The sequence below is a fragment of the Bacillus cereus group sp. BcHK124 genome, assembly GCF_027712065.1.
In the GTDB taxonomy this organism is placed as follows: Bacteria; Bacillota; Bacilli; order Bacillales; family Bacillaceae_G; genus Bacillus_A; species Bacillus_A pacificus.
In genome coordinates this window covers 115,344-213,298 of sequence record NZ_JAQFPJ010000008.1, presented here as the reverse complement: position 1 = coordinate 213,298, position 97,955 = coordinate 115,344, and the positions used below count along the sequence as shown (strand labels likewise).

Sequence of the window (97,955 nt, the reverse complement as noted above, 5' to 3'; positions counted from 1 at the left end):
AATCACTTGACTAGCAGGGCTTACTGATATATTTAATTAACTTTCGTTATAATTGGTTAAATAAATCGTAACAGTTAGTTACCCTTCTACACTTTCACGAAGAATCGTTTGTGTCACAACAGAGCCAGCACTTGCTCCAAACGCTTGGATAAAACGACTTAGCAATAAAACTTCAATGGAATTTGCAATAAAGCATAAGAAACTTCCAGCGCCATATACGACAATTCCAAATAACATTGCCGGGCGACGGCCAATAATATCCGATAACCATCCAATAAAAAATACACCTAAAGCAAATCCAGCAAAATACACACTAAGTGTTAACTGCACCTCATTATTACTTACATGTAACGCCTTTGAAATATCAGGTAAAGACGGTGTGTAAATCGTTTCACTAATTTGCGGAAATGCGACAAGAATAATCATTAACAAAAGTGATGGTACTGAGACTTTTTTCATTTTTCATACCCTCCTATAACTTTGAAAATCTCAGAAATAAAAAGACTTTCTTTAGCTACGGAACAGGAGGGGCCATTATAGAAATTCGATCATAAAACAACAAAGAAAACACCTCAATTACGTATGTTAATACTTATAGGAGGGTAATATTAACATCGATTTTTAAATATACTTTTTCAATTATATTACATATTGCGTTTCTTTTACTAGTGCTCGGCCTTGGAGGATTATTAAAAAGATAACTTGATACAGTCACCTTTTTATGGAATAATTAGAAATAGTTTGAATTCATAAGTTTAATTATTAAACGATAGACTAGCATATTTTAATGTCACAAGCTTACAAACAGGAGGACTTTGGTAATGATTGAAATTTTAAGGACAGTAATAAATTTCCTAATCTCTCTATTCTCAGGAGAATTACCACTTGTCTATTATGTGTGGATTATCGCTCTATTTATCATGCAAATAATCCAGGCTACTCTCAGCTATAAGCTCTTTAAAAAGAAAGATAATTTCAGCACTTATATGTCAACAGAATTACTCGCTTTTATCATTCTATTGTTTGGTGGTATGTTAATATCTAAGTTACTTGCCTACATAATAGACGATCCTACTATTAGTATGACAAATGTAACACATTATTTTATTTCCCTTATCATATTAACTATATTCGTCTCTATTGGCTTTATTAAAGACTTTTTACAATCATCTATTAGTAATAAAAATGTAGCTCTTTTTGCCATTTTAGTAGTGTCCTTACTATCTAGTATACTGTCATTCAAGTTTTTATCACCTTTCATTGCAGGTTCTTTTACTCTTTCTAAATCTTTTATAACCACTTTAATTATTATAGTACTCGGGTTAATTGCTATTTTAATCTCTTTAGAGGAAAAGTATGCAGATGAAGAGTAATTCTTGCATTCATAGTTTGAAATTGGGTATCTATTCTTTTTTATCGGTAGTATTAAGAAATAACATTCATTGAATCGAAAATTACGTAGAAATGAGGAACTACAATTGAGCATTGAACAACAATTATATGATGCAGCGAAAAATTTAATTGACCAAAGATATCCACATGGTTGGGGCGGAGCTGCAGCAATTCGTGTAGAAGATGGATCTATTTATACAAGTGTAGCACCTGACGTAATAAACGCTTCAACAGAACTTTGTATGGAAACAGGTGCAATTTTAGAAGCGCATAAATTTCAAAAGAAAGTTACACATTCTATTTGTCTCGCAAGGGAAAATGAGCATTCTGAATTAAAAGTATTATCACCTTGTGGTGTATGCCAAGAACGTTTATTTTATTGGGGACCAGAAGTACTATGCGCCATTACAAATTCTAAACAGGATATCATTTTTAAGCCGTTAAAAGAATTGCAGCCATACCATTGGAGCGAAGCATATTATGATGAATTCGCAAAAGAATGGAGTACGAGATAAAGTGAGGGTTTTGTTCACCACCTACTGATTATTAGCCTTCACCAATCGGGCTTTTATGGACAGTTGATCTGCCACCTGACTTCTTTGGCCCACCCGAATTTTGAGGCGGGTGTCTTACTGCCCGTTAATTCGGGATAAAGTGAAGGTTGCTTGCAAATAGCAAGAGAATAAAGAAAAACGCACCGTCACAAATGACGGTGCGTTTTCTATGTAAGAGCTACTAGAAGATACCCTTCTAGCCTACTCCCATTTATAAGTCCAAAATTGTTCAAGTTGCAACCATTTTAATGTTGCTGCATCTTTGTTTTTGATTTTCGCGTGTGTCTCTTCAAGCATCGCTTCTGTTTGCGAACGGTGCGCACCTAGTGCAGCTAATTTATGCTCGAATACTTCACTAATATTGTTTACAACATCTGGCTCACCGAGTACAGCTTCACGATTTTTCGTAATCGCAACCGCATGAATAACTGGACGTTCTTCTTTTGACATACGTGATACGGCGCGAACGACAGCGCGGCCAAATGCATCATGATCTGGATGTACGCCGTGCTCTGGATAAAATGTAATAATTCGAGATGGATTTACTTCTTGAATGATTGCTTCAATTTTGTCTGCAACGAAATCAACATCTTCAAATTCTAACGTTTTATCATGGAAACCAAGCATTCTTAAATCTTTGATTCCCATCGCTTCACATGCATCTTTTAATTCTTTTTCACGTATATTTGGAATCGTTTCACGGTTAGCAAACACGTTCTTACCCATGTTACGTCCCATTTGTCCTAGCGTACCGCACGCATACGTTACAGGTACTCCTTGATCTGTTAATAAGCGAATTGTTCCTCCCGCCGCAAATGCTTCATCATCTGGATGCGGAAATACAACAAGTACATGTCTCTCCATAAGTTTCCCTCCTTCTTACTTAAATGGCGTTAAGCTTAACTCAAGCGCTACTGCTAAGCGACCTTGATTATCGTGCCCTGCAAGTAATAAACGCTCTTTATCGTCTACTTCCCAGTGCGTAATACCTTCTGCATATACCCAGCCATGATCCATCTTTAAACCAACTCGGTATGGGTTTGTTCCAGTAATCTTCCCGCGCTCAAAGCGAATAATTGCATTTCGAATAAATGCTCCAACTGTCATCATCTTTTCATTAAAGTGTGACGCGTACGCTCCGTTCGTCGTTTCTAAATGAATATATACATCTTTATTTACAAAACGTTCAATTTCATTTTGAATAAGAGAACTATCTTTTACTATTTCCATCGGAATTCACCTCTTTAAACCATTTTACGCAAAAATAATGTAAATTGCTATCTCTATATTAGAGGACAACGCCCACTTTTCCTAATAATTTGCACTGTGTTTCTTCATTTTTTTATATCATATTTGACACTCCCACGGCTAAAGCCGCAAGCTGACTAACGTCAATGGGATTCTTGCTACCAAAGGCGACGTCTATTTCTAGTATCGCTGACGTGCAAGATTGCGGTGTGCCATCACCACTCCGTATCCAGTGCATCTAGCAGATACGGCACTCGTTCTATTACCAAACGAGTCAGATTGTGAGTTCTCAAATGTGTTTTAGCGTCTTGTACTTGACGACTCAATACATTTTACGGAGCAGAAGAATTTGTTACTCCAACCTCATATGTATTCTGTTTTCAGAGAACAAGATTGTTTTAGAGACTTTTACTTGTCTGTTATGAAAATTATACCATTTCAAATACTCGATGTACAGAACATACTTTCGGTATTTTATCTGTACATCGCATTTGACCTCACTATCATCCACCCCTAAAGGGGGTACTATCGCACCGTAGTGGGCTTTCCTATTCGGAAAATCTGTAAAATCATCATTTTTTCCTTCACTTTGTTAAATAGTTTTCTTTCTTTTTTGAATTTGCTACAATATAAATTATGCAGAAGGATGCATGTTTACAATTGAATACATACTTTAAAGAAGGTGACATGATTGGAACAATCAGCACATGAAGTAGCAAATTGGCAATATTATTTTGCAATTGCCGTATTTTTAGTCACGTACGGATTTATTATTTCTGAGAAATTGAATCGTGCTGTAATCGCACTATTCGGTGCTGCTATTATGATTATTTTTGGAGTTGTTGAATTACATACTGCTTTCACATCTCATATTCAATGGGAAACGATTACCCTTTTAATTGGGATGATGATTCTCGTACATATTACGAGTCAATCAGGCGTATTTGAATTTGTGGCCATTAAAGCAGCAAAAGCAGCCGACGGAAAACCAATCCGCATTTTATTATTGCTATCCCTATTAACTGCTGTCGGATCAGCATTTTTGGACAACGTAACAACCGTATTATTAATCGTACCTGTTACGCTATCCATTACACGTATTTTAAAAGTTAATCCTGTTCCTTATTTGATTTCAGAAGTATTATTTTCAAATATAGGCGGAACAGCAACATTAATCGGTGATCCACCTAATATTATGATCGGATCAGCAAATAAGCATTTAGACTTCAATGCCTTTTTACTTAACTTAGCTCCTATTGTAATTATTATTTCTATCGTGACACTTGGCATTATTTACTTCATGTATCGTAACAAACTAAAAACAACACCTGAGCAAATCGAAAAATTAATGGCATTAAATGAAAAAGATTATATTAAAGATCAAAGCCTCCTTTTGAAATCCATTTCGATTTTAGGACTAACTATTTTAGGCTTTGTACTTCATTCCATTATTCATGTAGATGCTGCAGTTATCGCGATGACAGGTGCTACACTTCTTATGTTAATCGGTGTGAAAGAACATGATATTGAAGATGTATTTGCCCACGTCGAATGGGTAACCATTTTCTTCTTCGCCGGACTATTCGTTCTCGTTGGTGGTTTAATTGATATCGGACTTATTTCTTCACTCGCAAAAGAAGTAATCGACGTCACAAATGGCGATATCGGTTTCGCCGCTATACTTATTTTATGGGTATCAGGTATCGCATCTGCAACAATTGACAATATCCCATTTGTCGCAACGATGATACCACTTATTCAAGACTTAGCTACAGGACTCGGACTATCTGTTGATTCTCCGCAAATCGAAGTACTATGGTGGGCATTATCACTTGGAGCTTGCTTAGGAGGAAACGGAACGTTAATCGGAGCGTCAGCAAACGTAGTCGTTGCTGGTATTGCAAAACGTGAAGGACATGCTTTCTCTTATATGGACTTCTTAAAAATTGGTTTGCCGTTAACAATCATTGCATTACTATTATCACATGCTTATATATATTTACGTTATTTAATGTAAAAGTTGTATTGCATGAAATTATATCGTCACATACAAAAGGTTTGCAGCATCCGTGCTGCAAACCTTTTTTCATCACCAAAATATACCGATAATTGCTAATCCACCTAAAATCATACCACCAATTTGTCCAACGATTGTTGGCGATAGTTGAACACCTTTCCTCACTTCTACAACCGGTCTTTCGTGCCTTAGTTGCTGCACTTCGCTTTGCAGTTGATGTACACTTCCGTGCAATTCTTTAATTAACTCCTTTAATTCAGCGACCTCTTCATTTACTGGTTTTGCTTTTTCTAAATTCATTTTGCATAGCCCCTTATAAATTCAATCAGTACACTGTAAATTTTCGCCAATTATCATTATTTCTCCTGCATACTATATATATAATTCCGAATATACTTTCTAACCTTGTAGCTCTATCCATTCATTCCGCAATATCCCCATAATGATACGATCAAAACACTTTCCATCTCTTTGAACCGCTTCTCTCATAAAGCCTTCCATTTGAAAACCCATCTTTTTATACAATGCAATGGCAGGTTTATTATACGAAATAACATCGAGACCGATGCGGTGTAAATTCAATTCATAGAAAGCATACTTTAGAATAAGATGTATCGCTTCCTTCCCATATCCTTTTCCTCTATTATTCGCATCTCCTATACCAATTGCTAACAAACCCGTTCTGTTATTCCACTCTATGCCATGAATCGCCACAAAACCAATTAATCGATCATCTTGAACTGTCCTTACCATGAAAGATACACTATTCGATCTCCGTCCCTTTAATAGCCCATTACTTGCTATTTCATGTATCGATTGTGGGAATGCTACATCTGTATCTACATTTCTTACATACTCACTATCTTCTTGCCACATAGCCATTACTTCAGCATCTGCTTCTCTCATAGCTGTTAATTTAATCGTTTTATTTTGAAAAAGATTCATTGTCATTTCAAACTCCCCCTTTTTAATAACGGGGATACTTATTTTAGCCTATTTATCCCCTTGTTCCATAAACCGCTTTATAAACGGGATACTTACAATAAGCGCTGACATTGGCACATCTCCTCTGCATTAAATTACGTTCATTGTATAATTTTTTATTTATTCTAACAATAAAAAAAGACCCTCAAAATTTAGAGGATCTTCCTAACAACGAATCGATATTATTTCGTAAACATTTTCTCCGCTTCATCCATTGCCATTTTGTTACCTAAAGCAGAATAGTCAAGCCATGGTTGATCATTGATAATGTATACATGCTTGCCTTTAACAGCTTTTAAGTCTTTCCAAATTGGTTTTTCTTGAAGTTGTTTAAATGCTTCTTTTGCTTTATCATCTCTATTTACAACAACAAATATAGCATCTGCATCAAAGTCAGGTAATACTTCTTGTGAAATGACTTCGAAAGGACGGTTTCCATCGATTTTCTCTACACCATTTGCAGGTTGTAATCCTAAGTCTTGGAATAAAATTGGTCCCATCGGTCTTTTCGTACTAAATACACGTAATTCTTTTGCAGTAACACGAATTGCCATTACTTTTTCGTTATTACCTAGCTCTTTATCTATTAAACTTTTTACTCGTTTTGATTGCTCTTCATAATCTTGAATATATGTATCAGCTTCTTTCTCACGGTTTACAAGTTTACCAACTTGTTTTAAATGGTCTCTCCACGTACCTTCATCTAAATTGAAAGTATGTGTTCTTGCAATTTTTTCGTATTTCGCTACATCTTTTCCAGCATATTTTTCATCAACATAAATGTCAGTTGGCTTTAATTGAAGTAATGCTTCCATATTCGGATCAGTTACAACACCAAGTTTCTTCGTATCTTTCAGTTGTTCTTTTGCATGGGGTAAGAAATCTTTTAAATCTCCCCCAATTACAGAACCTACTGGTGTAATTCCTAATGCAAGTAAATCATTCGTTAAATGAATAGACATTGAAGCAATTTTTGGGTCATTATTTTTTTCCGTTTTTTTCGTTGCCTCTTCATTAGCTTTCGTTTGACCACATGCTGCTAATACTAAAATACACATTACGCTAAATAAAATAGTAAGTTTCTTTTTCATATGTTCTCCTCTTTGAAGTATTTATTTTGTTTTTGTAAGTAAATAAAGAAAATACGGTGCTCCTAAAGCTGCCACTACTACACCAGCCGGAATAGAATTTGGTTCAAATATAGAACGACCTATCGTATCTGCTAGTACTAAAATAATCATTCCGATAATGCCAGCTAAAGGAAGAAAGTGTTGATATGTAGTACCTACTAACTTCCTTGCGATATGCGGAGCAACTAAACCGATAAAACCAATCCCTCCTGCCATCGATACACTCGCGCAAGATAATCCAACCGCTGTAGCTAATAGTAATAACCGTTCTTTTTGAACAGAAACACCAAGTCCTGCCGCTACACTATCACCTAGTGACAATGCATTTAACGTTTTAGATTTTAGCCACGCATAAGGGGTTAGTATGAAAATCCAAGGTAATAATGCAAGGACATGAATCCAATCCCTTCCCCACACATTACCAACTAGCCATCTAGAAGCGAATGTATACGTCTCATCATTTAACTTGAGAGAGAAAAATAATGAAATTGCACTAAAACCAGCTGAAACTGCAATACCAACGAGAATAAGTCTAATGGGAAGTAAAGCATTTGACCGATCACTCGCAAGTAAAATAATAAGAAATGCAGCTAATACTCCTCCGCCAAATGTAAATAACGGTATTAAAATCGATGCATTCTCATTAATAGAATGAAAGAACGTAACGAATAGAATTAGCCCGAAGGATGCACCTGCATGTAATCCTAAAATACCAGGGTCTGCAAGTGCATTACGTGATAATCCTTGTAAAATCGCACCAGAAATCCCAAGGCCAATACCAGCTAACATGGTGATTATAATTCTTGGCATACGATAATCGTATAGCACTGTTGCGCTCTCAAAATCACCATAACCGAAAAGTGTTTGAATTACTTTAAGTGGCGCTATGCTTAGTGTCCCCGTATTTAAGCTAAGCAAAATGACAGCGATACCAATACAACCGAATATTGTAGTTACAGTAACGGCTCTCTTTTTATCCGTGTTTAAAATCTTCTTCACTTACAACTCCCTCCCAACTTTACGTGCTATATAGAGGAAGAACGGAACTCCAACAAGAGCCACCATAATTCCTATTGCAAGTTCTTTAGGAGGATTTACTATTCTTGCCCCTAAGTCAGCTAAAACTAATAACATAGCTCCTAATAACGCCGACATAGGAATAATAAGTCGATAATTCACACCAACTAATTTTCTAGCAATATGCGGAATAACAAGTCCTACAAATCCGATAGAACCAACTGCTGAAACAGATACACCTGCAAGAATGACTACTATAATCATCCCTAGTATTCTCGTTCGGTTCGTTTTTACTCCTAAATTCGTAGCGACGTCATCCCCCATTGATATGAGTGAAATAGACCGCCCTATCACTGTTGCAAAAAGAATTGTTATGAGAATAATAGGAACTAAAAATTTCAAGTGTTCCCACTTAACACCTGCAACACCACCAGCGTACCAAAACGCTAAATCTTGACTTAAGTCATAATAAATCGCGACACCTGAACTTAACGAATGTAAAAGCGCAGCCATAACTGCCCCAGCGATCGTTAACCTCATCGGTGTTAATCCGCCTGATGTTGCTGATCCGATAATAAAAATGAGCACTGTACTTAAGACCGCTCCAATAAAGGAGACAATCATTAAATAGGAATACGGCATATGCGGGAAAAAGGCAAAACTAAGTGCTACTACAAACATCGCACCTGCATTTATGCCAAGCACACCTGCATCCGCTAAAGGATTTCGTGTTACTCCCTGCATAACAGCTCCAGCCACTGCAAAAGCCGCTCCTACAACTGCTGCACCAATTACCCTTGGAAGTCTTAATTCATAAATAATTTGGTGCTGCGTTAATTTCAGATTATAATCAAAAACCGCTGTCCATACGGTTTGCAAATGGATATCCTTTGCACCAAATGCAACAGCTAAAAATATAGAGCCGATTAAAGATAAAATTGTTAAGCTCATGAAACATATGAACTTAATATGTAGCCAGCGATTATTGCCAGCATATACAGCAGGCTTATGTAACATGTTTCATTTCATCCTTTATATTCAGTTGTTTTTTATAATTGTTTTTTATTTATAATTATTATTGATAATAATTATCATTTTCATTTAGATATTATATCCCCACTTTTTTTAAATTGCAAACTATTTTTTTACTTTGTTAAATATTAAAATACTTATTACGATTTCTATCCAAAACTTACAAATACATGCAAAATAGACTACTGGAATATTTTTCGAATTGTAGTATACTTAATCATTATTTTGAGTTTTCTAACAAAAAAATCGAAGGTGACACAATGTTCTATTTAAAACAACTACTATACTTCACTTACGAGCAAGCATTATCTTGCTTATTCCCAGTTATTATTTTCTTAACACTAGCCCTATCAAAAATCATTTCTATCCCAGGATTCTACCGCTACGATTTCATACTCATCGTATGCCTTCTTATGCAGTGGGTTATGTACAAGACTGGCCTTGAGACGAAAGACGAATTAAAAGTAATTACGGTCTTCCACCTCATCGGCCTTTTACTAGAAATATATAAAGTTCATTTCGGTTCATGGAGTTATCCGGAAGAGGCATATTCAAAGGTTTTTGGAGTTCCACTTTACAGCGGCTTTATGTATGCAAGTGTTGCAAGTTACATATGCCAAGCGTGGAGAAGATTGCATTTACAAATGTATCTCTGGCCGAGGGCTATTTTTGCCGTACCGCTAGGAGCAATGATTTACTTTAATTTTTTCACACATCATTTTCTATATGACTTTAGGTGGGTATTAACTTTACTATTATTCATTGTTTTCTTTCGGACATTTGTGGAATTTTCATTACGAGGCGTTACATATAAAATGCCACTCGTTCTCTCCTTTTTTCTTATCGGATTCTTTATTTGGATTGCCGAAAACATCGCAACATTTTTCGGAGCATGGCAATATCCAAATCAACGAGAAGTATGGAATCTCGTTCACTTAAGCAAAATTAGCTCATGGTTTTTACTCGTTGTTATTAGCATTATGATTGTTACACAACTTAAATATTTGAAGGCGTCGAAAAGATAACGCTGATTATGTAAAAACAGATAGCCCATCACTCATTAGAGAGTAATGGGCTTTTTTATTAATATTTTTTAAACCGTTCGTTATAAATTCATCATAATTTACAAGAGCATAAGCATTTGCACATTATGAACTACTACTAGCAGAAGAGGTTGCTGCAGATGAAGCGGCAATCGTTGCCATCATAGCTGCCTGTTGCGCTTGGATGAGGACTTCTATCATAGTTTGTAAACCTGTGTTGGTAGCTTTACTTTCCTCACCTTTCTGACTTACGAACAGTTGAATAGCAATAAGAATATTCGTATCTGTATGCCAACGGAACAATTTCTCCCCCTGCAATTTTTCAATCAACGCTTTAATAGAATGAATCTCTTTTTCTCCATCCTCTAGTAACGCTAATAGCCCGATTGCTGGGTAATGCATTTGTTTCACTTTTACCTTTTCTTGCTTTAACAAATTCCATATGTTTGTGCATGTTGCAACTAATATTTCTTCACGGACATCCTTCTTTAATGAAAGAATATGACTTAAAAATTGAAGATCATTCCCTTTACGTAAGCCAGCTTTCGCTAGTTTCTGATAAAGACGCTCCACTCGATCCATAAGTGTTTCTACATGCTCTGATTGTCCCGCTAATAAAACCGCGAGCGGATAATCATTTGTACCTGTTAGAAAAAGATGATCCTCTTTCATACGTTTATATACTTGCATCGAACGCTGAATGTGCGTGCCATGATGTTCATTATCTTCTGTTAAAAGCACAGCTGCTGCAAGATAAGTAAATATACTCCGGCTAAAACCACCAGCGACCAATTGTTCATATAAATCTAAAAAATTCCGAAAAGCTTTCTTGTAATCTGTAAAGTGAATATCTAATGTTGCGGCCACCACAAAGCGATGATAAGACTTTAAGTATGAAAACATTCCTACCTCATTCTTAATATAACTACTAATTTCTAAAAAACGTTTGAGATCAAGCAATTTATCACTACTTGCATACATAGCAGCAATCATCATTCCTGTTCGAGAATCACTCGTTTTCCATTTTAGTTCTCCCTTTATCTGTGCATATGTATGTGTGTATTGCTCCAGCTTTTGTTCTAATGTAATCATAGTATTCACCCCTATTTCTAATTTTTCTCTTTTATTATACGTATATTCCATATTTAGGAATACTATAATTAATAATCTCACTATAAAAATGATAAAATTTCTTTATCCCTATATATTAGTTTCTTCTCCTTCTTCATCAGCATCACGATGATAATCCCTAATTCTTCAAGAAGTTATACAAAAAAGGTAGATAATAATTTATCTACCTTTTTTGTATATATTATTTAACATTACACCTGTATTGCTCGTTATATGCAATTAAGACTAAAGAGCTTTAATAATACGTTCCATTGCCTTCATTTGACCAATATGATCTGCTTCATGATAAAGCATCATACCGTATAGCTCCCCTACTGTTTCCAATCCTAGGAATGGCTCTGGAAGTTTATTTTCAAATGCTTCTGCTGGAATTTCATTAATACGTTTCGCTTGTTCTTTTAATTGAGCCGCTAACACTTCCAATGACGGCCCCTCTGTTTTCCATTTAGATGGTCTTGATCCATACCCAAACATACCTGGATATTCAGTTGGTAATTGTTTAAATTCTTTTCCAAACATGAAAACTTCTGCTGCCGTTAACACATGACCGATATGCCAACGAATTGTATTGTTAAAACCTTCTGGCTGTGTATCTACAGTTTTATCGTCTAGCATCTCCATAAATTTAAGCAATTCCCCACGTGTTATTTCAAATTGTTTTAAGCCAACTAGTCTATTCATTTAATCGTTCTCCTTCTTCATGTACCATTTATTATGAACTAAGAATGTTCAACTTATTAAACTTTCACCTTGTTTAATCTATCAGAAACAAATAAGAAATACATCTAATATGCTTAGTAAAAATAATAAAAAGGTTCCACCCTCGTAAATATAGAATTACTTACTACACAAATAGTTTAGTAAGTAAAAGAGGAGTGTTAATTTCATGTTACATGTTTTAAAACAGCAATATCACCTTATTCGCTCTACAAGAGAAACTTTATTTTCGTTTTTGGAAGAAATCCCGCTAGAAAAATTACATAGCACTGTTCCCAATTTCGGAAACGGTAGTATTATAAAGACCCATATTCATGTAGCTGATTGCTACCGATACTGGCTTGGATCATTCGCATTCAAGCAAAAACGGGCAGATTTTTCATTTGCTAGTAATTATGAAATTGAGCATGCAGATGTCACGAAAGTCCGTGCTAGATTTAAGTTAGTAGATGAAACTGTACAACGTTTTTTAGATGAATACAATGACCGGTGGCTCGAAAATATAGCAAATGAAGTGAAATGGCAAAAAGAGCCTTGGAGCACAACGCCGCTATGGCTTTTAACTCATACGGAGACGCATGAGTTTCACCATAAAGGCCAAATTGTATCTATGGCTCGTCACCTTGGGTACACCCCTCCTAATACAGATCTTAATCTTAATTAATTCAATCGTTCAAACAAATGAATTACTATAACTATCGTTAGCAGTGTTTATATATATGGAAAGGCCCTTCATTCTTTTTGATGTTGTTTATAGTTTTGCAATTTTTTTGCGGCACAAACTTGTAATATATTTTAATTATGTTTGTGTCGTGTTCTTACTAACTAGTTTCATATCCATAAAAAATATATTAATATGTTTCCTTCTATAATTTCAGTTACCTAATCAATAAGAGGTTCTTTCTTTTTATTATGAATGTATACAAAACAAAAACGAAAATTCCGAAAATAAAAGTTAAAAACGCTGGTAACACTTTATCATTTGGCACGTACATTTTTCGAAATGTGCGTGCCATCCTGTTTATACAAACATTTCCCCTAAAGGTCCAAAAAAGAATAAGAGAGCTAATACAACTACTGCTACCGCCATAATGGTAATAATGGTGCCTTTTTTCACTATAATTCCCTCCTTATTTTGGATAGGTATTTATTTCATTTCAGAACGCATGAAATTCCAGACTCCAGCTAAACTAAACAAGAGAAAGCCACCTATTATTGCTAGGTACAAATCTTGGGTTGTCTGTGTAAATCCAAGTTGATTTTCTGGTGTCATAGCATAAGCAGGCTGCGACCAAGGATAATATCTTCCATACTTTGAACCTGTCACAAAGATATTCGGAATTATAAAAGCAAAGTTCAAGGCAATTGGAAGAGAAAAGTTTTGCCATTGTATCGCCAACCAGGTTTGAAGGGCTACAAGAGGCAGAATGGACAACCACCCATTTAGAAACAGGCCTAAAAATTCGAAATATGGAAATGTTCCTGTCACCCCCATCACTTTCCCTAATATAAGGAAATACAAAAACATCATAACATTTGTCATTCCTACCAACAGCCAACCCCATATCATCTTTGATAGATAAAAGTATACTTTGGGAATAGGATAGGACAAAAGTTGCTTCCACCCCCCATTTGCATGTTCAAAACGGCAGAGTATTGCCAGATACACACTTGAAAGTAGTGGACAAAGAACAGTTCCATACAAAAACTCGACTTGGGTCCATGCCCCCGTCCATCCTACCATTCCATTCTCTTCAAAAACATGGATATGAGTAACATAGTTGGCCACTCCAACAACAGTAAGAAATAGAGGTTTTATCAGAATAATCAGCCAAATTTGCGTATAGTTCCTAAGCTTCAGCCAATCACTCCATAATACATCTTTAAACATACTCTTCCTCCTAATCTACTTCTCTATTGGAAAAATGTATCGATCCAATGATAGTGAAAAATAAGCCCATGCCAACGCTAATCCAAACCCATTCCCACTGGTAATTAGGGGAATTAACTATACTAGAAAAATCAGTAATGATATTTTCATTCGAAAATGTTACTTGGTATGGCAGGACCCACGGAAGATATTGTGTAACCCCCGGCAGCTGAATCAAAAATAGCCCCAAGGCTATTCCTACTCCTCCCATCATCATCGGTATCGCCTGATTATTTAATACCATGGACATCCATAGCTGCAGCCCAATAAGAGCAAAAGAAGTCAGATATGGAAACATTGTAAAATAAAAGATTCTAGAGGCATTAAATGTAGCGCTCCCTCCAAATAAAAATCCAGAAAGGCACATAGCACCCATTAAAAATAACCCCGAAAATAGGACACCAAAGCATATCCACATGTAGCGCGTCCAATAGTATTGAGTCTTGGATATTGGCATAGAAAAGATAAGTTTCCACGACCTTGCCTGGTGCTCTAAATTAGCAATATACGAGCATAAAATTGTAACGGAAAGGTGGATAATAAAATAGTTGCCGTAAAATGTAATCATCCATATGGTACCCCAAATGTTATAACTCCTACCTTCCGAGACCCCCTGCTGTATATCACCAGCATTCAGCAAAAGTAGCAGAGTTACCCCTCCTACTAATACAGCAGGGAAAAATAGGACAAGTCCCCAAAACCATGAACGTTTTATTTTAACTAAATCGGACGAGAATATCGGTCCCATTATAAGCTCTGTCCTTTCCCTGTAAGATCTAAGAAGATATCTTCAAGTGACTTTTTCATACCTTCCAGGCGGGAGACTGTAAATCCAGCCTCTACTAGTATCTTGTTGACTTCCCCGGCTATAGATGGTGAAGATTCTTGAATATACACAGTCCCTTCTTCCTCTTCAAAATTTGCCTCAATGCCTTTATGGTTAAGAGAACTAGCTGCTTCCAAAGGCTTATCGACTTTTATTTTAATTTTAGGTTCACTTTCTTTCCTTAGAACCTCAATAGAATCTTGAAAAAGCATCTTCCCGTTTTGAATAATCCCCACCTGAGTTGCCATCAACTCTATTTCACTAAGTAAATGGCTTGAAACCAAAACGGTCATTCCAAACTTTGCAGGCATTTCTTTAATAAGTTCACGTATTTCATGAATACCAGCAGGGTCAAGACCATTGGTTGGTTCATCTAGAATTAAAAGCTGTGGGCGATTTAACAAAGCGGTTGCAATACCCAACCTTTGTTTCATTCCTAGGGAATAATTTTTAACCTTTTTATCCTTGGCACCTTCTAGCTGAACAATTTTGAGTACCTCCTTTACTCTATCTGTATTATCTATTCGCAGCAGTCGCCTGGCAGCTTCTAAATTTTCATATCCGCTGAGATGACCGTAGTAGGTCGGTGTTTCAACAAGAGATCCAATTTCCCCTAAAATTGACAAGCGATCCTTCTTTAAATCCTGATCAAATATCTTCACATCACCTTTAGTGGGGCGAATAAGACCAAGCAACATACGAATAGTCGTAGTTTTCCCTGCACCGTTCGGACCTAAAAATCCGTAAATCTCACCTTGACTGACTTTCATGTTTAAAGAATCTACAACTATATTTTTTTTGTAGGTCTTTGTGAGATTATTTGTATTGATAATTAGTGAGTTCATTTTGTATCTCCCTTCACTATTTAATTAAGGAATAATTACCGTCTAAGGAGTCACTAGTGCCCCACCTAAAGAGGCAAGACAAGCTGTAATATCCTGTATGGCTTTTTCAATCCGTTGAATAGAATTTATATCAATTGAAAGCTGGTCTTTTTGCTCATTTATACAGTTCATTATTTCTGCTCTTTCTTTTGAGTTAAAATAATCTTTTAATAATCCTGTCTCTTTCAGCAAATATAAAAGAACAACTGTCTGTTCATCAGGAACTTTATTATAGATGAGCTGAGAATGAATCATTTTAACAACTTGTTCTCGCGATTGATTAATCTCGGTGATTTTTCGTAGAGGTAGAAAAGGAACTTTTAAACCTAAGGTGATTGCCCCTTTTTTTTGCAGTTCTTGAAGAATAGAATTGTGTATCTTTCCTCGTAACCGGGTTTTGAAATGGAAATACTTAATCCAAGCTTTTAATTTTCTCGTTCTAAATGATTTGACAAGAATAAGGATAACTTGGTCCAAATAATCATCTCCAGTTGTATCAGCATCAACAACTATAACTTTTCCCTTTGTATCCAACTCTATTTTCCTTTTTATAAGTAGGTCAATAAATATAGATCCAACGCTATATGTTTCTGTGTATGAACGATATTTCAAACGGAGATGATTCGCCCCTAATAGAACCATTTCTTCTGGCAAAGAAAGCCGATGTTCCATAAATTCACCCCTCTATATTAAATAATGTTTAGATAGCTAAAGCCATACATGGAGCCGATAGTGAAGATAGTTGTCCAAACAGCTAAGCTAACAGTCATCCAACTTACCACTTGTGTCCGAGAGGAACCAAATGTTAAAGCTAAAACAGCGGCAATATCAGTACCGACAAAAATTGGCGCAAGAAGTGCTAGACCTGGAATACCGTATCGATCCCAAATTTTTCTGGATCTTGTTTCTTGTTTGGAGGGAGCCGTAATTCCTTTTGCTTTTCTCCTTTTTTCTCTCCATACGTAAAATTGCTTAAAGAAAAATCCTAGCAGTAAAACTAAAAACAAGTTACCTGTAAAAGCAACTATTGCAACTCCAAGCGGCGGAAGTCCCCATGCCACACCGATAGGAACTACAATAGATACATCCATCCAAGGAGCGAAAGCAACAATGAAAATTACAATGAATTGCCAGACAGTCGTTTGGTCTTGTGCCCATTCAAGCATTACATCACCTCCTTTTTAATCCTTATTTAAATTACGAATCGTCAACAAATAGCTGCTTTTCATCCTAGGGGTTATACAGGAAAGAAATAAAAAAAGTAACTAGCAGAATAAATAAAAATATTGGAATAATAAGAGACCTTATTCAAGGAAAAAAACTTCTTCTACTGTGACTTGAAAAGCCTTGGCGATTTTTAAGGCTAACGTTATGGAAGGTGCATAATCACCTTTCTCAATTAATCCAATCTTTTGTCTTGTGGTCCCAATTTTTTTAGCCAAATCTTGCTGAGACCATCTGTGGCGTGCACGCATTTCTCTGACTTTATTAATTAGCATCCCACTAGTCCTTTCCATAATTTAACTACGCTTATAATAAATTAAGCGATTAATAATGTCAATAATCCTTTGCATTTTGTAAAAAATAATTGCCTAAATGTATTTAGGAAATTATTTTTATGAAGTGATCTTTGAAAACGGGCCCCCCACATCAAAACACTTAACCCATTCGTTCCCTATATTCCTTTAGGAACAGGTGGTTTAATTTTTATTGACTTCGCACACAATTGTTATTGCAGAAACATAATGCCGTCCTAATTATGAAAGGGATCATTTATGTTTAATTCATGCAATTATTTATAACAAAATGCAAATAATTATTTGCATTTCATAACACATCCATTACAATTAAGGTATTGAATCGATATAAGAAAGGGAAGTTTGAATGCTTGAAAATAGAGTTCGAGAATTACGCGCCCGTTTTAGGTGGACTCAGAAAGACTTAGCTGATGCAATTGGAGTAACGAGACAAACAATTGGATTAATTGAAAAAGGGGACTATTCCCCGTCAGTTACGATGGCATTAAAAATAGCCCAATCGTTTAATGTTTCTGTAGAAGATGTATTTTATTTAAAAGGGGAGGATTAATTCTTTATGTTGAATCATATTTTACGTTCACCATTTTTTCCTATGAGCTTATTAGTATTTATTACTGCATTTTTGTTACTGTCTCTAATGAATACACAGGTATTTCTGGCTAAATTATGTTTTGGAATTTTAATATTTTTTACGTTTGGATGGTCCTTATTTATAAACCTTTATAACCGAAGAAATCCTAAAAATAAGATTAAATCAATGAGCATAGTTCCACCGGAATTTCGCGAAATGGATGAAGGGCAACAGTGGGTAACATTTAAGGCTTGCCGTAATGTGTACATATACTACACCTTTGCTATTCCAGTTACTGTACTAATCTGTTTTATCTTTTCTCAAAATAATCTTGTTCCATTATTAAGCATTGGTGTATTAGGTATAGGGCAATACATTGTTTATTGGTTAACTACTGTTTACGTATTAAAGTCTGTCTGAACAATACAAAAGTTCGAGAAAGAAATAAACAGTTGTAGCTTTTAAAAAGTCGTACCGTTTATCAAAAAGATGTACCTATTCGATTAAAGAATTATAAAAAACATCTAGATATGGTATAGAGGAAACCATTTTGATTAAAGATTTTTCAAAATGGTTTCTTCTTATTTATCGTAAAATACGGGTTTGCGAGATGTTTTGGATCAAACTTTATTTCGCAGCGATAAGAGCTGTGTTACGATAAGCAAATTTCTAACAAGGATTATGTAAATGAAAAGTTCCTATCGAAAATTTGAATAGCTTTTCATATGATTCTAGATACATTGATGCTGACAAGTGGTACTTTAATAAGACAGTTATTAATTAACTTGATAAAAAAATAGCCGATCCCTTAACGTACAGGGAATCGGTTATTTTGTGTCCAAATTGTGTCTAAACGTACAATTTTCCCGAAATGATATGGTGACCCCTATTAAACAATTTTAAAGAACCTTACCACAATAAAATGTAGTAAGGCTCTTTCTTTTTTATATCAAATAACAGCTCTTAACACATTTATAATCGTATCAATACCAAATAGTCTCAGCATAATTATATGCATCACTATTCGGAATTGCATGTTTCCCCTGCGCTTGCGCTTTTCTTGGATCTAAATCATATACCATCGGCGTATAGCATGATGTTTGCCCTTTATTCACAACACCATTTCCTTCCGCACTCCCGCAAGTATATGCCTTTCCATCGGTTTTTCTGACGATCCTTGCATCAGCTTCGTTATTATAAACTGCTGGGCGGGTTACAGTAACTTTTGCCCATGCTGTCTTACACATCGTGCTAAATTTTAATTCCACATAAGAATTTGAATCAATCCACTTCTTCTCTTTCGTTACTGCTGATTGATCACAACTATTGTAATACGGACTTTTCCCATCATACGTATGGTCTTCCGCATATGCTTTATTATTATTGGTCATACTAAACACACTAGTTACAACGAGCAACGCCAGACAAAGACATGCACTTACTTTTTTAAAAAGTTTCATAGAATTCCACTCCTTTATTAATAACGTCCAGTTTTCCCGTAGCCATTATTAATCGTTACCGCTTCAGCATCAGCTGTATAACCAAAATCAGCAGTTAAATCAAATACCATTCCTGTATAGGTGCTCGTTTGACCCGTTTTAATTGCTCCATTACCACTATTAGAGTCTACTGATTTTTGGAATACACCATTTTTATATTTATTAATAACAGCGTAAGCATATACTCCTCCAGAAACAGAAGGTGCTGGTTGATCTAAAACAAGCTTAGACCATGCCGTGTGACATTTATTACTGTAACGTAAATACACTGTTCCTACTTTTTTACTACCTTCATACACCGCTGTAGACTTTGCATTAAATCCATCTGCATCACATGTTGTACTGCCTCCGTATACTTTCGTTGTTGCTGGATTTTTCCCGTCATAATAACTACTCAGATCGGTAGCTGCAAATGTACTTCCTTGAAAACTAAATAATACCCCTACACTCGCTACACTTAACACACATACTTTCATTAACTTTTTAAACATTGTAAATCTCCTCCCTCAAAATAAGTACGTATATCTATCCCCTATGTACGCCCCTCCTTTCGTGCTGCCTAGAGGCATCTTATAGAAACGAATAAACGTTGTAAATTCCCTTACGATTATTGGAATATACGAAGAAATTTACTTATCCTTTTAAGAAAAAAAGTTGAGAAATACACATTTGAAAACATCCTTTATTTAAAACATAAAGAACCGATACTTGTTCCATGCAAGCATCGGTTCTTTTATACAAAATTGCCATTTTTTCTTTTATATAAAATAAATATTTCTCCACTTAGTCTGTTGTAAAAAACTCCCTCGTTACATCAATAAATTGCTGCAGTGGCACTGTCATCCATTTGTCTTTATGCCAAGCAATTTGTGTAAAAATTGGATTGATAGTATTTTCTAGATATAACTCTTTTATCGTTCCCTCTCGTATATCTTTTTCTACTACTATCGCTGGCAAAACTGCTACACCTAAATCTGCAATCACACATTGTTTAATTGCCTCTACACTAACGAACTCAATCTTATTTACTGGATACACATCTTGACTGCGAAATAACTCTTCAAATAAAATTCGATATGAACACCCTAGTTCTGTTAATAAAAGTGTTTCCTTCTCTAAATCTTTTATAGAAACGGAAGTTTGCTGGAGTAAATGATGCCCTGGAGCAGCTACTACTTTTAATTCTTCTTTCATAAGCGGCTCCACATGTAAAGCATCTTCTGTTTTACATTCGTCCAAAATAAATGCAAGATCGACTTTTCCCTCCATCAATTGTTCCTTCGCATCTTTATTGGAATGTGCTGGTTTAAATATAAGTTTTATTTGAGGAAATTGCGCTTTAAACCTCTTTAATATAGAAGGAAGTCTATATGTACATTGGCTCTCTTGCGCACCGATTATTAACGTACCTGCTATTTCCTCATCATCTTTCACAGCCATCTTCGCTTCGTTACTAAGTGCAATCATCTTGTCGGCATATAGTTGAAACTTTCTGCCCGCTTCAGTTAAGAAAAGGCGTTTTCCTAATCTTTCAAATAACGGCGTACCTAGCTCAGCTTCTAACGTTTTAATTTGCGCTGTCACGCTCGATTGAGCAAAGTTTAATTTCTTCGCAGTTTGTGTAAAGTTCAAAGTATCTGCCGCTACTTTAAATGTAATTAATTGTTTTATCTCCATTTATCATCCCTCTTTTCAATCGTAATTCTCGATTGATTTCATCGAAATAATCCTCTTTGTCTATTGATATTTATATTGTATGATAAAGAGCATCGACAAACAATATAATGGAGGTATTCCATATGAAAGCACTTTGTTTCGAACAGTTTGGAAATCCGGATGTACTACAATATAAAGAACTAAATGATCCAATCATAAATCCAAATGAAATTCTTGTCCGCACGAAAGCAATCGGTTTAAATTTCGCCGATATTTATAGACGCCGCGGTGATTATCATCTCGCTGGCAACCCACCTTATATATTAGGTTATGAAGGCGCTGGTATTGTTGAAAAAGTAGGAGCTGACGTTACGAATATTAATCCTGGAGACCGCATTGCATTTGCTGACGTTCCATTTGCAAATGCAGAATTAGTTGCCGTTCCATCAAAAAAAGCAATCCCGCTTCCAGATTCTATTTCTTTTGAAACAGCCGCTTCTGTCTTATTACAAGGTCTAACGGCACATTATTTAACGAAAGATAGCTATGAAATAAAACAAGGTGATATAGCTTTAGTCCATGCCGCAGCTGGTGGTGTTGGACAACTTCTTATTCAAATCATTAAACTACTAGGCGGAAAGGTAATCGGCCTCACGTCAGCAAAAGAAAAAGCACAAATAGCTACATTAGCTGGTGCTGACCACGTATTTTTATATACGGAAGCATGGCCTGCGAAAGTACTTGAAATAACAAACGGCACTGGAGTAAATGTTGTATATGAATCAGTAGGTTCTACATTAGAGGAAAGTTTTAGCGCTACTAAAACTGGTGGCACTGTCGTATTTTACGGAATGGCCGGTGGTAATCCTGCGCCAGTTGATCCGCGTATGCTTATGGATACTTCAAAAACTTTAACTGGCGGAGACCTTTGGAATGTGCTTACTACTTTTGAAGAACGAAAAAAACGCTCTACTCAATTATTTGATTGGATCGCAAGTGGAAAATTAAACATTGCGAGCCCTACTACATTCTCTTTACAAGACGGTGCCCGTGCACATGAATTATTAGAGAGCAGAAAAAGTACAGGGAAGATTTTATTAATCCCATAATCGTTCCAGTAAAAAAAGGAAGCTAGATTTCTCTATCTTCCTTTTCTTATTTTTATCCCGCTTTAATGGGCAGTAAGACCCCCACTGATTAAAGTTTCACTTTATATTTCCACACTTTCTGTCCCTTTTGCAACATAACTCATATCTCCAACTGACTCGACTGTATATGTTCCATCTTGATATACAATCTTCGTCACACTAGCATTTTCCACTCCAAGTTTTGTTTTATTACTATCTAACATCTCTATTAAGGTAGTAATCAACAACCCATGAACAACAACTAAAACGTTACCGCCACCATCTTTAGCAGCTTCTTCACTAATTTTATCTATCTCTGCTTTTATACGAGTAGAAAATAATTCCCAATCTTCCGCCTGTTTCGTAGGGTCTGCTGCTCTAATAAGATTAATTACTTCTTGAATAGAAAACTTCATAAGTTCTTCTGGTGATGCAACGCCCGCAGCTTTTCCAACCACATCCCACATATTTTCAAGCTTTTCACCTTCAAAAATACCGAAATTTAATTCTCGTAAATTTTTCCTTTGCTCAAGTTTCAATTTTGATTGCTCACTATATTTTAATACTAAATTAGCAGTTTCAATCGCTCGGCCGCTATCACTACTATACGCATTCATAAAATGAACATCTTTTAATCCCATTCCTAAATTCGTGGCAACTTCCACACCTTTTTCTACTAACGGCGAGTCTGCCCAACCTTGCGCGCGATGGTTCGTATTTAATATTGTTTTACCGTGTCTTGTAACATATAACGTAACTACGTTCTCATTGCTATTTGTTTCTCGCTTCTTCATTCAATTCTCTCCCTTTACATTTCTATATCAATTTTACCACCTTAATTATTCATTGAGCAAAATATATGTAAGTGCATTTGTTTAATAAAAAAGCTATCTTTCTGTATATCCCTACAAAAAGATAGCATCTTTTATGATTATATTTTTTAACCGATACTCTTACTCAACAAAAGCATTCGAATATTGCACAATTCCTTCTACACCTTGCAGAGCGTTCTCACTTAGCTCAATCGCCATAAACGCTTCATCTGGCACTTCAAATGGTGCTTTTATATTCCACTCACTTGCTTTCTTAAAACCAAATTTCGGATAGTACTCTGAATGTCCTAATACTACAACTGATCCGTATCCAAGTTCTTTCGTTTTTTCTAACGCAGCTACAATAAGTTTTCCGCCAATCCCTTTTTTCTGATGACCCGTAGCAACTGATACTGGTGCAAGTGCTAATGATTCTACAGAAGCTTCATCCTTTTCTATCGTAATTTTCGATAACATAATATGCCCGACTATTTCTTCGTCTACCGCAACGATAGATAACTCAGGAACAAACGCGTCACATTCTCTAATACGTTTTACAAGTTCATGTTCTTTTTTATCACTAAATTCTTCATATAAAAATGCTTGTTGTACAACTTCTTCCGTTTTTCGATAATCGGTTTGTCGTTCTTGTCTAATCGTTACCATTTTAACTTATCCTCTATTTTTTCTTATTTCTTTTTGGATTTTACGAAGTGCTTTTTTCGATCCACGCTCAATGTCATGTTGCATTTTTCTCTCTTTATAATCGACAAATAGTGTATTTAAATCGTATCCCTCTGGATATAATTCTTTTGCTGCTACTTCTAAATTAATGCGTTTTACATTTACTTCAACAAATTCGCCGTTATAATATACAACAACATTATAGAAATTATCTATTTCCTTATAGATAATACCAAAATCATCGTAATCTAATAAATTTACACGATCACCGATTTTGTACTCGTAATGGTTTTCTCTTTTTTCTTGCACAAATTTCGGTTTTCTAATTTTACTTTCATTCACTTTTTCTAGAGCATATTCTTTATTTTCCATATACGCTTTCGCTCTTTGCAGTACATGTTCTCTTACATTCATTTTGTTCGCAATCCAAAGTGCATTACTTTCACCTGATTTACCGATCACTAATTTATAAAGCGGTTCTAGTGTCTCACTATTAAATTGCATTGCTGCGTTCATGAAATCATCATGCATTTCTGAGAAGCGTTTAATTTCACCGTAATGCGTACTCGCAACTGTAATACATCCAGCAAGATAAAACTCCTCTAAAATAGAAATTGCAAGTGCTGCTCCTTCATTCGGTTCAGTCCCGCTTCCTATTTCATCAAATAGTAGCAACGTATTATTATTTGACATCCTCATAATCTCAGATAAATTTTTCATATGTGATGAAAATGTACTTAATGCATTTTCGATACTTTGATTATCACCAATATCTACAAATACATTTTCAAAAATAGCAATTTCTGTTTCTTTATCCCCTGCAATATGAAGACCTGACATTGTCGCTAATGTTAACAATCCAATCGTCTTTAACACAATTGTCTTCCCGCCCGCATTCGGCCCTGTAATAATTAAACTACGATAGTTTTGACCGATTTCAAAGTTTAATGGTACTACTTTTTCACTTAAAAGCGGATGCTTACAATTTACTAAATGAACGTAGCCATGATCATTTAACTTCGGCTCTATTCCATCAATCGATTTACTAAACTTCGCTTTCGCAAACACCATATCATACTGACTAATCAATTCCATATTAATTTTGATATGATAAATATTTTCTACTACCATTCCTGATAAAGTCGCTAAAATTTGATATTCTTCCATCGCTTCTTCTGCTTTCAAACTTGCGAGTTCCACATTTAACTTTGTAACCGTATGTGGTTCTATAAATAAAGTAGAACCTTTAGCGGACGCTTCAACTATACTTCCCGCAACTTGATTTTTATAAGAAGATTTAATCGGAATCGTGTACCTATCGTCCTTTTTACTAATAAAGAATTCTTGAATATACTTCTTATTTGCACTACTATTTAAAAACTTCGTTAAACGTTCTTTTATTTTCCCATCTACCGAATCAATGTTATTTCGAATTCGTTTTAACTCTTTACTAGCGGCAGAATCAATACTATTACCTTTTATTGAAAAATTAATTTCCTCTTCAATACTTTTAAATTCAGTCATTGAATTTGCATAAGAAGCTAATACTGGCGCAAAAAATTCTTTATCTAACATAAACTTTTTAATCTTTCTACATCCACGTAAAAAGTCTGAAACACTTACTAATTCTTCTGGATCTAAAATCATCCCTTTTTCTAATTTTTGAATTGTACTAGCAATATTTGAAATACCGAAAAAAGGCACATGCCCTTCTGCATCTAATATAGCTCGTGCTTCCGTCGTTTCATTCAATCGATTCCTTACTACTTTTATACTTGCACTCGGCTCTAATTTATTTATTAATTCTTTTCCTAATCCACTTACACAATAAGATTTCACTATATCCTTTAATTCGTTATATTGTAACTTTTCAAAAGTCATCGTATTCATTTTGTTTCTCCTCACTATGATTGATTTCTATCATAAATGAAGATACCTACTCATTAGATTCCAATGAGTTCTACATGATTCAATTACCATTTTTAAACATTAAAAATATACACAAAAAAGCTGCGGGGATACCGCAGCTTTTACATTTACAAGGCATGAGTAATAACATATGGGGAAATAAACCATAAAAAAACGGATGGCAATCCCCCTATTACACGCTTTATAAAGTATTGTAGGTATCTTCATAGGTATCGAAATAAATCCATGACAAAATTAGGGGTATGGTATACATAAAAATCCCCTGTTCTTATCCGATTTATTTCATTCAATTTTTCCTATTTAGTACCTACCGCACTCACAAAAAGCACCTCTCATTATTTTATATTATGGTCATTGAAATCTAATTTACTGAAATCATCATACTATATGTATAGCAAGAAGTAAAGGTGTCATACTTTAGTCGTACGCACATATGCAGATGTTTTCTCTTGCAATATTAGATACAATATATATAAATCGTTTAACGGAGGGATTTCCATGACAGACTTTCAAAAACAATTTTTCGCACGATTACATATAGAAAAAAAAGACAAAGTTTCATTTGAAGATTTACCTAACATTATGTACGCGATGGCACAAACTGTCCCTTTTGAAAACTTAAATATACTCGAAAACAACTTTACAGAAATATCAAAAGAAAATCTAAAAGAAAAAATTTTAGTAAACAACCGCGGCGGTCTTTGTTATGAACTCAATCCTACTATGTATTACTTCCTTAAAGACGCTGGATTTGATGTTCATCTCGTTTCAGGAACAGTGTATAACGCTGCAAACTCCATATGGGCTGTTGATTCTGGCCATATCGCAACCGTTTTAAAACATCATAATGAGCTTTATCTAATTGAAGTTGGATTCGGATCATACTTACCACTTGCACCAATCCCTTTCTCAGGTGAAGTCGTTCAATCCGTTACAGGAGATTATCGTATTCGTAAGGAAATGAGCGAAAAAGGAAACTACATGTTAGAGATGCGTAAAAACAATGAGTTTTTGGATCAATCTTCTACTGATGATTGGACGTTAGGCTATGCATTTTATATAGAAGAAGTGGATGAAGAAAAAGCAAATGCAGCACAAAAAATTATCGTTGAACATGAGGACTCACCATTTAACAAAGTACCTCTCATTGTAAAACTAACTGAAGATGGGCATGCATCTTTAACAAAGGATAGTATCACAATAGCGAAAAACGGTAAAAAAATGAAAGAAAAAATTACAGATGTGCAATATAAAAATCTTTTACATGCAAAATTCGGAATTACATTATAATTTTTTAAGCCTTGCCATTTTAGCAAGGCTTTTCAATTTTCAGCAGGGATTTTTTGCAATTTGTTGTATTTCATAGTTATATAGGAATATAACTACATATTTAGAAAGGAAATGATTATGACAGAACTTAAAGATCGACTACAAGTAGCGGATAAAGAAAAATGGGATTTAACGGATATTTACGATACCATTGAAGATTGGGAAAGCGATTTTCATAAAATTGAAATATTAACGAAAGAATTACACGAGTTTAATGGAAATATTCACGATGGCAATAGTTTATTAGCCTATTTAACAAAGAGTGAAGAAATTTCTAGCATAATAACTTTAATGTTCGCTTATGCACGATTACAATCTGATCTTGATACACGCGATACTGACGCTCAATCTCTTGTCGATAAAGTAACACAATTACAAGTGAAAGTAAGTGCGGCTAAATCTTTCTTTTCCCCATTCTTACTTAGCATAGATGAAAACACATTACAATCTTACATAGAAGAAGCAGAGGGCTTACAATATTATAAAGAAGACTTATTTGAATTATATCGTTATAAAAAACACGTATTGAATAAAGACCAAGAAGAGATTTTATCACAAATGGGCGAAGCGCTCTCCTCTCCGCAACATACATATGGCATGTTAAATAATGCAGATATACTATTTGGTGAAGTGACTACTAATGATGGAGAAAAAGTTACTTTAACAAGAGGAATGTATGCAAAGTTAATAGAAGATGAGAACCGTGAAAAACGTAAAGAAGCCTATAAAGCTTATTACAAACCATACGTTCAATTAAAGAATTCTATCGCTTCTACTTTATCTGCAGCTATTAAAAATAATGTTACTGTTTCTAAGCTAAGAAACTATCCATCAGCTTTAGAAAAATCATTATTTGGCGATATGGTTCCGAAAGAAGTATATGAAAACCTAATTGATACAACGAAAAAAAACATTCATTCTTTACATACTTATAATAAACTTCGAAAAGAAAAATTAAATGTAGATGAACTACGCCAGTATGATTTAAGTGTTGATTTAGTATCTGGTATAAAACAGGACATTCCATACGATAGAGCGTTTGACATCATGATTGAATCACTAGCCCCTTTAGGTGAAGAATATATTGAAACATTAAAGAGCTTTAAAGATAAACGTTATATCGATGTGAGAGAAACGCCAGGAAAACGTTCCGGTGCTTATAACTTTGGTGTATACGGCGTTCATCCATTCATTCTTTTAAATCATCACGATGATTTAAATAGCCTTTTCACTCTTACTCATGAATGCGGGCACGGTATGCATACGCACTATTCACACGGATACCAACCAAGAATTTCTGCACACTATACTATTTTCGTCGCAGAAGTCGCTTCTACAGTAAATGAAGTGCTATTAATTCATCATTTATTAAAAGAAGCAAAAGATGCTGATGTACGTAACCATTTAGTAAATCACTTCATCGACAAATTTAAAGGCACTTTCTTTACACAAATCATGTTCGCTGAGTTTGAAAAAATCACACATGAAATGGCACAGCAAGGTAAACCATTAAATGCCCAAACCTTTAGCGAGGTTTACGAAAACTTGTTTAGAGAATATAATGGCGACTCCCTCGTATTTGACGAAGAAGTAAAATACGGATGGGCTAGAATACCGCATTTCTATCGTCCATTTTACGTGTACAAATATGCAACTGGATTCGCTTCTGCAATCCAAATTGCCGATAAGTTATTGAGCGGCGATCCAAATGCTCAAAAACATTATATTGAATTCCTTAAAGGCGGAAGTTCAGACTACCCATTAAACTTATTGAAAAAAGCTGGTGTTGATTTAACTACGCCAGAACCGATTGAAAGTGCATTAAATCGTTTTAGTGAACTTGTTGAAGAGTTTTCAGCATTATAAAAAGCATGCAGAGTATATGCTCTGCATGCTTTTTCATTTGAATCACTTTATCCTCATGCTATTTTCGTAACTAAAAAACAAATTTGTGTCACATACTCTTCTACTAAACAATCACATTCAGACCCCTTTATATAAACTTCATATGGATGACCATCTATTGTATAACCGTTCTTTTCCACCCACTCTTCTAATGCCATATAAGCATAACCTATATAGTCATAACTACCATAATGCAAAGTAGTAACAATTTGATGTTGATGTATCTTTTTTATTTCGCATCCTTGCAATTCATTTTTATCGTCACCATCCATAATCGGAATTCGGAATTCAATATCACTGTGACCCGGCATAAACTCTTCATCATAAAAAACGGTAGAAGGAGAGCCTACTATTTGCAAATTATTTTTTTGTACTTCTTCATATAAGTCATAAAAATAATCATCCATATGATCTATATCTATTTGCAATCTTTGAGCAATTACTGTTATTTCATTTCTCATCCCAATTAATATATCGTAACTTCTATGACGAGCAATATTTAAAGCCGTATTCATATTTACCATTTCATTCATTTCAGAAATAACTTGTAAATTTTGTTTCACCTCATGAGACAACTCGATAATTTGCGCCTGCATATGGTGAATAAATGACTCTTGATCTGATGACTGCAGTATTACTTTAATTTTCGACAAAGGAAACTTGTACTCCCTCAGCTTTTTAATTTTCAGTGCTATCTCTAGCTGCCCTTGCTCATAAAATCTATATCCATTTACCGGATTTACATATGCCGGTTTCAATATTTCCTCTTTATCATAATGCCTTAGCATCCGTGTACTCATTTTACAAATACGAGAAAATTCAGTAATTGTATACATATACATACCCCTTGAATACATTTTCTTTTGTAAACTTTATTATTAAAACCAATCTAAAAACTTTCTAATTGAAGAACTTTCATTCTGATTGTTCAATTTTTTCATCTTTGAAGGTAACAAATGTCTCGGACAATACCACGTTAAACAATTCATTGCGCCTCCCATGGTCGATATTTCTCCTACATGAATTTGAATAACTTGTTTCTCTGTATGTTGTTGAATATATCGTAAAACTTCTCTATCTTTGGCAAGCCCAAACTTAGGGACGTAAAGAGCATCACATGTTTCCAACATATTTATATATAACCCTTTTGCCGACGCTATTTCTTGATCATATTGCCCTTTCTCTGTATATGAGGAAGGAACAACTATAAATTCAGCTTCTGGCATTTGCTCTTGAATAATCTCTTGAACATGATATCTAAATTCATGATCCCCTAAAAAATCACTAATAAACATCGTATGTTCATCAATAAATTTAACCATTCCGTCTGCGTGCGCAAGTACATCTCCCTCTTCAACAGGAATAATAATAACCCGGCTTACATCTAAATCCCACTCTAATTGCTCAATAATTTCCTCTTCTGTCCAATCATCATTATCATCAAATATGCGTTCTGTTACTATAACGGTATCTTTTTTATTCCAAATCAGATTACCACCATCTAATATTAACGGGGACTTCACATATTCAAAGTCGTTCTTTTTCAACCATTTATTAAACTGTTGATCTAAATATCGTCCTTGATCACCTGGCAAATAATTTGGTCGATATTTAAATTTAACAAGATGATTCGTTACAACTGGTGCTACATCTCTTAGCCAAATATCATCATACTCAAAAAAACTTGTATGAAAGTCTTGTTCTTCAACAGATAAAGAAATAAATTGATCTGTTGCTCCCTTTTTTTCATTTAAATTTTCATTAAAATAAATAAGTTCTTCATAAAACGGTTCATAATATTCATTTGATTCATTTGGTATCGCAGTAAAAATAATTCCCTTTTGTTTGTGTTCCATTTTCTTTCCCTCGCTTTTTTATAGTAATTAAGTAGCCCGCTCTTCCTCAACATTTCTTGGGTGGATATAGTACGGTGAAATATTATATATACAAAACCTTAGTTAAGCGAAAGATCGACTATTGACAGGATTTTAAAATACAATATTAAGAATTCATATGAAAGTATGAAATTTAATAATAGAATCATAATCCCTATCATTATGAAGCTAGTTAAGGTTATCTCTTTCAATACCGTTACTCCCTTTTTGCAAAAAATAAAACATGACAAAATAGGCAAAGATAATATTCCACCTATTTTGTCTATATAGCAGCACAAAGAAATTCCAATCTATTACTTCAATGCAATCGGTTGCTGTTGTGTCACACAATGAATCATACCGCCATTTTTATAAAGCTCTCTCACATCAATACCGACTACTTTACGATTTGGATATAATTTCTGAATCGTATCATTTGCGATTTTATCATTTGGATCATTATAATTAGGCACCAATACTACTGTATTTCCAATATAATAATTGATATATGATCCCTTATAATCGAGAGTTTTTCCATTTTCTAATACAACCTTTTCTTTACTAAGCGGTAAGTATTCATACTTATATTTTTTCCCTAAAGCATTTTTTGCATCTAACAATGTATCCATATCTTTATTAGATAAACCCCATTCGGCTAGGTCATCTTCTTTCATCGTTACAATGGTAGATTTATTATGGAATTTAGCAAACCCATCAATATGAAAGTCCGTAATATCTAAATTGGGCACTCCGTCTAACCAAATAAAGTTTGTCACACCCAGGTCACTTATATATTTTTCAATTTCCTTTTCTGATAAATCCGGATTTCTATTTTTATTTGTTACCGCACTTCGAGTTAATAAAGCCGTCCCATTGCTGTCTAATTCAATTGCACCGCCTTCAAGGACAAATTTCCCCCAATCAATTCTTTCAATTCCTGCTTGTTTACTCACATTTTCACGTATACGAGCATCATTTTTGTACGGCGTTTTCTTTCCCCACCCATTAAATGCCGGGTCTAATATTTTCAAATTTTTATTATTGTCATAAACAAAGATTGGTCCACTATCTCGTGCCCATACATCATCAGTAGGAGCGATAAAGAAATCAATTTTATCCATATTCAGTCCTCTATCTATTAAAAGTTTATTGATTCGCTCTTTCTCCTCCTCGTCGTATGCAACAATGTGGACTTTTTCCCCCTCAGTTAAAGCACTTGCCATCTTAACCCAAATCGGTTCAACTTCCTGCTTATACTCTTCACCATATGTGTATTCATGAGGCCATTGCAGCCATGTACCTTCATGTTTATCTTTTTCATCTGGCATCGTATATTTTCCGACGGTTTTCTGTATCTCTACTTTTTCTCCTTCTTTCCCCTTAGCATTTTCATTGTTCCCCTCAAAAGAGCATCCACTAACAATCGCTGTAGATAGTGTAGCTATTAAACAAAACTTTATTGCTTTTTTCATTTTTCTAACCTCCTGTTCGTTACTTCAATAATGTAAAGCTTCACATAGTGTGAAGCTCAAGCTTTTTTACCTATGTAAAATTTACCAATTATTTTTCCGCATAAATTCATTACGTATAGATGAACTTCACACAGCAACTTTCCTATATTTAACATCCATATCATTTAACTTCCTATACAAAATTATTCTAATATTCCCCTTTCATCATTACTTCTTCAGCAAACTTAACATCCCCAAACAAAAAAATCGGTATTGATAATTACATATCAATACCGATTTTCAAATTATTATTTTCCTTCTATTAAATCATTCGCCATTTTCCTAAACTCTTGATTAAATGCATCATTCATACCATTTTGAACGTTAGAGAATAATATGACAAACGTTTTTTTATCCCAGTTAAAATTATTAAAAGTATTCCACCCCGCTAATACGCCGTGGTTATGATAATAATCTGGATACGTATAGAAACTAAATCCATATCTTCTTGCAGGTGATGCCGTAAACATATCTAATACACTTTGTTTAGATAACAGCTTTCCATCCATTATTGCCTCATCTAATCTTTTCATATCTTCAACAGTTGTATACATTTCACCACACCCATACAACCAGTTCATTTTTAAGCGGGGTGCAGCTATTAATTCATTATCTTTTCTCGTATAACCTTCTGCTAAAAAAATATCTTCTGGGAGAGTCGCCCCCATTCCAGATTCATGCATGCCAGCAGAAGTAAAAATATTTTCTTTGACGTATTCAGCGAGCGGTTTATTCGTAATTTTTTCTATAATATATGCAAGCACCATATAATTATAGTCTGTATATTTCCAGCCTGTCCCTGCAGGAAATTGCAATTTTTGCGCTCCAATCCACGTTACTAACTTTAAACGTGACCCTGCATCCACCCTACCTTGTCCTTGATCTGGCAAGCCAGATGTGTGTGTTAATAGATTTCGTAACGTAATGTTTTTATCTGCTGGAAACGATGGAATATACTTATTTACATTGTCTTCAATGTTTAATTTCCCTTTTTCTTTTAGCTGCATAATAGATATTGCAACGACCGTTTTCGTAATAGAACCAATACGATATTTCGTTCTTGGCGTTGTTACTACTTTATCTTTCACATTCGCATATCCATAACCTTTTCGTAAAATCACATGATCTTTACTAGCTACAAGAACGCTCCCATTAAATCCTTTATCTTTTAAATATTGATCTAGTTTTCCAGCTACAGCTTCATAGCGTTTTTTCTCAGTTGCATCAACTTCTTGCATATCGTCCTTTTGCTTACTATTTAAATTAGAAAATGCCTTTATATCATATTTCTTACCTTTATTTGCATGTATTAGTGCAACGACACTCCCACAAAAAATAGCAAAAACAAAGAAAACGATTAACCATTTCTTTAGCATAATAGGAACCCTCTTTTATATAGTTTCACTTAACGTACATCCATTCTGTTCTATATCTTTTTATTTTCAAATATTTTATAATACTACCTATTATTCACCTAAATGAACTAGATTCCTTTTTCTCATATTCAGTTTTTAGCTACTCTCTATTGTATTTCTTTCTTGCAAAATTTCCACCTTACAATCGGATGCACCCTACTATAATTTCAACATCTTATGTAACATTTGTTACACATGATAAGAAACGGAGTTGTTACGATGAAAAATACTGACAAACGCAATCGCTTAAATGATAGGATGTTTCATTACAGGGTAACAAAAAATAACATAGTTTTAATTGAATATTACATAAAATAGATTATTATATTAAAAGGAAATGACGCTAACAAATTTTTATACAAAATAAATCATGCACATAATGATACAGAAAAACAACTCATTATGGCTAAAGTAACAGGCAATTTCGAAAGAGAAAATGAACGTAACTGAAAATGAATCTCATTTATATTTTAATTATACAACATATAAAAAGAAATGTCGCTCATTCGGCATTTCTTTAGACTTTCTTCATAAAAAATTTACATTGCTAACTTTCTTTTATTTTTTGTTTTTTCTATATAAACTGACTGCTGAGATACATAGTAATACTACTATACACAACCACGCATACGTATACCCTTTCTTATCTACAATATAACCAAATAAAATAGGTGCAACAATAATAGCAATTTGATTGAATGTAAGTGCCAAACTAACTGTTATCCCAACAGAATCTTCCCTCGCCAACTCAGCAACTTCGGCTATAAAAAGACTAAACCATCCAATTGAAAAGAAACCTAGCAATGCACTTACACCATACAATACTCCACTCGTTACTGTATGTATGCTCATTACTAACAATAGAATTAAGCCGATAGAAGCACAGACAGCTATAAATAATGGCGTGCGCCGATTTCCATTATAAAACAAATCACTAATAGATGCTAATATAACACGGCCAATCATTCCAGAAAAGAACATCACTGAAAATACTGTTCCGGCTACAATAGATGTGATAGATTGTTCCTTTACTAAAAATTTCATAAAGTGTCCAACTAACACCATTTGCAATGAAATCATACAAATACCCGTTATATATATTGGATACAAATCTTTTTTACATATCACTACTTTTAGCTGCGTCCAAAAAGAAATTTTAATACGTCCTTTCCTTGCATCCACTTGAACATATGGTTCTTTATAAAACATAAAAAATAATAATCCTCCAATTATACAAATGCATGCGATACTATCGATCGCGTAAGTCACATTATATTGTATCGTAAGAAATAGGATTAGCACTCCCGCTAATGCGCCACCAATCGGTATACCAGCTTGCCTTATTCCCATCGCTAATCCACGATTTTCTTTTGAAAACCATTTCAAAATCACTTTACTTCCTCCTGGCTGGGAAACACTATAAAACATTCCTACTAATAAAAGTACAAATAACAGACCATTCAATCCACTTACTATATTAGTTACTAAAAACGAACCTCCTAATAAAAATGAACTGATAGAAATTAATATTTTTTCATTATATTGATCAAGTAGCCGACCGACAAAAAGCATACAAAATAACGGCCCAACATTTACAACACTTACTAACAATCCACTCTCCATATTCGTAAGCGCATATTCTTCTTTCCAAAATAAAGCGAAAACTCCGACACCATACGTTATAAGTGTCGCCGTTGTTTGAGCAATCGTCGCAACAATTAACATAACCCATTTATAAGTACGATTCACCCTTTCTTCAATCAACATAATAATCCCTCCCCCCTTCCATTGTATGAAAGTTCTGATATCATATAAAATAAAGATTCATCATATAATCCATCAAAAAAATTGATACCTTTTCGGAGGGATGATACGTGGACATAAAAGATTTAACTGTATTTTACGAGGTCGCGAAGGAAAATAATATTTCTCACGCAGCGAAAAATTTGAACTACGTGCAATCAGGCGTAACAATGCGTATAAAACAACTAGAAAATGAATTAGGCGTGCCTTTATTTTACCGTAACGGAAAAGGTGTAACTTTAACTTCTAACGGTGAGATTTTATTAACGTACGCCAAACAAATTATCCACTTAATGGATCAATCTATAAAAGCGGTTCAAAGTAATGGAACTGATCCTAAAGGCACTTTGACAATCGGATGTACAGAATCTACAACTGCGGTAAGGCTTCCCTCTATATTAACGGCCTACTATGAGAGGTACCCAGAAGTCGAATTGATTTTGGAAACAAATACGACTGAACAACTAATTAAGCTTGTATTAGAGCGAAAACTAGACGGAGCGTTTATAGCTGGCTCTACTCAGCATACTGAACTCCATACAACTGTATTTCATGAAGAAGAATTGGTTCTCATTAGTAAAAAACCTTTATCCTCTCTTACAGACATAGAAGATATGAATTTACTCGCTTTTAGTCACGGTTGCTATTATAGGGGTTTATTAGAAGACTGGCTTCAAGAAGAAGACATCTCACCTAAACGAGTTTTAGAATTCGGGACAATCGAAGCTATACTTGCATGTGTAAAATCAAGTATGGGCGTAGCGATTATGATGAAATCAATTTTAAAAGGACATGAACATGACGTATCATTCAACCCTTTACCAAATAGCTTCAAAAAGGTTCCTACTACTTTCATTACTAGAAAAGACATATTTCGCTCAGCTGCATTACAAAAATTTATGGAGATGACTCACAATGCATGAAAAGAAAATACGTGGCATGAAACATCCGAGCTGGAATTACGGGGATTTGTCAGATGCAGAAGTAATTGTAACTAAATTAATTGAACATGGCGTACCAAAAGATGCTATCATGTTCGAGAAAAACTCCCTCCATTCTATCGCTAATGTAATAGAAGCGAAAAAGATTTTTGATTTTACAAAGATTAATCGCCTACTATTTGTTTGCAAAAGCTTAGGCGCTGGTCGGCAATACAGAGTATTAAAAAAACATTTACCTAAAACTATTACTTGTATCCCATATACATTTGATACAAGTTTCGATGGTGAGTTTACAATTAATAGATATAATTGGATGGAAAATGAGAAAAGGCGGCATTGAGCCACCTGAAAATGAGGTTGAAGGTTTAGAAGAATATGTATCCTACTACTATAATCTAGCATAATAGAAAAAGGTATACCAAAACCTCGGTATACCTTTTCTCCTATTTATTTTTCTTTTAACACACTATGTAATCGATCAGGATAATTTGTAAACATTCCTGTAGCACCCCATTTCATTAACAATCTCATATCTGGTTTCTCATTAATTGTATAAGGGTGAATTAACAGACCATTATTTCTAGCCATTTTCATATATGACTCATCAATAATTAGTTCTCCGTTATCATTGCGTAAGTTCGGTCCAATACCAACTGCATACTTTTTAATTTCTTGAAAATCTTCATTTGTTACACGTTTCGGTTCATGTGTAATGCCAGACCATTCAACAATCTCATTGTTTTCATTTGGATAATACCAAAGCAGTTGAACTAACGGAATATTTTTATTCATACTATGAATCTTTGTTAAACTATCTTTACTAAATGACTGAATCATAACACGGCTAGAAGACATGTTTTGACCTACTAAATTATATTTTTTTAATAAAGCTAATAATTTCTCTTCCATTCCTGGATACACATCTGGTGATTTTGTTTCAATGTAATACTTCATGCTTCTTCCGTACTTTTGGAAAATTTCTTCAAGAGTCGGAACCTTTTGACCAACGTACTCTTGCTTAGCCTTTTCTGGATAAGCTTTATTGAACCAAGATCCTGCATCTAAGCTTTTTATTTCACTTAATGTTTTATCTCGTACTTCACCTGTTCCATTTGTAGTGCGATCAACTGCTGTATCATGCATTGCAATCAACTGGCCGTCCTTAGTTAACTGAATATCTAATTCCAAATAATCCGCTTTCATTTTTTTCACAAGATCATAAGAAGCAAAAGTATGCTCAGGTGCATGTCCACTTGCTCCGCGATGTGCAATATTTAAAAACTTATTCGTATTCCATTCATGCTTCCCTTCTGCTTTCGCATGAACAGCTCCCCCAGCAAAGATACTCCCCGTCATAAAGAAAATAACTAACACGCTAATAATTTTTCTCATTCTTCTAACCCTTCCTACGTTGCAAATTTCAACAAGTTAATGAGATTTACACGAAATAGAAGATACACTTTCATTATTTTTATAAGCTTATATGAAAATTCCAATCTTACACATACAATTCCCCTATGTTATTACTATACTATTTATTTTCCATATCCCTCCTATTCACATATAACTGCCTATTCTTTACAGTTCATTCAATAAAAAAAGCCATAAATTATTTAGAGGACACTTCTGTATCCCTAAATAAATTTATGGCTTATCTCACATATCTCCGGCCTCGATTAACTTGTCGAAATTAATCATACCAAACCTATTAATATTTGTGAATATTATTTTTTCAGTAAAGTGAATCTTTTATCAAGATGGATTAGACATCTCCTATTGGTTATTCTTTGACCTAATATCTCATTCCTTATTCATTAAGAATTTTAATGGTGCATAAACAATACTAAAATCACATTTCCATTTTCATTTCCCCACATTTCAACGAAGAAAAAATATTCATTAGGGAAATCTTCTAAAGATACCGGTTCATCACTTAAACTAATATTATTATGATATTCTATATCCCAATCTTTCCTTACATCTTCTAATGATTTGCGTTCTAAATTACTTTTTTGATTATCGAAATAATGCGAGATAAATACCTCTTCTATTTCACCATTAAAAACCATCTCTTTCAATTCTTCTAGTGTAGAGAGATTAGAAAGAATATTATCTGAAATTATCATTTCATTATTGTACATTTCCTTAGTTTCATTAATTATAAAATAGCCTTTTCTTCTCATCATACTCAGCCCTTTATGTAGAAATATAACAAGCTGTATATTATCATAACTTCTGAACACATGTATAGTAGTGTCTCATATAAGACAATGCTTCCATAGTTACTTAAAAATCACATAATAAATTACTCATTACCTCCTCCAGTATTACATCTAGATTTACCACTGCTTTTTCCAAACGCCATCCTATAAATCCATCTGGTCTAATTAATACAGCTCCTCCATTCTCTATCCCATATAATTCACGAAAAACATTTTCTTGAGCAATAAAGTCTCCACTTCCCCCTACTCGATACAGTTTAATATTTATTCCTAATTTAGATGAAACATCAAATACAGCTTCAGCCCAAGAGCTATTGTCTACTCCAGTAAGTAATACAAAATTGTTACCAAATAAGTCTAATATAGAAGCTTCTTTCCCTTTATACATCCCCCAAAAGTGTGGCGCTCGCGTTCCAGGTCTCCCGTTCAACTCTACGCTATCCATTCTATGTGGAGTGACTGAGTCATCTATAATCGCCTCTGAACAATACTGATATCCAACTGTAACAGCTAAACCATCCATATTATTCAAACTGCCTTCCTCTCTATTCGCAGCACGAAACAGTAAACTACTCGCATAATCTGTCGTTAATTTTGCAACAGGATATCTCTCTTCATGATATGTTTCTAACAATTTTGGTTTTGCCTTGCCTTTTATAACAGCCGCTAATTTCCAAGCTAAATTGTGCGCATCTTGTATTCCTGTATTCGAACCAAATCCTCCTGTTGGCGGCATAATATGCGCTGAGTCTCCAACTAAAAAGATTCGATTATCTTGAAATTTTGTAGCAGTACTTTCAGCCGCTTTCCACGGTAAAACACTTACTATTTCCGATTTAACACTTGTGCTTCCAATTGCGGTTTGAATAATTTGTTTACAACGTTCTATAGTGAAATCTTCTGGTCGCTCTCCTTTTAATGGATCGTAGGATACATGATAAATCCACCTTCTTGCGTTATCGACTGGAATGAGTGCACCGAGAACTTCCGGATGAAGTACCATAGAAAAACCAAATGCATCTCCTTGTATAAAGTCGCTTAAATCCGCTTCAAAATAAATATTCATATAATAGCCACCGATTGTACCTCGTCCCTCCGTACTTATCCCTAGCTGCTCACGTATTTTACTTTTCGCTCCATCCGCTGCAATTACATAGTCACAATGTATGACACTTTCTTTTTCTGTTTCACGATTTCTAATCGTTGTTTTTACCCCGTTTTCATTTTGTTCAAATGAAACTAATTCATGATAAAAAGATAGTTGCCCGCCTAGCGTTTTCGCTTCTTGTAACATCATCTCTTCTAAAATTATTTGATAACACGCAGTTTGTTTTGATGGGCTAATCTCTTCTATTTTTTGAAGTAGTTTTTCATCATTTCCATACTGAGTCTCCCTCATTTGTGCCAATTCTTCCTGATTCGCCTCAGCTATTGTATGAACCGCTATTCTTCCTCGGCAATTTTCTAACGCTTTACCCGCTGATCTAATTCTTTGTTCTAAACCTAATTCTCGAAATAACTCCATCGTACGAAAAGTAATTCCACCCGCTTTTGGATGAATTGCAGTAGACGGATGCCTTTCAATAAGTAAGTACTTAATGTTATGTTTTGCAAGGAATAACGCAGATGCTAATCCTGATAATCCCCCTCCAACAATTAAAACTGGTACATCATTCGATTTCATATATTTATCCTCCACATCATTGTTCTGAGCTCAGTGACATAAATATAATCAAAAAACAACAAAAATATAGACTTATATTTCATTTTAAAGTATCATATAGATAGATTACGACCCAAATTACTTTTACTCTTTCATATATCTATAATCCGCTTGTATTATGTATGTATGAAAGAGTAAAACGAAACAACTCACTTTAAAATAATAAAAACATGATAAGCGGTCGTAACCCTAAAAATTATACAGGGTTACGACCGCTTAATTTTTTGTTCAATGGCTTAACTATCCTCATCTAGAAACAACGTATTATTAAATCATTTTCTATTTTAAAACTTTATCCATTCCAATATGTAATTCTTTTCTACCCCCTTTATCATTTTCAACATAAAAAATTCATTCGTCTCGATTTTCTTTCCCAATATTGCAGTTCATACAACAATCATGTAGCATTACGGTATCGAAATAATGGTCCATCATTTTAAACCTTTCGACTAATTTTTGGAGGTAAAGTGATTGAAATGAATAAACAAGAACAATTAAATGTTATAAAAAAAGATTTTATTGATTCTCAAAAAGTATTATTGGCAATTGGCGATGAAACACGTCAAGCTATTTTGTTAGTTCTCATGGAAACGGAATGTCAAACCGGATTACGTGTAGGAGAAATTACGAAACAAACACACCTTTCTCGGCCAGCGGTATCACATCACCTAAGGATTTTACGAGAAGCCGGTATTATTTTAATGCGTAAAGAAGGTACAAAAAACTTTTATTATATTGATATACGTACAAAATTAAGTTTATTAAAAAATCTTGTATTAGACATTGAAAAGCTATTGCACAACTTTTATCCCACTTTAACGGGCAGTAAGACCCCCACCTCAAAATTCAGCGAAAGCAAATAATTTAGATAGGGGATCAACTGCCCATAAAGGTCCGATTGGTGAGGGCTGATAATCAGTGGGGGATGAAGCCCCCCACAGTTTCATTTTATTGAAATTTGGAGGTATAAGAAATGAAAGCGATGATAATTGATAAATACGGAAAAGTTCCAATGCATATGACAGAGGTACCTACTCCTGAAATAAATGAGTATGAAGTGCTCGCAGAAATTCATGCAGCTAGCATTAACCCAATTGATTTTAAAATACGCGATGGAAAAGTAAAAATGTTACTGAAATATGAAATGCCGCTAATCCTTGGGAATGACTTTTCCGGTGTCATTACGAAGGTTGGATCAAAAGTAACTCGTTTTAAAGTCGGTGATGAAATATATGCTCGTCCAAGAAAAAATAAGATTGGTACTTTCGCGGAATATATAGCCATTCATGAAGATGATATAGCCTTAAAACCGAAAAATTTAAGTTTTGAGGAAGCTGCGTCAATTCCACTCGTTGGCTTAACATCCTATCAAGCATTACATGACATTATGCACTTACAAAAAGGTCAAAAGATTTTAATTCACGCTGGATCTGGTGGTGTTGGTACTTTCGCAATTCAGTTAGCAAAAATAATGGGCGCTACTGTTACAACGACTGCTAGTGAAGCTGGTACGAATTTAGTCAAGTCTCTTGGTGCAGATGAAATTATTAATTACAAAACAGAAAAATTTGAAGAAATACTAACAAATTATGATGCAGTATTTGATACAATTGGCGGTACAACACTTGAAAAATCATTCAACATTATAAAAAGCGGTGGCAACATTGTTTCCGTTTCAGGTACGCCGAATGCTCGATTCGGTAAAGAATTCGGTTCAGGATTTTTCAAAACACTCTTATTTTCATTAGCAAGCAAAAAACTTACTGCACTTGAAAAGAAGCATAATGCTCAATATTCATTTTTATTTATGAAGCCAAGCGGAGATCAACTACGTACTATTGCAAACTATATTGAAGCCGGAAAAATCAAACCAGTAATCGATCGAGTTTTTTCATTTGAAGATGCTCAAAAAGCAATGGAATATTCAGAGGCTGGCAGAGCAAAAGGAAAAATAATCGTAAAAATTAAGTAATAATAAAAACTCCATTTTTTAAAATGGAGTTTTTATATTTGCTGTTAAATAGACATAGTGCAGTGAAGTCCTTACAATAGATTGCAAGGGGAAATATCATATTATACTTTTAGCTAATTTTACAAAGAATACATACGTACAAATACATAATAAAAAAATAAACAAGGAGGAGATAAAATGACTAAAAATAATGAAGCAGGTTGGAATTTAGACAATAGTTATGCTACTTTACCACATTCATTTTATACAGAAATCCCCCCTACTCCCGTAAGTTCACCGGAGTTAGTTAAGCTAAACCATTCACTTGCGATATCTCTTGGCTTTAATCCGGAAGAACTGAAGAAAGAAACCGAAATTGCGATTTTCGCCGGTAATGCACTACCAGAAGGAGCTCACCCATTAGCTCAAGCGTATGCTGGTCATCAATTTGGACATTTTAATATGTTAGGCGACGGTCGTGCTCTTTTAATTGGTGAACAAATTACTCCTTCAGGTAAACGTTTTGACATTCAGCTGAAAGGTTCTGGCCCTACTCCTTATTCACGCCGTGGTGATGGTCGTGCTGCACTCGGTCCGATGCTACGTGAATATATTATTAGCGAAGCAATGTATGCACTTGATATTCCAACTACCCGCAGCTTAGCAGTTGTCACAACAGGTGAGCCAACCTATCGTGAAACAAAGTTACCTGGAGCTATTTTAACTAGAGTTGCAAGCAGCCATATACGCGTCGGCACATTTCAATATGCTGCAGCTCGCGGCTCAATCGAAGATCTTCAATCGCTAGCTGACTATACAATAAAAAGACATTACCCAGAAATTGAAGATCATGAAAACCGATATACTGCATTGCTACAAGAAGTCATCAAAAAACAAGCCAGCCTCATCTCTAAATGGCAACTTGTTGGATTTATTCACGGCGTAATGAATACTGACAATATAACGATTAGCGGTGAAACGATTGATTACGGCCCTTGTGCATTTATGGACCATTACGACCAAGGAACTGTATTTAGCTCTATTGATACACAAGGCCGCTACGCATATGGAAACCAACCATATATGGCCGCATGGGACCTCGCGCGATTAGCAGAATCTTTAATACCAATTCTGCACGAAGATGAAGAAGAAGCATTAAAAATTGCTCAAGACGAAATTTCAAAATTTAGCGTACAGTATGAAAACCTGTGGTTCCTTGGAATGAAAAAGAAATTAGGACTATTTAGCAACGAAGAACAAGATCATTCACTTATTGAGCAACTTTTAAAAATGATGGAGAAATATAAAGCGGATTACACTAATACATTCCGTTCATTAACTCTTAATACGTTAGAAAATACCCCTCTATTCGATAGCCCTGAATTTAAAGAATGGTACAAACTGTGGCAATCTCGATTAGAAAAACAAGATGAATCGAAAGAAAATGCCTACGAAATGATGAAAAATAATAACCCATCAATCATCCCTAGGAACCACCGTGTAGAAGAAGCATTAGAAGCAGCTGTCACAAATGGCGACTATAGCGTAATGGAAAAACTTCTTGAAGCTCTAGCAAATCCTTATGCGTATGCTACAGAGCAAGAAGAATACTGCGTTCCACCTGCGCCTACGAATCGTCCTTATCGTACTTTTTGTGGGACTTGATTGTTTAATATGTAAAAAGGTGTATTCATACAAATTGTGTGAACACACCTTTTTTATATCCTCACCTCTCAACTAGAACTTTAAAATGCCTCTTCACCAATTTCCTTTCTTTACTCCAAAACAAAAATATCACTATTCCAATTGGCTTACTAAAATATTTGTTAAACAAATATTGAGAAATAAAAATCATATTTCTAAATATTGTTATTTTTGATACTATATTTTATAAGAATATTCAAAAAGCGAGGGGATTTCATGAACGTTCAACTACAAGGTAATGAACAAATTACAAAATTATTTAATGATTGGTATTTAGCTATGCTAAAACAAGATGTGTCCCAGGCAACAAACTTAAAGCATGAAATTGAGGAAAAAGAACTAAACTTTGAAGAAGATGAAAACTTAGCATTATACTATTCTCTACTAGATTTTCGTTTCAAAGTTTTAACTGATGGTTTAAGCATCACAAAAGACAGTTTCAACAAAATAGATTCTTACGCGATTTCACCTAATCACCAACTTTCTTACTACTATCATTTATTTAAAGCGATTCATGCTACTTTAACAACAAATTATAATTTAGCAAGTGAACATTACGAAAATGCTGAAAAGCTATTAGTTAATGTTTCAGATAAACTAGAGGAAGCTGAGTATAATTACCGATTCGCTATCTTTAATCAACATTTTTATAAACCGATTGATGCAATTCAGCAAGCAACAAAAGCCAGAAACATCTTCATGACTGAGAATGGATTTGAGATAAAGTTAGCACTTTGCGACAATATAATAGGTTCCTCATGTGTATTCCTAAAACAATATGAACAAGCAGAGGAAAAGTTCAATTCTGCTCTTTCAATTTTACAAAAACTAAACGAAAAGGATTTAGTATTAAGCGTTCGCAATAATCTAGGTTGGCTCTATGCAAGTCAAAACCTGTCTTCTCTAGCGATTCGACATTTATCAGAGGTAACAACCAAAGTGCCTACACACTTTAAAGCACTCTTTTTACAAGCCAGAGAGCATTATAAACTTGGTGAAATAAACATTGCTGAAGAATTTATTAAAAAAGGATTGGGAGTTTGTACGGAACTAAACAATATTGAATATATACTTCATTTTAAAATTTTAAATTCCCTTAACAATAATGAGACAACTGAAGATCTAGAAAAGATTATTCTTGAAGGAATTACGTATTTCGACAAAGAATCTTTATATAACTACACTCAAGAATATTCAGAGAAATTAGCAACTAAATTTTATAATGAAAATAATCATGTGAAAGCGAGTGAGTATTTTCATAAAGCGTTACAAGCAAAAGAAAAAACGTTTGAGAAAGGAGCTCTAAAATGATTAAAAAAATTAGTTCTGTCGTTCTAGGACTGTCTGTTATCGGTATTATTTCTATTGGGATAAATAGTTCTTTTACATATCAAGCAAGTCACGCCGATCTCCCTGCACCACAAAGACCTGATTTTGTTCAATCTGTTGACGTAAGTAAAGACTACAACTCAACCACAGCTGAAAAAACACTTTAAAGAACGAAAGACCTTCATTTAAGAGGGTCTTTTTTTAATGCGCTTATTTAGATGTAATCGAATATTTCTTCATACAGAGGTTTCCATATGCCTCCGACGGGATTCGAACACGCTTCCCTACGGAATTTCACCGACAGGAATTCCACCTGTCTCAGCTTGTTTGCTTTTCGGTGCTTCTGAAACCTTCGCCTTGCGACCCGGTGCGACATGTTTTCCGGCGCTCTTCCCTTCTAGAGCTACCGAGGCATTTTTCTTGCAAGTAAAATATATTTCTACAAAATTAGTAAGTCACCTTTATTTTACCAAACTCATTTTGTTTCTTTCATCAATTCCGCAATCTCCCTACTCCCCTCACTACCAACTTTCTCAAGTTTCTCCACAACTAATGCTCTTCTTTCCACAGAGTGATTTTGACTTAACTTCGCTTTTCCTTCTATTTTATTTATCTTTATTTTGAACCCAACTATTCCCTTACTTAATCCTCCCATATAATTCGGGTCTACATCATTAAGTGAGTAGGCGCTCTCTGGATCTTCATACTTATGTACTAACTCTTGAAGAGAATTTATTAATTCCTGTTCATCTTCAACAATTTCTAATTCACCATATACATGCACTGCAACGTAATTCCATGTTGGTACTGCATTGTTTGTTTCATACCATGACGGAGAGATGTAACTATGTGGTCCTTGAAATATAGCTAGTACTTGCTGAGTCCCAATATCTTTCCACTGTTCATTCGGCCGTGCGAAATGACCATGTAACGTGAGTGTTTCCCTATTTAACAACAACGGCAAATGTGTTGCATATGGTTCCCCGTTATGTTGAGAAAATAATGTCGCAAAGCTATTTTGTTCAATTATTTCGTACTTTACCTCTTCATCTTGTATTGCAAAATATTTTGGTATGTACATACTCCCCCTCTTTTCCGGTCTTTTATTTCTCATTATATTTAAGTCTTGTGGCATTCAACAGGGCCAGTTTGTATTTGTTTTATAATGGCAGCGTTCTATTTCAAAAGAATAGGCAGCATGTATTCCATACCGCCTTAGTTTATTTCTTCTAATATATTTGTAATAAATTTCGTCTTACCTTCACTGTAGCTAGTTCTACTTTTTGACTCTCTTGCTAACTCTTCCTTTAAACGTCCATATTCACCAGCAACATCTTCATGTTCACGAAGGTAATCCCGAAACGCTATATGTTTTCTTAACTCTTCACTATTTTTATCACAAACATATAGATGATGTTCCATCCAAACTGTACTTTCTTCACTCCACGGAACGAAAGCGTCCTTTCTGCCGAACGCCTCTCTCCCTTTGTAGCTCCATTTTGCCTGATGATAGTATCCTATCGCTTCAAGCTTAGTTACTACTTTAGGAAAAAACCCATAATCTTCTATTACAATATCAATATCTAATACTGGTTTTGCTGCAAGTCCTTTAATAGATGTACTCCCAACATGTTCAATGGATAAAATGCTGTCTTCCATTACATCGTTAATGAGAGTTTGTAGCTTATTAAATTCACTTTCCCATTTGATGTTATATTCTTCGATAGTAATTCTTTGTTTCAATGTATCCCTCTCCTCAAAAGCAACTATAACCTCTGAATATGAGTATCCTTAAAATCTGTCTCATATTTCAATCCATATCCAAACATTCGATCCATTCCAATATGTGCTGTCCATATTAAACCGATCATTATAACCGTATCTACCTTAAAATAGACTCCTATGATAGCTATTACTATCGATATAATATATGTGTGACATATATTATAAATCTTAGCACCTACATGATTATTTATACCATACGCTAACATTGATAAATCCGGAGCTAAAAGGAACAGAAAAAATATTATCCAACTAAATTCATATACTGAATACGCATAAATCGCAGCTATGAAAACAACTAGCCCTTCAAAATGTACAATACGTTTTTGCATTCTTTATCATTCCTATTTTTCTATATTTACCGATAAAGTTTCATCACTGAAAGTATCCTTTGCATTTTTTGACCAGATGGTTGCTAAAATCGGTCCTGCAATGTTATGCCATACTGCAGCTAATACACTTGGGAGTGCGGCAGCTGGTCCAAAATGTGCTGTTGCTAGCGCAACACCTAGGCCTGAATTTTGCATTCCTACTTCTATTGAAATAGCTCTTCTTGTCCCTTCGTCTAGTCTAAGTATAAATGCTGTTATATATCCTAGTAAAAAACCGAAAGCATTATGAAGCATAACGGCAATAAAGATAAGAAGGCCTGAAGAAGTAATACTACTTACATTTGCTGAAACTACCGCTGAAACAATAATGATAATTGCTAAAACTGATATGAAAGGAATAACGGTCATTCCTTTCGTAACAGTTTTCGGGAAAAACTTCTTCACTACTAATCCTAAAATAATCGGTATGATAATGACTTGTACGATAGAAAGAAACATAGACATAGGATTAACCGGCATCCATTGTCCTGCAAGCAATAGTAAAATAAGAGGTGTAGCAATTGGTGCTAGTAACGTTGATAATGATGTCATTGCAATAGACAACGCTAAGTTCCCTTTTGCTAAATAAACCATAACATTTGATGCAGTGCCACCCGGTACTGAACCGAGTAACACTAATCCAGCTGCTAATTCGGCTGGCAGATTCATAACGTAGGCTAGTACGTATGCGACAAGTGGCATAATAATAAACTGAGCACATACACCGATAATAACTGGCAATGGTTTTGTAGCAATGATTTTAAAATCAACAGCCTTTAACGTTAATCCCATCCCAAACATAACAACCCCAAGTAAAATCGTTATGTAACTAGTTAACCCTAGAAATGGAGCAGGAATAAAATACGCAATAGCTGCAATACAAATAACCCAAAATGCAAAATACTTTCCAGCTATATTACTTATCGCTTCTAGTACTTTCACCCGATCAACCCCTATCCTTTAACTGAAAAACTTTATTCGGATTCAAAATATTTTGCGGGTCAAGAGCTTTCTTTATCTTCTCCATTACGAGTAATGCCGCCCCATGTTCTTCTTCTTGATACTTCCGCTTTCCGATTCCAACGCCATGTTCCCCTGTACACGTTCCCCCTCGTTTAAGAGCATACAAAACGATATTTTCATTTATTTCGTCTGCCTTTTCCACTTCTTCTTTATCGTTAGGATCAATCATTAAGAGCACATGGAAATTCCCATCTCCTACATGACCAAGAATACCACCAACAAGACCAACCTTATCTAATGTCTCTCTCGCATGTTGAATTGCCCCAGCCAATTCTGAAATTGGTACACATACGTCTGTACTCATTAATTTTTTACCAGGATAACTATGCACATAAGAGTACGCTAAGTTATGTCTTGCATCCCACAGTTTATTTCTCGCTGCTGTCTCCGTCTCAAACGCAACTTCTTTACATTTATGATCAAAAACAATTTCTTTCGTAAACTCAATATCTTGCTTTAGCCCTGCTTCATTACCGTGAAACTCTAAAAACAGCGTAGGCTCTTCTCTGTAACTTGTTTCACTATAATGATTGACTTGTTTTATAGATAGTTCATCAACGAGTTCAATTCTCGCAATTGGAATACCCGCTTGTAATATGTTAATAACAGCTTCTACTGCATCATTTATAGTTGGAAACGATGCTCTCGCGGCCATAACATGTTCTGGTATACCGTACACTTTTAATGTTAACTCCGTAAAGCATCCAAGCGTACCTTCTGACCCTACGAAAATACCATTTAAATGGTAACCTGATGATGACTTCGCCGCTAAATTCCCAGTATGTATTACTTCCCCATCAGCAAGAACGACTTCTAAATCACGAACTTGATCACGCATTACTCCATACTTAACCGCTGTCGTTCCGCTTGCATTTGTAGCAGCCATTCCCCCTAACGTTGCATCTGCTCCTGGATCCACACTAAAAAACAATCCATACTTTTTCAATTCTTTATTAAGCTGAGAGCGAGTCACTCCCGGTTGTACTCTCACTAGAAAATCTTTCTCTCTTATTTCAAGAATTTTGTTCATTAACGAAAAATCAACTGTAATCCCTTTTTCATAAGGAATTACGTGCCCCTCTAAACTGGACCCTACTCCAAACGGAACGACAGCTGTTCCGTGCTGACTCGCTACTTTCATTATCGCGCTAACTTCTTCGGTCGTTTTCGGAAAAACTACTACATCAGGTAAACTACTAGCATGATAAGATTCATCTTTACTATGCAACTCTCTTACTGTCGTATTGATTACTACTCGATCTTCAGGAATTACCTTTTTTAATTCATTTACTAAACGCTCTACTGTTATTTCCATCGTACACTCTCCTACTCTCTATAAATTTGAATTACAAAATATGTTAAGTGTTTTATACATAATAATCCGAAAAATTAAATAATTCAAGTTTTACATATACGAAATTCATTTCTTACTTTCGAATAAAAAAAGAACTTGCAACAATTACTGCAAGTTCTTTTCTATAAAACTATATTTTAAACGACTTCTTTATTAACAACATAAACCAAATTAAAGTAACTGCCATCAACGAATGAGAAAAACCAACAATATAAGTTAACCCTTTAAAGTCCGCTCCATTTAACTGAAGAAGCCCTCTTGCTGCTAGCGAACCTAACATTAAAATTAATGCGATATTATGTACAACAAACCACTTATTAAAACTTTTCGCTTCATGAAACGCGAATACTTTTGCTAATCCTAAAGTAATTAAAAAGAAGAAAAAGCCGAGTACAAGTGTATGTGTATGTAAAAGGTTTAACAAAGTAGATCCTACAATCCCTTTATACTTTCCATACTCCCTAGCGAAAATCCCTGATAATAAACCGATAATCAAATACGTAAACGATGCATTATATAATTTCTTCATTATGTACCTCCTTGAGTAGAATGTGTAGTGTGTCATATTTAGTAATAATGATAGTTATATAGTAAAAACTCCTAGTCACCTAGGAGTCATTGTATAAGCATCTCACTCTTTACAATCAATTCTAATTATAAAATATCCCTTTATGCAAAACAAACGAACTTTATGTGAACAATCCGGGCTCTTTTAAAATATGTTGCGATTTTGTATTACACAATCCATACTAATGATTATAAATGTTAAAGGTGGTGCAGTAGCTTGATAGTTCTTGAAACGGAACGACTCATTCTTCGTTGGCTCGATATAAAAGATGCTCCGTTTATTCTAGAGTTAGTAAACGATCCTGCATGGATTCAGTTTATCGGTAATAAAGGAGTTAGAACCTTAGAAGACGCAACAAATTATATTGTAAACGGACCAATCGATATGTATAACAAACTTGGATTTGGTCTTTACTTAGTAGAGCGAAAAGAAGATCTCACTCCACTCGGTATGTGCGGTCTTATTAAAAGAGATTCATTAGAAGATGTTGATATTGGCTTTGCCTTTTTAGAAGAATTCCGTTCAAAAGGATATGGCTACGAGTCAGCTTCTGCTGTAATAGACTACGGTGTACAGAACCTAGGTCTGAAACGAATTGTAGCAATTACTACTATAGATAACATCCATTCAGGAAAGCTTTTAGAAAAAGTAGGATTGCAGTTCGAAGAGATCATTTCGGACTCAGGGGAAGATTTAAAATTATTCGGGTATAACGCGTAAAAAAGATTTTGAAAGAAAAACCCTTGATTTGTCTACGCTAAGCAGAAAATCAAGGGCTTCATTTATGTTCTAAAGGGGCGTAATGATCGAATAGAATGGGGGAACTGTTAATATCAAATTTATATTGACCTAAGAAATTTATATGCTCCCAACCTAAAGGTGGAATATGGGCAAGTAAAGGCTCCTGATGTTTTCCTACTTCCATATGTAAATCTGTTTCGTGATGTAGTAAACCATCAATGACATGAACGGCATCCCTAGCATTCGTATTAATCACTTTTGTATAAAAGCTAGAGAATTGATCACTCACAAAGCGATAAAGTGAAACTTTAATCAGTGGGGGTTTTCTTCATCCCCCACTGATTATTAGTTGAACCAATCGGACTTTTATGGGCAGCCCGACCCCCACCTAACTTCTTTGCTTTCGCTGAATCTTGAGGTGGGGGTCTTACTGCCCATTAAAGTGGGATAAATGGTAGCACCTTTACCTGTTCCGTAATGTGGATTTGCGTCTGCATGTAAAGATGAAACCCCAATTTGCATGCACATCCCATCTGAAGACGAAGTGGTACCATCTCCCCAATAAGAAGCTAATTCTAGTTGGTGCTAGTAATTTACTAATGTTGCTTGTGCCTTATTCATTGAATCTTCACCACTCGTTTTTTATCGGACTTCTTTTTACTGTACTTTTATTTTCTTTATGAGTTATTAGAAAAATAATTGTCTATATAAGTCTTTATTTTTTCAAAATTCTTTTCCATAAATAAGATTGCTGGTACTTCAATTATTGGAAGATTATTTTCATTATCAAAAGGTGGACACGGTTTGGGAACTACCAAATAGTCAACTGAGTTTTTATCCCTAATATAATTAATCGAAACATCATAATACTTAGAAAAATATCCCTTCAAATCATCCTGATTCCTTAAAAATGGTAGAGAAAATATTGAACCATAATTTATACCAGCGTCGACAATTAATACAAAGCATATTTTTTTCATGATACACCCTCCTCGTATAATAAGTTTTAAGTTAATAACTGTTCCTTGAAAATTAAATAGTTTTTATCTTCAAGAGCTACATCAAAAAAATGATGTATGGGTAAAATTTAGTCTTGGATACCAGGGGATCCCCCCAGATAATGGAAGTTCAACAATGAATCCATCGGGAATATGCTTACTCCTCCTGTAGTTCGAGCACGTTAAAAGACTGTGACCCAGACCAAAATGCACTGCATACGCACAAGCTGTATCGGTTTCCTTTTTCTTTATATTCAATTAAATCATATCATTATTTTACATAAATTTACATACTTTGTTTTTTATTTTATTGGTAAACTTATGCTTAGCATGAATTGGAGTGCTTTGGATTGAATTAGCGGTGCCTCGTCAACGTTGTACACAGTGCAATTATACATTTACTTTTGATTACGGGTTAGGGCTGATTCACTCTTCAACAGCCTCATTTCGTCGTGAAATTGTACAGCGTTGTAAGGGGCGCGCTTTGTCAGATGTTGCCTGCGAATATAACTTGCCTTACACCACGGTAGAGCGCTGGTTTTATTGGTATGCACCTGAACAATTCCATGATGAAATAGCTACTCGAATTTGTGTAGATGAGTTTGCGATTCGTAAAGGGCACACGTATGCAACAAGTGTGCTAAATGCAGATACAGGGCATGTTTTAACTGTCGTTCCGAATCGTAATCAAGAGGCAATCGAAACAGGCAAAAAGACGATTAGCTGATTGGATAAAACGCTATCAATTCCATGTTTGCGGTGCGGTTGCGAAAATTGTGAAAAGCTTCGTATTACGTGAGAAAGCGATGCTCGATACAATTGTGTCACCTTTATCCAATGGAATCATGGAGGGAACAAACAATAGGATTAAACTTATCAAACGGCGTGGGTTTGGCTAAAGAAGTGATGACCATCTTTTCTTGCGCATTCGCTTAGAAACAGAACGTTGATTTTATCAACCCCATCTTTTGGTGATGATCCTTTCATATCGCATTTTTGGTACTTTATAGAAATAATTCTTCCGTTTATAAATTTATTATATTAATATATTAAATAAAGAGGTGAGAATAAATGGGACAACCACTATTTTTATTAGTTCTTCAATTCATTGCATTTATATTAATCATTTGTATCTTATATGGAATCTTGTATAATGTCGTATTGAATTTAAATATGCCTAAATGGACTGCACATATGGTAGCTACGTTATTTTCTCTTGGTAGTGCCTATCAAGCTTTTGTAAATTTTTTTGTATAACACGCAACAAAAAGGTCGCCACTCACGGCGACCTTTTTACTATTTCACTTCTACCGTATAATTCCCTGTTCCCCCGCCATACTGATACACATGTAAGTAATACTTTCCTGGATACGTGTAGTAACTTCCTACTAACTTATTTCCTTCTTGCTGGGCATACGTAACATAATTATTCAAATCTGCTTCCGAATAAAGAACCCAGTTCATTCCGATATTATTTTCATTCGTTACGTTAATTTGAAGGTTTTTAGCAGTATCCACATTAATTTCAAAGAAATCACTCGTATCGCCATTTCCTAAACTAGCACGTAAAATTTGATTTAGCTGCAGTTTGTTTGCTGTTTGAAATGAGTTATTCGGCTCTTTTTCCACACTGTTATCTTCTTTCTTTTGAACCGTTACATTCGTTGTAGCAGTATTCGTTAATCCTTTGTCATCTGTTACTGTTAATTTCGCTGTATATGTTCCTTCTTTTGTATACACGTGAGTCGGATTTTGCTCATTACTTACTGCTCCATCACCAAACTCCCATTTATACGAAGTAATTTTCCCATCTTCATCTTTTGATCCATCGCTTTTAAACGAAATTGCTTCATTTACATTTCCACTATAGGGCCCATTTATAACCGCAACTGGCGCTTTATTCACAGCACCTTCTTCTGTATTAATACCATGGAATACAACATCATACTCAAATTGTCCTGCTGCATTCACACGGTAATTTACGAAATAAGCTGTTACTGTTTTATAGCCTGTCCATTCTTTCGCACTTAAACGTTTTAACGTATCATTCACGTTTTGTGTAATTGTCTTCCAGTCTTCATATTCTCCTTTTGCAGTAGTACCTGTATATGTTCCTTGTAGTGTAAATGTATGAAAGAACTGTGATTTATTTTTCTTAACTGATACATTATTTAATTTTGCTTCTGCTGTAATTTCTGCCGCAATATCTGAAACTGGTTTCGGTGCGTGAGTTGCTAAATAATCATCTGATACTAACGGAACATTATATTTCTCACGGTTATCTACTAACATTTGCATATAATCTTGATATTCTTTATTTAAATTCGCATCTTTACTTAAAGCAGAGCGGTATGCATCATATGCTGTTACATCATTTTTCCTAATAAGATCATGAATTTTGTCAAACATATCATATCTCTTATTGTACATGTACGATTGTAAAGCGAAGGAATAATTATAGAAATCCCACGTTCCATATTTTGCGTTTAACGTTCTCTCTGCTGTATAACGTTCTGCTGGATTTGAAGATATTCCTCCTATAATGCTCTTTCTCGGTACAACATTATCTGTTCTCGTTGCACCTGCAAAAAACTCCGCATTCCCTTCTTCAAACCAAGATAATCTCTCATTCTCATACATCTTCCCTTGTCCCCAAAGTCCTGGCACTTCATATCTGCCTTGTAAATAATGCGTGAACTCATGTCGGAACAATTCTTCTAAACTATAAATACTTTCTTCTGGCGTACGTTCATACGTAAAGAACGTACCTGTTCCTTCTATATAAAGACCGCCGTTATTCGTTTCATACCCGTATAATTGACGGTTAAATTGATATTCAGCTGGGCTATTATAAATAACCATCGTTAATACATCATCAGGATTGCCTTTTTCTAACGGCTGGTCACTTTCAACCGTACGATGGAATTGTGCCTTCACTTCTTTTGCCGCCCAATATAGACGTTTTACTTTTTCTTCTGTCACCTTATCTCCAGCTTTTAACACAATTGCTCCATCATCGAACGTATACGTTTTCGGTAAATATTTTTTCTTACCATCTTCTCGTATTTGATCTAAATTCACAACATTTCCATTTGCATCTTTCCCGCCATAATTCGTTGCAATTTGCTCAGCCGCTACGAAATATTGCTCTCCTAAATACGGATACATTTTCATTGCGTCCGTTACAACTTGCAACCCTTTCGTTCCTGTACTATGGAACGTACCAAGTCTACCTGTATAATAAATACCATTATTAATTAACCAACCATTTTTCTCTGTCACCGTTCCAATTAAGGCAAAACGACTTAATTCATTAATATAGCTATCAATTTTTTGATACCATATTGTATCTTTCGGTGCTTTTCTCGTATCGTATAAATACGATTGAATATCGTAATCAACACCTTGCATAATATCGTAAATCGCATTTCCAGCTGATAGATTGTCTACCAATGTAGAAAAATTATCGTTATATTGTTTAAAAATCTTTGCAGCTGATGTTATCGTTTCCACATCACTCGAAGCATTTCCTATTAATTTTCCGTATGATGAGACAACTCTATTTTGTTCTAACGTACCGAGTTTGAAATTCGGGTTATTCGCAATCGTTTTTAATGCCGGTAAGCATTTATCATGATAGCTTCGATCATTTAGTTTACTTAATTCTGTATGATAAAATCCTAAATAAAACCCTGAGCGTAATACCTCTACTAAAGTCTCAATCCCTTTTGAATCATCTTTCGTATAAGCTTGTCCTTGCTGCTTCAATTTATCAATAATTGCCTGCATTCTACTATCATTTTGATAGAATGCAAGACTATCCTTATTAAACTGAAATAGCCCATTGATTTGCTCCCAATCAATTGTTACAAGTAAGTCCACTAACTGCTGATTGCTCAATTGATTTAATTCAGCAATTGTATACGTTTTCGCTGCGGTTAATTGTTTACTTTTCTTTTTTACTTCTGGTGGTCTTTGCGATAAATCAGCAAGCTGTAGCCTTTTCTCAAAAGACTTGCTTTCAAGCACTTTTGATGAATGAGCTAATTCTTGCACTGGTAATTGTACACCAACTGGCTCCATTTTGAGAACGTTCCGATAAGAAACTTGCTCTCCCTTTGTACTTTCCGCCAATGCGCCTCCTTGAAAACTTCCTAACATGAAACTAGCAAAACTTACCCCTACTAACACTTTTTTTGAATAGCCTTTCATGCTCTCCCCTACCTTACATTTTTTAGTGTCCCGCACCATTATTTTACTATTTTTACTTTTTATACTGTATTGAGAAAAAATAAGGTAACGTTCACACATGTATCCACGCCGTGTAAAATTAACACTTGACTTTATATGCATTTTATATCAAAAAAGATAGATAATAGCGAAATTCCCGCTACATCTATCCTCGTTTTCAGCGCTATGATTTTAAATTTATAAATGTTACTTCTGGTAATGTTTGCATATACTGAATAAACTCATTCTTTTCTTCTGACGATATATTTTTCAGCTGCATCCCTACCTTATAAACTATTTCTGTACCTTGCTGTGAAGTTTCCACTTCATATGAAAGTATTGGAATGCCTTTCACTTGTAGTGTTTCTAATATTTGTTGTACTGCTTCATGTTTATTTATACACATTTGCACCGTTATATTTTGCGGAAATAAAAATTGCACCTTAAAAATACGGCTTACAATCTCTAAACCAATTAAAACGAGAATCGTCGCTCCAATTCCTACTACATACATGCCAGCCCCAATTGCTAATCCAATTCCTGCTGTAGCCCATAAACCAGCCGCTGTCGTTAATCCTTTTACCGCCTGCTTTTGAATAATAATTGTACCTGCACCTAAAAACCCTACTCCACTAACAACTTGCGCTGCAATACGGCTTGGATCAAGAGCCATATGTTCTTCATTCATAATATCTGAAAAAGCATATTTCGAAACGACCATTATTAAAGCACTTCCTACCGCTACTAGGAAATGTGTTTTTAATCCCGCCTCTTTTGATCGAATTTCCCTTTCAATACCGATTATTGCTCCTAACAAACCAGCAACACCGATTCGTATAATGAAATCAATATTTACACTCACGAGCCCTTCCCCCTTTCATTCATTATAGATAAATAAAATAAAAATTATCACACACATCGATTTATCGATATGAATGAATTTCATTAAAATACACTTAATACCTAGGTCATTTTATGTTAATATTTTAAATATTAACATAAAATGAATAACTTCTAATTTTAAACATCCACTCATTTTCTTGAAAAACAAAGGTGGATTACATGAAATGAGGTTGAGAAAGTTTAGAAAACGCTTTCATTTTGTGTTGTAATTTTTTATACATTCTACATAAATAAAGGAGCTTGCTAACAATGAACGTCTCTTTGATTACACCTACTACCGATTTACAAGACGAATACTTAGATTTTTATAACGAATGGAAAGATAGCGGTGAAACGATGATTCCGTGGGTTATTACAAAAGACCCTTCTAACTTCCCTGCTATGGTACAAGAACTACTCGATGCACATAACGGAATAAATCTTCCTGAATCTTGGGTACCAGATTCTACGTATTGGCTCGTTACAGATCATAATAGAATTGTAGGCGCTGTTAATATACGTCATAGTTTAACCGAACATTTATTTAACGCTGGCGGTCATATCGGTTATGGCATTCGCCCTTCTGAAAGAAGAAAAGGTTATGCTACGAAGTTACTAGCATTATCACTGGAAAAAGCGAAGCAATTAAACATCACGAAAGCACTTGTCGTTTGCGATGAAGTAAATACTGCTTCAGAAAAAACAATTTTACATAACGGCGGCCTTCGTGATGATGATTTCACTGAGGAAGACGGAAATGTAGTAAGACGTTTTTGGATTGAGCTATGAAGAAGTCATTGAATGAACATAATCTTGTTATAGAGAAATATAGTAAAAATAATGAGCTACAAGTAAAACAACTTATTGATTTATATAATGAAGAATCGTACGTATTTCACTTATTACGAGATAATAAAACAAAATGTGCGTATGTTGCCTACTATAAAAAAGATGTAGTAGGCATCTTTTTCACCTGGGGCAGTAACTTCCATCCATACTGCACATACTTTCGAATATATACGAATCCTTTCTATTCGGAGCTACACATTGAAAAATTTTTATTAAACGAGATTTCAAAAAGAGAAAACTTCAAACTACCATTACAAACCTCTATATGGGAAACATCAGCTCATTTAAAAGCGTTTTTTGAAGAACATAATTTTACGGAAATCCGAAGAACATATATGCCGATATTAGACTTACAAAAAATAGTTTCTATCGAGATAGTCCCTAATTCAAATTATCATATACAAACTTTATCGAACATCGTATCAAATAATAATTTATTAGAAAAACTAGCCTACTTAGTAAAAGAAAATTATGAGCAAACCCACCTAGCAAATCCCGTTGCCTCATTCCCACTACAAACTTGGCAAGAGATGATTTTAGCTGATGACGTACTACTAGATGGGAGCTTTCTCATTATAGATGAAGAGCATCGAATTATGGCATACTCTTTCCTCCATACATCAGAAAAGGATAATACAGTAGAACTAGGATGGTGCGGGACTCACAATACAGAAAATGTATCCTTACTGAAACTTCTCATTTTCAAACAAGCTATGTATGCAAATACACACGGTTATTCTTTCTTTCAAGGTGAATTCGATTCAACAAGTATATATGCAATGGAGATATTAAAATCTTTCCCTTTCAATCCTTGTGCTACCTGGATTACGTATCAAAAAGAAATCGGAAGGTAATTATACACCTTCCGACTTCTTTTATGCTGTTTCTATTTCAAACTGTACTGTAATACCACTCGGGTCTACTACAGTAAATCCATTTAAAATTTCATTTATTCCATGTTGTTTTTCTATTAATCTTTCTTTCACTTCATCTAACGCTTCTTTATGCGGCAGTACTATCGTATACACTTTTAATCCAGTTGCATATGCCGGTGGGTGCGGATTATTTACTCCGTTCCACGTATTTGCACCGATATGGTGATGATATCCTCCTGCAGAAATGAATAAGCAGTCATCCTCGCGTTGCTGTACTTCAAAGCCTATTGTATCTACATAAAATTCATATGACTCCTCTACATCGGCTATCCGTAAATGCACGTGTCCAACGACAGTATTAGCAGGTAATCCATCAAATTCATAATCAACAAGCGTTGCTAGTTCTTTTAAATCAAGCGGGGTACTTCCTCCTGGCCCTTCTCCCCATTGATCGCGCGGACGATCCGCATATATTTCAATACCATTTCCCTCTAAGTCTTGTAAATAAAACGCTTCGCTATACGTATGATCACTCGCACTATTAAACCTTGAAATTGGTAAAATTTCATTTGAATATGTATAACGTCCCTCTTGCTCAGCTGGACTATCAATTACATTCTTATTACGAATCACACCAAATAATGCCGACGCAAAAGCCTCACGAGTCGGAACCAAAAAGGCTACATGATATATACCAGTCGTACGCGGCTCTTGCAGTACCCCGTCCTCTAACTTTTCAAGAACAAGCAACGTGTTCTTTCCACCTTTTCCAGATAAATACGCTTTATTCTCCTCTTGCTTAATTACTTCTAAACCTACAACATTCTCGTAAAAAGCAATTTGACGTTCTAAATCTAACACCTTAAATTCAACATGACCAATACGTGTTTTTGGATGAATTTGTACCATGAGTAACTTCCTCCCCAATTTCCTTTTATTTTTATATAAGTTGATGGACAATAGCCACATTCAACGAACATACTTTAATTTTGTTTTTTTGTAGCATCAACTTTCAGCCATTTTTTTGATATTTCGCTTAATGTCCCATCTTGTTCTAATTCTTTCAATGCTTTATTTATATCTTCTAACTTTTCGCTCTTTTTAGCAAATGGAAATGCAATCTCTCCCCATTTAAGTGGACCAAATCCTACTTTCACATTATCTAAATCTGCCTTTTTAATTGTTGTTTCTACTTGCACTTTATCATTATAGTAAGCATCTACACGACCAAGTCCCACTTCATTCAATTCTGCTGTTGGATCTTCTGAGAACGTTTTAATTGTAAAAGCATTATTTTTATTTAAAGCTTTTAATTCTTGTTCCCCGGCTGTACCAAGCCCCACACCTACAGTCTTTCCTTTTAGATCTTCTATCGATTTAATTGTATTATTATCTTTCTTCACCGCGAAAACAGATCCTGAATAAACATATGGAATTGAAAAGTCATATTTCTTTTTTCTTTCCGGAGAAACCGATAATTCATTTGCAATTGTATCAATACGACCCGAGTCTAATAAACCGAATAATCCTTCAAAATCAGAAACGTTCCATTCAACTTTATATCCAGCTTTTTTAGCAGCCGCTTCAATAATTTCAGCATCAAAGCCTTTTACTTTCTCACCCTCTTTAAAAATAAATGGACTACGACCTGCAGACGTCCCAACTTTCACTACTTTTTCATCTGTTTTTTTGCTCGCTGTATCTGAACCACAAGCAGATAAAAGCCCAACCGATACTGCTAATGCCAATGTTAGTAATAATGATGATTTCCTCATAATTTTTCCTCCTAAATAACGAAATGATTGCCTTCTTCTGAAGCATTCAATTGTCGTAAAAACTTTTTCGTACGCTCATTTTGTGGATTCCGAAAAATTTCTTCTGGCGTTCCCTGTTCTACAATAATGCCTTCAGCCATAAATATAATACGGTCCGCTACTTCTTTTGCGAAATTCATTTCATGTGTGACAATAACCATCGTTATATGCTGCCTTGCCAAATCCTTAATGACTTGCAATACCTCGTTCACTAATTCTGGATCAAGTGCAGAAGTCGGTTCATCAAACAATAATACAGCGGGATTTAAAGCCATTGCCCTAGCAATACCTATTCTTTGTTGTTGCCCACCTGATAACATCGTTGGGTAGAAATTTTCTTTTTCAGCTAAACCTACTTGTTTTAATATTTCTCTTGCTATTCTTTTTGCTTCTTCTTCACTTTTTTTCTGTACAACTGTTAATGGCGTTGTAATATTTTGCAATGCTGTTTTATTTTTAAATAAATTATAGTTTTGAAAAACCATTGCTGTTTTTTGGCGTAATTTTATTATTTCCTTTTTATAAAGCTTCTTCACATGAATCTCTAAATCTTCAATTCTAATACTTCCACCCTCTGGTTGTTCTAATAAATTTAAACATCTTAATAGTGTCGATTTACCTGAACCAGAAGGTCCAATAATGACTACTACCTCCCCTTTACCGACAGTAAGTGAGATTCCTTTTAGTACTTCATTACTTTTATAAGATTTATACAAATCACTTATCTCAATCACACATATCACCTCATCCTTGTTACAAATACGGTGCATCAAGTTTCTTTTCTAACCTTTTCTGCCCCCAGCTAATTACAATTGTAATAATCCAATATACAATCGCTACCGCTAAGTAACTTTCCATATAACGATACGATTGTGCCGCTAACATTTTCGCTTGCGCTAAAATTTCAGCCACCCCAAGTGCAAAAGATAACGAAGATTCTTTTAACAATCCAACAAAATTATTTCCAAGTGACGGTACCGCAACACGAATAGCTTGTGGAAAGATAATCTGTCGCATAGCTTGCGCCTTTGTCATCCCAACTGATAAACAAGCATCCATTTGTCCTGATTCGACAGCATTTAATGAACCCCGAATAATTTCTGATAAATACGCTGCATTATTTAAACTGAGACCAATTAAAGTCGCTTGCATCGCTGTAAGTACTGTAAAGGTTGGGAATATTTGCGGCAATCCGAAATACAACACGAACAATTGAACTAATAAAGGTGTTCCTCTAAAGAAAGATATATATACTCTTGCAATAGAATATAGAAATTTCGTTTTGTTTTTCGTTATGATCGCCAAACCTATCCCTATAACAAAAGAAATAATCATTGAAACTACAGTAATTCCTAAAGTTATGTATACATACTTAAATAATTGCGGAAAACTTTCTAAAAAATACGTTACATCAAACTTCACTCTATCCCCCCTCTCTAAATAAAAAACTCTTCTTACACATATAAGAAGAGTTGAATGTTAATCCATTTCCCCTCATCTTCCAAACGCTTCATACGTTTGCTGGACTTAGCACAGTACTTTTATAGCCTGTTGCTGAGATTTCATCGGGCCAGTCCCTCCATCTCTCTTGATAAGAAAACTAATAAATTTTTCCATTTATTTAGTTGTTATTATGAAGAATACAATTAATAACTAATAATGTCAATAGGAAAACTAAGAATTAAATTCGATAAAGTGAAACTTTAATCAGTGGGGGGTTCTTCATCCCCCCACCTAACCTTCTTTGCTTTCGCTGAATTTTGAGGTGGGGGGTCTTACTGCCCATTAAAGCCGGATAAATTCCCAAACATCTTGTTCCTCACATTCACCTAGTCTTGAAATGTATCACTAATACTGGATAAACTACACAGAAAAAGCCATTATTTCTATTGTTAGTAGAAATAATGGCTTTTTCTAGATTATGATTCTTATCGCATTTTATGTACTTCAGCAACTAACTTTCCGCCCTGAATACCCATATAAAGCTTCACAGGTGCATCATTCGTGTTTTCAAACACTAAGTCTAAGTATGGATATGCAATTGTAGCATCTCTTCCTTGTGGAACGTAACCTACCGTTTTAGAATGTGTTGTTCTCTCTACCATTTTCAAACCAGCTTGATCTGCTGCATTGTATAATGTTGATGATGTTTGACAAACACCACCGCCATATCCATCTACTAATTTACCATCTACAATTTCTTTTCCTAATTGATATCCTTTATCTGGCGTTGTATCACCAATTAATGCATTGAAAGAGAAACGGTCTCCTTTTGCTAATACAACTCCATTTATGCTCGCTGCTGACAAACGAATATTTTCAATACGGCCACCTGTTGAGCCACCTAAATTCGTTTCATATCTACCAATTACCGTACCACTTCCTTGCGCATCACTTAATGTTGCAGTAGGCTTCTTCTCAACAATAGGTAATTGATAGGAAGAATCCCACATACCTACGTTTAATAATTTATCTACTAATTCTTTTTCCATTAATTCATAAGAAGGTTTCCCTTCTTGCCAACTTCCATCAGATCCTAGACGTGAAGGGACCATCTTTTTGTCAACATTTTTTCCAACTTCCCTAGCAACCTTCTCAACTGATTTTTTAAATTTCGCTTCATCTTCAAAATAACCTAGACTCGACAAATCTAGCTTTTTCACTTCCGTACCTGTACGACCATCTACTAAACTAATAGAATCCTGTACTTCTGCTTTAGCCTCTACCGTGTGGCCACCAATATCACTTACTAATGCAACATCACTTACTTTTGTACCACAGCCACTCACTACAGCTACACATAAAACCCCAACTAATATACCCTTTACTTTACGGAACAATATACTCTCCCCTTTTCCCCAATACTACTTTTATGTATTATTTCATTTTTATGTATGTTTTGTTACAATCATTTTACAATATATTTATAAATTGTTACAAGTTATTTTTTACTCTATATAAATTACTCTTTTCTTTTCCAAATGTCTATACATATTTACATAAAAGTTTGAGTTTGATAGAATTGTAACCTTTACGTAACCTCTCCCTATTATCCAGTATATACCATAAAACGAACGAAATACAAATGTAAAACTCCATATTCGTATTTATAAAAAAACATCCTGTGAACATAAATAGGTATTTGCCGTGCCACACTCCGCTTTTACACATACATTATGGTGAATTAACCTATTTTAAAGAAATGGAGGATGTTTTTATGTACCCCTACAATCCATACGATCCATATAACCAAACTGGTTATCAACCTCAATATGATTTACAAGCACAATACCAACAATATATAGATCCAGTAGAACAAGTTAATCCATATGATCAAACTCGACAATTCCAACTTCCAATCTCTTTTCCTGGTGCTGGAAACCGTCAATTAGAAAGACGAGTAAATGAGCTTGAACAAAGAGTACGTCAATTAGAGAACACGGTTGAACGTCATACACGTAGATTAAACCGCTTAAACCAACGTTTACGTACAGTAGAAAACAGACTGAACATTCCATTTTCAGCATTAGAAGACGGATTTTAATTTCGAAAATAAAAAATATATGAAGGAAGGGGGCTCCCCTTCCTTATATAAATTGACGAAAGTTTTTTCCATCTCTATACTGATAAGAGTTAATGAAATGAAACAAGGTGATAAATATGGATTTTGAAATAAATTATCTTTCCTTTTATGTTGTACAAGTAGAAGGAAAAGGTGAAGCTGTTGATAAACGCTACAAACATTTTCAAACATTAGACGCTGAAGAGTATGAAGATAGCTCCTTAAAAGAATTTTTGAATGGAGAATTATTAAAAATTTCAAAGCGAAAAGTAGAACGTCATGCGAAAACAGAACAAGCTCCGACAAAAATCGGTCGCTTCATTGTAGAAGAAGGGCACGAACTTGATTCAAACCCTCATTACAACTTATTTAATCGCATTCGCTTTGCAGAAACGAAGGAAAACTTCAAAGATATGAGCGAACCTCTCGTTTATACATATCTTGACACAAGTGCTGTGCGCGGTGGTGTATTTTTAATTGCGCAAGCAAAACTACGCAAATACTTTGATGATCCATTCGTCTTCGTTATGAAATGTGACTTCGAGCCAAAAGTCGCTTCTATTTCCGATGAATCCACACTAATTCGTAACGTTGAAATGGCCATCACAACAAAAAATATGAAATCTATCCAATATCCGTACATGCCCGAAGAAGGTATGGTCGAATTGGGCGAGCTAAAGATTCACCAAGCATCACACGCCCGTTACTTTGAAGACTTCTTAAAATTCGTCGAATACGAACGCTCTATGCCTGAAATTATGAAGACACAAGTAATGGACATGGTATATGACCAAATTGAAGATGTATTTGAAGAAGGTACGGAAGAGCGCGAACAATTCGACCAAGCGATGGAAGTATGGGCTGCCAGTCCGAAACGTGAAATTATGGAACAATTTTCAACCGAAGAAGTAATGGAAGCTACCGCTCAAATCATCGAGCACGCGCCTGAAGTGGAATTAAAGCTAAAAGCAGACCATATCTCTGTAAAGGCCCTGCTTGCTGATTTCGGGGATCAAATACATATCGCAAAGGTAAATGACCGATACGTATTAATGATTGAGGCTGATACACTTACATTTGAGAAAGGCTTCTCTCCAATTGAGTTTCTGAAGCCAGATGAATTGCAAGACGTAATTGAGCGGATTGAGAATAAGCAGCAGTATTCTTATGATCCGAACGGGATTGAATAAATTCTTCTATATACCTATTTTTACTGAGCGCTATTAACAAAAGATCTTTTATTTAGGACATATTTGAAAGTTATGTAAAAAACCGATTCTACTAAGAATCGGTTTTTCTGCTTTATAATAAAATATGCTTATTTTTGATCCAAGAGGACATTTGTTACAGAATCAAGTAGATTACTTCCTTATTACACAAGCGTATTGCCAATAGAAGGACTTACTTCAATATTTCTAGTTGAACAAGTCCGTCTATACATTTTTTATGTTTTCTTTTTAGTCACTATGTATGTTGTTCAAGTGAAAATTTCACTTCACTACCTCAAATTTATTGTAATCGTAGAAAGATAATTGAAAACGATATTCTGGATGCTCTCTCACCCAATCGTAGGCTTCTTCTAAAATTTCCATTTTATTTTGCAAGTCATTCAATTCACTACATTCGTTCCTTTTCTGTTTGCATAGCGGACAGAATCCATTCACTATTTCAATACTCGTCGCCCTAATCGTTTTATTTTCTAAGTCAACTACTAAACGAAGAATAAAAGAATGCTCTTCTTTTGTAGTCACCGTCATTTCAGCAATCCCATCCTCATTCCAAAAGACTCCGTTTAATTCCATCTGTACGTTGACGTCTTTAATATCTAAGTCTATCACTATCACACCTCCCTTGTGTAAAACTCATCTTTTACTCTTCGATTTTAATCTTTAATACACCACGCTTTAAAGATATATTAAGCTTTTTCCAATTCTTCTTCTTTGCTATGAAAGGAAGTGTAATTACCGCTAATAGCGTGGTAAATATTATCCCAAAAACTAAAACTGTTACAATGTTAAAGATTGCTTCCATTCAACTTTACCCTCTTTCATTTCTATGGGCTCTAATTTTATGAATATATTAAAAAATTTCTTACCACACCATAAATTTCAAAGTAGCACAACAAATCAATTCCTATTTATCTGAATACTTTATTCATCCATCAATACAATGACAGTAAATTTATGTAGCTACAAATAGAGAAGAATGTCATTTAACCTCTGCATTCTTCTCCATCTCAGCCAAATACCTAATCTGCCTTTCCGCTTTTCTAACCGCCGTACGAAAATGTTTTTTCAGAAGTTCTATTGTAGGTTCACTTATATAATATCTTTCCATTATACTTTCCCACGTGTCACTACTTTCAAATGTACTCCAAACGAAAGGACGCTCTGTATTTTTTCTCATTTCTTTAAATACCCATTTTCGCATCTTTTTTTTCGCTTTTTCTGTTAGTTTTCCGTTCTCTACTAGTTCAAGTTCACCATGCCTTTTATACCTTTTAGTAATATCTCTCTCGCTATATGCTTTAAGAAGTATGTTCGCTGTATTCTCAGCATCCGCTAAAGCACGGTGCTGCTTTCCTTCCCATGTTAAACCGAGTTGTTCTACTGCAGATTGTAAACTCGGTGTATGCTCAAATAATTCTTCATACGCTTGGAAAACAAACTTTTGCAAATCAATTCTTCTTTCTTTTTCCATACACGGGCAATCTACACCATGTAACGTACAATCATGAACTAGAAACCGATAATCTTCTTTTCCCCATGTAACAAATATAGAATCTTCTCCGATAAACTGAATAAATTTCTCTATAATTTGCGGAAATTTCTCTACACCCATTAAATCTTTCTTTGTAATTCCCGTTAATTTTGTCGTATGGCGAGTAAGCCTAGCACCCGGTTTTACTAATTCCGAAAATTCTCCAATTACCTTCATTGTACTCGCTTCTATTTTTACAGCCCCGATATCAACTATCTCTGACGGGTCGTCTGATTTATACGGCCTAAAATTTCTCTCTATATCAAACACAATAAAATGTGTAGTGTTTTTCAATTTTTTTACCTCTTTCTAAGTTCCTTTTCACACACATACTTTATTTTCAGTATTTATTTATTCATACACTTTATGCATGTAATACCTTGTCTAAAAAACAAATTCAATCTCATTACTATATGTACATAGGGGGTTATTCAGTAAAAACGCAAAAAAAAAGAAGGGCAAGCCCTTCTTTTTTCCACAATTACTTCTTGTTAACGTTAGTAGCTTGAGGTCCACGGTTACCTTGTTCTACTTCGAAAGTAACTTCTTGACCTTCTTCTAAAGTTTTGAAGCCTTCGCCTTGGATAGCTGAGAAATGTACGAATACGTCTTCTCCGCCTTCAACTTCGATGAATCCGAAACCTTTTTCTGAGTTAAACCATTTTACTTTACCGTTTTGCATGAAAAAAATCCTCCTACAATGTACCTATATGTACATATTCATTTTCAACCACTTTACAAAAATAAGTCAGACATTAAAAAAACTGCAACTCTGAGGAGATTTAACATTGCTATCCTCCTCGGAAGTTACAGCTCATTTAAATCTCTATATTATTAAAAGTAAAATGGTTTAAATATAATATATCATATCAATATAATAAAAGCAAAGTTTTTTTTACTATACAACTTTTTTCTTCCATTGCATTGCTTTTGATTCACCTGATCCAGCTACAACATAGCCTTCTTTTTCGTTCACGATGCGCCAACCATGCCCTTTAACTGAGTCACATACTGTAACAATTCCTTCTTCTAGAAGTACACGACAAACTGTACTAATCCCCGCCTTATTTTGCGTTGACGTTGTATATAGCACATGTTGATCTACACTTAAGTCTAAATAGCTACTTGCTTTTTGCTCACTTTGACATGTGTGCCAATATGTTTTTTCACTCTCTATACTTTCATCTATTTTACAAAAAGAAATATTACCGCTAATCCCCTTGCACGACCCACTGGCTGCTACTAAATAAGAATTGTGTAAAGTCAACGCTGAAATCATCTGATTCATTACGATTTTAATCCTCTTTAATTTACGTGTCTCCAAATTAAAGAGCCAAACACCACCATATTTAGTATGTATTTTCGTACCAATAAATAAGTAATGTTTATATAAAAACAACGATCGAATAGATGGTGCCCCGCCACCATACTCAAGAAATGGATGAATGGTTTCCCATGTCGAACCAAAATCATTCGAATGATACAACGTTTTATCTCCATGAGCAATGACAGTTCCTTCTATATTACTACACACATTCCAACTCGTTGCCTTTGTTGGAAAACGTTGAACCGTCCAATTCTCCCCACCATTCATACTACGAATAAAAATTCCTTCGTCACCTACACCATACACTACATTATCTTCGCTATGTAAATCCCTAATTCGTTTTTGAAAACCATGTAAAATTTGTTTCCATTCTCCGTCTTGTTCAATAAATAAACCATTATATGTAGTAGCTAACATAAGCTTTCCATCTCTTAACTTTGTAATAGCGGTCGCACTTAACATTGTCTCCACGTTGACACTCCCATTCTTAGAACTTCTCAGCAAATGCAATTGCAAAATTACTGCATTTTTCAACATCCTCTTCATCTTCTGGAGCTAGTTCGATTTTCAACCCTTCTTGTACAAGCTCTGCACCGCGCTCTACAAGTCTTTCTTCAAATATCGTTACCGCTTCACAAAATAGTTCATACGCCGTATCACCTGATCCGAATACCGCTGCTTTCTTCCCTGATAAATCTATATTTTCTAAGTCATCATGGAAATCTTCCGCTTCAAATGGCAATTCCCCATCTCCCCACGTATAAGACCCTAAAATGATTCCATCATAAGCTAATAACTCTTCAGCATCCATGCCTTCCATTTCTTGCAATACTACTTCATGATCAAAGGCATCTAAACTAACTTTAATTAAATCAGCAATACTCTCTGTATTTCCTGACATACTCGCATAAGCTATTAAAATTTTCGCCACTTCGGCATCCCCCTCTTACAATAAATGATTCTCATTCTCATTATATTAATAATGAGAATCAATTTCAATTATATTTTTATTTATTCCATATAAAAAAGCACAGATGACTATACAATCATCTGTGCTTTTTATTACTTTTTAAAAATACCAAACGGCTTTCCAACTGGTAAAACAACTTTTCCAAAGTGTGTGTTTAACACTGCTGCTGCTGAACCATAGAAAGATAATAATGAAATAAGAAGTTCAGAATATGCTGCTAAATTATGCATTGCATGCGGCATAACACCTAAAGTACTTAATGAAAGACCAATAAATAAGAAATCAATAAGAACGAAAATCATAAATAATACTTTATGTGTTTCCATTGCACCAATTGTCATAAAGATTGTGAAAATCAAATATCCGATAAAGGCTACACCAAGCTGTTTTGAATCTGCAGCTTGTGCTAATTTTTCGCCGAATACTCCAAGTTGAATTAACCAAGTCATTCCAACGCCTAGCCAAAATAGACCGTACGCACCGAATGCTGTTGTACCGAATGTATTGTTATGCTTTGCATCATGAATGCACGCAAAGATTTGTGCAAATCCTCCTAAAAAGATTGCCCATGGTAATACGAGTGAAACGCCATCTGTTAAGCCTAACTTTTGAGATGATGCTACAAGTGTTACCATCGCTAATCCAAATAGACCGATTCCAGATGGATCTGCTGTTGTCATTTTCACATGATGTGTAGTTGTTTGATTGCTCATATAAACCTCCTGATTATAAACATACTCGAATACAATACTTAAATCAGAAGACTATGTCAATGGTTTTTTTTGTATGTTGTCAGACCTTATATTTTATAATGTTCTAATATACTTTCAACCACTTCATACGGTTTTATATTCACTTTTTCCAACTCATATATCGGCAACCATAACGGAATATAAATCCCTCTATCTTTCATTTCGAATTCTTCAGCTTTACCACTTCCAAAAACTCCACCTACAATATCGGCATTAAAATAATACTCCGTACTCTTATACTCCACCTTTGCAATTAAATGCTCCACTTTTATATGTACCCCTAATTCTTCAAAAATTTCTCGCCTTGTTGCTTCTTCAGGTGTTTCTCCTTCTTCGATTCCTCCGCCTGGAAAAACATAGTACGTTTCATCTTCTCGAATACGTTTTATAAGAGCTATTTTTCCTTTCTGCACAATGATAGCCGCGCCGCGATTTCTTATCATTTTATTACCTCAATACCAATCGCAACTGTTCCCCACTTTTGTTCTTGTTCTTTCGTATATATTTTGTATGTACTTTCTAACATTTCCTCTAAACTATCATTTTCACAATCCAATAATTTTTTATCAATTTGTTCGTACATTTCTTGAAAGTTTTCGTATCGTTTTATCTCCGTTACTTTTACAGCCATCGTTGCTGCTGTCGTAAGGTTCGTAAATATAATATGATCGCCTTGTTTTATGAGGTGACGTTTTTTATCGTATAAGCGCACTTCATACACTTTTTTTCCTGATTGAATTGACTGAAAAGGTTTATTATATAATCCCATCTCATATCTCATACATTCCACTCCCATTTATTCATTTTACTTATTAACACTGGTCACCTTACTACACCTTGCATATAATATTCCACGCTTATTTCTTGATTGAGAAAGAAGGTTGAAGAATCATGTTATATTTAAATCAAAAACCTGAATATAGTAAGTATGATATCGGTGATTATACTTATAGTAAAGTAGGTCCAACTATTTTTTCTTGGAATGATGAAACGAAATTAAAAATAGGTAAGTTTTGTTCATTAGGAGAAGACGTTGTTTTCATACTTGGCGGAGAACATCGCGCGGACTGGATAATGACTTATCCATTTAACGCTCTTTTCAGCGAAGGAGCCCATATTACTGGTCACCCCTCTTCAAAAGGTGATATCGTAATCGGCAATGATGTATGGATTGGTTATCAATCCTGCATTTTATCTGGTGTTACAATTGGTAACGGTGCCATTATTGGTGCCAAAAGTGTTGTTACAAAAGACGTCCCTCCATATGCAATTGTGGCTGGTAATCCAGCAAAATTTATTCGATATCGTTTCCCGCAAGAAACAATTGACAAACTAGAGAATCTTGCATGGTGGGATTGGGACATTTCTGTTATAAAAAGAGCGATTCCATTACTACTCTCCGACAAAACCGATGAATTTTTCACCTCGCCCGAAAAAGAATCTACATGATTCATGCAGAAAGAGCATCCTTCTCTTACAGGATGCTCTTTCTGCATTTATTTTTTCTTTATTTGCAAGTGATCACACGGAGAACATTGAAAAGGAATTTTCCCTAAACAATTAAGATTCGTTTCGCAAATTTGTTGTATCGTTGGAACGAACGGAATGACGACTATATTACTTTCTACTATTTGTGTAACAGGTGGCAATACTGTACCTACTTGATGTTCGAAACGAATACTCGCTTGATTAATATAATTTCCTGAACCACTTGGCGCGCTCTGCACTACTACTTGGAACGAAACGGTTCGCGCTTGACCAGGATTTAAACTTCCTATAAGAAATCCTGATACTGGGTTTACATTTGGCACTGACGTATTATCAATCGTTACAGTTCCAAGGACAAATTGAACACTACTATCCAACATATCTTGAAAACGAATGTTTTGTATTGCTGTATCCCCCGTATTTGTAATAACTGTCGTAAACGTAATGACATCTCCAATCGTTGCTGCCTGTAAATCTGCTGTTTTTACGACTGTCGTTGAGACATTTTGAGAAATAAACGGGATAACAACTGTATTGCTATCACCTTCAACTAATACTGGCGGCTCATTCGGGTTTACAATTGCTAGCCCATTTGCTATAGCAGTATTTGTAACTAAATTATTTATTTGTCCTCCTGTTATTACAACTTGGAAATTAATAATGGCTGCATCATTTGGCTGAAAATCACCTAACGGGATACCAGTATTCGGATTGGCAAATGGAAGAGATACATCATTTACCGTTACCGTGCCATTTATAAATAACGTATTCGGATCAATGATATCTGTTAAAACAATATTCGTCACAGGAACTGTACTGTCATTTATAACGGCAATTCCGTAAGTGACAACATCTCCTACCATTGCTACTTCAAAGTTTGCTCCTTTTGCAACAAATAAGATTGCAGTATTTACCGTTACAATAACTGTATTGCTCGTGTCCATCACTGTAACTGGAGGCTCTCCTGGTACTAGAATATATTCTGCTAACGCTCCAGCAACGTTTACTACTGTTCCACCATCCGGAAAACTTGTAATCGTAGCTTTATATGTTACAAGTGCCGTCTCACCAACTGGAATATCTGGTATCGTAAATCCAATTTGCGGATTTACCCCCGGTTGCAGAACCCCATTTATCGTTACACTATTTGGGACGAAATCAGCTTCCTGAGATAGCACATCGATAAATTGAACATTCATTGCATCAGCAGTACCAGTATTTAATATACGAACCGTATACGTTACCGTTTCTCCTACGCCAACAATTGAATGGTCTACTTCTTTTAGCATATCTAAGCTACCTCTATTTACCGGCGTAACCGTCGTATTACTTGAATTTGTAATTGTAGACGGAGGTTCTCCTGGAATCAATTCGAAATCACCCGTTACTCTCGCTGTATTCATAATGCTACTAGAAGACGGAACCGAGATTACATTTACTTCAAATGTAATTAATACGCTATCCCCTACAGCAAGATCCGGTAATAAAAAGCCTACAAATGGATCTAATCCTACTTGCGGAATCCCATTTATTTGTACACTTCCAGGAACGAATTCCAAACTAGGTGACGGAACATCGATAAACTGAACATTCGTTGCTGTTACCGTTCCCGTATTTGTAACTTGCACACTATACGTTAACGTATCTCCTACTCGCGTTGCTTGTTTATTTACTGTTTTTATTATATTGAAGCGCCCTCTATTCACACTTGTTATTGTCGTATTACTTGACTGATTTACTATAACTGGTGGTTCTCCTGGTACTAAAGTAAAACTTCCTGTTATATTTGCAACGTTCGTAATTGTTCCTGATGACGGGATGTTTGTAACTGTCGCTTGAAACGTCACGATAACCGTTTCACCCACTGGTATATCTCCAACTCCAAAGCCAGTAATCGGATTTAAGGTTGGTTGCGTGGCTCCATTTATCGTTACACTATTTGGTACAAATGACGCCCCTACTGAAATGATATCAACAAACTGAACATCATTTGCTGTTATTGTTCCTGTATTCGTTATTTGCACTGTATACGTCAATACATCTCCAACTAGAGTAGCGGCTCTATTTACTTGTTTAATAACAGTAAATCGTCCTCTATTTACAGTTGTAAGTGTTGTATTACTCGGCTGATTCACTATAACTGGTGGTTCTCCTGGTACTAATATAAAACTTCCAGTAACATTTGCCGTATTGGCAATTGTTCCGTTTGACGGAACACTGACAACGGTTACTTGGAATGTGACTTCTACACTTTCACCTGGATTTATATCTGGAAGCGTGAACCCATTATTCGGATTGAACCCAGGTTGTAACACACCGTTTATCGTTACACTGCTCGGTACGAATGTTATAGAGGAAGGTAATACATCACTATATTGAACATTCGTCGCTATCACGGTTCCCGTATTTTGAACTACTGTTGTATATGTGATTGTATCGCCTACCGCAACAACCGGCTGACTTACTGATTTTAAAACATTTAAACCAGGCTCATTGATTTCTGTTAATGTCGTGTTACTTGTCGTCGTCTCAGTAATAGGCGGCTCTGTCTCACTTACAGCAAATGTAGCCGTAACGTCCACAAAGTTAACAACTGTTCCACCTTGAGGTATGCTCGTTACCATCTCCCGGTATGTGACAAGTACAGAATCACCTACAGGTATATCTGGAACTGTAAAGCCTATGAATGGATCTAGTCCAGGTTCTGGTATTCCATTTATACTCACACTTCCTGGAACAAATGCTACACCACTCGTACTAGAATCAAGAAATTGAACATTCGTTGCCGGTACTGTTCCAAAGTTAGAAATTAGTACATCATAGGTTAATATTTCTCCAACCGTCGCTGCCTCTTTATCTACTATTTTCACTGGAGAAATTGAAGCTATATTAATTGTCGTAACGACTAAATTCGTTAATATCGTTTGCGTAATCGGTGGCTCCTGCGGATTTGGTTGTGAAGTAAACGTAACGTCAGCATCATTTAATATGACTTCATTATCTGGAATTTCCGTAATGGTCACTTGGAACGTTACAGAAATACTCGCACCAGTATTTAATAACGGAGTAACTGTAAAGCCTATTTCTGGATTTAATCCAGGTTGCTGTATTCCACCTATCGTTACACTGTTGTCAACAAACGTCGTCCCTTCTGGAATGACATCCTGGAAGAGTACGTCTGTAACAGGGATAATTCCTACATTCGTTATTAACACTGTATACGTTAATACATCTCCAACAGCTCCAGCGGCAACATTTACTGTTTTTGTTGCTGTCACTTCGCCAGGAGGAGGTAATGGTATTGTAACTACCGTTGTATTACTTGAATTCGTTGTTGTTACAGGTGGTTGTAAAGGATTTAATAAGAAAGCGGCTGTAGCAGATGCTGTATTTAATACTGCTCCGCGTGTAGACGGTGCAACTACCGTAACTTGGAACGTTACTGTCAATGATGTTCCAGCTGCAATATTAGGAAGCAGGAAACCTACATTTGGGTCAAATCCAGGTTGTGGCGTTCCATTTATCGTCACACTATTTGCTACAAATGTTGTTTCTAGAGCAATTGGATCAATGAAAGAGACATTCGTTGCTGTTACTGTGCCGTTATTTCGAATGACAACAGAATACGTGTAAGTTTCTCCAAGTGCTGCTTGTTGTACAGATGAAGATTTTTGTATATTTAACTGTGCTGTATTTACTTGTGTCACTACAAAATTACTAGTTGTAGTAGTTGTTATAGGAGGACCTGCTGGATTAATAAGGAAACTTGCGGTAACGTTTGATTGGTTTCTTATATTTCCACCACTCGGAACACTTGTCACTGTCACTTGGAAGGTAATTGTAGCAGTTTGCCCCACCGGAATATTGGTAACAGGAAAACCCGCTATAGGATTCGCACCTTGCTGAACGACTCCATTGATCGTTACACTATTCGCTACAAATGTAGCTCCAGATGGGATTGGATCTTGAAAAATAATATTCGTTGCAGGAACAGTTCCTGTATTTTGAATAAGAATCGTATACGTTAACGTATCTCCTACTCCCGCTTGTGTTGTATTTACACTCTTCATTACATTAAGCGATCCCACATTCACTCGCGTCACAACAATATTACTAATCGTTACAATTGTAATTGGTGGCTGGAGAGGACTGACTTGGAAATCCGCAGTTACATTCGCATTATTCGGAAGAACTCTATTTGGTGGTTCACTTGTGATTGTCACTTGAAAAGTAACTGTTACTGTCCCTCCTACTGGAATATTAGCAAGCGGAAATCCAGAGGTCGGATCTAAACCCGATTGCGGGGCTCCGTTTATTGTTACACTATTCGCTACAAAAGTGGTTCCAACTGGAATCGGATCAAGGAATGATACATTTGTCGCTGCTACTGTTCCACTATTTTGTATAAGAACTGTATACGTTAACGTATCTCCTACACCAGCTTCAGTAGCACTTACACTTTTCATTACATTTAATCCTGAAGAATTCACGACCGTCATAACAGTATTACTTGGTACTGTTACAGTAATTGGTGGCTCTGTTGGATTCAGAAGGAAATCTCCAGTGACATTCGCATTATTTACAACATTATTTCCTTGGGGAATTTCATCAATTAATACTTCAAACGTAACAATTACATTCGCGCCAGTAGGCAAATCATTTAACGGGAATCCAAGTTCTGGATCTGCACCTTCTTGTAAAATACCATTAACAAATACACTGTTTTCAATAAATAATGTTCCTTGTGGAATTGAATCTTGGAAAAACACATTTGTAGCTGGTACACTACCTGCATTTATGATTTCGATTGTATATACTAAAATATCGCCTACGGTTGCCACATCCGTATTCACTGCTTTCACAACTTCAAAATTCCCTGATTGTACAGTTGTATTCACTAGGTTACTCGGAATAGTAATCGTAACTGGTGGTTCACTCGGATTCACTTGAAAACTTGCTGTGACATTCGCGCGGTTTAAAATATCTTCATCTCCTGGATCCTGTACAATTACTACTTCAAATGTGACTACAACCGTTTGAGCCGCAGGAATATTTGGAAGAGAAAATCCTGTATTCGGATTCAATCCACTTTGTGGTACTCCATTAATTGTTACAGAATTTGCAACGAAAGAAACAGCGGAAGAAATAGTGTCTTGGAATAACACATTTGTTAGGGGAACGTTTCCTGTATTTTGAACGGCAATCGTATATGTTAAAGTATCTCCTACTGCTGCTTGCGTTGTATTCACTTCTTTTATTACATTTAAACCGCCTGTATTAATTTGTGTTACCACTGTATTCGTCATTCTATTAATTGTAACTGGTGGCTGATTCGGATTAACAACAAAATTAGCAGATACACTCCCCCGATTCGCAATCGTACCTCCCGATGGTGTAGATGTAACTCGAACTTGAAATGTAACAGTCCTACTTCCGCCAGCAGATATATTAGCTACTGTAAACCCAGTCGCTGGATTTGCCCCAGGTTGTGAAACCCCGTCCACAGTCACACTATTTGCGATAAAAGTCGTTCCAACTGGAATCGGATCTTGAAAAATAACATTTGTCGCAAGTACATTTCCGATATTCTCAATAGTAATAGTGTACGTAAGAACGTCATTCACTGTCGCAAAAGCTCTATCTACTGTTTTTCTCGTTCTTATATCAGCTATATTAATAGTAGTCACTACAGTATTACTTGTCGCTTGCCCTGAAACTGGTTGTTGACCAGGCACTGGGGTAAAGGTAAAGGTTGCACTCGCACGGTTCGGAATTGGATTGACAAGAGGATTAGATGTTACTCGAACTTGAAAGCGCACTACAGTCGTTTGTGAAGCATTAATACTTCCTAGATTAATACTACTTGCTGGATTCGCTCCTGGACGCGCTACTCCATTCACCGTAACACTATTTGGAACAAATGTTGTGCCAGCCGGGATGCTATCAACAAAAATCACATTATTTGCAGCAACATTCCCATTATTTGTGACATTAACTGTGTACGTTAATACATCATTAAGTGTCGCAGTCTGTAGATCTACAGATTTTTGCATACTTATAGTTGCTTGGTTCACTGTCGTTTGTACTGTATTTGAAGAAGATGTACTTGTAATAGGAGAACTACCGACAAAAGGACGGAATTGATATGACACCATTGCACGATTTAAAATAGGATTGGGATTCGGGAATGATGTTATTCGTACTTGAAATGTAACAACTCTTTGCGTGTTATTTGGGATTGTTCCTAAATTAATTCCAGTAGCAGGGTTTGCATTCGGCTGTGTTACTCCCCCTACTGTTACACTACCTGCAACAAACGTCGTTCCGTTCGGAATGCTATCACGTAATACAACGTTTTCTGCACTTCCTGTTCCTGTATTTGGGACCGTAATCGTATAAGTGAGAGTATCCCCTACCCCTGCGACTGTTCTATTGACCGATTTAACAGGATTAATAATTGGACCTGTTGCATCAATTTGAACACCAAAACCAGCTGCAGCGTATCCATCTCCATTTGTAACAAATCGAACAGTTGCTGACGTTTGATTGTTTACTAAAGATGCAGAGGCATCTACATTCGTAATATCCCACCCTTGTCTTCGGACAGCCAAAGCTACCCCTAACGGCTGATTTAAATCTCCGAATGTACCGCTCGTATCTAAATTTCCGCTGTCATTACAAATTTGAGACTGGAAGAAATTATTTGCAGGGTTTCTCGGCCCGAATAATGCAACTGTAGCATTTGGGTTTGGTCCAAAGCGAAGTTGATCTCCAGAAATGTTGGAATCTCCCTCTTGAGCGGTTACAAGTACCCTTCCTGTTACAGCTCCTGTAGCTGGCGTAGCAAATCCTGAAATAGTAGCATCAACTGGTGGTGATGAAGCATCAATAATTTCTTGACCTGCATATACTGACAAATTTCGAAGTGGTAAACTTGCATTTTGATACACAACCTCAAGCGTCCATCCCGCTGAACGGCTAATTGTTGGGTCAGCTGAAGTTCTTGCAGCTGGCACAGCACCCGTTGTATACGTGCCTGCCCCACCTGCACTAACAAGATTCGTTACATTGGCAGAGCGAGCATAATAAAACTGGTTTCCTACTGAACCTTGCTGCGCGGTAGCAGGATCTGGCGTAACAGAAAACGTCCCTGCTGGCGTTGTAAATGTAATGTTATCATTTAAAAATGGTAAAACATCTTCCGTATCAGTCCGGAAAGTACCAGCCCAAACTAATTCTGCATATAACACACTGCTTCCCGCTGGAAGATTTAAAATTGCACTAGAAGAATTCAATCGCCAGTCATCCGTTGTACCTGCTGGGAATCCTGGTACTTGCAGCGCTGTATTTACTGTCGTAAACACAGCAAGTGTACCAAAAATATTGCCTGGCGCAGGCGATGTAGGGCTAAGCCCTAACGTATTCCCCGTAAAAGTGACGGCACCAGGTACTGTTGTCGTAAAACGATTTATAAAAGGCACGCAATCATCTCATTTCAATTATAGTAAAAAGTGCTCTATACTATAAAATGTAGACAAACTATACAATGTACGTTGTCCAACAAAATTCCGCACATATGAGAGGAGTTTATAAAACTATGCGCTACGTTATCATAACAGGAACTTCACAAGGTTTAGGTGAGGCTATTGCCACACAATTGTTAGAAAAAAATACAACTGTCATCTCTATTTCTAGAAGAGAAAATAAAGAGCTTACGAAACTCGCAGAACAATATAATAGCAATTGTGTTTTCCACTCCTTAGATCTTCAAGATGTACATAATTTAGAAACGAACTTTAACAAAATCATTTCATCTATTCAAGAAGACACTGTATCATCTATTCATTTAATTAATAACGCTGGTACACTCGCACCAATGAAACCAATAGAAAAAGCTGAAAGTGAAATACTCATTACGAACGTTCACATTAATTTACTTGCGCCGATGATCCTCACCTCTACTTTCATGAAACATACGAAAGAATGGAAAGTAGATAAACGTGTGATAAACATTTCATCTGGTGCAGGAAAAAATCCTTACTTCGGATGGGGCGCTTATTGTACAACAAAAGCTGGCGTAAATATGTTTACACAGTGCGTAGCAACCGAAGAAGCAGAAAAAAAATATCCAGTAAAAATCGTCGCTTTTGCACCTGGTGTTGTTGATACAAATATGCAAGCACAAATTCGCGAAACAAATAAAGAAGACTTCACAAACTTAGACCGCTTCATTACATTAAAAGAAGAAGGAAAGCTATTATCACCCGAATATGTTGCGAAAGCTATTCGGAATTTATTAGAAACCGAAGACTTCCCTCAAGGCGAGGTTATTAGAATTGACGAATAACAAAAAGGCGTGCTATTTTAGCACGCCTTTTTGTTCTACTTCTCTAAAAATATGAGTACAGACTCCGCAATTTGCTCATAACCGATTTCTTGATAAATTTTATTCGATGTCGGATTCGCTAGATCAGTATATAACGTAGTCGTCTTGTACCCTTCATCTAACATACGTTGACTAAGTGCCGCTACACAATTAGATGCGTATCCCTTTTTCCTTGCTTCTTTAGGTGTATATACGAAATTAACTGTTATATTATTTTTAGTTGGACGTGTTTTTGCTGCTACAGAAACAAGTTTCCCGTCTACTTCTAGACCAAATAAACGATGATTAGTAATTAATGTATGTGCCGTTTGTTTTGCTTCTTCTTTCGTAGTAGGAAGATTCACATCTTCACAAAATTGATATATCCACTCTTCTATTAATGTTAGTTCATCACTACTTACTTCTCGAAAAAACCCATCCTCGCTCGGTTTCTTCTTCACTTCTTTCAACTCATATACCCCTTGCTCCATTACCACATTCGTTTTCTTATTTTCTAACACCGCAATCTCTTCTGCTAAGTGCTGTACAACTTTCTTATCACCAATTAACCCAGGAATATCCGGATATATTTTCGTTAACTCTTTTGCAAGCTCCTTGATAGCTACTCCCAAAATTTCAGAAGTTGCAACAATGATTTGTTTCTTCTCTTCTGTTTGAAGAAATACAACCGCAATTTCTTCTCCTTGTTTCGCTATCCCCATAAATATCGGTTGGTGGACCATTTGTAATACGCCTAATATGAGATTATTTTCCTGCTCATTCTTTTCTAGAAATGGTGTAACCTCTTCTTTAAAATTAACAATCTCTTCATATACATGCAATTGAATCATCGACAATCTCTTCTCTCTATTTATAGTTTTATTAAGGTATTGGCGATTAATTCACTAAATTCCTCTTTTACGATTCAATAATATTCGAAGCTAACGTATTCAAATTATTTTCAGCTTGTAAAATTCTCTGTTTTTCCTTTTCAAATACCTCTTCTTCTTGTCGAAATGACTCTTTTCGATTGTTAATCATGCGCTCCATTTCTTTTTTACTTGGCCCACCGTATACATTTCTTTTTTGTATAAAAGCTTCTGGCGATATAATTTCTTTCCACTCTTTTTCTAATAAAGTTATATTAAATTTTTCTTGTAAGTACATATTCACATCTTTCAAATGTAATTCATGAAGCTCCTTTTTCTGCTCCAATAACATATTTGCAATAGCACTCGCTGCATGATGCGCATGCCGAAATGGAATGTCATAGTTTTTTGTTAAAGCATCTGCGAAATCAGTTATCGTAATTGCATGTTTATAGGAACGATTTTTCAACGTTTCTTCCTCTACTTTCATCGTTCGAATAACTGCATTCATAATAGAAAAAACACGAATAGTCTTTCCAATCCCTTTATATAAATACGGCTGCAAGTCATCCTCTGTATCCACAATATCACCAAATGGTGTATTATGAATCATTTGAAATACTGTAAATGCTTCTCCTAAAGCACTACTCGTAATTGCACGGGCGTGTTCAATAGAAACTGGATTTCGCTTTTGCGGCATAATACTACTAATTTGCACATATGGCTTCGCCACAGTAATACCATCATATTCTTTCGTCGCTAATAGTAAGAAGTCATGGATCCATCTGCTCGTATTCGTCATCATTACCATAAGTAAAGAGCTAACTTCTAATAAATAATCCGCTCCAGCAACAGCATCATATGAGTTCTCAATTACATTTGTAAACCCAAGTAAATCGGCAACTCGCTCTCGTTTAATTGGGAAACTTGTTGTAGAAAGCGCAGCGGCTCCCATTGGCGACTGATTTAAAAGTTTGTACGTTTTTTTCATGCGTTCTAAATCTCTCTGCATCGTATCATAAATCGCTAACGTATAATGACCAAATGTCGTTGGCTGTGCTGGTTGTGTATGTGTATAAGCTGGCATAATCGTTTCCTTATGATCAGAAGCAAGTTGCAGCATACTTTCCTGCAATAACAAATGATGTTCCATTAATCGTAATACATACCGTCTTAAACTCATGCGATACATCGTTACACCCATATCATTTCTACTTCTACCAATATGCATATTACTTACAAAATCGCTTTTTGCTTCTTGAGAAATTAAATGTTCCACTAAAAAAAAGAGATCTTCATGCTGCTCTGTATAGAGCAATTGCTCTTCTGGCATTCCCTCTACCTTTTTTAATGCGTGTAATATAACTTTACCTTCTTCCTTTTTCATTAAATTTTCTTCCATCAGCATTGTAATATGCGCTTTATGCACTTGAAACATATCTTTCAATAAGTAATTTCGTTGAAAATTAAATACATGTTGTAATACACAATCCACATATGTTTTCCCAGGGAAATCAGCGCCTTCACTCTTTATAAACTCTTCTTTATTTTGTTTCATCACCTTTTCCCCTTTCACCTAAGTATTACTACCCATCATACCCAGATATAGCAAAAAAGTGCTTGTATATAAAAATAAACTCGGCGCCTCTGCACCGAGTTTACTTAATAAAAGTCGCATCATACTTATCACTTTGCAACACTTGGAAATGTAAGTTTGCTAAATGTTTCCGTATTTCTGCACTGTCGTCCTCATTTAAATTATTTGCTAAAAACACTATTTCTGTACAGTTCCCGCGTTTATCCATTGCATAAACTGCCTTTGTAACTGTCCATGGTGTATAACCATTTTTTTGGCCTGCATGTCTAAATGTTTTACGATATTTCTTAGCGCTCATATCTGTTTCAACGATATTCGCCCATACTTTTTCTTCAGCTTCTGTTAGGCCACCTTTATGATTTGCCTTTTGAAGCAGTACCATATAATCGTTTGCAGAAGCAGCTGGCAATCGATCTGACCAAATTTTATCGTAACGTTCCTCTAAATAAAGAGGAATTTCCTTCTGTAATAATGGCCCCTTCTTTTTTAAGCGTTCATGAATAATCATTGCATATTCACGATATTGCTCTTGAGACATTTCTTTTAACTTCTTCTCTATTTTATATTTCGGAACATGTAATTCTTTATGCAAATATCCTGGAATGTATAAAGATGAAACGATTGGAAATAGCGGCTGATGTGCTGGAAGCGATAAACTTTGTAAATTCCGATTAATATTATCTAATCCTAACACTTCCATTAAATATTCAGCATTCGCATTCGAACTAAACTTAACCATTCCTTTTGCCACTTCTTCTAAAGAAACCGCTCCTTCAGTTATCTTGCCTGTCTTCTCCAAATATCTTTGCCATCTATCTTGTGCACCACCATCTGTATTCGGTACATAATACCGATTCACGTCATTAATGGAAACAAAACTAGACGAATCAATTTTCCCTTCCGTAACTTGTTTCGTATATTCAAGCGCCACAATTAATTTCATTGTACTAGCAACTGGCAATACAACGTTAGGATTGACAGAATAAACAACTTTATCATTTCTCTTTACTAGAAGCGCACTATTTTTTTCATCTTTATGTTCTTCAATAAAGGATGCAATATACTGTGCATCATCATTATTTGAACTCCACACTTTTTTCACTAAAAAGTTACCCGATATTAGCAAAACGAAAATACCCACAATCACTGCGCATACTATAGTTTTTTTCAAATAAAATTCCTCTCCTATTGTGTAACTCTTCTCTATCTATCTCTTACAAACAAAATAATGGAGATGATTATTTTAGTAATCATCTCCATTATTTTAACTTGTATTCTCCCATTATGTCTACGTCATAATTTTAACGAAATCTTCGAGGAATTTTTTATAATGTAACGACCAACCAATTCGCACCCAATTCTTTAATGCTTTTGAGTCAGGTTGAGGCCGGAAATCAGCAATACTCTCTCCTTTTGCAATTCCAACTGTATCTACATCGACTCGGCGATATACATAATCCAAAAGGGACGGATTTGCCGCAACCATCATTGTAACGACGTCATGTACTGGACTACCTGTTATTTTCGGGTTTAACTTTTTATATGCTTTATAATAATACGTAAATATCGGCTCGATCAACTTATTGAAACTCGTTTTAGAGTGTTTTGTAATATATTTTACCATTTCCGGCGTAATAATAGCTTCAGATGTAACGTTAAGTGGCACTAATGTCACATTCTTAGCATTTTGCATAACTAATTGTGACGCAATGGGATCACCATGAAAATTTGCCTCTGCGACTGGTGTCACATTTCCAGGCATTAAAAAAGCACCGCCCATTATATAATATTCTTTCACAAACTTCATCATCGGCTTTTCTAAAATAAACGCTGTCGCAAGTGTCGTTGACCTGCCAGCATCAACTATAATTAATTCTCCTTTATATTTTTCAAGAATATCAAAAAACACACAAAAAGGCTTTATATTTGGAGAAAGATTTTTCGGAGGACGAATTGGTCCTAAACCTTCTGCCCCGTGAATTTCCGGATAGTATGTTGTAATATCTCCTGATAAAGGAATCTTCGCACCATTAATAACCGGTATATCTTCCCTTCCTGCTAACTGTAATAAATATGCTGCATTACTCGTCGCCTTTTCTTGCGTTACATTTCCATATCCCGTTACTACGCCGACAATATCAATATCAGGATGCAACAATCCATACATAATTGCTAAAGAGTCATCAATTCCCGGGTCTCCTAAAAATAATACTTTTTTCATCGACCTCAACTCCATCCCCCTCAATTGTTATTAATTTATGAATAGTCATTGATATACAGAATAAAAAAGAACAAATTCATACGAAAAAACGCAGTCCTATAAGGACTACGTTTTTCATATAACCTATGCTGTTTTTTTCACAGCACTCATACTTCCAATGATGTAAGCGATAAACGCTAAGCAAATCGGGAAGACAACCGTATGTATACCGAACGGATTTGGGTAGAAAAGATGGATACACATATATGACCCTACTCCAACTACAATAGACGCAAGCGCTCCTGTTGCATTTCCTTTTCTCCAATATAACCCTAATACGATCGGCCAAATGAATGCTGCTTCTAATCCACCGAAAGAAAATAAATTTAACCATATTAAAAAATCTGGTGGTTTAATTGCTGCTGCATAAACGAGCAGCCCTACGATAGCAGTAATCCATAAACTTCCTTTTCTAATCGTACTATCTGTCGCATCTTTATTTATGTAATTCACGTATATATCTTTAATGATTGATGAACTTACAAGTAGCAATAACGAGTTTACTGTAGACATAATGGCTGCCATTGGTGCAGCTAAGAAAACCCCAGCTAGCCACGGTGGCAACACTTCCATCGCGAGTAGCGGCATTACTTTATCTGGTACTGTTATACCTGGAAGTACGACTCGTGCGAACACACCCGTTAAATGCATACCAATCATGATGGTACCCACAACAATCGTCCCAATTATTAACGCTTGATGCATCGCTTTTGAATTTTTATAAGACATGGCACGCACACTAATTTGCGGTAAACCAACAACGCCAATTCCAATTAAAATCCAAAATGATGTCACATATGATTTCGTTAAGCTTCCATCCGCTCCGAATGGTGTAATTAAATTCGGATTGATTTGAACAAGTTCCTGCATAATCTTTTCAATTCCACCACCGGCAACGACAGTAGCGATTAAAATGATTGTCGTCCCAACTAACATAATGATACCTAATAACGTATCTGATAAAGCAACTGCACGAAATCCACCAATTAATACGTACACAAGTACAGAAAAAGTAAATAAAAATAGTGCTGTTGTATAAGAAAGACCCGTTAGCGACTCAATTAATCGGCCACCGCCGACCCACTGAGCTACTGTTGCTGAAAATAAAAAGATAATAATACATAACGCAGAAAGTATGACAACTGCTTTATTATTGTATCTTCCCTTTAAATAATCGATAAGAGTAATAGCTTCCATCTTCCTAGCAATAATGGCAAACTTTTTACCGATAACTGTTAAAACGATATACCCTGTTACAACTTGAATCGCAGATAACAATACCCATCCAAGCCCCATATTGTATGCTATACCAGGGCCACCAATAAAGCTACTAGCACTACCGTACGTAGCAATCATTGTCATTGCTAATAATAAACCACCGAGCTCACGCCCACCTAAAAAATATTCTTGCAAAAACTTATTATGGGCAGTCGCTTGTACACGTCTTGAAGCATATACACCAATTAAAAATACAACGATAAACGAAATTATCATTGGAATGATTACATACCAATTCATCTATTATTCCTCACTTTTTTCTTCCTCATCGAGTGAAATATCTTGAAATACAAAACGAACAACTAAACTAAGTAAAATAACCATAACGATAAAACCAACGATACAGCTATAAAAAAACCATGCTGGAAAACCAAATACATATGTATATTCACTTGGATTTTTACTACCAAGCCCATAAGCAAATCCGTACCATATTATAAAATTGATAATAGCAAGTCCAAGACCAATTAACGCTTCTCTATGGGCGATTCGAAAGCGTGGATCATCATGATAATTCTTCATTTTTCTCCCTCCTCTCACGATGTATTATTGTACCATTGTTCTTCTAGTTTTTCCTACTAGAAAGCAAAAACAAGCAGGATTTTTTATAATCATATAGAAGACTTTCTTACATTACATATTTTTTACAATTGTAACACAAATGAAATTTGAATTTTCAGTATTTGTTAATTATGATTTTAATTAGAGGCTTTCCATCTAGTTTCCACATCCTTGATTTCGGAATAAACGCCGTCTCGTACTGCGTTTACATTATATTTTCAAGGGGGTTATACAATGAGTCAACTAGCTGTAAATCTTCATGAAAAGGTAGAAAAGTTTCTTCAAGGTACAAAAAAGTTATATGTGAATGGATCTTTTATTGAAAGCGCTTCCGGTAAAACATTTAACACACCTAACCCAGCAACTGGCGAAACACTTGCCGTCGTTTCTGAAGCTGGTCGCGAAGATATTCATAAAGCTGTCGTTGCAGCTCGCATGGCTTTTGACGAAGGTCCTTGGTCTCGCATGAGCACTGCTGAGCGAAGCCGGCTTATGTACAAGTTAGCTGATCTAATGGAAGAACATAAAGAAGAGCTTGCACAGCTTGAAACGTTAGATAACGGAAAGCCAATCCGTGAAACAATGGCAGCAGACATACCACTCGCAATTGAACATATGCGCTATTATGCCGGCTGGGCGACGAAAATCGTTGGTCAAACAATCCCTGTTTCCGGTGATTACTTTAACTATACACGTCATGAACCTGTTGGTGTCGTTGGTCAAATTATCCCTTGGAACTTCCCGCTTCTTATGGCAATGTGGAAAATGGGAGCAGCGCTTGCTACAGGATGTACAATCGTTTTAAAACCTGCAGAACAAACTCCACTATCTGCCTTATACTTAGCTGAATTGATTGAAGAAGCTGGATTCCCGAAAGGTGTTATTAATATCGTTCCTGGATTCGGTGAATCAGCTGGACAAGCTCTTGTTAATCATCCACTCGTTGATAAAATTGCATTTACTGGTTCTACTCCAGTCGGTAAGCAAATTATGCGCCAAGCATCTAACGATTTATAGGTACGTTTTTTCTTGGTCACTTTTAATTTCCCCTTGTGCTTCATAGGTTATTTGCATTTCGCCCAACACCTATTGGTCGAAATAGATTGTTAACCCCTTCTAAAACCTCTATTTTTAACTCACTTTTAAGTACAAATACACATATAATATGTACTGGGTTGGTAGACCTGCATTTCGTTAGGATAACCCGCATATGATATTATGGGTGCATCCAGCATTTTGTTAGGAAACTCTTTACTGGTAACGCATATACTGTTACTGGGTGGAGTCCTGCATAACACTGAGACATTTTTTACTAGGAGGGACTTTTATGTTTGAAGAAAAAGAAAATGAAGAACAAGACGAGATAGAAGAACTTAAAACATTTACGATTGCAGACTATGTAAAACTACGACGCGAACAACGAAAACAAGAACAAGCAGAGTTCGAATCAAAACTAAAAGTCCTTCAAGAAAAAACAGATAGACTCAAACGAGAATTAGGATACAAAGATCGAAATCAAAAAACCTCCGAATGAAACTCTTCGAAGGCGTTTTGATTCTTTTTTATGTTATTTTCTAAACTTACTTGCAAACGAAGACTTTACTGGCTTCTTGTCGATTGGAAGAACCTTCGGCCCTTCTTGTACCTCTTCCTTCTCTTTAAACCCCTCTAGGAAAGCCGTAGGCTCTTTAAACGCCGTTTTCATGGCATAGTCCACTTTTTGGTTTACTTCTTCGTTAGCGTGTCCCATTAGCGTTCTATACAGTCTATATACAACACCTTGTAGCTTGTCCTTACTTTCTTTTTCTTTTTTCAGATTGTCTTTCAGCTCATTGTGACTTTCTTGCAGTTTAGACAAATCTTTCTGTAATTTCTTCTCTCTGTCTAATGACTCATGAAATTGCTTTTCCATGAAGAGTAAATGCTTTAACAGATCGTCTTTATCTTTATATCTTTTATTCACAAGGTCCACTACGTTTGGAACTTTTACTTCTTTCCCGTTCGAAACAGTTACCGTTTCACTGAAAATCTCGTTTGCTTTTTCTACTTCGATTCGACCGAGACGACCTTCTTTTCTCCAAAATGCATCAGAGGTAGAAGCTGATATGACTCCTTGTTCATGAAGTTCATTCGCATAACGGTGAATCTCTGAATAACTGATATTCCCCATCGCCTGTACATTTTCTCTAAACATCAAGATTACTTTTCGTACTTCTTCCTCAGTTAATTTTGATTTACGTCCCACTCTTTTAGTCATGTAACATTCTCCCTTCTTCCATTCCTTCTAACTTAGAACCTAGTAACGCCATTTTGTATATATCGCTCTGTATAGCGTTTGCTTTTGTTTTTATCTTCGTTAACAACTCTGGATTTCTTCTTGATAATTCGTCTTGTAGAAATTGTTTATTTAGGTTTTGTAAGACTGTTGTCATTTCGTTTACGTTATTTCTCATTTCAAGTATTTCCTTTTGAATTGTTTCTTTCTTTTCCAAATACTCGTCAGGTGAAATTCCCCAGTGCGAACAGAAATAACAACGTTTGGATTCACATTTTTGTTCTTGATCCTTACAAAATCCTATTTTCATTTTTTGTTTATACGTTCCTTCGCTTCCATACACTTTCATTTTTACTTCATCGGGGATAATTCCCACTGATTTAGTTGAGAGACTAGTATTTTTCACTTTTTTCATTAGCTTAAATACTTCAGAATCTACCCAGTACTCTTTATGATTACTGTAATGCAATTGCGTTTGAATTGTTTTATGTCCTCCCAATCGTGCAACCTCAACAGGACTATATCCTTGCATCATCAAAGACATGAATGCTATATGTCGAGAATCATTCGGTCGAAGGTGATATTCTTGTTCTACTTTAAAATCATATACTTGTTCTATCGTTCTATAAAATCTAGGAATTAATGTTTCCAAATTTCTTCTGTTAAATTGATTTGTGTTCTTTTGAATATACCCACGAACGCTGTCTTTCACACTCATAATTGAACGATATGAGATTAAAGTATCTGTTTCCCCATACTGATTCGTTAAATCAATATAACGTTTAATTAGTTGGTACATTTCTTCATCTATCGCTACTTTGTCCATAATTTGTACTCTCTTTGTATTCTGTTTAGTTCTCGGCAAGTGTAGATAATATTTATCTTTATCTACACTTAAGCAATCTCGTTTTATCAAACAAAACTCCGAAGCACGCATTGGAATGATTGTTGTTAATCTCCACCATATTGCAAGTGGATACACCATGAGTAATTCTTTATCGAAGTTTTCCTTATCCACGAAGCTTTCCAACAATGTTTCAAAATGCTTTTCTAGATAATAAGAAAACGATAATACATACTGTGAAGCGGGCAACTCTCTTATATTGCTTTGATGTTGGGGCATTTTATTTTTTAGTTCCACAAGAGCAGGAAGATAATCATCGCCAATCTCTAGGTCAGCATAATCAAAGAAATTACACAATGAATTAATCATTGAACGTCTATAATTATGACTTAGTTCCCCATATTCAATATAATCAACTAACGCTTCTATTTCGGTTGTTTTGAAGCCTTTGGTCACTTCGAATCCCTTATTTAAATGAATTAGACAATGAACCGCTATTTCTTTGTATTGATCAATAAGATTGACAATCCAACATTTAACGATTTCTTTAAACTCTTTTGGCAATTTACGATTAAAATGTGAGGAATCAAACTTACTGAAGTTATAACTGTTGCAATGTTCACTATACAAAACTCTATTAACTTCCCAGTAATCCTCTTCAAACTCACCACGAATCCAGCGATTTTCTTCTACGAGTTTTTGTACAATCCCTTTAGCTTCAACAACACTTTGTTTTATATCGAATCCTTCATCAGAGAAAACATCTATATCAAGTTCTATTTCTTTTATTGTGCTATCTATCACGGACATATTAACTCCCCCTGTAATCTGTATTAAGATAAATATTTTGGATTGTATGTTAAATACTCATCAAAATCTTCACCAGTTTTTACTTGTACTTCCCCAATCAAATCGACTAATTCGTTATATTCTTCTTTTCCTCTTTCGAAGAAATGAAATACTTCCTCTTCCCCAAACTTTTGCATCGCACGTTCTAAATGGTCTAAATCTTTATATAACACGTTCATGAGACGAGTTTTTTCACCGTCAAAGGTATTTGGGTCGAAATCTTTAACAAACTCCAAAATAGACGCTTTAAAACCTTCTACGAGAGAAGAGAGTGAATAAAAATTTGGAACAGCGAATGGACAATCTTTACAAGAATCCAATTCTGGTTTTTGACAGTTCGGAGAGACAAGACATTGGTAATTTTCTTCGTTACTCACCAAAGCATTAACTTGTAAGTCAAACATTAATTCTGTGACCTCATCCAAACCCATACTGAAAATTTTATCAGCGACTTTTTGCCGTTCCGCTAACGTTTTATTAATAAATCCAGTTGTTGCTTCTAGTTTATGAATCCCACCAAATGTTGCATTTAAAGCTAATATTTCTTGCGTTCTTTGATTTCTATCTTCTGTATCTCCAATCAGAACTTCAGCCATCAAATCAGGAATATAACCAAAGTTTTTTCTGTTAAACAAACCCTCGCTTAATTCATCCAATTCATCTTGTGGAATTACAAGATAAATGTTGGTAGTTTCGAAATTTTCATGTGCTCGTAGTCGTTGAGCCATTTCTAAAGCTGCACTACCTTTCCCTTTCTTCACTAGAACCATATATATCAACACTAATACCGTACGATTCATTTGTCGGCTTTGAAATTGAAATTCGTCTATTTCAAAATTTTCGAAGAAAGCATTATGAGCTTTTTGACCAAAATAACTATCATCTTGTGTGCCAAAATCTATGATTCTTGTTTCATTAGAATTTGAGCTAATTACAAGGCTTGTCCGCTTTTTAGCAACGATTGAACAAATAATAATTGCAGTCGCAAGTGAAACAGCTAAATCATCTGGACAATTGAAACGATTGGTTGCTCCAGTTTTGTTTACTGTCAAATCTTTTCGTTTAATTTGATTGATAACTGCATTCGCTTCTTCCATTGTTAAATCCCTTGATTTTAATATTTCTAGAGAATTAATTCCAATCGATTCGAAATCAACCATCGCAATATCCATTACATCTCCGTGTCTCCAGGCATTACCTAAGTGAGCCAACACATAGAGCCAAGCAGAACCGTAATAGAATATTTCTTTTTTATCTTTACCTGCGATTATCTTCTCCGCATCTAAAATAGCTTTATGTTTATGTTCCTCTTTTTGGACATAATCATATACTTTTATGTACTCGTCATACTCATATACTTCTTTTGGTTTTTCTTCTACCTCATACTGATAAGGATTAGTAATTCTGTTTATATCAAATGTTTTTTTTCGCACTTCTTTTTTATTTAAATATATAGTCACTCTTGAATGAAATTCTCTTAAAAAAGCGTATAAAAAACCTTGCTTTTTCACGCCTATTGAAGGATTGAATAATTTGAGATTGATTTCATTTGAAGTTAACGAATACAATTCTTTTTCTATTGTCAATTTTGATAAATATTCCGTACAATCAACGTAATCTCGCAATAAATTCCTTATACCTTTCTCATTTCTTTCAGACAGCACGAACTTCGCTTTGCAGTACGAATACCATTCTTGCTCTGTATATCGACTATTTTCTGAAAAAGAAATTTCTTTTAAAATCAGCCATTCTTCAAACGCTTTTACTGGTGATTTTTCCAAAAGCATTCTTTTTATTTTGTCTTGCATATCAATTTTATCTTTGTATTCTTGTACTTCTTCCAATCGAAATACAAATTCTGCTGTTGTCCCAAAAGCATATCGTATAATAGCATTTGTTTTTATTGGTGTAAAAACAGCCGTAGGTTGTCGAATATGAACACCGCAAATATTATTGATTTCACTTGCAAGACAATACTTCTCCTTACTTTCCTTCACATTTTCAGCAATGCCTTTAATAGCTTCCTTTGAGTAATACACCTTCTTAGAACTCAGTTTAACTGGTTTTATACCCTCTTCTTTAGCAATCAATAAAAGTGTATGTTTTTTCATCCCAAGAATCTCGTAAGTCTCCTCTAATGTGTAATAGTCATCTAGATTTGTGTTAAACATTTCAAAATACTTAACATCCTCTAATCGATAAAACCAAACTAATTTAGTAAGACGTATTCTTTTGAGGTCATTTTGCCGATCTACAATATCAAATTGCAAATGATTTATGTTATATTTTTTTGCCAATTCATCGCTTCTTATATGTGTTTCAACGAAATGAAGTAGTTGCTTCTTATTCACATATAAAATAGATTTATTGAAGCCATTTTCGTAGTATTTATACTCAATTTTTTCCGAATCACAAAGAGGAATAATTTCAGCTACTTTTTTTCGACCCGCAACACTATTACCCGTAACAGTTTCTTTATACCCAAGCTTTTTAGAAACTTCTTTTTCAGTTAAATAATGTTCTTCCATTTCTTCTATTTTTGCCATTAAATCATCTAATTCTTTTACACTAAAAAACGTTGATGGTTTTCCATTGCTTCCTCGTCCTTCTTTTGTAGTAAGGTTTCCTTCTTTAATCCAATGATTAAAACCACCACTATGCTTTGAAATCTTCCCATATTTTCCGCATTTAATGACTTCTGATTTCGTAATCCACTCTTGTTCCACCAATTCCCCCGCCTTACACCTTTATAATTTTTTCTTCCATTTCTTCACATGGTCATAATCGATAACCCCTAATTTTTCTGTGGGGTAATCTTTAAATTCGTTTACAGCCTGTTGTATTTGTTCTGTTGTCAGTGTTTGATCAATATAGGACATAGCTGAAGTTAAGCTTCTATCTCCACGCGCTATCGCTAGTTGCGTTGGAGTGAATCCCATATCAATTAACATGTTCGTAAATACTCCTCGACCGATATGTGTTGACCAAAACGTATCCGCTAGAAGATCATAATCTTTATGTCCCATTAATGAATCTAAAAATGCCTTTTTCACTTTCTGAAAACGTCGATCATATACTTTTCCTGACATCGTTTCTCCATCTCCATCTAAGAATAAAGCACTATGATTCTTGCACTTCCCACTCTTAATCATGTAATCTAGTCTTTTATGATGTTTTCGATATACTTCCCATACGAGATCATTATCTAAAATGGTCTGTCTAGCCATATCTGTTTGTAAGTAATTGAGCCTCTTTGGATTCTCTGATTTCGTATCCTTTAGACGAGAAAAGAATTTGTTACGATTATCTTTGATTTGGACTTCCATTGATTCGCCTTCATTTACAATCAAATTCCCTCTCGAAACATTAACAACTTCACCTCTTCTCAATCCGCCATAAAATTGAAAACACAACCCTAAAGCAATATCCTCTGCAATGTCCATAGCTGTTCGAATAAAGTGTGCTGTTAATTGATTTCGGTCTTCTCCAAAATCTTTCAACTTTGATACTTTTCTTTTACTAGTATTTCTCGAAGGAAATCTTGTTCCTAAACTTGGTTCTCTAAATACTGAACCATGAACAGTATCACCATTAAAATTCTTTTTCTCCTCTAAAGGAAAATCTTCGTCTATCCAATTCATTTTTTTCAAAAACACATAAAATGCCGAAAGGTATTTTTCATACTGTTCTACTGTTGCTTTTTGCAATCCCTCTAATGAGCAATGTGTTATATATTGACTACCATGTTTGCGTTCTAATCCATTTATCCCCTTATCTTTCATACCCACAAATTCTTCATGTCCTTCTTCAATCTTTTGTAAACAAAAATTCAAGAAACGACACACTACCCTTGCAGGTGCATCAGAACTATTTAATGATTTTCCATAAAACTCATACTGTCTTTTTATAAATTCTGATATAGGGTGTGGATATACAATACCTGTACTGTCCTCCAACACACCTATCGTAATCACTTTTATATTTCTCATTTTCCCTCTAATCATTTCATTTACAGTAGTTTCTTTACTTACAAATTTATAATCCATTACTTCATTCACTTCCCCTCATTCATAAAAGAATTTCTCTCTATGTACTCTCTTTTATTTTTGTTTAACATGATTACTTTTACTACTCTCGTTTCTCTGAAATAGTACCTAAATCTATCTTATTTTATTACTCCTATTTTGTCCACTATTTGATAAAAGTGGTCAAAATATAAAACACCCTTTTATTCCTTTTATATCAATACTTACAATATCCTTTTTATATACTTTCAGTATTATGACCAATATTGGGGGTATATGAAACATTAAAGCGCGTTACACTTGAGTTAGGCGGTAAATCACCAAATATCATCTTGCCAGATGCTGATTTATCTCGCGCGATTCCTGGCGCACTTTCTGGTGTTATGTTTAACCAAGGACAAGTATGCTCTGCTGGATCACGTTTATTTGTTCCGAAGAAAATGTATGATAATGTCATGGCTGACCTTGTCCTTTACTCTAAAAAATTAAATCAAGGTGCTGGCTTAAGTCCAGAAACTACAATCGGTCCTCTCGTTTCCGAAGAACAACAAAAACGTGTAATGGGCTACATCGAAAAAGGGATTGAAGAAGGTGCTGAAGTACTTTGCGGAGGAAGTAATCCATTTGATCAAGGCTACTTCGTTTCTCCTACAGTATTCGCTGACGTAAATGATGAAATGACGATTGCAAAAGAAGAAATTTTCGGTCCAGTTATTTCTGCTATACCGTTTAACGATATTGATGAAGTAATTGAACGTGCAAATAAATCACAATTTGGCTTAGCAGCTGGTGTGTGGACAGAAAATGTTAAAACAGCACACTACGTTGCAAGTAAAGTACGCGCTGGTACAGTATGGGTAAACTGTTATAACGTCTTTGATGCAGCATCTCCATTTGGAGGATTTAAACAATCCGGTCTTGGTCGTGAAATGGGATCTTATGCATTAAATAACTATACAGAAGTGAAGAGCGTTTGGCTTAACTTAAATTAATGAGAAAGAACCTGACCTATCCGGTCAGGTTCTTTTCATTATGTATGTCTTTAAACTTGCAGTCCCCCGCTCACATTTAATACTTCTCCTGTAATATAGGATGCGTATTCTGATGCTAAGAAGGCAGCTGCGTTCGCAATATCTTCTGGCGTTCCAATTCTACCAACCGGAATCGCGCCGACCATCTTTTCTTTCACTTTATCTGGTATCGTTTTTGTCATATCTGTATCCATAAATCCTGGGCAAATCGCATTACACGTAATACCGAAATTTCCAACTTCTTTCGCTGCCGTTTTCGTTAAACCTACAACGCCTGCCTTCGTAGCTGCATAGTTTGCTTGACCTATGTTTCCTTCTCTACTAATTGAAGATATATTAATAATACGTCCATACCCTTGTTGTCTCATGTAAAGGAGAGCTGGTTGCATACAATAAAAAACACCAGTTAAGTTCACTTGTAATACTTGTTCCCAAGCAGACTTCTCCATTTTATGTAACATTGCATCTCTTGTAATTCCAGCATTGTTCACCAAAATATGTAATGTACCAAATTTTTGAACCGCATATTCAATTAACGACTTCGCTTCATTTTGATTACTCACATCACATCGATATGAGCACACTTCATATCCTTCGTCCGATAACTCACGTGTCGTTTTTTGTAGCTTCTCTTCATTTACATCACTAATTAATACTTTCGCCCCTAGTTTTGCATAAACCTTTGCAATCTCTTTTCCAATTCCCTGTGCAGCTCCTGTTACAACAGCTGTTTTCCCATTTAAAAACTTCATCCCTATCCCCCATTTCTATTACTTATACTGTATATTTCGGCTTTTTACTTTCCAATTCCTCTTTGTATAAAAAAGTCTATTTGTGTCAAACTAACTTTGCAACGCCGCATAAAGTGTAAGGAGATTGTGTCGAATGAACAAAAAAAATTTCAAACAAAACAAAGCTACTGATGGCATTGATGTAGAGTTCTCTCGTGAACTTGCTGACCACAATGACTTAGAAGCAAACGCACGTGCAAATGCCGCTGATGCACGTCAAAAACGCCAGTCAACAGAAAAATAAGGAAAGCACAACCTTATTCTTTTCAACAGGGACCTACTACCCAACAAAATAAACCGAGAAACATCTCTCGGTTTATTTTTGATATTTTTTTGTATAATGTGCCAAAGTAAGTAGCGGATAAATTTGGGCATAGCTATGATAACGAATATAAAACCCACCAGGTAAACCTGTTCCAGTAGGATATTTTTCATTCACATAAGGATTCGCAAGCAAATATGAAACGCCTTTTCGAATAGTTGGTGTTTCTTTATCATAGTAAGAAATGAGAGCATCTAACGCCCATGCTGTTTGAGATGGTGTACTAAATGGTAAAGTAACGAATCTTTTCTCCACACTACTTTGGCATGATTCTCCCCATCCACCATCTTCATGCTGTATATGTTCAAGCCATAAAGCTGCTCGTTTCAATGATGGATTGTTAGATGGAATTCCGAGTGACCGTAAACCAGTCATAACAGCCCACGTACCATATATATAACAAATCCCCCATTTCCCATACCAGGATCCATTTCTCTCTTGTACATTCATTAACCAATTTATCGCACTTTGTTTTTGTTTCTTAGGTAATTCATTTTGCGTATATGTCCCGAAAAGCTCTAACACTCTTCCTGTAATATCTGGTGTGGAAGGATCCGTAATCATATCACTTGCATTTTCGATTGGTAAATTCGCTAATAATTTGCTCGTCACACCTTTTTCGAACGCTCCCCAGCCACCATCATTATTTTGTAATCCTTTAATCCAATTGACCCCTTTCTTCCAAGCATTATCTATATTTTCGTTTCCTCTACTCCTTGCCAACGCTCTTAGCACAGCTGTTGTATCATCGACATCTGGAATTGTCGTATTTACATCCGAAAAACCCCAACCACCTGGAGTAAGTGCGGGAGCATGTACGCTCCAATCAGCTTTTTTTGTATGCTGTTTTTTTAATAAATATGTTATTGTCTGTTGAATCATCTTGTGATCTTTTGGAACGTGGGCCTCTTGTAACGCATAGCTGAGTAAAGCTGTATCCCATACGGTCGAAGGAGAGTTTTGCAAGTGACTCCCTCTTTCCATCTTCCATATATAAGATGTTATCCCAGCTATAGCCTTTTGAATCAGTGATGAATGAAGAGAATGCCCTAACGCAAGTAAAGCATAAATCATATAAAACGAGGCAGTTGCGTAACTATATAACGTTCCATTT

Annotated in this window: 93 protein-coding genes, 7 pseudogenes and 1 riboswitch (1 of these 101 only partly in view); of the genes and pseudogenes, 32 read left to right on the top strand and 68 right to left on the bottom strand. The window is 35.4% G+C overall.

The window, feature by feature from the left end; genetic code table 11:
- Positions 1-81 precede the first annotated feature (81 nt).
- A pseudogene (locus PDK19_RS15290) lies at positions 82-459 on the bottom strand (MFS transporter); the annotation flags it as partial.
- Between the two features lie 362 nt (positions 460-821).
- On the opposite strand from PDK19_RS15290, the gene PDK19_RS15285 reads away from it, so the two are divergent.
- A complete protein-coding gene (locus PDK19_RS15285; RefSeq protein WP_014893573.1) occupies positions 822-1,373 on the top strand; it encodes a DUF5823 family protein in 552 nt (183 codons plus the stop codon).
- 105 nt (positions 1,374-1,478) lie between these two features.
- Positions 1,479-1,907 (top strand): cytidine deaminase, encoded by a 429-nt coding sequence (locus PDK19_RS15280; RefSeq protein WP_000021271.1) that lies wholly within the window; start codon positions 1,479-1,481, stop codon positions 1,905-1,907.
- Positions 1,908-2,147: 240 nt separating this feature from the next.
- On the opposite strand, the gene bshB2 is transcribed toward PDK19_RS15280, so the two are convergent.
- Both bshB2 and PDK19_RS15270 read right to left on the bottom strand, forming a co-directional pair.
- Positions 2,148-2,810 carry a bacillithiol biosynthesis deacetylase BshB2 gene (gene bshB2 / locus PDK19_RS15275; RefSeq protein WP_000439461.1) on the bottom strand — a complete coding sequence of 221 codons (663 nt, stop codon included), beginning with the start codon at positions 2,808-2,810 and terminating at the stop codon, positions 2,148-2,150.
- Between the two features lie 15 nt (positions 2,811-2,825).
- A complete protein-coding gene (locus PDK19_RS15270) occupies positions 2,826-3,176 on the bottom strand; it encodes a YojF family protein (protein ID WP_000407039.1) in 351 nt (116 codons plus the stop codon).
- Between the two features lie 709 nt (positions 3,177-3,885).
- Here PDK19_RS15270 and PDK19_RS15265 point away from each other — a divergent pair.
- A complete protein-coding gene (locus PDK19_RS15265; protein ID WP_074615590.1) occupies positions 3,886-5,211 on the top strand; it encodes an ArsB/NhaD family transporter in 1,326 nt (441 codons plus the stop codon).
- Positions 5,212-5,283: 72 nt separating this feature from the next.
- Here PDK19_RS15265 and PDK19_RS15260 read toward each other — a convergent pair whose 3' ends face one another.
- The 5 genes from PDK19_RS15260 to PDK19_RS15240 form a co-directional block, all read right to left on the bottom strand.
- Entirely contained in the window at positions 5,284-5,511 is a 228-nt protein-coding gene (locus PDK19_RS15260; protein WP_001047304.1) for a hypothetical protein, read from the bottom strand.
- Positions 5,512-5,610: 99 nt separating this feature from the next.
- A complete protein-coding gene (locus PDK19_RS15255; RefSeq protein ID WP_074615589.1) occupies positions 5,611-6,162 on the bottom strand; it encodes a GNAT family N-acetyltransferase in 552 nt (183 codons plus the stop codon).
- 215 nt (positions 6,163-6,377) lie between these two features.
- A complete protein-coding gene (locus PDK19_RS15250) occupies positions 6,378-7,286 on the bottom strand; it encodes an iron-hydroxamate ABC transporter substrate-binding protein (RefSeq protein WP_074615588.1) in 909 nt (302 codons plus the stop codon).
- A gap of 21 nt (positions 7,287-7,307) precedes the next feature.
- Positions 7,308-8,324, bottom strand: coding sequence for a FecCD family ABC transporter permease (locus PDK19_RS15245; RefSeq protein WP_270707489.1), 1,017 nt, complete (start codon positions 8,322-8,324; stop codon positions 7,308-7,310).
- Complete coding sequence (locus PDK19_RS15240) at positions 8,325-9,359, bottom strand: FecCD family ABC transporter permease (RefSeq protein ID WP_074615586.1); 1,035 nt, start codon at positions 9,357-9,359, stop codon at positions 8,325-8,327.
- Positions 9,360-9,634: 275 nt separating this feature from the next.
- On the opposite strand from PDK19_RS15240, the gene PDK19_RS15235 reads away from it, so the two are divergent.
- On the top strand, positions 9,635-10,399 hold the full coding sequence (locus PDK19_RS15235) for a DUF817 domain-containing protein (protein ID WP_074615680.1): 765 nt from the start codon (positions 9,635-9,637) through the stop codon (positions 10,397-10,399).
- Positions 10,400-10,522: 123 nt separating this feature from the next.
- Here the strand turns inward: PDK19_RS15235 and PDK19_RS15230 are convergent, their stop codons facing one another.
- Positions 10,523-11,560, bottom strand: coding sequence for a DUF4003 domain-containing protein (locus PDK19_RS15230; protein WP_270707486.1), 1,038 nt, complete (start codon positions 11,558-11,560; stop codon positions 10,523-10,525).
- Between the two features lie 213 nt (positions 11,561-11,773).
- On the bottom strand, positions 11,774-12,229 hold the full coding sequence (locus tag PDK19_RS15225) for a DinB family protein (protein ID WP_049114103.1): 456 nt from the start codon (positions 12,227-12,229) through the stop codon (positions 11,774-11,776).
- 205 nt (positions 12,230-12,434) lie between these two features.
- On the opposite strand from PDK19_RS15225, the gene PDK19_RS15220 reads away from it, so the two are divergent.
- Positions 12,435-12,929 carry a DinB family protein gene (locus PDK19_RS15220; protein ID WP_049114105.1) on the top strand — a complete coding sequence of 165 codons (495 nt, stop codon included), beginning with the start codon at positions 12,435-12,437 and terminating at the stop codon, positions 12,927-12,929.
- 214 nt (positions 12,930-13,143) lie between these two features.
- On the opposite strand, the pseudogene PDK19_RS15215 reads toward PDK19_RS15220, so the two are convergent.
- The 7 genes and pseudogenes from PDK19_RS15215 to PDK19_RS15185 form a co-directional block, all read right to left on the bottom strand.
- A pseudogene (locus tag PDK19_RS15215) lies at positions 13,144-13,263 on the bottom strand (CPBP family intramembrane glutamic endopeptidase); the annotation flags it as partial.
- 149 nt (positions 13,264-13,412) lie between these two features.
- Positions 13,413-14,156, bottom strand: coding sequence for an ABC transporter permease (locus PDK19_RS15210; protein ID WP_270707484.1), 744 nt, complete (start codon positions 14,154-14,156; stop codon positions 13,413-13,415).
- Between the two features lie 10 nt (positions 14,157-14,166).
- Positions 14,167-14,943 carry an ABC transporter permease gene (locus tag PDK19_RS15205; protein ID WP_049114107.1) on the bottom strand — a complete coding sequence of 259 codons (777 nt, stop codon included), beginning with the start codon at positions 14,941-14,943 and terminating at the stop codon, positions 14,167-14,169.
- The gene (locus tag PDK19_RS15200; protein ID WP_049114108.1) at positions 14,943-15,866 is read right to left on the bottom strand and encodes an ABC transporter ATP-binding protein; all 924 of its coding nucleotides are present in this window, start codon (positions 15,864-15,866) and stop codon (positions 14,943-14,945) included. The genes PDK19_RS15205 and PDK19_RS15200 overlap by 1 nt, the downstream gene beginning before the upstream one ends.
- Before the next feature lie 42 nt (positions 15,867-15,908).
- Entirely contained in the window at positions 15,909-16,577 is a 669-nt protein-coding gene (locus tag PDK19_RS15195) for a GOLPH3/VPS74 family protein (RefSeq protein ID WP_049114110.1), read from the bottom strand.
- 17 nt (positions 16,578-16,594) lie between these two features.
- On the bottom strand, positions 16,595-17,071 hold the full coding sequence (locus tag PDK19_RS15190) for a small multi-drug export protein (RefSeq protein WP_049114111.1): 477 nt from the start codon (positions 17,069-17,071) through the stop codon (positions 16,595-16,597).
- 138 nt (positions 17,072-17,209) lie between these two features.
- A complete protein-coding gene (locus PDK19_RS15185; RefSeq protein ID WP_049113278.1) occupies positions 17,210-17,404 on the bottom strand; it encodes a helix-turn-helix transcriptional regulator in 195 nt (64 codons plus the stop codon).
- A gap of 385 nt (positions 17,405-17,789) precedes the next feature.
- Here PDK19_RS15185 and PDK19_RS15180 point away from each other — a divergent pair, with 385 nt between their 5' ends.
- Both PDK19_RS15180 and PDK19_RS27310 read left to right on the top strand, forming a co-directional pair.
- Entirely contained in the window at positions 17,790-17,993 is a 204-nt protein-coding gene (locus PDK19_RS15180; RefSeq protein WP_049113274.1) for a helix-turn-helix transcriptional regulator, read from the top strand.
- Between the two features lie 6 nt (positions 17,994-17,999).
- Complete coding sequence (locus PDK19_RS27310; protein WP_049113272.1) at positions 18,000-18,434, top strand: hypothetical protein; 435 nt, start codon at positions 18,000-18,002, stop codon at positions 18,432-18,434.
- Positions 18,435-18,997: 563 nt separating this feature from the next.
- Here PDK19_RS27310 and PDK19_RS15170 read toward each other — a convergent pair.
- From PDK19_RS15170 to PDK19_RS15160, 3 genes are all read right to left on the bottom strand, one after another.
- Entirely contained in the window at positions 18,998-19,474 is a 477-nt protein-coding gene (locus PDK19_RS15170; RefSeq protein WP_049113269.1) for a DUF2690 domain-containing protein, read from the bottom strand.
- A gap of 17 nt (positions 19,475-19,491) precedes the next feature.
- On the bottom strand, positions 19,492-20,004 hold the full coding sequence (locus tag PDK19_RS15165) for a DUF2690 domain-containing protein (RefSeq protein ID WP_049113266.1): 513 nt from the start codon (positions 20,002-20,004) through the stop codon (positions 19,492-19,494).
- A gap of 292 nt (positions 20,005-20,296) precedes the next feature.
- The gene (locus PDK19_RS15160; protein ID WP_270707477.1) at positions 20,297-21,190 is read right to left on the bottom strand and encodes a LysR family transcriptional regulator; all 894 of its coding nucleotides are present in this window, start codon (positions 21,188-21,190) and stop codon (positions 20,297-20,299) included.
- 122 nt (positions 21,191-21,312) lie between these two features.
- Here PDK19_RS15160 and PDK19_RS15155 point away from each other — a divergent pair, with 122 nt between their 5' ends.
- Positions 21,313-22,278, top strand: coding sequence for a quinone oxidoreductase family protein (locus PDK19_RS15155; protein ID WP_062822159.1), 966 nt, complete (start codon positions 21,313-21,315; stop codon positions 22,276-22,278).
- A gap of 101 nt (positions 22,279-22,379) precedes the next feature.
- Here the strand turns inward: PDK19_RS15155 and PDK19_RS15150 are convergent, their stop codons facing one another.
- From PDK19_RS15150 to PDK19_RS15140, 3 genes are all read right to left on the bottom strand, one after another.
- On the bottom strand, positions 22,380-23,090 hold the full coding sequence (locus PDK19_RS15150; protein WP_270707475.1) for a histidine phosphatase family protein: 711 nt from the start codon (positions 23,088-23,090) through the stop codon (positions 22,380-22,382).
- Positions 23,091-23,249: 159 nt separating this feature from the next.
- Positions 23,250-23,774, bottom strand: a complete 525-nt coding sequence (locus PDK19_RS15145) for a GNAT family N-acetyltransferase (protein ID WP_000256499.1) — start codon at positions 23,772-23,774, stop codon at positions 23,250-23,252.
- Positions 23,775-23,780: 6 nt separating this feature from the next.
- Positions 23,781-25,682, bottom strand: coding sequence for an endonuclease MutS2 (locus PDK19_RS15140; RefSeq protein ID WP_262723150.1), 1,902 nt, complete (start codon positions 25,680-25,682; stop codon positions 23,781-23,783).
- Between the two features lie 537 nt (positions 25,683-26,219).
- On the opposite strand from PDK19_RS15140, the gene PDK19_RS15135 reads away from it, so the two are divergent.
- Both PDK19_RS15135 and pepF read left to right on the top strand, forming a co-directional pair.
- On the top strand, positions 26,220-27,011 hold the full coding sequence (locus PDK19_RS15135) for an arylamine N-acetyltransferase family protein (protein ID WP_242296483.1): 792 nt from the start codon (positions 26,220-26,222) through the stop codon (positions 27,009-27,011).
- Between the two features lie 117 nt (positions 27,012-27,128).
- Positions 27,129-28,916, top strand: a complete 1,788-nt coding sequence (gene pepF, locus PDK19_RS15130) for an oligoendopeptidase F (RefSeq protein WP_242296482.1) — start codon at positions 27,129-27,131, stop codon at positions 28,914-28,916.
- A 53-nt stretch (positions 28,917-28,969) separates the two neighbouring features.
- On the opposite strand, the gene PDK19_RS15125 is transcribed toward pepF, so the two are convergent.
- From PDK19_RS15125 to PDK19_RS15110, 4 genes are all read right to left on the bottom strand, one after another.
- The gene (locus PDK19_RS15125; RefSeq protein ID WP_000288089.1) at positions 28,970-29,791 is read right to left on the bottom strand and encodes a MerR family transcriptional regulator; all 822 of its coding nucleotides are present in this window, start codon (positions 29,789-29,791) and stop codon (positions 28,970-28,972) included.
- 42 nt (positions 29,792-29,833) lie between these two features.
- Complete coding sequence (locus tag PDK19_RS15120; protein ID WP_242296481.1) at positions 29,834-30,811, bottom strand: agmatine deiminase family protein; 978 nt, start codon at positions 30,809-30,811, stop codon at positions 29,834-29,836.
- A 332-nt stretch (positions 30,812-31,143) separates the two neighbouring features.
- Positions 31,144-32,301 carry an agmatine deiminase family protein gene (locus PDK19_RS15115; RefSeq protein ID WP_000709176.1) on the bottom strand — a complete coding sequence of 386 codons (1,158 nt, stop codon included), beginning with the start codon at positions 32,299-32,301 and terminating at the stop codon, positions 31,144-31,146.
- A gap of 287 nt (positions 32,302-32,588) precedes the next feature.
- Positions 32,589-33,716 (bottom strand): serine hydrolase domain-containing protein, encoded by a 1,128-nt coding sequence (locus PDK19_RS15110; RefSeq protein ID WP_000915217.1) that lies wholly within the window; start codon positions 33,714-33,716, stop codon positions 32,589-32,591.
- A gap of 258 nt (positions 33,717-33,974) precedes the next feature.
- Here PDK19_RS15110 and PDK19_RS15105 point away from each other — a divergent pair.
- Positions 33,975-34,205, top strand: a pseudogene (locus tag PDK19_RS15105) (hypothetical protein).
- Between the two features lie 108 nt (positions 34,206-34,313).
- On the opposite strand, the gene PDK19_RS15100 reads toward PDK19_RS15105, so the two are convergent.
- Positions 34,314-35,522 (bottom strand): MFS transporter, encoded by a 1,209-nt coding sequence (locus PDK19_RS15100; protein ID WP_270707465.1) that lies wholly within the window; start codon positions 35,520-35,522, stop codon positions 34,314-34,316.
- A gap of 107 nt (positions 35,523-35,629) precedes the next feature.
- Here PDK19_RS15100 and PDK19_RS15095 point away from each other — a divergent pair, with 107 nt between their 5' ends.
- Together PDK19_RS15095 and PDK19_RS15090 are read left to right on the top strand one after the other, a co-directional pair.
- Positions 35,630-36,481 (top strand): LysR family transcriptional regulator, encoded by an 852-nt coding sequence (locus PDK19_RS15095; RefSeq protein ID WP_074614909.1) that lies wholly within the window; start codon positions 35,630-35,632, stop codon positions 36,479-36,481.
- Between the two features lie 7 nt (positions 36,482-36,488).
- Positions 36,489-36,903, top strand: a pseudogene (locus tag PDK19_RS15090) (ElyC/SanA/YdcF family protein); the annotation flags it as partial.
- A gap of 43 nt (positions 36,904-36,946) precedes the next feature.
- Here PDK19_RS15090 and PDK19_RS15085 read toward each other — a convergent pair.
- From PDK19_RS15085 to PDK19_RS15075, 3 genes are all read right to left on the bottom strand, one after another.
- Positions 36,947-37,891: a glycerophosphodiester phosphodiesterase gene (locus tag PDK19_RS15085; RefSeq protein ID WP_001226336.1), complete on the bottom strand. Its 945-nt coding sequence runs from the start codon at positions 37,889-37,891 to the stop codon at positions 36,947-36,949.
- 431 nt (positions 37,892-38,322) lie between these two features.
- Positions 38,323-38,685 (bottom strand): hypothetical protein, encoded by a 363-nt coding sequence (locus PDK19_RS15080; RefSeq protein ID WP_254847000.1) that lies wholly within the window; start codon positions 38,683-38,685, stop codon positions 38,323-38,325.
- A 100-nt stretch (positions 38,686-38,785) separates the two neighbouring features.
- The gene (locus PDK19_RS15075) at positions 38,786-40,405 is read right to left on the bottom strand and encodes an FAD-dependent oxidoreductase (protein ID WP_270707458.1); all 1,620 of its coding nucleotides are present in this window, start codon (positions 40,403-40,405) and stop codon (positions 38,786-38,788) included.
- 506 nt (positions 40,406-40,911) lie between these two features.
- Here PDK19_RS15075 and PDK19_RS15070 point away from each other — a divergent pair.
- The 5 genes from PDK19_RS15070 (at position 40,912) to PDK19_RS15050 (ending at position 45,595) form a co-directional block, all read left to right on the top strand.
- A complete protein-coding gene (locus tag PDK19_RS15070; RefSeq protein WP_000571883.1) occupies positions 40,912-41,307 on the top strand; it encodes an ArsR/SmtB family transcription factor in 396 nt (131 codons plus the stop codon).
- 110 nt (positions 41,308-41,417) lie between these two features.
- Positions 41,418-42,416: an NADP-dependent oxidoreductase gene (locus PDK19_RS15065; protein WP_000646396.1), complete on the top strand. Its 999-nt coding sequence runs from the start codon at positions 41,418-41,420 to the stop codon at positions 42,414-42,416.
- A 177-nt stretch (positions 42,417-42,593) separates the two neighbouring features.
- Positions 42,594-44,060, top strand: a complete 1,467-nt coding sequence (locus PDK19_RS15060) for a protein adenylyltransferase SelO (RefSeq protein WP_074614912.1) — start codon at positions 42,594-42,596, stop codon at positions 44,058-44,060.
- Between the two features lie 255 nt (positions 44,061-44,315).
- The gene (locus PDK19_RS15055) at positions 44,316-45,410 is read left to right on the top strand and encodes a Rap family tetratricopeptide repeat protein (protein ID WP_001102716.1); all 1,095 of its coding nucleotides are present in this window, start codon (positions 44,316-44,318) and stop codon (positions 45,408-45,410) included.
- Positions 45,407-45,595 carry a Phr family secreted Rap phosphatase inhibitor gene (locus PDK19_RS15050; RefSeq protein ID WP_000592021.1) on the top strand — a complete coding sequence of 63 codons (189 nt, stop codon included), beginning with the start codon at positions 45,407-45,409 and terminating at the stop codon, positions 45,593-45,595. The genes PDK19_RS15055 and PDK19_RS15050 overlap by 4 nt, the downstream gene beginning before the upstream one ends.
- A 308-nt stretch (positions 45,596-45,903) precedes the next feature.
- Here the strand turns inward: PDK19_RS15050 and PDK19_RS15045 are convergent, their stop codons facing one another.
- From PDK19_RS15045 to PDK19_RS15020, 6 genes are all read right to left on the bottom strand, one after another.
- Complete coding sequence (locus tag PDK19_RS15045; RefSeq protein ID WP_074614913.1) at positions 45,904-46,509, bottom strand: FMN-binding negative transcriptional regulator; 606 nt, start codon at positions 46,507-46,509, stop codon at positions 45,904-45,906.
- 134 nt (positions 46,510-46,643) lie between these two features.
- The gene (locus PDK19_RS15040) at positions 46,644-47,171 is read right to left on the bottom strand and encodes a GrpB family protein (protein ID WP_074614914.1); all 528 of its coding nucleotides are present in this window, start codon (positions 47,169-47,171) and stop codon (positions 46,644-46,646) included.
- 23 nt (positions 47,172-47,194) lie between these two features.
- Positions 47,195-47,542: a DUF4260 domain-containing protein gene (locus PDK19_RS15035; protein ID WP_001172037.1), complete on the bottom strand. Its 348-nt coding sequence runs from the start codon at positions 47,540-47,542 to the stop codon at positions 47,195-47,197.
- 12 nt (positions 47,543-47,554) lie between these two features.
- Positions 47,555-48,523, bottom strand: coding sequence for a bile acid:sodium symporter family protein (locus PDK19_RS15030; protein ID WP_000865822.1), 969 nt, complete (start codon positions 48,521-48,523; stop codon positions 47,555-47,557).
- Between the two features lie 4 nt (positions 48,524-48,527).
- Positions 48,528-49,919, bottom strand: coding sequence for an FAD-binding oxidoreductase (locus PDK19_RS15025; RefSeq protein ID WP_074614915.1), 1,392 nt, complete (start codon positions 49,917-49,919; stop codon positions 48,528-48,530).
- 169 nt (positions 49,920-50,088) lie between these two features.
- Complete coding sequence (locus PDK19_RS15020) at positions 50,089-50,487, bottom strand: DUF2871 family protein (RefSeq protein WP_016718177.1); 399 nt, start codon at positions 50,485-50,487, stop codon at positions 50,089-50,091.
- Positions 50,488-50,742: 255 nt separating this feature from the next.
- Here PDK19_RS15020 and PDK19_RS15015 point away from each other — a divergent pair, with 255 nt between their 5' ends.
- The gene (locus tag PDK19_RS15015) at positions 50,743-51,246 is read left to right on the top strand and encodes a GNAT family N-acetyltransferase (protein ID WP_074614916.1); all 504 of its coding nucleotides are present in this window, start codon (positions 50,743-50,745) and stop codon (positions 51,244-51,246) included.
- A gap of 199 nt (positions 51,247-51,445) precedes the next feature.
- On the opposite strand, the pseudogene PDK19_RS27435 reads toward PDK19_RS15015, so the two are convergent.
- Positions 51,446-51,897 (bottom strand): annotated as a pseudogene (locus PDK19_RS27435) (Tn3 family transposase); the annotation flags it as partial.
- Between the two features lie 47 nt (positions 51,898-51,944).
- Entirely contained in the window at positions 51,945-52,247 is a 303-nt protein-coding gene (locus tag PDK19_RS15000) for a hypothetical protein (RefSeq protein ID WP_063262054.1), read from the bottom strand.
- 358 nt (positions 52,248-52,605) lie between these two features.
- On the opposite strand from PDK19_RS15000, the gene PDK19_RS14995 reads away from it, so the two are divergent.
- From PDK19_RS14995 to PDK19_RS14990, 3 genes are all read left to right on the top strand, one after another.
- Complete coding sequence (locus PDK19_RS14995; RefSeq protein WP_158612355.1) at positions 52,606-52,992, top strand: transposase; 387 nt, start codon at positions 52,606-52,608, stop codon at positions 52,990-52,992.
- Positions 52,934-53,164, top strand: coding sequence for a transposase (locus PDK19_RS27430; RefSeq protein ID WP_080495740.1), 231 nt, complete (start codon positions 52,934-52,936; stop codon positions 53,162-53,164). Before PDK19_RS14995 ends, PDK19_RS27430 begins: the two co-directional genes overlap by 59 nt.
- A 172-nt stretch (positions 53,165-53,336) precedes the next feature.
- Positions 53,337-53,522: a hypothetical protein gene (locus tag PDK19_RS14990; RefSeq protein WP_049113234.1), complete on the top strand. Its 186-nt coding sequence runs from the start codon at positions 53,337-53,339 to the stop codon at positions 53,520-53,522.
- Positions 53,523-53,561: 39 nt separating this feature from the next.
- On the opposite strand, the gene colA is transcribed toward PDK19_RS14990, so the two are convergent.
- Both colA and PDK19_RS14980 read right to left on the bottom strand, forming a co-directional pair.
- Complete coding sequence (gene colA, locus PDK19_RS14985) at positions 53,562-56,477, bottom strand: collagenase ColA (RefSeq protein ID WP_270707453.1); 2,916 nt, start codon at positions 56,475-56,477, stop codon at positions 53,562-53,564.
- Positions 56,478-56,679: 202 nt separating this feature from the next.
- Positions 56,680-57,357 carry an MgtC/SapB family protein gene (locus tag PDK19_RS14980; protein WP_062821446.1) on the bottom strand — a complete coding sequence of 226 codons (678 nt, stop codon included), beginning with the start codon at positions 57,355-57,357 and terminating at the stop codon, positions 56,680-56,682.
- Between the two features lie 290 nt (positions 57,358-57,647).
- Here PDK19_RS14980 and PDK19_RS14975 point away from each other — a divergent pair, with 290 nt between their 5' ends.
- Both PDK19_RS14975 and PDK19_RS14970 read left to right on the top strand, forming a co-directional pair.
- On the top strand, positions 57,648-58,166 hold the full coding sequence (locus PDK19_RS14975) for a GNAT family N-acetyltransferase (RefSeq protein ID WP_001103098.1): 519 nt from the start codon (positions 57,648-57,650) through the stop codon (positions 58,164-58,166).
- Positions 58,163-59,080 (top strand): hypothetical protein, encoded by a 918-nt coding sequence (locus tag PDK19_RS14970; RefSeq protein ID WP_061183442.1) that lies wholly within the window; start codon positions 58,163-58,165, stop codon positions 59,078-59,080. Before PDK19_RS14975 ends, PDK19_RS14970 begins: the two co-directional genes overlap by 4 nt.
- A gap of 21 nt (positions 59,081-59,101) precedes the next feature.
- Here the strand turns inward: PDK19_RS14970 and PDK19_RS14965 are convergent, their stop codons facing one another.
- The 5 genes from PDK19_RS14965 to PDK19_RS14945 all read right to left on the bottom strand — a co-directional run bounded on the left by PDK19_RS14965 (position 59,102) and on the right by PDK19_RS14945 (position 63,755).
- On the bottom strand, positions 59,102-60,010 hold the full coding sequence (locus PDK19_RS14965; RefSeq protein ID WP_270707451.1) for a VOC family protein: 909 nt from the start codon (positions 60,008-60,010) through the stop codon (positions 59,102-59,104).
- 74 nt (positions 60,011-60,084) lie between these two features.
- Positions 60,085-60,876: an amino acid ABC transporter substrate-binding protein gene (locus PDK19_RS14960; protein WP_074614919.1), complete on the bottom strand. Its 792-nt coding sequence runs from the start codon at positions 60,874-60,876 to the stop codon at positions 60,085-60,087.
- An 11-nt stretch (positions 60,877-60,887) separates the two neighbouring features.
- Positions 60,888-61,649: an amino acid ABC transporter ATP-binding protein gene (locus tag PDK19_RS14955; RefSeq protein WP_061183440.1), complete on the bottom strand. Its 762-nt coding sequence runs from the start codon at positions 61,647-61,649 to the stop codon at positions 60,888-60,890.
- A gap of 19 nt (positions 61,650-61,668) precedes the next feature.
- Positions 61,669-62,337: an amino acid ABC transporter permease gene (locus PDK19_RS14950; RefSeq protein WP_242269200.1), complete on the bottom strand. Its 669-nt coding sequence runs from the start codon at positions 62,335-62,337 to the stop codon at positions 61,669-61,671.
- Positions 62,338-62,406: 69 nt separating this feature from the next.
- A riboswitch (SAM riboswitch) is annotated at positions 62,407-62,513 on the bottom strand.
- A gap of 330 nt (positions 62,514-62,843) precedes the next feature.
- Complete coding sequence (locus tag PDK19_RS14945; RefSeq protein ID WP_000488988.1) at positions 62,844-63,755, bottom strand: VanW family protein; 912 nt, start codon at positions 63,753-63,755, stop codon at positions 62,844-62,846.
- A gap of 362 nt (positions 63,756-64,117) precedes the next feature.
- Here PDK19_RS14945 and PDK19_RS14940 point away from each other — a divergent pair, with 362 nt between their 5' ends.
- Complete coding sequence (locus PDK19_RS14940) at positions 64,118-64,459, top strand: hypothetical protein (RefSeq protein WP_001997954.1); 342 nt, start codon at positions 64,118-64,120, stop codon at positions 64,457-64,459.
- Positions 64,460-64,575: 116 nt separating this feature from the next.
- Positions 64,576-65,667 (top strand): DUF3900 domain-containing protein, encoded by a 1,092-nt coding sequence (locus PDK19_RS14935; RefSeq protein WP_270707449.1) that lies wholly within the window; start codon positions 64,576-64,578, stop codon positions 65,665-65,667.
- 300 nt (positions 65,668-65,967) lie between these two features.
- On the opposite strand, the gene PDK19_RS14930 is transcribed toward PDK19_RS14935, so the two are convergent.
- From PDK19_RS14930 to PDK19_RS14890, 9 genes are all read right to left on the bottom strand, one after another.
- The gene (locus PDK19_RS14930) at positions 65,968-66,315 is read right to left on the bottom strand and encodes a hypothetical protein (RefSeq protein WP_000566101.1); all 348 of its coding nucleotides are present in this window, start codon (positions 66,313-66,315) and stop codon (positions 65,968-65,970) included.
- A gap of 31 nt (positions 66,316-66,346) precedes the next feature.
- A complete protein-coding gene (locus PDK19_RS14925) occupies positions 66,347-66,508 on the bottom strand; it encodes a hypothetical protein (RefSeq protein ID WP_000387289.1) in 162 nt (53 codons plus the stop codon).
- 177 nt (positions 66,509-66,685) lie between these two features.
- Positions 66,686-67,531 (bottom strand): exonuclease, encoded by an 846-nt coding sequence (locus PDK19_RS14920; RefSeq protein WP_074567559.1) that lies wholly within the window; start codon positions 67,529-67,531, stop codon positions 66,686-66,688.
- 187 nt (positions 67,532-67,718) lie between these two features.
- Positions 67,719-67,919 (bottom strand): cold shock-like protein CspB, encoded by a 201-nt coding sequence (gene cspB / locus PDK19_RS14915; RefSeq protein WP_001179150.1) that lies wholly within the window; start codon positions 67,917-67,919, stop codon positions 67,719-67,721.
- Between the two features lie 216 nt (positions 67,920-68,135).
- Positions 68,136-69,035 (bottom strand): WD40/YVTN/BNR-like repeat-containing protein, encoded by a 900-nt coding sequence (locus PDK19_RS14910; protein WP_000449506.1) that lies wholly within the window; start codon positions 69,033-69,035, stop codon positions 68,136-68,138.
- A 16-nt stretch (positions 69,036-69,051) separates the two neighbouring features.
- Positions 69,052-69,495, bottom strand: coding sequence for a flavodoxin (locus tag PDK19_RS14905; RefSeq protein WP_001062754.1), 444 nt, complete (start codon positions 69,493-69,495; stop codon positions 69,052-69,054).
- A 131-nt stretch (positions 69,496-69,626) separates the two neighbouring features.
- Positions 69,627-70,247: an acetate uptake transporter gene (locus PDK19_RS14900; RefSeq protein ID WP_000070938.1), complete on the bottom strand. Its 621-nt coding sequence runs from the start codon at positions 70,245-70,247 to the stop codon at positions 69,627-69,629.
- A gap of 86 nt (positions 70,248-70,333) precedes the next feature.
- A complete protein-coding gene (locus tag PDK19_RS14895) occupies positions 70,334-70,729 on the bottom strand; it encodes an NUDIX hydrolase (protein WP_000620839.1) in 396 nt (131 codons plus the stop codon).
- Positions 70,726-71,067: an ASCH domain-containing protein gene (locus PDK19_RS14890; RefSeq protein WP_001268350.1), complete on the bottom strand. Its 342-nt coding sequence runs from the start codon at positions 71,065-71,067 to the stop codon at positions 70,726-70,728. Before PDK19_RS14890 ends, PDK19_RS14895 begins: the two co-directional genes overlap by 4 nt.
- 110 nt (positions 71,068-71,177) lie before the next feature.
- Here PDK19_RS14890 and PDK19_RS14885 point away from each other — a divergent pair, with 110 nt between their 5' ends.
- Complete coding sequence (locus PDK19_RS14885) at positions 71,178-71,735, top strand: CatB-related O-acetyltransferase (protein WP_270707446.1); 558 nt, start codon at positions 71,178-71,180, stop codon at positions 71,733-71,735.
- Between the two features lie 47 nt (positions 71,736-71,782).
- Here PDK19_RS14885 and PDK19_RS14880 read toward each other — a convergent pair whose 3' ends face one another.
- Entirely contained in the window at positions 71,783-79,255 is a 7,473-nt protein-coding gene (locus PDK19_RS14880) for a DUF7507 domain-containing protein (protein WP_270707444.1), read from the bottom strand.
- A 116-nt stretch (positions 79,256-79,371) separates the two neighbouring features.
- Here PDK19_RS14880 and PDK19_RS14875 point away from each other — a divergent pair, with 116 nt between their 5' ends.
- Complete coding sequence (locus PDK19_RS14875) at positions 79,372-80,121, top strand: (S)-benzoin forming benzil reductase (RefSeq protein WP_074615366.1); 750 nt, start codon at positions 79,372-79,374, stop codon at positions 80,119-80,121.
- A gap of 35 nt (positions 80,122-80,156) precedes the next feature.
- Here the strand turns inward: PDK19_RS14875 and PDK19_RS14870 are convergent, their stop codons facing one another.
- From PDK19_RS14870 to PDK19_RS14845, 6 genes are all read right to left on the bottom strand, one after another.
- A complete protein-coding gene (locus PDK19_RS14870) occupies positions 80,157-80,990 on the bottom strand; it encodes a GNAT family N-acetyltransferase (RefSeq protein ID WP_074615367.1) in 834 nt (277 codons plus the stop codon).
- Between the two features lie 67 nt (positions 80,991-81,057).
- On the bottom strand, positions 81,058-82,566 hold the full coding sequence (gene argH / locus PDK19_RS14865; RefSeq protein WP_074615368.1) for an argininosuccinate lyase: 1,509 nt from the start codon (positions 82,564-82,566) through the stop codon (positions 81,058-81,060).
- A 100-nt stretch (positions 82,567-82,666) separates the two neighbouring features.
- Positions 82,667-83,776: a serine hydrolase gene (locus tag PDK19_RS14860; RefSeq protein ID WP_000751370.1), complete on the bottom strand. Its 1,110-nt coding sequence runs from the start codon at positions 83,774-83,776 to the stop codon at positions 82,667-82,669.
- A 117-nt stretch (positions 83,777-83,893) separates the two neighbouring features.
- Entirely contained in the window at positions 83,894-84,835 is a 942-nt protein-coding gene (locus PDK19_RS14855) for a nucleoside hydrolase (protein WP_306470986.1), read from the bottom strand.
- A 114-nt stretch (positions 84,836-84,949) separates the two neighbouring features.
- A complete protein-coding gene (gene panF / locus PDK19_RS14850; protein WP_001104831.1) occupies positions 84,950-86,383 on the bottom strand; it encodes a sodium/pantothenate symporter in 1,434 nt (477 codons plus the stop codon).
- A gap of 3 nt (positions 86,384-86,386) precedes the next feature.
- Positions 86,387-86,665 carry a YhdT family protein gene (locus tag PDK19_RS14845; protein WP_000800722.1) on the bottom strand — a complete coding sequence of 93 codons (279 nt, stop codon included), beginning with the start codon at positions 86,663-86,665 and terminating at the stop codon, positions 86,387-86,389.
- Positions 86,666-86,938: 273 nt separating this feature from the next.
- Here PDK19_RS14845 and dhaS (PDK19_RS14840) point away from each other — a divergent pair.
- Both dhaS (PDK19_RS14840) and PDK19_RS14835 read left to right on the top strand, forming a co-directional pair.
- Positions 86,939-87,718, top strand: a pseudogene (gene dhaS / locus PDK19_RS14840) (aldehyde dehydrogenase DhaS); the annotation flags it as partial.
- Between the two features lie 313 nt (positions 87,719-88,031).
- A complete protein-coding gene (locus tag PDK19_RS14835) occupies positions 88,032-88,238 on the top strand; it encodes a hypothetical protein (protein ID WP_000461331.1) in 207 nt (68 codons plus the stop codon).
- A 33-nt stretch (positions 88,239-88,271) separates the two neighbouring features.
- Here the strand turns inward: PDK19_RS14835 and PDK19_RS14830 are convergent, their stop codons facing one another.
- Genes PDK19_RS14830 through PDK19_RS14815 form a run of 4 tightly spaced genes read right to left on the bottom strand, consistent with a single transcriptional unit; the run spans position 88,272 to position 94,718 of the window.
- Positions 88,272-88,961 (bottom strand): hypothetical protein, encoded by a 690-nt coding sequence (locus PDK19_RS14830; protein ID WP_222225062.1) that lies wholly within the window; start codon positions 88,959-88,961, stop codon positions 88,272-88,274.
- Positions 88,954-90,633, bottom strand: a complete 1,680-nt coding sequence (locus PDK19_RS14825; RefSeq protein ID WP_144533333.1) for a site-specific integrase — start codon at positions 90,631-90,633, stop codon at positions 88,954-88,956. Before PDK19_RS14825 ends, PDK19_RS14830 begins: the two co-directional genes overlap by 8 nt.
- A 23-nt stretch (positions 90,634-90,656) precedes the next feature.
- Positions 90,657-93,398, bottom strand: a complete 2,742-nt coding sequence (locus PDK19_RS14820; RefSeq protein ID WP_270707438.1) for a hypothetical protein — start codon at positions 93,396-93,398, stop codon at positions 90,657-90,659.
- Positions 93,399-93,419: 21 nt separating this feature from the next.
- Entirely contained in the window at positions 93,420-94,718 is a 1,299-nt protein-coding gene (locus PDK19_RS14815; RefSeq protein ID WP_144533391.1) for a site-specific integrase, read from the bottom strand.
- 257 nt (positions 94,719-94,975) lie between these two features.
- On the opposite strand from PDK19_RS14815, the pseudogene dhaS (PDK19_RS14810) reads away from it, so the two are divergent.
- Positions 94,976-95,689 (top strand): annotated as a pseudogene (gene dhaS, locus PDK19_RS14810) (aldehyde dehydrogenase DhaS); the annotation flags it as partial.
- Between the two features lie 50 nt (positions 95,690-95,739).
- Here the strand turns inward: dhaS (PDK19_RS14810) and fabG are convergent.
- Positions 95,740-96,480 (bottom strand): 3-oxoacyl-ACP reductase FabG, encoded by a 741-nt coding sequence (gene fabG, locus PDK19_RS14805; RefSeq protein ID WP_049111860.1) that lies wholly within the window; start codon positions 96,478-96,480, stop codon positions 95,740-95,742.
- A gap of 133 nt (positions 96,481-96,613) precedes the next feature.
- Here fabG and PDK19_RS14800 point away from each other — a divergent pair, with 133 nt between their 5' ends.
- Complete coding sequence (locus tag PDK19_RS14800) at positions 96,614-96,763, top strand: YfhD family protein (RefSeq protein ID WP_001035808.1); 150 nt, start codon at positions 96,614-96,616, stop codon at positions 96,761-96,763.
- 72 nt (positions 96,764-96,835) lie between these two features.
- Here the strand turns inward: PDK19_RS14800 and shc are convergent, their stop codons facing one another.
- A protein-coding gene (gene shc / locus PDK19_RS14795) for a squalene--hopene cyclase (RefSeq protein ID WP_049111862.1) crosses the window boundary here: on the bottom strand, positions 96,836-97,955 show its 3' portion. The gene runs 734 nt beyond the window's last position; 1,120 of the gene's 1,854 nt are visible here — the last part of the coding sequence; its start codon lies off the right edge, out of view; it ends in the stop codon at positions 96,836-96,838.

Excerpts from the sequence above, each read along its gene's own strand:
- PDK19_RS15285 (WP_014893573.1), top strand. The coding sequence starts at position 822 with ATGATTGAAATTTTAAGGACAGTAATAAATTTCCTAATCTCTCTATTC.
- bshB2 (WP_000439461.1), bottom strand. The coding sequence starts at position 2,810 with ATGGAGAGACATGTACTTGTTGTATTTCCGCATCCAGATGATGAAGCA.
- PDK19_RS15270 (WP_000407039.1), bottom strand. The coding sequence starts at position 3,176 with ATGGAAATAGTAAAAGATAGTTCTCTTATTCAAAATGAAATTGAACGT.
- PDK19_RS15260 (WP_001047304.1), bottom strand. The coding sequence starts at position 5,511 with ATGAATTTAGAAAAAGCAAAACCAGTAAATGAAGAGGTCGCTGAATTA.
- PDK19_RS15255 (WP_074615589.1), bottom strand. The coding sequence starts at position 6,162 with ATGACAATGAATCTTTTTCAAAATAAAACGATTAAATTAACAGCTATG.
- PDK19_RS15250 (WP_074615588.1), bottom strand. The coding sequence starts at position 7,286 with ATGAAAAAGAAACTTACTATTTTATTTAGCGTAATGTGTATTTTAGTA.
- PDK19_RS15240 (WP_074615586.1), bottom strand. The coding sequence starts at position 9,359 with ATGTTACATAAGCCTGCTGTATATGCTGGCAATAATCGCTGGCTACAT.
- PDK19_RS15235 (WP_074615680.1), top strand. The coding sequence starts at position 9,635 with ATGTTCTATTTAAAACAACTACTATACTTCACTTACGAGCAAGCATTA.
- PDK19_RS15230 (WP_270707486.1), bottom strand. The coding sequence starts at position 11,560 with ATGGAATATACGTATAATAAAAGAGAAAAATTAGAAATAGGGGTGAAT.
- PDK19_RS15225 (WP_049114103.1), bottom strand. The coding sequence starts at position 12,229 with ATGAATAGACTAGTTGGCTTAAAACAATTTGAAATAACACGTGGGGAA.
- PDK19_RS15220 (WP_049114105.1), top strand. The coding sequence starts at position 12,435 with ATGTTACATGTTTTAAAACAGCAATATCACCTTATTCGCTCTACAAGA.
- PDK19_RS15210 (WP_270707484.1), bottom strand. The coding sequence starts at position 14,156 with ATGTTTAAAGATGTATTATGGAGTGATTGGCTGAAGCTTAGGAACTAT.
- PDK19_RS15205 (WP_049114107.1), bottom strand. The coding sequence starts at position 14,943 with ATGGGACCGATATTCTCGTCCGATTTAGTTAAAATAAAACGTTCATGG.
- PDK19_RS15200 (WP_049114108.1), bottom strand. The coding sequence starts at position 15,866 with ATGAACTCACTAATTATCAATACAAATAATCTCACAAAGACCTACAAA.
- PDK19_RS15195 (WP_049114110.1), bottom strand. The coding sequence starts at position 16,577 with ATGGAACATCGGCTTTCTTTGCCAGAAGAAATGGTTCTATTAGGGGCG.
- PDK19_RS15190 (WP_049114111.1), bottom strand. The coding sequence starts at position 17,071 with ATGCTTGAATGGGCACAAGACCAAACGACTGTCTGGCAATTCATTGTA.
- PDK19_RS15185 (WP_049113278.1), bottom strand. The coding sequence starts at position 17,404 with ATGCTAATTAATAAAGTCAGAGAAATGCGTGCACGCCACAGATGGTCT.
- PDK19_RS15180 (WP_049113274.1), top strand. The coding sequence starts at position 17,790 with ATGCTTGAAAATAGAGTTCGAGAATTACGCGCCCGTTTTAGGTGGACT.
- PDK19_RS27310 (WP_049113272.1), top strand. The coding sequence starts at position 18,000 with ATGTTGAATCATATTTTACGTTCACCATTTTTTCCTATGAGCTTATTA.
- PDK19_RS15170 (WP_049113269.1), bottom strand. The coding sequence starts at position 19,474 with ATGAAACTTTTTAAAAAAGTAAGTGCATGTCTTTGTCTGGCGTTGCTC.
- PDK19_RS15165 (WP_049113266.1), bottom strand. The coding sequence starts at position 20,004 with ATGTTTAAAAAGTTAATGAAAGTATGTGTGTTAAGTGTAGCGAGTGTA.
- PDK19_RS15160 (WP_270707477.1), bottom strand. The coding sequence starts at position 21,190 with ATGGAGATAAAACAATTAATTACATTTAAAGTAGCGGCAGATACTTTG.
- PDK19_RS15155 (WP_062822159.1), top strand. The coding sequence starts at position 21,313 with ATGAAAGCACTTTGTTTCGAACAGTTTGGAAATCCGGATGTACTACAA.
- PDK19_RS15150 (WP_270707475.1), bottom strand. The coding sequence starts at position 23,090 with ATGAAGAAGCGAGAAACAAATAGCAATGAGAACGTAGTTACGTTATAT.
- PDK19_RS15145 (WP_000256499.1), bottom strand. The coding sequence starts at position 23,774 with ATGGTAACGATTAGACAAGAACGACAAACCGATTATCGAAAAACGGAA.
- PDK19_RS15140 (WP_262723150.1), bottom strand. The coding sequence starts at position 25,682 with ATGAATACGATGACTTTTGAAAAGTTACAATATAACGAATTAAAGGAT.
- PDK19_RS15135 (WP_242296483.1), top strand. The coding sequence starts at position 26,220 with ATGACAGACTTTCAAAAACAATTTTTCGCACGATTACATATAGAAAAA.
- pepF (WP_242296482.1), top strand. The coding sequence starts at position 27,129 with ATGACAGAACTTAAAGATCGACTACAAGTAGCGGATAAAGAAAAATGG.
- PDK19_RS15125 (WP_000288089.1), bottom strand. The coding sequence starts at position 29,791 with ATGTATACAATTACTGAATTTTCTCGTATTTGTAAAATGAGTACACGG.
- PDK19_RS15120 (WP_242296481.1), bottom strand. The coding sequence starts at position 30,811 with ATGGAACACAAACAAAAGGGAATTATTTTTACTGCGATACCAAATGAA.
- PDK19_RS15115 (WP_000709176.1), bottom strand. The coding sequence starts at position 32,301 with ATGAAAAAAGCAATAAAGTTTTGTTTAATAGCTACACTATCTACAGCG.
- PDK19_RS15110 (WP_000915217.1), bottom strand. The coding sequence starts at position 33,716 with ATGCTAAAGAAATGGTTAATCGTTTTCTTTGTTTTTGCTATTTTTTGT.
- PDK19_RS15100 (WP_270707465.1), bottom strand. The coding sequence starts at position 35,522 with ATGTTGATTGAAGAAAGGGTGAATCGTACTTATAAATGGGTTATGTTA.
- PDK19_RS15085 (WP_001226336.1), bottom strand. The coding sequence starts at position 37,891 with ATGAGAAAAATTATTAGCGTGTTAGTTATTTTCTTTATGACGGGGAGT.
- PDK19_RS15080 (WP_254847000.1), bottom strand. The coding sequence starts at position 38,685 with ATGATGAGAAGAAAAGGCTATTTTATAATTAATGAAACTAAGGAAATG.
- PDK19_RS15075 (WP_270707458.1), bottom strand. The coding sequence starts at position 40,405 with ATGAAATCGAATGATGTACCAGTTTTAATTGTTGGAGGGGGATTATCA.
- PDK19_RS15065 (WP_000646396.1), top strand. The coding sequence starts at position 41,418 with ATGAAAGCGATGATAATTGATAAATACGGAAAAGTTCCAATGCATATG.
- PDK19_RS15060 (WP_074614912.1), top strand. The coding sequence starts at position 42,594 with ATGACTAAAAATAATGAAGCAGGTTGGAATTTAGACAATAGTTATGCT.
- PDK19_RS15055 (WP_001102716.1), top strand. The coding sequence starts at position 44,316 with ATGAACGTTCAACTACAAGGTAATGAACAAATTACAAAATTATTTAAT.
- PDK19_RS15050 (WP_000592021.1), top strand. The coding sequence starts at position 45,407 with ATGATTAAAAAAATTAGTTCTGTCGTTCTAGGACTGTCTGTTATCGGT.
- PDK19_RS15045 (WP_074614913.1), bottom strand. The coding sequence starts at position 46,509 with ATGTACATACCAAAATATTTTGCAATACAAGATGAAGAGGTAAAGTAC.
- PDK19_RS15035 (WP_001172037.1), bottom strand. The coding sequence starts at position 47,542 with ATGCAAAAACGTATTGTACATTTTGAAGGGCTAGTTGTTTTCATAGCT.
- PDK19_RS15025 (WP_074614915.1), bottom strand. The coding sequence starts at position 49,919 with ATGGAAATAACAGTAGAGCGTTTAGTAAATGAATTAAAAAAGGTAATT.
- PDK19_RS15020 (WP_016718177.1), bottom strand. The coding sequence starts at position 50,487 with ATGAAGAAATTATATAATGCATCGTTTACGTATTTGATTATCGGTTTA.
- PDK19_RS15000 (WP_063262054.1), bottom strand. The coding sequence starts at position 52,247 with ATGAAAAAAATATGCTTTGTATTAATTGTCGACGCTGGTATAAATTAT.
- PDK19_RS14990 (WP_049113234.1), top strand. The coding sequence starts at position 53,337 with ATGGGACAACCACTATTTTTATTAGTTCTTCAATTCATTGCATTTATA.
- colA (WP_270707453.1), bottom strand. The coding sequence starts at position 56,477 with ATGAAAGGCTATTCAAAAAAAGTGTTAGTAGGGGTAAGTTTTGCTAGT.
- PDK19_RS14975 (WP_001103098.1), top strand. The coding sequence starts at position 57,648 with ATGAACGTCTCTTTGATTACACCTACTACCGATTTACAAGACGAATAC.
- PDK19_RS14970 (WP_061183442.1), top strand. The coding sequence starts at position 58,163 with ATGAAGAAGTCATTGAATGAACATAATCTTGTTATAGAGAAATATAGT.
- PDK19_RS14965 (WP_270707451.1), bottom strand. The coding sequence starts at position 60,010 with ATGGTACAAATTCATCCAAAAACACGTATTGGTCATGTTGAATTTAAG.
- PDK19_RS14960 (WP_074614919.1), bottom strand. The coding sequence starts at position 60,876 with ATGAGGAAATCATCATTATTACTAACATTGGCATTAGCAGTATCGGTT.
- PDK19_RS14940 (WP_001997954.1), top strand. The coding sequence starts at position 64,118 with ATGGAGGATGTTTTTATGTACCCCTACAATCCATACGATCCATATAAC.
- PDK19_RS14935 (WP_270707449.1), top strand. The coding sequence starts at position 64,576 with ATGGATTTTGAAATAAATTATCTTTCCTTTTATGTTGTACAAGTAGAA.
- PDK19_RS14925 (WP_000387289.1), bottom strand. The coding sequence starts at position 66,508 with ATGGAAGCAATCTTTAACATTGTAACAGTTTTAGTTTTTGGGATAATA.
- cspB (WP_001179150.1), bottom strand. The coding sequence starts at position 67,919 with ATGCAAAACGGTAAAGTAAAATGGTTTAACTCAGAAAAAGGTTTCGGA.
- PDK19_RS14900 (WP_000070938.1), bottom strand. The coding sequence starts at position 70,247 with ATGAGCAATCAAACAACTACACATCATGTGAAAATGACAACAGCAGAT.
- PDK19_RS14895 (WP_000620839.1), bottom strand. The coding sequence starts at position 70,729 with ATGATAAGAAATCGCGGCGCGGCTATCATTGTGCAGAAAGGAAAAATA.
- PDK19_RS14890 (WP_001268350.1), bottom strand. The coding sequence starts at position 71,067 with ATGAGATATGAGATGGGATTATATAATAAACCTTTTCAGTCAATTCAA.
- PDK19_RS14885 (WP_270707446.1), top strand. The coding sequence starts at position 71,178 with ATGTTATATTTAAATCAAAAACCTGAATATAGTAAGTATGATATCGGT.
- PDK19_RS14875 (WP_074615366.1), top strand. The coding sequence starts at position 79,372 with ATGCGCTACGTTATCATAACAGGAACTTCACAAGGTTTAGGTGAGGCT.
- PDK19_RS14870 (WP_074615367.1), bottom strand. The coding sequence starts at position 80,990 with ATGATTCAATTGCATGTATATGAAGAGATTGTTAATTTTAAAGAAGAG.
- argH (WP_074615368.1), bottom strand. The coding sequence starts at position 82,566 with ATGAAACAAAATAAAGAAGAGTTTATAAAGAGTGAAGGCGCTGATTTC.
- panF (WP_001104831.1), bottom strand. The coding sequence starts at position 86,383 with ATGAATTGGTATGTAATCATTCCAATGATAATTTCGTTTATCGTTGTA.
- PDK19_RS14845 (WP_000800722.1), bottom strand. The coding sequence starts at position 86,665 with ATGAAGAATTATCATGATGATCCACGCTTTCGAATCGCCCATAGAGAA.
- PDK19_RS14835 (WP_000461331.1), top strand. The coding sequence starts at position 88,032 with ATGTTTGAAGAAAAAGAAAATGAAGAACAAGACGAGATAGAAGAACTT.
- PDK19_RS14830 (WP_222225062.1), bottom strand. The coding sequence starts at position 88,961 with ATGACTAAAAGAGTGGGACGTAAATCAAAATTAACTGAGGAAGAAGTA.
- PDK19_RS14825 (WP_144533333.1), bottom strand. The coding sequence starts at position 90,633 with ATGTCCGTGATAGATAGCACAATAAAAGAAATAGAACTTGATATAGAT.
- PDK19_RS14815 (WP_144533391.1), bottom strand. The coding sequence starts at position 94,718 with ATGGATTATAAATTTGTAAGTAAAGAAACTACTGTAAATGAAATGATT.
- fabG (WP_049111860.1), bottom strand. The coding sequence starts at position 96,480 with ATGAAGTTTTTAAATGGGAAAACAGCTGTTGTAACAGGAGCTGCACAG.
- PDK19_RS14800 (WP_001035808.1), top strand. The coding sequence starts at position 96,614 with ATGAACAAAAAAAATTTCAAACAAAACAAAGCTACTGATGGCATTGAT.